Source organism: uncultured Croceicoccus sp. (assembly GCF_947496385.1).
Taxonomy (GTDB): domain Bacteria; phylum Pseudomonadota; class Alphaproteobacteria; order Sphingomonadales; family Sphingomonadaceae; genus Croceicoccus.
Window position 1 is genome coordinate 222,479 of the sequence record NZ_CANMCP010000004.1, and the last position, 113,378, is coordinate 335,856.

At 65.9% G+C, this 113,378-nt stretch carries 104 protein-coding genes and 2 pseudogenes (1 of these 106 cut by a window edge); 60 read left to right on the forward strand and 46 right to left on the reverse strand.

Annotation, left to right across the window (positions count from 1 at the left end; all coding sequences use genetic code 11):
* The 6 genes in view from hemB to wecB are tightly spaced (at most 28 nt apart) and all read left to right on the forward strand, a layout consistent with a single transcriptional unit that may run on beyond the window.
* Positions 1-412, forward strand: partial view of a porphobilinogen synthase gene (hemB, locus tag Q0897_RS08735; RefSeq protein WP_299308921.1) — the end only. The gene continues 632 nt to the left of window position 1, outside the view; only the last 412 of its 1,044 coding nucleotides appear in the window; its start codon lies beyond the left edge, outside the window; the stop codon is at positions 410-412.
* On the forward strand, positions 405-998 hold the full coding sequence (locus tag Q0897_RS08740) for a GNAT family N-acetyltransferase (protein ID WP_299308922.1): 594 nt from the start codon (positions 405-407) through the stop codon (positions 996-998). The genes hemB and Q0897_RS08740 overlap by 8 nt, the downstream gene beginning before the upstream one ends.
* Positions 995-3,202 carry a fused MFS/spermidine synthase gene (locus tag Q0897_RS08745; RefSeq protein WP_299308924.1) on the forward strand — a complete coding sequence of 736 codons (2,208 nt, stop codon included), beginning with the start codon at positions 995-997 and terminating at the stop codon, positions 3,200-3,202. The genes Q0897_RS08740 and Q0897_RS08745 overlap by 4 nt, the downstream gene beginning before the upstream one ends.
* 28 nt (positions 3,203-3,230) lie before the next feature.
* The gene (locus Q0897_RS08750) at positions 3,231-3,860 is read left to right on the forward strand and encodes a gamma carbonic anhydrase family protein (protein WP_299308926.1); all 630 of its coding nucleotides are present in this window, start codon (positions 3,231-3,233) and stop codon (positions 3,858-3,860) included.
* Entirely contained in the window at positions 3,853-4,134 is a 282-nt protein-coding gene (locus tag Q0897_RS08755; RefSeq protein ID WP_202086955.1) for a DUF167 family protein, read from the forward strand. Before Q0897_RS08750 ends, Q0897_RS08755 begins: the two co-directional genes overlap by 8 nt.
* Positions 4,127-5,230, forward strand: a complete 1,104-nt coding sequence (gene wecB, locus Q0897_RS08760) for a UDP-N-acetylglucosamine 2-epimerase (non-hydrolyzing) (protein ID WP_299308929.1) — start codon at positions 4,127-4,129, stop codon at positions 5,228-5,230. Before Q0897_RS08755 ends, wecB begins: the two co-directional genes overlap by 8 nt.
* Before the next feature lie 16 nt (positions 5,231-5,246).
* On the opposite strand, the gene Q0897_RS08765 is transcribed toward wecB, so the two are convergent.
* Together Q0897_RS08765 and Q0897_RS08770 are read right to left on the reverse strand one after the other, a co-directional pair.
* Complete coding sequence (locus tag Q0897_RS08765; RefSeq protein WP_299308930.1) at positions 5,247-6,848, reverse strand: cisplatin damage response ATP-dependent DNA ligase; 1,602 nt, start codon at positions 6,846-6,848, stop codon at positions 5,247-5,249.
* Between the two features lie 18 nt (positions 6,849-6,866).
* Positions 6,867-7,922, reverse strand: coding sequence for a ligase-associated DNA damage response exonuclease (locus tag Q0897_RS08770; protein WP_299308932.1), 1,056 nt, complete (start codon positions 7,920-7,922; stop codon positions 6,867-6,869).
* Positions 7,923-8,095: 173 nt separating this feature from the next.
* Here Q0897_RS08770 and Q0897_RS08775 point away from each other — a divergent pair, with 173 nt between their 5' ends.
* The 7 genes from Q0897_RS08775 (at position 8,096) to Q0897_RS08805 (ending at position 12,471) form a co-directional block, all read left to right on the forward strand.
* Complete coding sequence (locus Q0897_RS08775) at positions 8,096-8,647, forward strand: EF-hand domain-containing protein (protein WP_299308933.1); 552 nt, start codon at positions 8,096-8,098, stop codon at positions 8,645-8,647.
* A 60-nt stretch (positions 8,648-8,707) separates the two neighbouring features.
* Entirely contained in the window at positions 8,708-9,400 is a 693-nt protein-coding gene (gene dnaQ / locus Q0897_RS08780) for a DNA polymerase III subunit epsilon (RefSeq protein ID WP_299308934.1), read from the forward strand.
* A gap of 98 nt (positions 9,401-9,498) precedes the next feature.
* Positions 9,499-10,059, forward strand: coding sequence for a ribosome-associated translation inhibitor RaiA (gene raiA / locus Q0897_RS08785; RefSeq protein WP_202086946.1), 561 nt, complete (start codon positions 9,499-9,501; stop codon positions 10,057-10,059).
* A gap of 178 nt (positions 10,060-10,237) precedes the next feature.
* On the forward strand, positions 10,238-10,699 hold the full coding sequence (locus Q0897_RS08790) for a PTS sugar transporter subunit IIA (protein ID WP_299308936.1): 462 nt from the start codon (positions 10,238-10,240) through the stop codon (positions 10,697-10,699).
* Between the two features lies 1 nt (position 10,700).
* Positions 10,701-11,219: a PaaI family thioesterase gene (locus Q0897_RS08795; protein ID WP_299308937.1), complete on the forward strand. Its 519-nt coding sequence runs from the start codon at positions 10,701-10,703 to the stop codon at positions 11,217-11,219.
* A gap of 4 nt (positions 11,220-11,223) precedes the next feature.
* The gene (locus tag Q0897_RS08800; RefSeq protein WP_299308939.1) at positions 11,224-11,565 is read left to right on the forward strand and encodes a DUF1491 family protein; all 342 of its coding nucleotides are present in this window, start codon (positions 11,224-11,226) and stop codon (positions 11,563-11,565) included.
* A gap of 204 nt (positions 11,566-11,769) precedes the next feature.
* Positions 11,770-12,471, forward strand: a complete 702-nt coding sequence (locus Q0897_RS08805) for a cell wall hydrolase (RefSeq protein WP_299308941.1) — start codon at positions 11,770-11,772, stop codon at positions 12,469-12,471.
* 82 nt (positions 12,472-12,553) lie between these two features.
* On the opposite strand, the gene xth is transcribed toward Q0897_RS08805, so the two are convergent.
* Genes xth through Q0897_RS08820 form a run of 3 tightly spaced genes read right to left on the reverse strand, consistent with a single transcriptional unit; the run spans position 12,554 to position 14,165 of the window.
* Complete coding sequence (gene xth, locus Q0897_RS08810; RefSeq protein ID WP_299308942.1) at positions 12,554-13,330, reverse strand: exodeoxyribonuclease III; 777 nt, start codon at positions 13,328-13,330, stop codon at positions 12,554-12,556.
* A gap of 10 nt (positions 13,331-13,340) precedes the next feature.
* Entirely contained in the window at positions 13,341-13,673 is a 333-nt protein-coding gene (erpA, locus tag Q0897_RS08815; protein ID WP_239805329.1) for an iron-sulfur cluster insertion protein ErpA, read from the reverse strand.
* Positions 13,674-13,733: 60 nt separating this feature from the next.
* Positions 13,734-14,165 (reverse strand): CBS domain-containing protein, encoded by a 432-nt coding sequence (locus tag Q0897_RS08820; RefSeq protein WP_299308943.1) that lies wholly within the window; start codon positions 14,163-14,165, stop codon positions 13,734-13,736.
* Between the two features lie 78 nt (positions 14,166-14,243).
* Between Q0897_RS08820 and Q0897_RS08825 the strand changes: the two genes are divergently transcribed.
* Entirely contained in the window at positions 14,244-14,543 is a 300-nt protein-coding gene (locus Q0897_RS08825; RefSeq protein ID WP_202086934.1) for a hypothetical protein, read from the forward strand.
* 18 nt (positions 14,544-14,561) lie between these two features.
* Here Q0897_RS08825 and Q0897_RS08830 read toward each other — a convergent pair whose 3' ends face one another.
* From Q0897_RS08830 to Q0897_RS08845, 4 genes are read right to left on the reverse strand one after another with little or no spacing between them, the layout of a single operon-like run.
* Positions 14,562-14,984, reverse strand: a complete 423-nt coding sequence (locus tag Q0897_RS08830) for a (2Fe-2S) ferredoxin domain-containing protein (protein ID WP_299308944.1) — start codon at positions 14,982-14,984, stop codon at positions 14,562-14,564.
* Entirely contained in the window at positions 14,984-15,487 is a 504-nt protein-coding gene (locus Q0897_RS08835; protein WP_299308945.1) for a DUF2497 domain-containing protein, read from the reverse strand. Before Q0897_RS08835 ends, Q0897_RS08830 begins: the two co-directional genes overlap by 1 nt.
* 34 nt (positions 15,488-15,521) lie before the next feature.
* Positions 15,522-17,000 carry a TolC family outer membrane protein gene (locus Q0897_RS08840; protein WP_299308946.1) on the reverse strand — a complete coding sequence of 493 codons (1,479 nt, stop codon included), beginning with the start codon at positions 16,998-17,000 and terminating at the stop codon, positions 15,522-15,524.
* A 17-nt stretch (positions 17,001-17,017) separates the two neighbouring features.
* Complete coding sequence (locus tag Q0897_RS08845; protein ID WP_299308948.1) at positions 17,018-17,683, reverse strand: protein-L-isoaspartate O-methyltransferase; 666 nt, start codon at positions 17,681-17,683, stop codon at positions 17,018-17,020.
* 229 nt (positions 17,684-17,912) lie between these two features.
* Here Q0897_RS08845 and Q0897_RS08850 point away from each other — a divergent pair, with 229 nt between their 5' ends.
* The 3 genes from Q0897_RS08850 to Q0897_RS08860 all read left to right on the forward strand — a co-directional run bounded on the left by Q0897_RS08850 (position 17,913) and on the right by Q0897_RS08860 (position 21,697).
* Complete coding sequence (locus Q0897_RS08850) at positions 17,913-19,439, forward strand: fumarate hydratase (RefSeq protein ID WP_299309104.1); 1,527 nt, start codon at positions 17,913-17,915, stop codon at positions 19,437-19,439.
* A gap of 105 nt (positions 19,440-19,544) precedes the next feature.
* Positions 19,545-20,885 (forward strand): histidine kinase, encoded by a 1,341-nt coding sequence (locus Q0897_RS08855; protein WP_299308949.1) that lies wholly within the window; start codon positions 19,545-19,547, stop codon positions 20,883-20,885.
* Positions 20,882-21,697, forward strand: coding sequence for a LytTR family DNA-binding domain-containing protein (locus Q0897_RS08860; RefSeq protein WP_299308951.1), 816 nt, complete (start codon positions 20,882-20,884; stop codon positions 21,695-21,697). Before Q0897_RS08855 ends, Q0897_RS08860 begins: the two co-directional genes overlap by 4 nt.
* 110 nt (positions 21,698-21,807) lie before the next feature.
* On the opposite strand, the gene Q0897_RS08865 is transcribed toward Q0897_RS08860, so the two are convergent.
* Positions 21,808-22,155 (reverse strand): UrcA family protein, encoded by a 348-nt coding sequence (locus tag Q0897_RS08865; protein WP_299308953.1) that lies wholly within the window; start codon positions 22,153-22,155, stop codon positions 21,808-21,810.
* Between the two features lie 259 nt (positions 22,156-22,414).
* On the opposite strand from Q0897_RS08865, the gene Q0897_RS08870 reads away from it, so the two are divergent.
* From Q0897_RS08870 to Q0897_RS08880, 3 genes are all read left to right on the forward strand, one after another.
* A complete protein-coding gene (locus Q0897_RS08870) occupies positions 22,415-22,681 on the forward strand; it encodes a hypothetical protein (protein ID WP_202086922.1) in 267 nt (88 codons plus the stop codon).
* Positions 22,682-22,767: 86 nt separating this feature from the next.
* Positions 22,768-23,604 carry a diacylglycerol kinase family protein gene (locus Q0897_RS08875; protein WP_299308955.1) on the forward strand — a complete coding sequence of 279 codons (837 nt, stop codon included), beginning with the start codon at positions 22,768-22,770 and terminating at the stop codon, positions 23,602-23,604.
* Between the two features lie 22 nt (positions 23,605-23,626).
* Complete coding sequence (locus Q0897_RS08880; RefSeq protein ID WP_299308957.1) at positions 23,627-24,472, forward strand: metallophosphoesterase; 846 nt, start codon at positions 23,627-23,629, stop codon at positions 24,470-24,472.
* Between the two features lie 93 nt (positions 24,473-24,565).
* Here the strand turns inward: Q0897_RS08880 and rpsI are convergent, their stop codons facing one another.
* Together rpsI and rplM are read right to left on the reverse strand one after the other, a co-directional pair.
* Positions 24,566-25,090, reverse strand: coding sequence for a 30S ribosomal protein S9 (gene rpsI / locus Q0897_RS08885; protein ID WP_202086919.1), 525 nt, complete (start codon positions 25,088-25,090; stop codon positions 24,566-24,568).
* Complete coding sequence (rplM, locus tag Q0897_RS08890) at positions 25,090-25,569, reverse strand: 50S ribosomal protein L13 (protein WP_239805344.1); 480 nt, start codon at positions 25,567-25,569, stop codon at positions 25,090-25,092. The genes rpsI and rplM overlap by 1 nt, the downstream gene beginning before the upstream one ends.
* A gap of 304 nt (positions 25,570-25,873) precedes the next feature.
* Between rplM and Q0897_RS08895 the strand changes: the two genes are divergently transcribed.
* Together Q0897_RS08895 and Q0897_RS08900 are read left to right on the forward strand one after the other, a co-directional pair.
* On the forward strand, positions 25,874-27,667 hold the full coding sequence (locus Q0897_RS08895) for a glycoside hydrolase family 15 protein (protein ID WP_299308960.1): 1,794 nt from the start codon (positions 25,874-25,876) through the stop codon (positions 27,665-27,667).
* A 124-nt stretch (positions 27,668-27,791) separates the two neighbouring features.
* Positions 27,792-28,871: an AI-2E family transporter gene (locus tag Q0897_RS08900; RefSeq protein ID WP_299308962.1), complete on the forward strand. Its 1,080-nt coding sequence runs from the start codon at positions 27,792-27,794 to the stop codon at positions 28,869-28,871.
* A gap of 82 nt (positions 28,872-28,953) precedes the next feature.
* On the opposite strand, the gene Q0897_RS08905 is transcribed toward Q0897_RS08900, so the two are convergent.
* Positions 28,954-29,121, reverse strand: coding sequence for a hypothetical protein (locus Q0897_RS08905; protein ID WP_299308964.1), 168 nt, complete (start codon positions 29,119-29,121; stop codon positions 28,954-28,956).
* A gap of 161 nt (positions 29,122-29,282) precedes the next feature.
* Between Q0897_RS08905 and Q0897_RS08910 the strand changes: the two genes are divergently transcribed.
* The 6 genes from Q0897_RS08910 to Q0897_RS08935 all read left to right on the forward strand — a co-directional run bounded on the left by Q0897_RS08910 (position 29,283) and on the right by Q0897_RS08935 (position 36,978).
* Positions 29,283-30,221, forward strand: coding sequence for an ATP-binding cassette domain-containing protein (locus Q0897_RS08910; protein WP_299308966.1), 939 nt, complete (start codon positions 29,283-29,285; stop codon positions 30,219-30,221).
* A complete protein-coding gene (locus tag Q0897_RS08915) occupies positions 30,218-31,702 on the forward strand; it encodes an ABC transporter permease (protein WP_299308968.1) in 1,485 nt (494 codons plus the stop codon). The genes Q0897_RS08910 and Q0897_RS08915 overlap by 4 nt, the downstream gene beginning before the upstream one ends.
* A gap of 109 nt (positions 31,703-31,811) precedes the next feature.
* Positions 31,812-32,651 (forward strand): undecaprenyl-diphosphate phosphatase, encoded by an 840-nt coding sequence (locus Q0897_RS08920; RefSeq protein ID WP_299308970.1) that lies wholly within the window; start codon positions 31,812-31,814, stop codon positions 32,649-32,651.
* A gap of 123 nt (positions 32,652-32,774) precedes the next feature.
* The gene (locus Q0897_RS08925) at positions 32,775-33,584 is read left to right on the forward strand and encodes an enoyl-CoA hydratase-related protein (RefSeq protein WP_299308972.1); all 810 of its coding nucleotides are present in this window, start codon (positions 32,775-32,777) and stop codon (positions 33,582-33,584) included.
* A gap of 103 nt (positions 33,585-33,687) precedes the next feature.
* A complete protein-coding gene (locus Q0897_RS08930) occupies positions 33,688-35,130 on the forward strand; it encodes an NAD-dependent succinate-semialdehyde dehydrogenase (protein WP_299308973.1) in 1,443 nt (480 codons plus the stop codon).
* 351 nt (positions 35,131-35,481) lie between these two features.
* Entirely contained in the window at positions 35,482-36,978 is a 1,497-nt protein-coding gene (locus tag Q0897_RS08935; RefSeq protein WP_299308974.1) for a CoA-acylating methylmalonate-semialdehyde dehydrogenase, read from the forward strand.
* A gap of 82 nt (positions 36,979-37,060) precedes the next feature.
* Here the strand turns inward: Q0897_RS08935 and asd are convergent, their stop codons facing one another.
* Positions 37,061-37,924 (reverse strand): archaetidylserine decarboxylase, encoded by an 864-nt coding sequence (gene asd, locus Q0897_RS08940; protein WP_299308975.1) that lies wholly within the window; start codon positions 37,922-37,924, stop codon positions 37,061-37,063.
* Positions 37,925-38,048: 124 nt separating this feature from the next.
* On the opposite strand from asd, the gene Q0897_RS08945 reads away from it, so the two are divergent.
* Positions 38,049-38,756 carry a M15 family metallopeptidase gene (locus Q0897_RS08945; RefSeq protein WP_299308976.1) on the forward strand — a complete coding sequence of 236 codons (708 nt, stop codon included), beginning with the start codon at positions 38,049-38,051 and terminating at the stop codon, positions 38,754-38,756.
* On the opposite strand, the gene Q0897_RS08950 is transcribed toward Q0897_RS08945, so the two are convergent.
* The 6 genes from Q0897_RS08950 to Q0897_RS08975 form a co-directional block, all read right to left on the reverse strand.
* Positions 38,735-39,709 carry a nitronate monooxygenase family protein gene (locus tag Q0897_RS08950; RefSeq protein WP_299308977.1) on the reverse strand — a complete coding sequence of 325 codons (975 nt, stop codon included), beginning with the start codon at positions 39,707-39,709 and terminating at the stop codon, positions 38,735-38,737. The genes Q0897_RS08945 and Q0897_RS08950 overlap by 22 nt on opposite strands.
* 79 nt (positions 39,710-39,788) lie before the next feature.
* Positions 39,789-40,973, reverse strand: coding sequence for an ATP-binding protein (locus Q0897_RS08955; RefSeq protein WP_299308979.1), 1,185 nt, complete (start codon positions 40,971-40,973; stop codon positions 39,789-39,791).
* Entirely contained in the window at positions 40,970-41,977 is a 1,008-nt protein-coding gene (locus Q0897_RS08960) for an ATP-binding protein (protein ID WP_299308980.1), read from the reverse strand. The genes Q0897_RS08955 and Q0897_RS08960 overlap by 4 nt, the downstream gene beginning before the upstream one ends.
* Positions 41,974-42,390 carry an ATP-binding protein gene (locus Q0897_RS08965; RefSeq protein WP_299308981.1) on the reverse strand — a complete coding sequence of 139 codons (417 nt, stop codon included), beginning with the start codon at positions 42,388-42,390 and terminating at the stop codon, positions 41,974-41,976. The genes Q0897_RS08960 and Q0897_RS08965 overlap by 4 nt, the downstream gene beginning before the upstream one ends.
* Entirely contained in the window at positions 42,387-42,761 is a 375-nt protein-coding gene (locus tag Q0897_RS08970) for an STAS domain-containing protein (RefSeq protein WP_202086892.1), read from the reverse strand. The genes Q0897_RS08965 and Q0897_RS08970 overlap by 4 nt, the downstream gene beginning before the upstream one ends.
* Positions 42,758-43,651, reverse strand: coding sequence for an STAS domain-containing protein (locus tag Q0897_RS08975; protein WP_299308984.1), 894 nt, complete (start codon positions 43,649-43,651; stop codon positions 42,758-42,760). Before Q0897_RS08975 ends, Q0897_RS08970 begins: the two co-directional genes overlap by 4 nt.
* Before the next feature lie 157 nt (positions 43,652-43,808).
* Here Q0897_RS08975 and Q0897_RS08980 point away from each other — a divergent pair, with 157 nt between their 5' ends.
* From Q0897_RS08980 to Q0897_RS08995, 4 genes are all read left to right on the forward strand, one after another.
* A complete protein-coding gene (locus tag Q0897_RS08980; protein ID WP_299308986.1) occupies positions 43,809-44,741 on the forward strand; it encodes an energy transducer TonB in 933 nt (310 codons plus the stop codon).
* A gap of 174 nt (positions 44,742-44,915) precedes the next feature.
* The gene (locus Q0897_RS08985) at positions 44,916-46,223 is read left to right on the forward strand and encodes an MFS transporter (RefSeq protein WP_299308987.1); all 1,308 of its coding nucleotides are present in this window, start codon (positions 44,916-44,918) and stop codon (positions 46,221-46,223) included.
* Positions 46,220-47,395, forward strand: coding sequence for an acyl-CoA dehydrogenase (locus Q0897_RS08990; protein ID WP_299308989.1), 1,176 nt, complete (start codon positions 46,220-46,222; stop codon positions 47,393-47,395). Before Q0897_RS08985 ends, Q0897_RS08990 begins: the two co-directional genes overlap by 4 nt.
* Positions 47,396-47,649: 254 nt before the next feature.
* Positions 47,650-49,140, forward strand: coding sequence for an MFS transporter (locus Q0897_RS08995; protein ID WP_299308991.1), 1,491 nt, complete (start codon positions 47,650-47,652; stop codon positions 49,138-49,140).
* 36 nt (positions 49,141-49,176) lie between these two features.
* Here the strand turns inward: Q0897_RS08995 and Q0897_RS09000 are convergent, their stop codons facing one another.
* From Q0897_RS09000 to Q0897_RS09015, 4 genes and pseudogenes are all read right to left on the reverse strand, one after another.
* Positions 49,177-50,409 (reverse strand): TetR family transcriptional regulator, encoded by a 1,233-nt coding sequence (locus tag Q0897_RS09000; protein WP_299308992.1) that lies wholly within the window; start codon positions 50,407-50,409, stop codon positions 49,177-49,179.
* Positions 50,410-50,515: 106 nt separating this feature from the next.
* Complete coding sequence (locus Q0897_RS09005) at positions 50,516-51,694, reverse strand: acetyl-CoA C-acyltransferase (protein ID WP_299308993.1); 1,179 nt, start codon at positions 51,692-51,694, stop codon at positions 50,516-50,518.
* A gap of 89 nt (positions 51,695-51,783) precedes the next feature.
* Positions 51,784-53,235, reverse strand: coding sequence for a TonB-dependent receptor (locus Q0897_RS09010; RefSeq protein WP_299308994.1), 1,452 nt, complete (start codon positions 53,233-53,235; stop codon positions 51,784-51,786).
* Positions 53,236-54,322: 1,087 nt separating this feature from the next.
* Positions 54,323-54,913: pseudogene (locus Q0897_RS09015) on the reverse strand (Plug domain-containing protein); the annotation flags it as partial.
* Positions 54,914-55,145: 232 nt separating this feature from the next.
* On the opposite strand from Q0897_RS09015, the gene Q0897_RS09020 reads away from it, so the two are divergent.
* The gene (locus tag Q0897_RS09020) at positions 55,146-56,054 is read left to right on the forward strand and encodes an acyl-CoA thioesterase domain-containing protein (RefSeq protein WP_299308995.1); all 909 of its coding nucleotides are present in this window, start codon (positions 55,146-55,148) and stop codon (positions 56,052-56,054) included.
* Complete coding sequence (locus Q0897_RS09025) at positions 56,051-57,139, forward strand: glutathione S-transferase family protein (protein WP_299308997.1); 1,089 nt, start codon at positions 56,051-56,053, stop codon at positions 57,137-57,139. Before Q0897_RS09020 ends, Q0897_RS09025 begins: the two co-directional genes overlap by 4 nt.
* 18 nt (positions 57,140-57,157) lie before the next feature.
* Here Q0897_RS09025 and Q0897_RS09030 read toward each other — a convergent pair whose 3' ends face one another.
* A complete protein-coding gene (locus tag Q0897_RS09030) occupies positions 57,158-58,561 on the reverse strand; it encodes an aldehyde dehydrogenase family protein (RefSeq protein ID WP_299308999.1) in 1,404 nt (467 codons plus the stop codon).
* Positions 58,562-58,593: 32 nt separating this feature from the next.
* The gene (locus tag Q0897_RS09035) at positions 58,594-59,679 is read right to left on the reverse strand and encodes a Zn-dependent alcohol dehydrogenase (RefSeq protein WP_299309105.1); all 1,086 of its coding nucleotides are present in this window, start codon (positions 59,677-59,679) and stop codon (positions 58,594-58,596) included.
* Positions 59,680-59,807: 128 nt separating this feature from the next.
* On the opposite strand from Q0897_RS09035, the gene Q0897_RS09040 reads away from it, so the two are divergent.
* The 4 genes from Q0897_RS09040 to Q0897_RS09055 are packed head-to-tail and all read left to right on the forward strand — an operon-like array spanning position 59,808 to position 64,615.
* Positions 59,808-61,067 (forward strand): acyl-CoA dehydrogenase family protein, encoded by a 1,260-nt coding sequence (locus Q0897_RS09040; protein ID WP_299309000.1) that lies wholly within the window; start codon positions 59,808-59,810, stop codon positions 61,065-61,067.
* 22 nt (positions 61,068-61,089) lie between these two features.
* The gene (locus Q0897_RS09045) at positions 61,090-62,295 is read left to right on the forward strand and encodes a thiolase family protein (protein ID WP_299309001.1); all 1,206 of its coding nucleotides are present in this window, start codon (positions 61,090-61,092) and stop codon (positions 62,293-62,295) included.
* Between the two features lie 19 nt (positions 62,296-62,314).
* Positions 62,315-63,511: an acyl-CoA dehydrogenase family protein gene (locus Q0897_RS09050; protein WP_299309002.1), complete on the forward strand. Its 1,197-nt coding sequence runs from the start codon at positions 62,315-62,317 to the stop codon at positions 63,509-63,511.
* Between the two features lie 3 nt (positions 63,512-63,514).
* A complete protein-coding gene (locus tag Q0897_RS09055; RefSeq protein WP_299309003.1) occupies positions 63,515-64,615 on the forward strand; it encodes an acyl-CoA dehydrogenase family protein in 1,101 nt (366 codons plus the stop codon).
* A gap of 103 nt (positions 64,616-64,718) precedes the next feature.
* On the opposite strand, the gene Q0897_RS09060 is transcribed toward Q0897_RS09055, so the two are convergent.
* From Q0897_RS09060 to Q0897_RS09070, 3 genes are read right to left on the reverse strand one after another with little or no spacing between them, the layout of a single operon-like run.
* Positions 64,719-65,855, reverse strand: a complete 1,137-nt coding sequence (locus tag Q0897_RS09060; RefSeq protein ID WP_299309004.1) for an acyl-CoA dehydrogenase family protein — start codon at positions 65,853-65,855, stop codon at positions 64,719-64,721.
* Between the two features lie 3 nt (positions 65,856-65,858).
* Positions 65,859-67,046, reverse strand: a complete 1,188-nt coding sequence (locus tag Q0897_RS09065) for an acyl-CoA dehydrogenase family protein (RefSeq protein WP_299309005.1) — start codon at positions 67,044-67,046, stop codon at positions 65,859-65,861.
* Positions 67,039-69,090, reverse strand: a complete 2,052-nt coding sequence (locus tag Q0897_RS09070) for a 3-hydroxyacyl-CoA dehydrogenase NAD-binding domain-containing protein (RefSeq protein ID WP_299309006.1) — start codon at positions 69,088-69,090, stop codon at positions 67,039-67,041. Before Q0897_RS09070 ends, Q0897_RS09065 begins: the two co-directional genes overlap by 8 nt.
* 205 nt (positions 69,091-69,295) lie before the next feature.
* Between Q0897_RS09070 and Q0897_RS09075 the strand changes: the two are divergent.
* Positions 69,296-71,044 (forward strand): annotated as a pseudogene (locus Q0897_RS09075) (AMP-binding protein).
* A 24-nt stretch (positions 71,045-71,068) separates the two neighbouring features.
* Here the strand turns inward: Q0897_RS09075 and Q0897_RS09080 are convergent.
* Genes Q0897_RS09080 through Q0897_RS09095 form a run of 4 tightly spaced genes read right to left on the reverse strand, consistent with a single transcriptional unit; the run spans position 71,069 to position 74,576 of the window.
* Positions 71,069-71,851, reverse strand: coding sequence for a thioesterase family protein (locus tag Q0897_RS09080; RefSeq protein WP_299309007.1), 783 nt, complete (start codon positions 71,849-71,851; stop codon positions 71,069-71,071).
* 33 nt (positions 71,852-71,884) lie between these two features.
* Complete coding sequence (locus Q0897_RS09085) at positions 71,885-72,700, reverse strand: SDR family NAD(P)-dependent oxidoreductase (protein WP_299309008.1); 816 nt, start codon at positions 72,698-72,700, stop codon at positions 71,885-71,887.
* Complete coding sequence (locus Q0897_RS09090; RefSeq protein ID WP_299309010.1) at positions 72,697-73,461, reverse strand: SDR family oxidoreductase; 765 nt, start codon at positions 73,459-73,461, stop codon at positions 72,697-72,699. Before Q0897_RS09090 ends, Q0897_RS09085 begins: the two co-directional genes overlap by 4 nt.
* Positions 73,462-73,496: 35 nt before the next feature.
* On the reverse strand, positions 73,497-74,576 hold the full coding sequence (locus Q0897_RS09095) for a phosphotransferase family protein (protein ID WP_299309107.1): 1,080 nt from the start codon (positions 74,574-74,576) through the stop codon (positions 73,497-73,499).
* A 249-nt stretch (positions 74,577-74,825) separates the two neighbouring features.
* Between Q0897_RS09095 and Q0897_RS09100 the strand changes: the two genes are divergently transcribed.
* From Q0897_RS09100 to Q0897_RS09110, 3 genes are read left to right on the forward strand one after another with little or no spacing between them, the layout of a single operon-like run.
* Positions 74,826-75,287, forward strand: coding sequence for a MaoC family dehydratase (locus tag Q0897_RS09100; protein ID WP_299309011.1), 462 nt, complete (start codon positions 74,826-74,828; stop codon positions 75,285-75,287).
* Positions 75,284-76,090, forward strand: a complete 807-nt coding sequence (locus Q0897_RS09105; RefSeq protein WP_299309013.1) for a tyrosine-protein phosphatase — start codon at positions 75,284-75,286, stop codon at positions 76,088-76,090. The genes Q0897_RS09100 and Q0897_RS09105 overlap by 4 nt, the downstream gene beginning before the upstream one ends.
* Positions 76,087-77,085: an NADPH:quinone oxidoreductase family protein gene (locus Q0897_RS09110; protein WP_299309015.1), complete on the forward strand. Its 999-nt coding sequence runs from the start codon at positions 76,087-76,089 to the stop codon at positions 77,083-77,085. The genes Q0897_RS09105 and Q0897_RS09110 overlap by 4 nt, the downstream gene beginning before the upstream one ends.
* 78 nt (positions 77,086-77,163) lie before the next feature.
* On the opposite strand, the gene Q0897_RS09115 is transcribed toward Q0897_RS09110, so the two are convergent.
* The gene (locus Q0897_RS09115) at positions 77,164-78,336 is read right to left on the reverse strand and encodes an amidohydrolase family protein (RefSeq protein ID WP_299309016.1); all 1,173 of its coding nucleotides are present in this window, start codon (positions 78,334-78,336) and stop codon (positions 77,164-77,166) included.
* A 303-nt stretch (positions 78,337-78,639) separates the two neighbouring features.
* Between Q0897_RS09115 and Q0897_RS09120 the strand changes: the two genes are divergently transcribed.
* Positions 78,640-79,248, forward strand: coding sequence for a TetR/AcrR family transcriptional regulator (locus Q0897_RS09120; protein ID WP_299309018.1), 609 nt, complete (start codon positions 78,640-78,642; stop codon positions 79,246-79,248).
* On the opposite strand, the gene Q0897_RS09125 is transcribed toward Q0897_RS09120, so the two are convergent.
* Complete coding sequence (locus tag Q0897_RS09125) at positions 79,220-80,083, reverse strand: TetR/AcrR family transcriptional regulator (protein WP_299309019.1); 864 nt, start codon at positions 80,081-80,083, stop codon at positions 79,220-79,222. The genes Q0897_RS09120 and Q0897_RS09125 overlap by 29 nt on opposite strands.
* A gap of 133 nt (positions 80,084-80,216) precedes the next feature.
* Here Q0897_RS09125 and Q0897_RS09130 point away from each other — a divergent pair, with 133 nt between their 5' ends.
* Positions 80,217-81,104, forward strand: coding sequence for an aldose 1-epimerase family protein (locus tag Q0897_RS09130; protein WP_299309020.1), 888 nt, complete (start codon positions 80,217-80,219; stop codon positions 81,102-81,104).
* On the forward strand, positions 81,101-81,853 hold the full coding sequence (locus Q0897_RS09135) for an SDR family oxidoreductase (RefSeq protein WP_299309021.1): 753 nt from the start codon (positions 81,101-81,103) through the stop codon (positions 81,851-81,853). The genes Q0897_RS09130 and Q0897_RS09135 overlap by 4 nt, the downstream gene beginning before the upstream one ends.
* Positions 81,854-81,876: 23 nt before the next feature.
* On the opposite strand, the gene Q0897_RS09140 is transcribed toward Q0897_RS09135, so the two are convergent.
* The 4 genes from Q0897_RS09140 to Q0897_RS09155 all read right to left on the reverse strand — a co-directional run bounded on the left by Q0897_RS09140 (position 81,877) and on the right by Q0897_RS09155 (position 88,258).
* A complete protein-coding gene (locus Q0897_RS09140; RefSeq protein ID WP_299309022.1) occupies positions 81,877-82,623 on the reverse strand; it encodes a siderophore-interacting protein in 747 nt (248 codons plus the stop codon).
* Positions 82,624-82,696: 73 nt separating this feature from the next.
* On the reverse strand, positions 82,697-84,067 hold the full coding sequence (locus Q0897_RS09145) for an efflux transporter outer membrane subunit (RefSeq protein ID WP_299309024.1): 1,371 nt from the start codon (positions 84,065-84,067) through the stop codon (positions 82,697-82,699).
* On the reverse strand, positions 84,064-87,180 hold the full coding sequence (locus Q0897_RS09150) for an efflux RND transporter permease subunit (protein ID WP_299309025.1): 3,117 nt from the start codon (positions 87,178-87,180) through the stop codon (positions 84,064-84,066). Before Q0897_RS09150 ends, Q0897_RS09145 begins: the two co-directional genes overlap by 4 nt.
* On the reverse strand, positions 87,155-88,258 hold the full coding sequence (locus Q0897_RS09155) for an efflux RND transporter periplasmic adaptor subunit (protein ID WP_299309026.1): 1,104 nt from the start codon (positions 88,256-88,258) through the stop codon (positions 87,155-87,157). The genes Q0897_RS09150 and Q0897_RS09155 overlap by 26 nt, the downstream gene beginning before the upstream one ends.
* A gap of 159 nt (positions 88,259-88,417) precedes the next feature.
* Here Q0897_RS09155 and Q0897_RS09160 point away from each other — a divergent pair, with 159 nt between their 5' ends.
* From Q0897_RS09160 to Q0897_RS09170, 3 genes are read left to right on the forward strand one after another with little or no spacing between them, the layout of a single operon-like run.
* Positions 88,418-90,547 (forward strand): TonB-dependent siderophore receptor, encoded by a 2,130-nt coding sequence (locus Q0897_RS09160; protein WP_299309028.1) that lies wholly within the window; start codon positions 88,418-88,420, stop codon positions 90,545-90,547.
* 3 nt (positions 90,548-90,550) lie between these two features.
* On the forward strand, positions 90,551-91,111 hold the full coding sequence (locus Q0897_RS09165; RefSeq protein WP_299309029.1) for a hypothetical protein: 561 nt from the start codon (positions 90,551-90,553) through the stop codon (positions 91,109-91,111).
* Positions 91,108-92,583, forward strand: coding sequence for a PepSY-associated TM helix domain-containing protein (locus tag Q0897_RS09170; RefSeq protein WP_299309031.1), 1,476 nt, complete (start codon positions 91,108-91,110; stop codon positions 92,581-92,583). The genes Q0897_RS09165 and Q0897_RS09170 overlap by 4 nt, the downstream gene beginning before the upstream one ends.
* Positions 92,584-92,632: 49 nt before the next feature.
* Here Q0897_RS09170 and Q0897_RS09175 read toward each other — a convergent pair whose 3' ends face one another.
* Both Q0897_RS09175 and Q0897_RS09180 read right to left on the reverse strand, forming a co-directional pair.
* Entirely contained in the window at positions 92,633-93,925 is a 1,293-nt protein-coding gene (locus Q0897_RS09175; protein WP_299309033.1) for a sugar MFS transporter, read from the reverse strand.
* A gap of 65 nt (positions 93,926-93,990) precedes the next feature.
* Positions 93,991-96,393 (reverse strand): glycoside hydrolase family 3 protein, encoded by a 2,403-nt coding sequence (locus Q0897_RS09180; protein ID WP_299309035.1) that lies wholly within the window; start codon positions 96,391-96,393, stop codon positions 93,991-93,993.
* 517 nt (positions 96,394-96,910) lie between these two features.
* Here Q0897_RS09180 and Q0897_RS09185 point away from each other — a divergent pair.
* The gene (locus Q0897_RS09185; protein WP_299309036.1) at positions 96,911-98,167 is read left to right on the forward strand and encodes an MFS transporter; all 1,257 of its coding nucleotides are present in this window, start codon (positions 96,911-96,913) and stop codon (positions 98,165-98,167) included.
* A gap of 21 nt (positions 98,168-98,188) precedes the next feature.
* Here the strand turns inward: Q0897_RS09185 and Q0897_RS09190 are convergent, their stop codons facing one another.
* Positions 98,189-100,507, reverse strand: a complete 2,319-nt coding sequence (locus tag Q0897_RS09190; protein WP_299309037.1) for a TonB-dependent receptor — start codon at positions 100,505-100,507, stop codon at positions 98,189-98,191.
* A 277-nt stretch (positions 100,508-100,784) separates the two neighbouring features.
* On the opposite strand from Q0897_RS09190, the gene Q0897_RS09195 reads away from it, so the two are divergent.
* Together Q0897_RS09195 and Q0897_RS09200 are read left to right on the forward strand one after the other, a co-directional pair.
* Complete coding sequence (locus Q0897_RS09195; RefSeq protein WP_299309039.1) at positions 100,785-101,513, forward strand: cytochrome c oxidase assembly protein; 729 nt, start codon at positions 100,785-100,787, stop codon at positions 101,511-101,513.
* A complete protein-coding gene (locus Q0897_RS09200) occupies positions 101,510-102,190 on the forward strand; it encodes a cytochrome b/b6 domain-containing protein (RefSeq protein ID WP_299309040.1) in 681 nt (226 codons plus the stop codon). The genes Q0897_RS09195 and Q0897_RS09200 overlap by 4 nt, the downstream gene beginning before the upstream one ends.
* Here the strand turns inward: Q0897_RS09200 and Q0897_RS09205 are convergent.
* Positions 102,087-102,776, reverse strand: coding sequence for a c-type cytochrome (locus Q0897_RS09205; RefSeq protein WP_299309041.1), 690 nt, complete (start codon positions 102,774-102,776; stop codon positions 102,087-102,089). The two genes, Q0897_RS09200 and Q0897_RS09205, sit on opposite strands and share 104 nt — an antisense overlap.
* A gap of 57 nt (positions 102,777-102,833) precedes the next feature.
* Here Q0897_RS09205 and Q0897_RS09210 point away from each other — a divergent pair, with 57 nt between their 5' ends.
* From Q0897_RS09210 to Q0897_RS09225, 4 genes are read left to right on the forward strand one after another with little or no spacing between them, the layout of a single operon-like run.
* The gene (locus tag Q0897_RS09210; protein ID WP_299309042.1) at positions 102,834-103,217 is read left to right on the forward strand and encodes a c-type cytochrome; all 384 of its coding nucleotides are present in this window, start codon (positions 102,834-102,836) and stop codon (positions 103,215-103,217) included.
* Complete coding sequence (locus tag Q0897_RS09215) at positions 103,210-104,247, forward strand: c-type cytochrome (RefSeq protein ID WP_299309043.1); 1,038 nt, start codon at positions 103,210-103,212, stop codon at positions 104,245-104,247. The genes Q0897_RS09210 and Q0897_RS09215 overlap by 8 nt, the downstream gene beginning before the upstream one ends.
* Positions 104,244-106,832, forward strand: a complete 2,589-nt coding sequence (locus Q0897_RS09220; RefSeq protein WP_299309044.1) for a cbb3-type cytochrome c oxidase subunit I — start codon at positions 104,244-104,246, stop codon at positions 106,830-106,832. Before Q0897_RS09215 ends, Q0897_RS09220 begins: the two co-directional genes overlap by 4 nt.
* Positions 106,833-106,835: 3 nt before the next feature.
* Entirely contained in the window at positions 106,836-107,114 is a 279-nt protein-coding gene (locus tag Q0897_RS09225; RefSeq protein ID WP_299309045.1) for a hypothetical protein, read from the forward strand.
* A gap of 3 nt (positions 107,115-107,117) precedes the next feature.
* On the opposite strand, the gene Q0897_RS09230 is transcribed toward Q0897_RS09225, so the two are convergent.
* The 3 genes from Q0897_RS09230 to Q0897_RS09240 form a co-directional block, all read right to left on the reverse strand.
* Positions 107,118-107,759, reverse strand: coding sequence for an exopolysaccharide biosynthesis protein (locus Q0897_RS09230; protein ID WP_299309046.1), 642 nt, complete (start codon positions 107,757-107,759; stop codon positions 107,118-107,120).
* Positions 107,760-107,966: 207 nt separating this feature from the next.
* Complete coding sequence (locus Q0897_RS09235; RefSeq protein WP_299309047.1) at positions 107,967-108,758, reverse strand: enoyl-CoA hydratase-related protein; 792 nt, start codon at positions 108,756-108,758, stop codon at positions 107,967-107,969.
* Positions 108,755-109,627, reverse strand: a complete 873-nt coding sequence (locus Q0897_RS09240) for an SMP-30/gluconolactonase/LRE family protein (protein WP_299309048.1) — start codon at positions 109,625-109,627, stop codon at positions 108,755-108,757. The genes Q0897_RS09235 and Q0897_RS09240 overlap by 4 nt, the downstream gene beginning before the upstream one ends.
* An 87-nt stretch (positions 109,628-109,714) precedes the next feature.
* Between Q0897_RS09240 and Q0897_RS09245 the strand changes: the two genes are divergently transcribed.
* From Q0897_RS09245 to Q0897_RS09260, 4 genes are all read left to right on the forward strand, one after another.
* Positions 109,715-110,425 carry a TetR/AcrR family transcriptional regulator gene (locus Q0897_RS09245; RefSeq protein WP_299309049.1) on the forward strand — a complete coding sequence of 237 codons (711 nt, stop codon included), beginning with the start codon at positions 109,715-109,717 and terminating at the stop codon, positions 110,423-110,425.
* Positions 110,426-110,625: 200 nt separating this feature from the next.
* Entirely contained in the window at positions 110,626-112,002 is a 1,377-nt protein-coding gene (locus tag Q0897_RS09250; RefSeq protein ID WP_299309050.1) for an aromatic ring-hydroxylating dioxygenase subunit alpha, read from the forward strand.
* Complete coding sequence (locus Q0897_RS09255; protein WP_299309051.1) at positions 111,999-112,493, forward strand: VOC family protein; 495 nt, start codon at positions 111,999-112,001, stop codon at positions 112,491-112,493. The genes Q0897_RS09250 and Q0897_RS09255 overlap by 4 nt, the downstream gene beginning before the upstream one ends.
* A 43-nt stretch (positions 112,494-112,536) precedes the next feature.
* A complete protein-coding gene (locus Q0897_RS09260; protein ID WP_299309052.1) occupies positions 112,537-113,364 on the forward strand; it encodes an SDR family oxidoreductase in 828 nt (275 codons plus the stop codon).
* Positions 113,365-113,378 lie beyond the last annotated feature (14 nt).

Below are 113,378 nucleotides of genomic sequence, written 5' to 3' on the forward strand. Positions count from 1 at the left end.
CATGGCCTATGCCGCGAAATTCGCCAGCGCGTTCTACGGCCCGTTCCGCGATGCGGTCGGGTCGGCCGGTTTGTTGAAAGGCGACAAGAAGACGTATCAGATGGACCCCGCCAACGGGGACGAGGCCCTGCGCGAGGTCGCCGCCGATATCGAGGAAGGCGCCGATAGTGTGATGGTCAAGCCGGGCGCCTGCTATCTCGACATCGTGCGCCGCGTGTACGAAAATTTCGACGTGCCGGTGTTCGCCTACCATACCAGCGGCGAATTCGCGATGATCGAGGCCGCGGCCAAGGTCGGCGCAGGCGACCGCGACGCCATGGTGATGGAGGTCATGACCGCGTTCAAGCGCGCGGGCGCAACGGGCGTCCTCACCTATCACGCGCCTCTCGTTGCAAAGCTGCTGAATGATTGAGGATTACGCCGCCGACACAGGCGAAGCGTTTCACGTGGAAACATCGCGGCTGGTGCTGCGCGACTGGAGAGCGGCGGATTGGGCGCGGTTTTTCCGGCATACCAACACGCCCGCCGTCATGCGCTGGCTCGGCGGCGTGCTCGACGCGGAGAAGGAAACAGCGGTGAGGGACCGGCTGCTGTCCTATCGTGCGGATCATGGTTTCACCTTCTGGGCCGTGACGCGCAAGGGTGATGGCGGACACATGGCGGGCGAATTGCTCGGCTTCTGCGGGTTGAAGCGGTCCAATCTTGAACCCGGACCCATCGGCGAGATGGAAATCGGCTGGCGCCTGCGCGAGGATGCGTGGGGTCATGGCTATGCCGCGGAGGCCGCGCGAAAATCGCTGGCTCTCGCGTTCGAGCGGTTCGGGGCGCCGCATGTGATCGCGCTCACCGTGCTCGAAAACACGGCGAGCCGGCGCTTGATGGAACGGCTCGGCATGACACGCCGCGCGACCCGCGATTTTCGCGCCGAGGGCGACGCCGCATGGGCGGAAAACATCATCGTCTATGACATCACCCGCGAGGATTGGGCCGCACAGTGACCGCCATCGTTTCCACGCCGCCGCGCCGCGCCCTGTTCGTGCTCGTGATCCTTACGGGGAGTTTCCTGCTTTTCCTGGTGCAGCCGCTGGTCGCGCGGTTCGCGCTGCCGCTGCTCGGCGGGGCGCCCAATGTCTGGAACAGCGCCATGCTGGTGTTTCAGGCGCTGCTGCTTGGCGGCTATGCCTATGCCCATGTGCTGTCGCGGATGCCGGTGCGGCGGCAGGCGGTGTGGCATCTGGGGCTGATGGCGCTGGCGGGGCTGACGCTGCCGATTGCGCTCGCCGACCTGCCGCCGCCCGCGCCGGGGTGGGAGGTGCTCTGGGTGCCCGCGCTGTTCGCGGTCACGATCGGGCCGGTGTTCCTGCTGGTCTCGGCGCAGGCGTCGTTGATGCAACGCTGGTTCGCGGCATCGAGCGAAGCGGGCGATCCCTATCCGCTCTATGCCGCGTCCAATCTCGGCAGTTTCGCAGGATTGCTGACCTATCCGCTCTGGCTTGAACCGCGGTTTTCGCTGGGGGTGCAAAGCTGGATCTGGACGGCGGGATACGGGCTCCTGTTCGTGCTGGTCGCGCTGGCCGCCGCGTCGCGCTGGCGCGGTGGAGCGGTTGCCCCGGTCGACGCGGTGGTGGAGGATGACGCGCCGCGCGCCGAACCGGTTTCGCCGCGGCGCATCGCGATGTGGGTGGCGCTGGCGGCGGTGCCGTCGGGGCTGATGCTGTCGACGACGACATTGCTGACGACCGACATCATGGCGATGCCGCTGCTCTGGGTCATTCCGCTCGGGCTTTATCTCCTGAGCTTTTCGGTCGCGTTTTCGCAAGGCGGCGACTGGGCCGCGATCCTGTCGCGCTATGCGCCGCTGATGCTGCTGCTCGTCGGGAGCCTCGCCATGGGGTCGGGCGGGCAATCCAATCCGGCGGTGGCGCTGGCGATGGTGGCGCTTCTCTTCATCCTCGCCGTCGCGCTTCACAACCGGCTCTATCTGTTGCGGCCGGATCCGTCGCAGCTGACGTTCTTTTACCTCGTCGTGGCGGCGGGTGGTGCGCTGGGCGGGGTGTTCACCGCGCTCGTCGCGCCGGTGCTGTTCGACTGGGTCTATGAACATGCGATCCTGCTGCTCTGCGCGGCATGGCTCATCGGCGACCGGCAGATCCTCCCCATGGCGGAGGGGTTCTGGGACGGGTTGCCGCGCCGGCGCATCATGGTCGGCCTCGTCGTGGCCGCCGTGCTGGTGGCGTGGGGCATCGCCTCGCTCGATGCGCTGACGCAGGCGGATTTCCTGTTGATCCTGGTGTTCGTGATGGCGGCGCTGGGCGTGATCGCGCTTGGCGTGCGCTGGGCCTTTGCGGCGATCTTTGCCGCGCTGATGATCGGGAACGGCGGCTGGGCGACCATGGGCAAAAGCCTCGATGGTGCACGCACGCGCAGCTATTTCGGGATCTACGAGGTCACGCTGGCGAAGGATGGGGCGCTGCGGCAGCTCACCCATGGCACCACCTTGCATGGGCAGCAATGGACCGACCCTGTCCGCGCGCATGAACCGACGAGCTATTACGGCCATTCCGCCGGCATCGGTCTCGCGCTCGACAATGCCGACGCGCTGCTGGGTCCGGGGGCGCATGTCGGCGTCGTGGGGCTGGGGACCGGCACGCTCGCCTGCTATCGCCGGCCGGGGCAGGACTGGACCTTTTTCGAGATCGACCCCACCGTGCTCGCCTATTCGCAGGACGGGACGTTCACCTTCCTGCGCGATTGTGCGCCGGACGCGGATGTCGTCATCGGCGATGCCCGGCTCAAGCTGGCGGAGCAGCCGCGCGGGCGGTTCGACCTGCTCGCCATCGATGCGTTTTCCTCCGATTCCATCCCGATGCATCTCATGACACAGGAAGCCTTCGCCACCTATGGCGAGGCGCTCGCGGACGATGGCGTGTTGATGGTCCATGTCTCCAACCGCTATATCGACCTGTCGCCGATGATCGCCGCATTGGCGCGCGCCGATGGCTGGCACGGGCGGGTGCGGCGCGACCTCACCGGTCTGGGCGAAGCGATCACGCCGTCGATCTGGATCGCGCTGGCCCGGAACGAAGCGGTGCTCAATGCGCTGGAACAGGAGAGCCAGAGCGATTGGGAGGCCTTGCCGCCGCCCGCCCGACGCGCGTGGACCGACGACAATGCGTCGATCCTGCCGCTGATCCGCTGGTAGAACGAAGCCGCGAACGAAAGGACATTTCATGCCCAAACCGAGCCTTCCCCGCCGCACCCGCAACCGCCTGCGCGGGCGGTCCCGGCGCCGCCATAATCCGCGTCCGGGCGTGACGATCCTGCCGTTTGGCGGGAAGCGCCCGCGCATCCACGACAGCGCGTTCATCGCGCCGGGTTGCCGCATCATCGGCGATGTCGAGATCGGCCCCGACGTCAGCATCTGGTACAATTGCGTCATCCGCGCCGATGTGAACCATATCCGCATCGGCGCGCGCACCAATGTGCAGGATGGCTCCGTCATCCATTGCGACAGCCCCGATGCCGGGCATCCCGACGGTTATCCCACCATCATCGGCGAGGACGTGCTGATCGGGCATCTCGCCATGGTGCATGGGTGCGAGATCGAGGATCGCGGCTTTGTCGGGCTGGGCGCCGTCGTGCTGAGCGGTGCGAAGATCGAGCGTGAGGGCATGCTCGGCGCCAATGCCATGCTGACCGCAGGAAAGACCATCGGCGCCCGCGAACTGTGGACCGGAAGCCCGGCCAAACACATGCGCAAATTGTCCGACGGGGCGCTTGCCGAAATGGCGACGGGCACCGCGCATTACGTGGAGAACGCCCGCCGCCACAAGGCCGAGATCGAAAAGGCTATTGGCTAGACCCGCGCCCGAACTGCCCGATGCCGATGCCATCCGGGCGGCGATGACAGGCGACATGCTGGCCGTGCGCGTGACGCCGCGTGCCGATCGCGACGCGTTGCGGATTGCGGATGGCACGGTGTCCGCCCGCGTGCGCGCCGTGCCGGAGGATGGCCGCGCGAATGCAGCGGTCGCCGCGCTGATCGCGCGTGCCATGGGCGTGGCGAAGGGGCGTGTCATGCTGATCGACGGGCAGACATCGCGGCTGAAACGCTTCCGCATCGCGCATGGCTGAAGCTCTGCGCATTCTCACCGTTTTGGGCACGCGCCCGGAAATCGTGAAGCTGGTGCCGGTGCTGTGTGCGCTGCGCGACGACGCCGGCGTGGACAGCCGCCTTTGCCACACAGGCCAGCATCGCGATCTTGGCTCTGGCTTGCTCGACGCGTTCGGTCTTTGCGCCGATGACACGTTGCACCGCTCGCCTGCGGGCGGGCTGTCGGGGCTGTTCGCCTCGCTGCTGACCGGTATTGGCACGGTGATGGACCGGGGGCGGCCCGACTGCCTCATCGTGCAGGGAGACACGGCCAGTGCGGCGGCGGCGGCCCTATGCGCCTTTCACCGCGGCATACTCGTCGCCCATGTGGAGGCGGGGCTGCGCAGCGGCGACCTGTCGCAACCCTGGCCGGAGGAGGGCTACCGCCGGACGATCACGCAGCTCGCGCGCTGGCACTTTGCGCCGACGCCGGCGGCGCGTGCCAATCTGCTCGCCGAAAACACGCCCACCGCCCATGTGCACGTGACCGGCAACACGGTCATCGATGCACAGCGCATGGCACGCGAAATGCTGCGCCGTGATCCCGCGCGCGGCGCGGCGGCGGACAAGGTGCTCGCGCGCTTTGCCGGACGTCCTTTCGCGCTGGCCACGGTGCATCGGCGCGAACATGACGCGGCGGCCCTGCGCGCGATCGCGGATGCGCTGTGCACCCTCTCGCGGGACATTGCGATCGTCCTGCCCGCCCATCCCCGGCCGCAGAGCCGCATCCTGACCGACCGGCTGTCGGACTGCGACGATGTGGCGGTGGTGCCGCCGTTCGATTATTTCGCGTTTCTGCGGTTGATGGATGCCTGCCGCATCGTGCTCACCGATAGCGGGGGGATACAGGAGGAGGCCGTGGCGCTGGGCCGGGGCGTCGTCGTGCTGCGCGATGTGACGGAACGCGGCGAAATCCTGCATCACGGGCAGGCGACGCTGGTGGGGCATGACGAGAGCGCAATTCTCACCGCGGCGCGCGCGATGCTGTCGCGCGACAGGCCCGCGCCCGATCCGGTGTTCGGCGATGGCCGCGCCGCGCAGAGGATCGTGGCGGTGCTGACGAAAGAGGCGGGCTGAACGCGCGAAGCCAGGATCAGTCGCGGACCATCTCGCGCAGGGTTTCGATCCGGTCGGCCTCGTGCGCGGGCTTGTCCGTGCGGATGCGATGGATGCGGGGAAAGCGCATGGCCAGCCCCGATTTGTGGCGCTTGCTGTCATGCACCGAATCGAATGCGATTTCGAGCACCAGCGACTTGTCCGTTTCGCGCACCGGGCCAAAACGATTGACCGTATGGGCGCGCACATGGCGGTCGAGCAGTTTCAGCTCCTCGTCCGTGAACCCGAAATAGGCCTTCCCCACCGGGAGCAGTTCGCCATCCTTGTCCGGATCGCCGTTCCAGCATCCGAAGGTGAAGTCGGAAAAGAAGCTGGACCGTTTGCCCGAGCCGCGCTGCGCATACATCAGCACGCAATCGATGAGCAGCGGATCGCGTTTCCACTTGTACCAAAGCCCGGTGCGCCGCCCCGCGACATAGGGCGATGTCCGGCGTTTCAGCATGACGCCCTCGATCGCGTCATCGCGCGCCTTCTCGCGTATGGCGGTAAGGCTTGCGAAATCGTCCGCGGGGATGATCTGCGACAGGTCGAAGCGTTCGGGATCGAGGCGGTGCATCATCGCCTCGAGCCGGGCGCGGCGGTCCTCCCACGCGCATTCCCGCAAATCTTCGCCGTCGAGCAGCAGCACATCGTAAAGCCGCACGAAGGCGGGCGCCTCGCGCAGCATTTTCTTCGACACGGTCTTGCGGCCCAACCTTTGCTGCAACGCGTTGAAACTGGCCGCGCCTCCTTCTTCGCCCCCCTGATGCGTCCCGCGCACGAGCAATTCGCCGTCGAGCACGGCGGGGAAGGGGAGGACGCCAGCGATTTCGGGAAAGGTTGCGGAAATATCGTCGCCCGATCGGGAATAGACCCGAGTCACGCCATTCACATGCACGATCTGCACGCGAATGCCGTCCCATTTCCATTCGGCGACATATTCGCCCATGTCGACCTCCGCCTCCTCCAGCGGATGGGCCAGCATGAAGGGCCGGAACAGCGGCAGCAGGTCCGTGCGCGGCGGCTCCGCGCCATCCGCGGCCCAGGCGAACAATTCGGCATAGGGCGGCTCCTGCCCGTGCCAGTATTCCTCCACCGCATCGACGGACACGTCGAACGCCTGCGCAAAGGCGACCTTGGCCAGCCGCGCCGAGATGCCGATGCGCATGGCCCCCGTCGCCAGCTTGATCAGCGCGTAGCGTTCGTTCGCGTCCAGTCGGTCGAGCAGCGGGGGCAGTTCCGTCATCACGGTGGCGCGGGTCATGCTGCGCAGCATGACGACGGTGTCCGCCACCGAAAGCGCGTCCGGCGGCATATCCTGCGCGTCCGGCGCGGGCCACAGCAGGCTCGCCGTTTCGGCCGTATCGCCGACGTAATCCCGGCTCAGCGCATAGAGCACCGGGTCCACCCGTTCGGTCAGCAGTTTGCGCACAGTGCTGCTCTTCACCGCCGGAAAGTCGAGCGCATCGGTCAAGGCGGCAAGCGCCCAGCCCCGATCGGGGTCCGGCGTATCGCGCAAGTAATCCGCGATCAGCGAAAGCTTCATGTTGCGGCCATTGGTATAGGTCAGCCGGTCCATGAGGATGGAAAACGCGCGCATCAGCGTATCGCCCCGCGCTCAGTCATCCTCGTCCTCATATCCCACCATGGCGAGCGCCCGTGCGCGCCGCTGATGCAGCTGGCACCAGCGCAGCAAGGCTTCCTCCCGCCCGTGGGTGATCCAGCTTTCGCGCGGGTTCACCTCCGTGATCGTCGCGGTCAGCTCGTTCCAGTCGGCATGGTCCGAAATGATGAGCGGCAATTCCACATTGCGCTGCCGCGCGCGTTGCCGCACCCGCATCCATCCCGACGCCATCGCGGTGATCGGATCGGGCAGGCGGCGGCTCCACCGGTCGTTCAGCGCGGCGGGCGGACACACCACGATGGCCCCGCGCATGGCGTCCTTCTTCGCGCCGGTGGCGGGCCGCAATTCGCCGAGATTCACGCCGTGATCCTCGTAAAGCGCGCACATTTTTTCGAGCGCGCCGTGCAGGTAGATCGGGTCGTCATGGCCCGCCGCGCGCAATTCGGCGATCACGCGCTGCGCCTTGCCCAGCGCGTAGGCGCCCAGCGCGACGCAGCGTTCCGGATTGGCGGCAAGCGCATCGCGCAATTTGGCGATCTCGCCGCCGATGGGCGGATGGGTGAACACGGGCAGGCCGAACGTCGCCTCGGTAATGAAGATGTCGCAGGGAACGACCTCGAACAATTCGCAGGTCGGATCGGGGCGGCGCTTGTAATCGCCCGTCACCACCACCCGTTCGCCCCTATGTTCGAGCAGGATCTGCGCCGAGCCGAGCACGTGCCCCGCCGGGAAATAGGTCGCCGTCACGCCGCAGCCCAGATCGACCGGTTCGCGCAAGGGGACCGGCACGCCTTCGCCGCCCCCGTCATCCCCCACGCCGTAACGCAATTGCATGATCGCCAGCGTTTCGGGCGTTGCGAACACCCGCCCGTGCCCGCCGCGCGCATGATCGGCATGGCCATGGGTGACGAGAGCGGTCGCGACCTCACGTGCGGGATCGACCCAGGCATCGCAGGGCACGACGTGAATGCCCCACGGTTCGGCGCGGATCCACCCGAACGGGCGGGCCGGCTCGGCATTGGACACGGATGTGGGCAGGGCGGCGGGCATGGTCCGATGGAAATGGACCGGCCGGGCAATTCGTTCCGGCCACGCTGCGTTAAGATCGGTACCGCGATGTCCGTCATCGCGCCATTGCACCGCCGGGCGAAGGCCCTATCTTGCGCCGCAGGGGTATGGGCGCGATAGCGGCGGCAGGGCCGGCAGAAGAAGGGATCGAACGAATGCGCAGGCGAATCGAGGGGCGGACGAGGAAACGGGTCGTGCCCGCGTTGCTGCTGCCCCTGATGATGGTGGGCGCGCTTTCCGCGTGCGGCGAGAAGAACACCGGCCCGCAGACCGAGGTGGACGATACCACCGCCCCCGATGTTGCCAGCCCCGTTCCCGCCGCGACCGAAAATCCGGATGGCACGCGGCGCATGTTCTCCTTCGACGGGCTGGACGCGGACGGCAATGGCTTCATATCGTCCGCCGAATATGCGCAAGGATGGTCCCGCACGTTCGAAGCGATGGACAGCGATGGCGACGGAACGCTTACCGTTGAGGAGCTGGACGCCGCGCGCACCGCGATCGGGCGGTTGAGCACGCTGTCCTCGGAACGGCTGATCGAACTCGCCGATCAGGATAACACCGGCACGCTCACGCTTGCCGAATATGTCGGTGCGGCCAACACGAACTTTCAACGCCGCGATCTCGACGGTGACGGCCATATCAGCCGCGAGGAATGGGAACGCTCCGGCTCCGGGGAGGCGGAGACGCTCCTTCCCCAGGATTGAACGCGGGCTAAGGGGCTGCGCCGACTTGCCAGCATCGCACGCAGGTCGCATAGTTGCCTCATGCGTGAAATAGTCTTCGATACGGAAACCACCGGCCTTGATCCGCATAGCGGCGACCGCATGGTCGAGATCGGCTGTGTGGAAATGGTCAATCGCGTGGCGACGGGCCGCGTGTTCCACGCCTATTTCAATCCCGACCGCGACATGCCGGCAGAGGCGGAGGCCGTGCACGGCCTGTCGATCGCGTTTCTCTCGCAAAAGGAACGCTTCCACGAACGGGCAGAGGAATTCCTCGCCTTTATCGAGGATGCGCCGCTGGTCGCGCATAATGCCCGCTTCGATTTCGGCTTTCTCAATGCGGAGCTGAACCTGTGCGAACGCGCGCCCATCTGCGAAAGCCGGATGGTCGACACCATCGCCCTTGCGAAAAAGAAGCACCCCGGCGCGAAGCTTTCGCTCGACGCGCTGTGTACCCGTTACGGCATCGACCGCAGCCACCGGACGAAGCACGGCGCCCTTCTCGACGCCGAATTGCTGGCGCAGCTTTACGTGGAACTGACCGGCGGGCGGCAGATCGGGCTGGAGCTGGCCGCGCTCGACCAGGCGGCGCAGACATACGAAAGCGCGCCCATGCCGGTGCGGGTGGACCGCGTTTTCCGCACGCCCCGCCCCCATGCGGCCAGTGCGGCGGAACTATCCCGCCACGCGGCCTTTGTTGCGACATTGAACGATCCGCTCTGGGAAACGGCCTGAGGCCCGCCCCGGCGCATTCGTTCATTACCGAATCGCCGTGTCATGCGGCGGCGCCCCGGTCCCGGCGCAAAGGGATTTTAAAGATAAAGGAGTTATCGATGGATATTCGCGTTTCCGGTCATCAGGTCGAAACGGGCGCCGCCTTGCAGGATCACGCCAGCCAGCGTTTGAGCGATATTGTCGATAAGTATTTCAAGCGAGCGATCTCCTCCAACGTCACCATCGGCAAGGGGCCGCATGACAGCTTTACCGCCGATATCGTCACCCATGTGACGCAGGGCCTCATCCTCAAGGGGCACGCCGATGCGCAGGACGCCCATCAGGCCGTGGACAAGGCCGCCGACAAGATCGAGAAGCAGCTGCGCCGGTACAAGCGCCGGTTGAACGACCATCATCAGCATGCCGGCGAGGCGCAGAAGCGCGAAGAGGCCGCCTATACCGTGTTCGAGGAAGAGCAGGAGGAGGAAGTCACCTCCGATGCGCCCGCCATCGTGGCCGAAACGCGGGTCGACATTCCCGAAACCTCGGTCGCGACCGCGGTGATGATGCTCGATCTTCAGGATACGCCGGCGCTGTTCTTCAAAAATTCTGGCACCGGGCGGCATAATATGGTCTATCGCCGCGCGGATGGTTCGATCGGGTGGGTTTCCCCGTCCTGAACGCCGCGTGCCGCCTTCATGGTGGCATGACCGGAGCCTGACGAGGCGCGCGGGGCCGGGCGGGCTATAGTCTGGCGGGCGGCGGCCGTTCTCAACAGGGCGGCGCCGGCTCGCGTCGCCTGATGATCACGGGCCTGTTCGCCCGGCCATCGAGTGAAACGCTGTTCGACAAGAAAAGATGATCCCGACCTATACCATCGCCCCCGCCGCCATCGGCCGCAGTACCGCGCAGACCAAGGCGCAACTGCTCTCCGACCTGGCTGATCGCTTTGCCCATGCCTACCGGCTGGACAGCGCGGAGGTGTTGGCCGGGCTGAAAGAACGCGAAAAGCTTGGCAGCACGGGTTTCGGTCGCGGCGTTGCCATGCCTCATGCGCGGATCGCGGGCATCTCGGAACCGGTGTGCGCATTGGTGCGGGTGGCCGCGCCGGTCGATTTCGATGCTGCCGATACGCTGCCGGTGGATCTGGCCTTCGGGTTGCTGTCGCCGATGCGGGCGGGGGCGGAGCATCTTCACGCGCTGGCGGCGATTTCGCGGTTAATGCGCGACGACCGGGTGCGCGAACGGCTGATCGACGCGCCGAACGACGAGGCGGCCTATGCGCTCCTGTCGGACGGTATCGCGCAGGATGCGGCCTGAAATGACGGAGCACCGCGGCGACGGACATTCTGGCGCCGGTGCGGCGGCGCATTGGCGCGCACTGGAATCGCTGTACCGGTCCGCGCCGATCAATTCGACCTTTCCCTCGCGGCTCACGATCGGGGGCGAAGGCGTCGCAAGGATCGTGTTCGATGTGGACGAGCGGCATTTCCACGCCGCGGGCGCCGCGCATGGGACGCTCTATTTCAAGATGCTGGACGACGCGGCCTTCTACGCCGCGAATACGATCGTATCCGACCGTTTCCTGCTGACCACCGCGTTCAACCTGCATTTCAGCCGGCCGGTTCATGCCGGGCGGATCGTCGCGGAGGGCCAGTGGATCAGCGGGCGCCGCCGTGTTCTCGTGGCGGAATCGCGGCTCGTCGATGAAGACGGGGTGGAAGTCGGGCGCGGAACCGGCACCTTCATGCGGTCGCAGATCGCGCTGTCCGGACTGCCTGGCTATCGGCTCGCGGATGGCGGTAACGCCGATTCGCGCGAATCGATTCGCTCCGAATAGGGCGATGGAAGGCCGTCTCCCCGCCCATCTGGAAATTTCCGGCCTCCTGCGCTCCGTGAATGGAGAAGGCGGCTTTGCGACGATCCTGCAAAGGGGGGAGCGCGATGCGGGCACTATTATGATCGTGATGCGCGGGCCCGGCGAAACTTCGCGTCTCTACGAACGGATGCCCCAATTGGACGGGAATCGGGCATGGACCCTGACAAAGTCGGAAGATACTGAAAATAAACAGGAATTTCAGGATTACCTAAATCGGCGGTGCGCGCAGGACCGCGATTTATGGTTAATAGAGCTGGATATCGCACGGGCTGAACGCTTCATCGGCCTATCGCCGCCCAAAGCTTGACACATTTGCGCCATATTCCCAAAGAGCGACCCGGACGAAACGCGTAGGCAGTCGTGCAGGCAACTCCGCCTGTGTGATGAGCGCGCAGACGGGGAATGGCCGGCAGTGTCATTTCGGGAAGTTACAAGCGAGTAGCTGCGGGATCGGCTGCTCTTGTCCCGAAACGCATTGCGCAGGACGTTCACCGCTCAAGATCGATAGTCGATGAGCCGTAAGCTTAAGGGTGCCAGCGTGATGTCGCTGGTCGCAACATTGAGTGTAATGATGTTCGGCGCGGAGAGTTCCCGTGCCAATGCGGAAGTCGTGAATTACGCGCCGGAGGCCGTCGCGGCCCAGACCGCAGAGGCGATCGACATGGTCGCCCCCGCTCCGACCCCGACCGAGGGCGAGAGCGAAACCAGGACCGTTTTCGTGTCCGAACCGATGGTGCAGGCCGTGCCGCCGCAGCCGGAACCGGCCGAGGAAACCGCCTTGGCCGCCCATGGCGCGAATTCGCTGGGCGAGCTGGTCTCTTCGGTGGCGGCGCCCGTCACGCTGGACGAGCAGCTGAAATGCCTCGCCGGGGCGATCTATTTCGAATCGAAGGGCGAATCGCTCGCCGGGCAGCTGGCCGTGGGCCGCGTCGTGATCGCTCGCGCCGAAAGCGGCAAGTTTCCCGACAGCTATTGCGGCGTCGTCTATCAGCGTTCGCAATTCAGCTTCGTGCGCGGTGGCCGCATGCCCCGCATCAACACCGCGAGCCGCGCTTGGGAAAAGGCGAAGAAGCTGGCTCTCATCGCGCATCAGGACGCGTGGGAATCGGAAATCGACGGCGCGCTTTATTTTCACGCCCGCTATGTCGCGCCCGGCTGGCGCAACCGCATGACGAAGCTGGCGCAGATCGACAACCACATCTTCTATCGCTGAACGCGCATCGGCGCATCGCGATGTCAAAAAGGCCGCCGGGGCATTCCCGGCGGCCTTTTCCTTGTTCGCTAACTGTGGCGGATCAGTCCGCCAGTTCGATCCAGACCGGCGTGTGGTCGCTGCTCTTTTCCCGGCCGCGATACTCCCGGTCGACGCCGCTCGCCACCAGCCGGTCGGCCAGTTCCGGCGACAGCAGCGCATGGTCGATGCGAAAGCCGTGGTCGCGCTGCCACGCGCCGGCCTGATAGTCCCAGAACGTCCAGATGCCGCCCTGCGGATGGTGCGTGTCGATGGCATCGGTCCATCCATCGTGCAGCAGGCGGAAATATGCATCGCGCGATTCCGGCTGCATCAGCGCATCGTCCGCCATCGCCTGCGGGGACCACACGTCCCTGTCCTGCGGGATGACGTTGTAATCGCCGAACACCACGGACGGAATTTCCTGCGCACGCAGATCCGCCATGCGGGCGCGCAGCCGCTCGAACCAGCGCAGCTTGTAATCGAATTTCGGGCCGGGATGCGGGTTCCCATTGGGCAGGTAGATGCACGCGATCCGCACGCCGCCGACCTCCGCCTCGAGATAGCGGGACTGCACATCCTCGTCATCGCCGGGCAGGCCGCGCATGGTTTCATGCGCCGGCTCGTCCCCGCGGGTCAGTATGGCAACGCCGTTGAAACCCTTCTGCCCGTGCCAGATCGCCTGGTATCCGATGTCGGGAAACGCATCGCCGGGAAAGGTTTCGTCCGACGATTTGATCTCCTGCAGGCAGGCGACGTCGGGCGTCGTCTCGTCCAGCCATTCGAGCAGGCGGGGCAGGCGTGCCTTCACCCCGTTGATATTGAAGCTCGCGATTTTCATGGATGCGGCATCACACCGCGAAGCTGGAGCCGCAACCGCAACCGGCGGCGGCCATCGGGTTTTCCACCCGGAACGCCGACCCGCCCAGCGATTCGACGAAATCGACGGTGCTGCCGCGCACGAGATCGAGGCTCATCGGATCGACGAGCAGGGTCACGCCGTCCTCCTCGACCGCGATATCGTCATCCTCGCGCGTGTCGGCAAGGCCGAATCGGTACTGAAACCCCGAACATCCGCCGCCTTCCACCGAAAGGCGCAGCATCGCGGGCTGCTCCTGCCGTCTGGCGATGGCGGCGACACGTTGCGCGGCGGCGGGGCTGAGGCTGATGGGCGCTTGTTCCATGCCTCCCAAGATAGGGCGCGCGACCCCGGGCGGCAAGATGCGCGTGCGGCCGCGCCGGCCTCAGGCGTTGTGGATGTAGCTGCGCATCGCCTTGGCCTCGGCCTCGATCGCGTCGGTCTTCGCCTTCACCAGATCGCCGATCGATACGAAATCGACCATCGTGTCCCCGTCCATCACCGGCAAATGGCGAAAGCGCCGCTGTGTCATGAGCGACAATGCCTCATCCTCGGTCGTGTCGGGCGACACGGTGATCGCCGGGGCGGTCATCGCGCTCGACACCCGGTGGTCCATCGCCGCGGCGCCATGCACCTCGAGACAGCGGATCACGTCGCGTTCCGAAAATATGCCCGCCACGCCGCCGGTATCGTCGATGACGGGCATGGCCCCGATGCGTTGCGCGGACAAAAGCGCGACGGCCTCGGCAACGGTCATGTCGGGCCGGCATGTGACGATGTCGAAATTGCGGGCATCAATGATTGTGCGAATGGTCATGGTCGTTCTCCCCATGGGTATCATGCCATCAAACGCCGCCCCTTGCCAGCATCGCGCAATACGCCCATCTTGGTGCCCATGACATCACGGTCCCCCCTCGACGATCCGGACAATTCCTCCTTCGCGTGGGGCCGGTACAAGCGTCTGATGCGCTTCATGGTGGTGGTCACCGTGGTGGTCGTGGCCGTATCGCTTGGCCTGCTGTACTGGCGTAACGGGCTGGTCTCGATCCATTTCTACATCGCGACGGGGCTGGGCATCGGGCTGGCCATGATGCTGATGGCGGGATTGATGGGGCTGGTTTTCCTGTCGAGCGGGACCGGCCATGACGAAGCGGTGGACGACCGGCTCGGTGAGGATGCGAAGGATCTGTGGTAAGCGCAGACGCGCCGCCGATCAGCTCTCGACGATAGCGTCATCCGGCGTGCGCAGGCGATAGGCCTCGACCGGCTCGCCGCCGATGAGGTGCTTCTGGATGATTTCCTCCAGCACTTCCGGCGTGCAGCCCCAGTACCAGACATTGTCGGGATAGACGACGGCCAGCGGCCCCGACTGACACACGCGCAGGCAGTTCGCCTTCGTGCGCATCACGCCGCCCTTGCGGTCGAGGCCGAGCTTCGACAGCCGTTTCTTAAGATAGTTCCAGCTTTCGATGCCGACCTCTTTGGAGCAGCACTTGGCCTTCGTCTGATCCGCGCAGAGGAAAATGTGCCGCTGCATCGCGTCGCCCCCGACGGAGCGCAGGCAGGCCCGCGCCTTCGGCAGTTTCTCCTGCGCCCTGGCAAAGGTTTCGTCCATCGTCTTGGGCTGCTTTCCCATTACGAACGGCCCGTGATGCGGCGCACTTCGCGCTGCACGATGCGTTCGACGATCTCGGGCAGGTTGTCGTCGAGCCATTGCTTGAGCATGGGGCGCAGCATCTCGCGGATCATCTCCTCCAGCGCATTGTTCGGCGGCCCGCTGGCCGACGGCGGCGTGGCCGACAGGCCGGACAAGGCGGCCAGCGATTCGCCAATGGCATCGCGCGCTGCATTCTCGATCAGGGGGGCATCGCCATCCGCCTCGCGCCCGTCCCGTGCGAAGTCGTCCCGCCGCGCCGTTTCCTCCGACGCAAATTCGGTCATGGCGCGATGGTCCCCGCGCGCATCGGCCCTGTCGCGTTCGTGCCAATCGGCGTCCTGCGCGCCGGCATCATGGCGGGCCGGTTCGGCACGGCGCGACATCGGTGCATCGCCGCCGGACGGGTGACGATCGTCGCGGATGATGACCTTCTTGATCGAACGGAGAATCTCGTCGACCGATTGTTCGCCGTCCTGTGGCAATGAAATCCCTTTCGCTGTGCCCGGTCGAGGCACCCTATTGCGGGGTGAGAACCGGCTGTTCCGGGATTCTGGCGTCTTGTGCCGGCGTGTCAACGGTGCGGGTCGATTGCGCGACCGGATCGTCGTCGCTGGCCCAGTCCCACCAATTGCCGGTCACGCGATCATATCCGGCGATCGGATCGTAAAGCGGCCCGACCTCGAGCGCGAGATCCTCCGCCTCCGCCTTCCCCATCGCGGCGAGCAGCGAGAACCCCGCGACATAGGCGTTGCGGCGCGCGGTCACGAGCTGCACCTGCGCATTGAGGAATTCGCGTTCGGCATCGAGGATATCGAGCACGGTGCGATTGCCGACGGTGTTTTCCGCGCGCACCCCTTCAAGGCTGAGTTCCGCGGCATCGACGGCGGTGGTGGACGCGTCGATCACCTGCCGCGCCGCGATCCACGAGGCATAGGAGGCACGCACCTGCGCGATCACGTCCCGCTCGATCGCGATCTCGTTTTCAAGCTGCGAGGAGGCGCGGGCCTGCGCCTGCCGTTCGAGCGCGGCGGGGCGGCCGCCCTGAAAGATCGGCACGCGGAGCCGGGCGCCTGCCTGCGCCGTGGTTTCGGCCTGCTGGATGAGTGCGGAGTTCACCCCGCCGAGCGTGCCGAAGAAATTCTGATAGCCCCCGCTGGTATAGACCTCGAGCGTGGGGAGACGGCCGGCGCCGGCCACGCGAATGTCGTATTGCGCCGCCTGGCTGCGTTCGCGCGCGGCGAGCAGGTCGGGATTTTCGCTTAAGGCGACCTCGACCGCGGCCTGCGGGCTATCGGGAAGATTGGGGAGCGGCGGCGGCGGTTGCAGGTCGGTCGGTGCCTCTCCGACAAGCTGAATATAGCGTTCGCGGCTCGCGATGAGATTCGACTGCGCGGTGAGCAGGTCGCTTTGCGCAAGAGCGAGGCGCGAGCCCGACTGCGCGACATCGGTGCGCGTGAGGATGCCGATCTCGAACCGGTCGCGGGTCGATTGCAGGTTGATGCCCAGCGCATCGACATTCTGCCGGTTGAGCCGGACGACCGCGGAATCGCGGATCACGTCCATGTAGGCGGCGACGACCTGGTTGAAGATCGTGCTCTCGGTACCGCGCAGGTCGGCGCGCCCGGCCTGCACGCGCTCCTTGGCCGCGCGGATCGAATTGCGCACCGACCCGCCCTGATAGATCGGCACGGACAGTTCGAGCCCGCCGTTGAACGCGCGGTCGGGCGCGGTGAAGGCGTTCGAACTTTGCCGCAGGAATTCGATATAGGTGCCGGTGGCCGCCACATTGGGGCGTTCGTCCGCCTCGTTGATGGCGACATTGGCGTCCACGGCGCGCAAATCGGCCCGCGCGGCCTGCACCGTGGGGTTCGACCGATACGCCTGTGCCAATGCTTCCTGCAGCGTATCGGCATGTGCCGCCGTGCCGAATGCCAGGGCCGAACATGCCGCGACGCGGACGAGCAGGCGCGCAGCCGTCCGGGGAGGCGAACCCATCACGCCGCGCTGCATGGTTAGAAGCTCCAGCTTTTCGGTTTCGCAAAGGCGGAGAGAATCGGGAAACCCATTTCGGCGAGCGGCTGCACCGCGATGGCGTCGCCCGATTTGCGGCCGATCGCGATCCGGGTCACGCCGCGGGTCACGGTGCCCATGACGATGCGGCCATTATCGCCCAGTTGATTCGCGAAATCTGTGGGAAGCGCCTCGACCGCGCCGTCGATCACGATGAGGTCGTAGGGCGCACCATCGGGCAGCCCTTTTTCAAGCGCGGCATTGTGCCAGTTGCCGCGCCCGTTGTGCGGACAGGCACCCGACAGGCGGGCATCGGGTTCGACCACGTCGAGCGTTGCGACACGCGGGCCGAGCAGCGCGGCGAGATAGCCGGTCCCGCCCGCGATCAGGAGCGCGCGGTCGGCATCGCGCGGGCGTGCCTCCTGCAACAGTCGCGCCTGCGCAAAGGGGGAGGACATCGCGCGCCCTTCACCCAGCGGCAGCGACCGGTCCATATAGGCGACGGAACGCAGGTCGGCAGCGACGTAATCCTCGCGCGGGGCGGTGCCCATCGCGTCGAGCAGCCAGTCGGCGGTGATGCCGCTGGGGCGAAGCTGGCTGTCGATCATGGCGCGGCGGGCGCGGGCGAAATCCTGGGGAGTGACGGTGTCGGCGGGGGCGGTCGCCATGGTGATTCTCTTCTTTCGCAAAAGGATCCGGTTCGGGCACTGTCTTAGCACAATAATACAGTCATGCAATCGCCCGATGAGCGCGGGCGTTACCCGATCGCGCGCGCGGGTAAAAGACCCGATGTGGCACGCCATCTTGGCAATCGCGGGACGGGCGGGTAGAGGCGCCAGAATACAGGTAACGGGCATGAGCAACGGGCGCGAGGCGCCGCATGACGGGGACAAGACGATGGCGCAAATGGTGACAATCGAGGAAGCGGACCTTATCGACAGCGTGGCCGACGCGCTGCAATACATCAGCTTCTATCACCCGATGGATTACATCAAGGCGCTCGGCGAGGCGCATGATGCCGAGGCGAACCCCGCCGCCAAGGACGCGATCGCGCAGATCCTCACCAACAGCCGCATGTGCGCCGAAGGGCACCGCCCGATCTGCCAGGACACCGGCATCGTCAACGTTTTCGTCAAATGGGGTCAGAATTGCCGCCTAGCCTCCGACCGCAGCATGCAGGAGGTCGTGGATGAAGGGGTGCGGCGCGCCTATAACAACCCGGAAAACAAGCTGCGCGCCTCGATCCTCGCCGATCCGGCCTTCACCCGCCGCAATACGAAGGACAACACCCCGTGCGTGCTGTCGGTCGAAATGGTGCCGGGCGACACGGTGTCGGTCGATGTCGCGGCGAAGGGCGGCGGCAGCGAGAACAAGTCCAAGTTCAAGATGATGAACCCGTCGGACAATATCGTCGACTGGGTGCTCGAAATGATCCCGCAGATGGGCGCCGGCTGGTGCCCGCCCGGCATGCTGGGCATCGGGATCGGCGGCACGGCGGAACATTGCGTGAAGCTGGCGAAGCAATCGCTGATGGATCCGATCGACATGGGGCAGCTGAAACAGCGGGGGCCGCAGAACGATATCGAGAAGCTGCGCATCGAGATTTTCGACAAGGTCAACGCGCTCGGCATCGGGGCGCAGGGGCTGGGCGGGCTGTCCACCGTGCTCGACGTGAAGATCCTCGACTGGCCGTGCCATGCCGCGGGCAAGCCGGTCGCGATGATCCCCAATTGCGCCGCGACCCGCCACGCCCATTTCACCCTCGACGGCAGCGGGCCCAGCTTCATCGACCCGCCCAAGCTCGACGAATGGCCCAAGGTCGGCTGGAAACCCGACGATTCGGCACGCCGCGTCGATCTCGACACGCTGACCGCGGAGGAGGTGCAGAGCTGGAAGCATGGCGACCGGCTGCTGCTTTCCGGCCACATGCTCACCGGGCGTGACGCGGCGCACAAGCGTATTGCCGACATGCTGCAGCGCGGGGAGGAGCTGCCCGTCGAATTCAAGGGCCGGGCGATCTACTATGTCGGGCCGGTCGATCCGGTCGTGGGCGAGGTGGTCGGCCCCGCCGGCCCCACCACCGCGACGCGCATGGACAAGTTCACCGACATGATGCTCGATCTCGGCCTGCTCGCCATGATCGGCAAGGCGGAGCGCGGGCAGGGCGCCGTCGACGTGATCGCAAAGCACAAGGTCGCCTATCTGATGGCGACGGGCGGCGCGGCCTATCTCGTGTCGCGCGCGATCAAGGATGCAAAGGTCGTCGGGTTCGAGGATCTCGGCATGGAGGCGATCTACGAATTCCGGGTCGAGGACATGCCCGTCACCGTCGCCGTCGATGCAGAGGGCAAGAACGTGCACACGCTTGCCCCGCTGGTCTGGCGTGAGAAGATCGCGAAGGAAGGGCTGCTCACCGCCGGTTGAGCCGGCATGGCGCGTGCGCGTCATTCGACGGGCGACAGACTGGCATCGACAGGCGACATGCGCGCGCTGGCCTATTGCGTGCGGGCGCGATAGCACAGGGCCGGTATGGATGACGACGCACCGATAGGGCCTGCCCGCGTACCGCTTCCCACCGTCCTTCTGTCGATGGCGGGGCTGTGGGCTTGCTATTTCGCGCTCGTCACCGCGCGCGGCTGGCTGCTCGAACTGGAGTATCAGGGCGAGTTGCTGGCGCTGCGCGGGGCGGTGTCGCTAGCGAGCATCGCGGTGACGGTGCTGCTGTGGCTCGTGCTGCGCGGGTTCGACGACCGGCGGATCGGGCTGCGCGTGTTCATCGCGCTGTTCGCGGCATTGCCGGCGGCGCTGCTCCTCGCCGTCATCAATCAGCGCGTGTTTGCCGATGTCGAGATGCGGGTGAATACGCGCATGGCGGAAAAGCAGGGCCTGCGCATGCACCGGGACGAGGCGGGCAATCTGCTGGTCGATCTGCCGGGTCTGCGCGCACCCTCCGACGTCGCCCCGCCCGAGGCGCCTTCTGTGCCCGATGGCGATACGAGCGCCCCGTCCGATGGCGACACCGGTGCGCCGCCGCCGCCGCCCGCAGTGCCGATGCCCGACGACGCGACCTCCGGCACGATCACCATCGACAGCCTCTCCCGCGAGGAGATGATGTGGCGGCAGCTGACCGATATTGCGCTCGGCCGGTATTTCCTGCTGATTGCGTGGGCGGCCCTTTATATCGCGCTGACGCAGGCGCAGAACGCGCGCACCGCCGAACGGCGCGAGGGCGAATATCGCCGCGCGGCGAAGGCGGCGGAGCTGCGCTCGCTCCGGTATCAGGTCAATCCGCATTTCCTGTTCAACACGCTCAACTCGCTGTCCGCGCTGGTCATGACGAACCGGGCGCAGCAGGCCGAAACCATGATCCAGTCGATCAGCACGTTTTACCGCCGCAGCCTGTCGGGCGATCCGTCGGGCGATGTTCCGCTGGCCGAGGAGATCGAATTGCAGCGCGCCTATCTCCGCATCGAATCGGTGCGGTTTCCCGAACGGCTCCACACGACTTTCGACGTGCCTGATGCGCTCGCGGATGCACGGGTGCCGGGCATGATCCTGCAGCCATTGATCGAGAACAGCGTGAAATACGCGGTCGCCCCGCTCACCCGCCCGGTCACGATCCGCGTGGCGGCGGAGGAGGAATATGGCCGGCTCGTCCTCACCATCGCGGATGACGGGCCGGGCGACACGCTGACGGGCGCCAAGGCGGAAGGGTGCGGCATCGGCGTGGACAACGTGCGCAATCGCCTGCGCATCCGTTACGGCGAAAACGCCACCGTCGTCAGCGGGAGCACCGGCGCAGGCTGGCGCACGGTGATCCGCATGCCGCTCGAACGGGTCGGTCCGGCACGCAGGCGGGCCGAGGGATGAGCGGGGAGGCACGCATGTTGCAGACGCTGATCGTCGATGACGAACCGCTGGCGATCGAACGGTTGCAGGTCATCTGCGCGCGTATCGAGACGCTCCGGATCGTGGGCACCGCCGCCGACGGGGCCGCCGCCCTCCGCATGATCGAGGCGCTGCGCCCCGATCTCGTCCTGCTCGACATGACGATGCCCGAACTCGACGGGCTGTCGGTCGCACGGCACATCGCCCTTGCATCGCGCGATGCGGCGGGCGACGCGCCCCGCCCGGCGGTGATCTTCGTCACCGCGCATGACAGCTTTGCGGTGGAGGCATTCGACCTCGACGCGGTGGATTACGTCCTGAAACCCGTGGCGGCCGACAGGCTGGAACGGGCGGTGACGCGCGCCCTCTCGCGCAGGGAGGGGAGCGGCGGTGATGGTCGGGGCGGCGACGGGCCACGCGAAACGCAAGGCGGCGAGCGCTCCGATCCCGACGGCGGCCCCGGCCATATCGACGAATTCTGGGTGCCGCACCGCTCCGAATTGCTGCGCATTGCGGCACGCGACGTGCAGCGCATCGATGCGGAACGCGATTATGTCCGCCTGCATGTGGGAGAGGTGAGCTATCTCCTGCTCGAAACGATTGGCGGGCTGGAGGAAAGGCTTGCGCCGGCCGATTTCATCCGCGTCCATCGTTCGACCATATTGCGCCGCGATTTCATCACCGGGCTGCGCCACGAAGGGCTTGGCGTATGGTGTGCAGAGCTTGCCGACGACAGCGCGGTGCGGATCGGGCGCACCTATTTGAAAGCGGTGAAGGCGATGGCGGGCCGGTGAACGCCGGGTCGCTTCTGGCGTAAGAGGAGGCCGTGCCCCCTCATCACGCGAAAGCGCCCGGACCGGGGGACTGGTCCGGGCCGGGCGCCGACGGCTGATGCTTGGGGCGTTCAGCCGCCGTAACGGGCGTTGTTGATCGCGGTGGCCATCTGTCCCTCGCTGCGCTGAAGCGCGATGCGGACACAGGCTTTCTGCTCGTCCGGCGTGGCGACCATGCCGCTCACGGTGTAGAGGCACACGTCATAGGCGGCGGCCTTCACCCGCTTTTCGAGCATGCGCTGACCTTCCTCGGTCGACAGGTCGAGGTCGTTCACCTGGACCGTTTTCGTGACGCCCTTGTCGGCACCGCGCTGGACCCAGGGTTCGGCGTGCGCGGATGTTGCGACCAGCGGCGCGGCCAGCACGGCGGCGGCGGTCAGGGCGGGGGCGAACGTTTTCTTGAAAGTGCGTGCAAACATGGTTTCGGTTCCTTCTCGTTACGGCCTCGCGAAGGTGTCGGAAGAAGCGAGTGCCTGTTGACGAAGACCGGTCTATGCCGCCGCCCGCCGCGCCGCACGCCGCCTTCGCCCAGCGGCACATTCGGGTCGTCCGGCGTCGAGCATGGCCGACGAACGACCGACCGGCATCGGCAAACGACATGGCCGGGTTTGGGGCGACTCCCCGAAGCGCGCGTCGGCGGTGGGCGAATCGCCGCGATGGGCGTAGGCTGCGGTCGCAATGGCGCTGATCCTTCCCTTCCTCCTCGGCATGATCAATTTCGCGATGCAGCGGGCCGTCCTCGAAAGCGGGCATCCAGCGCTGGGGCGGATGCCGTGGTTCGTGCACAAGCTGGGCGGGCGGATCGCACTCGGCAGCGAGTTTGCGATCCTGCTCGCCGCGATGCTGATGGTGGGGACCGGGGCCATGTGGGCGGGCTGGGTCTATGCCGGCTATACCGCGGTGAATGCGGTGGCGGTCTGGCTTATCGTGACGCGGCGGGTGTGAACGGTCAGGCCATGCCGGGTGCAATATATTCGGGCGAGGGGGGAACCGGCCCGCCGATGCCGCGCTGTGATGGCATGAGTTCGCACATGCCTTTATGGCTTCTGGTCAACGGAACCAGCGGCAGCCATCAGCAGGGCCGCATCGAAATGCTGCGCGAGCGGCTCTCGCTTTCGGGGCGCGGCCCGGACCGGATTCTCGATTGCCAGACCGACGGCATGCCCGATCGCGCCGCGCTCGAAGCGGCGGGCGTCGGCACGCTGGCGGTGCATGGCGGCGACGGCACGATCAATGGCGCGGTCACCAATGTGGAGGGGTGGGACGGGCAATTGCTCCCCCTGCCGGGCGGAACGGCCAATCTCCTGTGCCACAGGCTCTATACCGACGCGGATCTGGAACGGATCGTGGCGCAATTCACCGCCGGCAACCTGTCGCGGCGGCGCATCGGCTGCGTGTGCTGCGACAAGGGGCTGGCGCTTTCGGAAATGCTGCTCGGCCCCGGCGCGAAATGGGCCGACGTGCGCGAGGACATGCGCGGCTACGATATTGGCAAGTTCGTGGAGGACGCGCTCGACGCCGCGGGGCAGAGCGTGAACGGGCCGATGGTCCGGCTGGTGCGCCCGGCACTGGGCAAGGCGGCTGGCTATTCGGGGGTGCGGCTGGTTCCACGCGTCGACGATTTCGCGGTGGAGGGGTACGGCCCGGAAACGCTGGCCGATTTCCTCGCGCAGGGGGCCGCCGTCATCGCCCGCAATTTCCGCGAGGGCCCGCACGAAACGCTGGCCTGCGTCGACACGCTCGATTGCGAGACCGAGGGCGACGCGCCGATCGCGATGATGATGGACGGCGAACGCTGCGAAGCGGACAGCCCGGTCACGCTCTGGCATCGGCAGCTCGATCTCGACATATTGGGCGAGCGCGCGTGACACGCCACCAACAGGGAACACCATGCTGCTATTTCATCTGAGCGATATTCATTTCGGGCTGGAGGACGTGGCCGCGCTGCGCTGGGTCGCCGACGAGATCGGGAAGCAGCGCCCCGATGCGGTCGCCATCACCGGCGATCTGACCATGCGGGCGCGGCACCGCGAATTCGACGCGGCGTGCCAGTGGATCAGCGCGCTCGACGTGCCCGTCACGGTCGAGGTCGGCAATCACGACATGCCCTATTTCAACCCGATCGAACGGTTCTTTTCACCCTACAAGCGGTTCCGCGCGATCGAGAGCCTGCTGGAAAAGGAACTCGATCTGGCGGGGCTGGCCATCGTGCCGCTCAAAACCGCGGCGCGGGCGCAATGGCGGCTCAACTGGTCGAAGGGGTGGGTCACCGATGCGGCGTTGAAGCACACGCTCGCCGCGCTGGACCGCCTGCCGGCGGGTACGCGCGCGCTCGTCACCTGTCACCATCCGCTGGTGGAAGTGGGGACGCGCGGCACCGCGCTGACCCATGGGGGCGACAATGCGCTGCGCGAACTGGCGAAGCGCGGGGTGCTCGCCGTCTTGTCGGGACATGTGCACGATGCATTCGACCTGGTGCAGGATACGGACGCCGGGCCGGTGCGCATGATCGGGGCCGGCACGCTGTCGCAGCGGCTGCGCTCGACACCGCCCAGCTTCAACGAATTGCGCTACGAAGGGGGCGAACTCACCGTCAATGTCCGCAATCTGGAGCGGATCGCCACGGCGGACATGCAGATCCGCGACGTGCCGGAAAATGCAAAGCCGCCGCGCGATCCGGACGAACCCGTCGCGCCGGCCAATGCGGTGCCCGAGGTCGATCCGCCGGTGCATTGATGCCCGGCCGATCCGCCACGCGCGTCGCTCGCGCATGAAAAAAGGGCCCGCCGCAATGGCAGGCCCTTTTCTTTTGCGATGGCGCGCGAGCGATCAGCGCTTCGAGAACTGGAAGCTGCGGCGTGCCTTCGCACGGCCGTACTTCTTGCGCTCCACGACGCGGCTGTCACGGGTGAGGAAACCCTCGGCCTTGACGGCGCTGCGCAGGGCAGGCTCGAACTTCGACAGCGCCTGCGCGATGCCGTGCTTGACCGCACCGGCCTGACCCGAAAGACCGCCGCCCTTCACCGTGGCGACGACGTCGTACTGGCCTTCACGCTCGGTCACGCCGAACGGCTGATTGAGGACGAGACGCAGGGTGGGACGTGCGAAATACACTTCCTGATCGCGGCCGTTGACCGTGATCTTGCCGCTGCCGGGCTTGAGCCAGACGCGGGCGGTCGCATCCTTGCGGCGGCCGGTGGCGTAGGCGCGGCCCTGTGCGTCCAGCTCCTGCTCGCGCAGCGGCGCGGTCGGGGCGGCGGGTGCGGTCGGCGCGGCGGTTTCGGTGTCCGCGATCTCGGTGCCTTCGGTCAGATCCTTGAGATCGGACAGGTCTTTCACTTCATTGTCAGCCATTACGCACTAACCTTGTTCTTGCGATTGCGGGCGGCGACGTCGATCACCTCGGGCTGCTGACCATCGTGGGGATGTTCGGTGCCGTTGTAGAGATGCAGCGCCTTCATCTGCTGACGGCCGAGGGGGCCGCGCGGGATCATGCGTTCCACGGCCTTTTCGAGCACGCGCTCGGGAAAACGCCCTTCCAGGATCTTGGCCGGGGTGGTTTCCTTGATGCCGCCGGCATAGCCGGTGTGCTTGTAGTAGACCTTGTCGTTCATCTTCTTGCCGGTGAAGCGGACCTTGCCCGCGTTCAGCACGATGACGTGGTCGCCGCAATCGACATGCGGGGTAAAGCTCGGCTTGTGCTTGCCGCGCAGGATATTGGCGATGATCACCGCGACGCGCCCGGCGACGAGGCCGTCCGCATCGATGATGTGCCATTTCTTTTCGACCTCGGCCGGCTTGATCGACCGGGTCTGGGTGCTGAGCGCCTTCATGGCTTCAGTTCCTTCGATTGGAATAATACGAGAATCGCGCCGGAACGAATCCGAGCGCGAAGTGGGGGCGCTTTCGCGGTTTCCCCGTCGCAAGTCAAGCGAATGCGGGGGTTTGCGGAGAGGTAAAATAATACCGCACGGTTCTGTAGGGCATGCCGCGGCCCGTCGTCGCGGTGCCCCGCCGCCGGCGTTGCGGAACGAAGCGCGGGCCGGCGTTTTATCCCTGCATGATCCTTGCATTGCGCCCATCCGCCACGCCCCGCCGCCCTTCAGAGCTCCGGCGGCGGGCGGGTGGACGGCCGCGATGAGCCAGCGCAGGATCGCCGATTACGCGATGATCGGCGATGGGGAGACGGCGGCGCTGGTCGGGCGCGACGGGGCCATCGAATGGCTGTGCTTCCCCCGTTTCGACGGGGAGGCGTGCCTGACCGCGCTTCTGGGCGATCACGAAAACGGGTGCTGGCGCATGATGCCCGAAGGCCCGATCACCGCGACCGACCGGCGCTATCGCGGCGAGAGCCTGATCCTCGAAACCGATCTCACCTGCGAGACCGGCACGATCCGCATCGTCGATTTCATGTCGGAGCGGGGCGACACCCCCGATGTCGTCCGCATCGTCGAATGCATCGAAGGCGAGGTCGAACTGAAGAGCGAACTGGCGTTGCGCTTCGATTACGGGCGGGTCCATCCGCTCGTCAGGCAGGAAGACGGCGCGCGCGCCCTCGCGATCAGCGGGCCGGACGGGGTCGCGCTCGATTTCGACGATCCGATCGAGTTTGCGGACCGGCGTTTCTGCACCCATCGCCGCTTGAAGAAGGGCGAAAAAAGCCGCTTCGTGCTGAGCTGGTACCCCAGCCACGAGGAGGCGCCCTGCCGCGTGGACCCGGACGAGGCCCTGCGCGAGACCGAGGCCTTCTGGGCCGGGTGGATCGGCGAACTCGATTACGAGGGCGGGCATCGCGCCATCGTCGTGCGCTCGCTCATCACCTTGAAGGCGATGATCCACCGGCGCACCGGCGGCATCGTCGCCGCGCCAACCGCGTCGCTTCCCGAAGAGCTCGGCGGGGAGCGGAACTGGGACTATCGGTTCTGCTGGCTGCGCGATGCGACGCTTTCGCTGCTCGCGCTCACCCGCATGGGGTTCGGGGACGAGGCGCGCGCGTGGATCGAATGGCTGCGCCGGGCGGTCGGCGGCGATCCGATCGACGTGCAGCCGTTCTATACCGTCACCGGCGATCACCGCACGCTGGAATGGGAGGCGCCCTGGCTTCCGGGGTTCGAGGAATCGACGCCGGTCCGCTTCGGCAATGGCGCGGTGGAGCAATTGCAGCTCGACATCTATGGCGAGGTGATCGACGCGCTTTACCAGGCAAAACAGGAAGGCATCGCCGACGGCGAGACGAGCGATCAGCTCATGCGCCTGCTCACCGCGCGGGTCGAGGATTTGTGGGAGCAGCCCGACGCCGGCATCTGGGAAAGCCGGGGACCGCTGCGCCATCACACCTATTCCAAGGTCATGTGCTGGGTCGCGTTCGACCGTGCCGCATGCTGGTTCCGCGCGGACGATCCCGAACTCTCCGCGCATTATTGCGACCTTGCCGACAGGGTGAAGGCGCTGGTGATGGAAAAAGGGTGGAACGCGGAGCGCGGCAGTTTCGTCGGCGCGTTCGACCGGCCCGAACTGGACGCGGCGGTCCTGCGCCTGCCGACGGTGGGCTTCATCGACGCGTGCGATGACAAGATGATCGCCACCGTCGCTAGGATCGAGGCGGAGCTGTGCGAAGACGGGCTCGTGCGCCGCTACGATCCCGAGGACACCGATGATGGGCTGACCTGCGGGGAGGGTGCGTTCGTCGCGGTGTGCTGCTGGCTCGGCGATGTGCTCTATCTTCAGGGGCGCAAGGACGATGCGCGTGCGATGCTCGACCGGCTCTGCGCGCGGTCCAACGATCTCGGCCTGCTCGCCGAACAGCTCGAAACCGGCGGCGACCGCCAGCTCGGCAATTTTCCGCAGGCGCTTTCCCATCTGGCGCTCATCGGGCTGGCGGCGCGGATCGATTCGGCCCGCGGGCTCGACCGGCACACGGACGGGCGATAGGCGCCCCGGCTTTCAGCTCTGCCGGGAACAGAGCGGTTGCTGGCCATTGACGCGCGGGGCTGTCCGGTGAAAGACCGCGCCTTGTGCCCCGGTGGGCGCTTTGCCGGCAAGAAGGCTGCACGACATGAACAATGACAATGCCAAACGTCCGTATCGGCGCGGGGTGGAACGGGGCGGCTTCATCGTCTTTCTCGCGCTCATCACGCTCGCCATGGTGTGGGTATCGTGGCCGTTCGTGTCGGCGGTGCTGTGGGCGATGCTGGCCGCCATCATGTTTCAGCCGCTCTACCGCCGCATCCTCGTCAATCTGGGGGGGAAGGAGAACCGCGCCGCGATCCTGACGCTGCTCGTCATCACCTTTGCGATCGTGGTGCCCGCCATCGCCATCGGCACGATCGTGGTGGAGCAGGCGACGGCGATCTATTTCTCGCTGCTGGAAAATCCGGTCGACATCTCCGATTACTACGTCATCCTGCATGACAGCCTGCCGATCCGTATCCGCGAAATGATCGACCAGTCAGGCTATGGCGATTTCGCCGCGATACAGGAACAGGTGCTCGATTTCCTGCGGCAGAGCGCCGGCATCATCGCCAGCCAGGCGGTCAGCATCGGGGGCAGCGCGTTCTCCTTTGCCCTGACCTTCGCGGTCGGGCTCTACGTCACCTATTTCCTGCTGCGCGACGGGCGCCACATGGTGCCGATCATCCGCGATTCGCTGCCGATGGACGTCACCATCGCGCGCCGGTTGATGGACAGTTTCACCACTATCGTGCGCGCCACGATCAAGGGGTCCGTCGTCGTCGGCCTGGTACAGGGGGCGCTGGGCGCCGTGACATTCTGGATCGTGGGGGTGCCATCGGCGCTGCTGTTCGGATTGCTGATGGCGCTGTTCTCGCTGCTGCCGGCGCTGGGTCCCGCGATCGTGTGGGTGCCGGTGGCGATCTGGCTGCTGGCGACGGGTGCGATCTGGCAGGGGCTCGCGGTGATCGCGTCGGGCGTGCTGGTCATCGGGCTGGCCGATAACGTGCTGCGCCCGATCCTGGTGGGCCGCGATACGGGCATTCCCGACTGGCTCGTCCTCGTCAGCACGCTGGGCGGGATCGCGACGATGGGACTGTCGGGCATCGTGGTGGGACCGCTTCTGGCGGGCTTGTTCCTATCCGGCTGGGCGATCATGCGCGAAAGGCGGATGGCGCTCGATTGAGCGGCACCCGCCTTGCGATCCCGTATCCTTGGGACTGGCGTTAACGGACTGTCGTTAACAGATCGGCGTTAACGGGGGACGCTCAACGCGCGCCATTGCTGCCCCGGCGGTTCTCGCCCTCGGAACCGCGCGATGTGTCGGTACCCTTGGGGAAATCGCCGCTGCGCTGGACCGAGCCGTTCTGCTCGCCGGTCTGATGCGCGGGGTTCTTGTCCACGGTGTTCTTCGGTTCGTTGCCGTCCTTGCTCATCGTTCTCTCTCCATTCGTGTCGTTACCCGTTCAACCGCCGGGCGCCGGCATGGATCCTGTGCATGCGGCAGGGCGGGCATCACGTCCCACCGTTCGAAAGTTGCGCATTGAACCGGGGCGCCAAGCCCTGCTATCGCGCAGGGCACATGTCCGGGGGAAACATGGATATTCTCAAAGTCACGCATCTGACCAAGCGGTTCGGCGACGTCCGCGCGGTCCATGATCTCAGCTTCGCGGTGCAACCGGGGCGTATTTTCGGCTTTCTGGGCGGGAATGGCGCGGGCAAGACGACGACGCTGCGCATGGTGCTCGACATCATCCGCCCGACCGAGGGGCAGATCGAGATCGCGGGATGCGCCCCCGACAAGCGCGACAGCGCCGCGATCGGGTTCCTTCCCGAAGAGCGTGGCCTTTACGACAACATGACCGCGATCGACGCCATCGTCTATTTCGGGCGGCTCAAAGGAATGGACCGGCACGACGCGCGGGCCCACGGGATGGAACTGCTCGACCGGTTCGACCTTGCCGACCGGGCCAAGACGAAGCTTTCGGCCATGTCGAAGGGCATGGCGCAAAAGGTACAGCTTGCCACCGCGCTGGTGAACCGGCCGCGGCTCCTGCTGCTCGACGAACCGTTTTCGGGGCTGGACCCGGTGAATCAGGGGCTGCTGGAGCGGGAAATCCTCAATGCCGCGGCCGATGGCGCCGCGGTGCTGTTCTCCACCCATGTGATGCAGCATGCCGAAAGGCTGTGCGATACGCTGCTCCTGCTCAAAAAAGGGGAGAAGCGTTTCGAGGGCACGCTCGCCGAGGCGCGCGCGATGCTGCCCGCCCGGATCGAGGCCGTCGCCCACGACCGCATCGCGGCGCTTCCCGGCATTCGCGCGGCCGAGGCGCAGGACGAGCGTGGCGAGGTTGGGCCCGGCGGGGACGGACCGTGGCGCCGCTACATGCTGGAGCTGGAACCCGGCGTCGATGCGGGCGACGTGCTGGAGGCATGCACGGCACAAGGCGTCCCGCTGCGGCGGTTTCAGGAACGACAGGCCAGCCTGCACGAGGTGTTCGTGCAGCTCGTCGGCGATGCGGAGATCGAGAAATGAAGGATATCCTGCTCGTCGCGGGGCGCGAATTCCGGCAGATCGTCTCCATGCGCAGCTTCTGGCTGACCCTGCTGCTGCTTCCGGCGGCGCTCGCGCTGGGGCCGATCATCGCGCAATATCTGGAGGATGACGAGCCCACGCGCATCGCCATCGTCGATCGCGCCGGCGGCGGGGGCGGGCAGGCCATCGAGGACCGCATCGCACTGGAACAGGGCCGCGCCGCGCTTGCCGACCTGTCGCGCCACGTCGCCCGTTACGATCTGCAATCCGCCAATCCGCAGGCGCCGTGGGCGATGGGCGAACGCTGGTTCACGGGCGACGACGTGGCCCGGTTCGAGGCGGAGGGCGGCATGGACGCGGCGATGGCCCGGCTGAAGCAGGCCAAGCCGCCCGCGACGCCCGAATACGAACCGCCCGCCGCCGATTACGCGATCGTGCCCTTGCCGCCCGCGTTGTCAGAGGCACCCGAGACGTCCTTTGCCGACCGGGCGCAGGCCTATCTGGAGGATACGGACGACGACACCGGCCCCGAACTCATCGCCGAGATCGGCAGCGGCTGGCCGCAGCAGCCGGTGGTCCGCATCATCTCGGGCGATCGCCCGCGCGGCAGCTTCGTCACCATGGTGCAGGACGTGCTGACCCGCGATCTGCGTTCGCGCGCGATGACGGCGGCGGGCATGAACGCCGATGCCGCCGACGCGGTGCAGGATGCCGCACCCGCCATCGCCATCGTCACTCCGGCACCGGGCGGCGGGGCGACCGAAACCATGCTGGTCCGCTCCATCGTGCCGCTGGCCCTGTCCTACGTATTGCTCATGGCGCTGCTGCTTTCGGGGAGCTGGATGCTGCAAAGCTCGATCGAGGAGCGCACCAACAAGCTGATCGAATCGCTGCTCGCCTGCATCCGGCCCGAAGATCTGATGTATGGAAAGCTTGTCGGCACGGTCGCGGTCGGGCTGGCGATGATCGTGTTCTGGGTGGTGTGCGCGGCCATCGCCATCTTCGCGGCGCAGGGGGTGGTGTCGCAATTCGTGGGACCAGCGCTCGAACCGCTGGCCTCGCCGGGGATCGTGCTCGCCATCGTCTATTTCTTCGTCGCGGGCTATATCCTCGTGTCGATGCTGTTCCTTGCCATCGGGTCGCTCGCCAATTCGATGAGCGAGGCGCAGGGCTATCTCATGCCGGTGATGCTGGGCATCATGCTGCCCGTCTTCTTCACGCTTCAGGCCGTGATCAGCGGGAATGACGGCTTCGTCGTGCAGCTTTTCACCTGGGTGCCGCTCTGGGCGCCGTTCACCGTGCTGGCGCGGCTCGGCACGGGGATCGAGACGTGGCAGATCGTGGGCACGGGCATCGTGCTGGCGCTGTTTCTGGTGGCGGAGTTCGTCCTGCTGGGCCGGTTGTTTCGCGCGAGCCTGCTTTCGCAGGGGCAGAAGGCCGGTTTTGCCGAGCTGATCGAGCGGATGAAGCGCAAGGCATGAGCCGCGGGGCGGCGCAAAACCCGCCTCGACACCGCGCCGGGCGCGGCTTAGGACGCTATGCAGCCGACGCGGCCCCTTTCGCTCTCGACACAGAAAGCAACCGACCACCATGAACAGCTGGCTAGAGGCCGCCATCCTTGGCCTGATCCAGGGACTGACCGAGTTCCTGCCCATCTCGTCGAGTGCGCATCTGCGCATCGCGGGCGCGCTGCTCCCCTCGGGCGAGGATCCGGGCGCCGCCTTCACCGCGATCAGCCAGATCGGGACCGAGGCGGCGGTCATCATCTATTTCTGGAAGGACATCTGGCACATCTCGATGTCCTGGCTGCATTCGCTCACCGGGATCGGCGGGGATGCGGCGCGCGATGAAAACGCGGCGCGCATGGGCTGGCTCGTGATTATCGGCACGTTGCCCATCGCGATCCTCGGCCTGCTGTTTCAGGATGCGATCGAAACGTCGCTGCGCAATCTCTACATCACGGCGACCATGCTCATCGGCTTCGGCATCGTGCTCGGCCTTGCCGACCGGTTCGGCGCGCGGGTCAAGACGCTCGACCGGCTGAGCTGGCGCGACGGCATCCTTTACGGCTTTGCGCAGGCGATGGCGCTGATCCCCGGCGTGTCGCGCTCCGGCGGCACGATCAGCGCGGGCCGCGCCATGGGCTACACGCGGGAGGCGGCGGCGCGTTACTCCTTCCTGCTCGCCATTCCCGCCGTTCTGGCATCGGGGTTCTACAAGCTGTTCGATAGCTGGGGCGAATTCGGGCGGCTGGGCGTCGGCGAAACCGCGCTTGCGACGCTTGTGGCGTTTGTCGTGGGCTATGCGGTGATCGTGATGTTCCTGCGCTATATCTCCACGCGCAGCTTCAACATTTTCGTGATCTATCGCGTGGCGGCGGGGCTCGGCCTGCTGGCGCTGCTCTGGACAGGGGTCGTGCCCGCGCAATAATTGCAGGATGCGCGACGCGGGCTGACCTGTTGGGCAGTTTCCCCGGGCGCAGCGAAAGGTCTACGCATGCAGGGCCGCACGATGCGGCGGGCGGCCACGACCCATGACGAAGGAGCGACGAGGATGCAGGCAGACCATTCGGAAACGGACGACGCGCCCGTGCGGATCGAACGCGACGGTGCGGTGGCGCGTCTCGTGCTGAACCGGCCGAAGGCGGGCAATGCCATCGGCCTGTCGCTGGCCAGTGCGTTGCACCGCGCCGCGATCACGGTCGGCGACGATCCCGATGTGCGCTGCGTCGTGATGACCGGTGCGGGGCGGCTGTTTTGTGCGGGCGGCGATCTGTCCGAAATCATGGGGGCGGGTGAGGGCCGGGCGTCCCATCTGAGCGCGCTTGTGGGCACGCTCAACCTTGCCGTGGCGCGGCTCGCGGCGATGGAGAAGCCGCTGCTGTGCATCGTCAACGGTCCGGCGGCCGGCGCGGGGATGAGCCTTGCAATCGCGGGCGATGTCGTGATCGCGGCGCAATCGGCGCATTTCACCGCCGCCTATGGCGCGATCGGACTGACGCCCGACGGCGGGATGAGCTGGACTTTGCCGCGGCTCGTCGGCCTGCGCGCGGCGCAGCGGATCGTGTTCGAGAACCGGCGTATCGGCGCGGACGAAGCCGCCGCGATCGGTCTCGTCACCGAGGCGGTCGCCGATGATGAACTGGCCGAGGTGGCGGCCGCGCGGGCACAGGCGCTGGCCGATGCGCCGTCGCGGGCATGGGGCGCGGCGCGGGGCCTGCTCTATGCCGGGATGCAGAACGATTTGTCCACGCAGCTCGAACTGGAACTGCGGTCGATTGCGCAGGCCGGCGCCGGGGCCGAGGCGAGCGAAGGGATCGGCGCCTTCATGGAAAAGCGAAAAGCGGATTACCGCTCCGTCTGAAGTGGGCGCCGGAACGGGGCGGCGTCGCGGAACATCCGGGACCGTCGCAGACTTGTGCAAGGCAAGGCGCCACTTCTTGCCCATCTTACGAGGATAAAGCCCCATGCAATACACCGATTTCATCCGCGAGACCTGCCCCATCGGCGGCAAATGGGTCGGCGCCGATGATGGCGGCAGTATCGCCGTCACCGACCCCGCCACCGGCGAAACGCTCGCCCGCGTCCCCGATATGGGCAGCGCGGAAACGAAACGCGCCATCGCCGCGGCGGAGGCCGCGATGCCGCAATGGCGCGCGAAAACCGCAGGCGAGCGATCCGCCATCCTGCGCCGCCTGTTCGAGCTCATGATGGAGCATAGCCAGGCGCTCGGCGAGCTGCTCTCGCGCGAGCAGGGCAAGCCGATGGCCGAGGCGGTGGGTGAGATCGGCTATTCCGCCAGCTTCATCGAATGGTTCGCGGAGGAAGGCAAGCGCGCCTATGGCGAGATCATCCCGCCGCACGATGCGGACAAGCGCATCCTGACCTATCGTCAGCCGGTCGGCGTCGTCGGCGCGATCACCCCTTGGAACTTCCCGTCGGCGATGATCGGGCGAAAGCTCGGCCCCGCGCTCGCGGCGGGCTGCACCTTCGTGCTGAAACCTGCGTCGCAAACGCCGCTCTCGGCGCTGGCGCTTGCGGTCCTTGCCGAAAAGGCGGGGGTTCCGGCGGGCGTGTTCAACATCGTTACCGGAAGCGCATCGGCCATCGGCGGCGCGCTCACGCAGAGCAGGACGGTCCGCAAGATCAGCTTTACCGGATCGACCGAGGTGGGGCGCGAACTCATGCGGCAGAGCGCCGATACGATCAAGAAGATGTCGCTCGAACTGGGCGGAAACGCGCCGTTCCTGGTGTTCGACGATGCCGATCTCGATGCCGCGGTCGATGGCGCCATCGCGTCGAAATTCCGCAATGGCGGGCAGACCTGCGTGTGCACCAACCGGTTCTACGTGCAGGATGGCATTTACGATGCGTTCGCCGACCGGCTCGTCGAACGGGTGCGCGCGATGACGATCGGCCGCGGTATCGACGACGGCGTCGATATCGGTCCGATGATCGATGAAAAGGCGCTGTCCAAGATCAACGAACATCTCGACGATGCGAGGGAAAAGGGCGCCACTGTCCTCATCGGGGGGAAGCAGCCCGACCGGGGCGGCACGTGGTTCGAACCCACCGTGCTGTCCGACGTGACGCAGGATATGCAGATCACGCGCGATGAAACCTTCGGCCCCGTGGCCGGCCTCGTCCGCTTTACAGACGAGGCGGATGCGATCCGGTGGGCCAATGATACCGAGTTCGGTCTTGCCAGCTATGTCTACACCCGCGACCTTTCGCGGATGTTCCGGGTATCGGAAGCACTGGAGGCGGGCATCGTGGGCGTGAACACCGGGCTCATCTCCACCGCGGTCGCGCCTTTTGGCGGGGTGAAGCAATCGGGCCTCGGGCGGGAGGGATCCTCCCACGGGCTCGAGGATTATCTGGAGATCAAATATGTCTGCATCGGGATATGAGGCGCGGCATGCCGCCCGCGCCCGCGCCCGCCCCGCGACGATGCGACCCTATGATAGTGATTAGTTACCGTCCGGCCCGCCCCGGGACTAAGCACGGGCACGATGGCATGCGCTGGCGGCATCGCGTGCGGGGCCGGGTATTATTGACCGGCCTTTGGACGCAGGCTTATGAGCGCGATGGCATCGCCCTCGCATCCTGTCCCGCCAAGGCAGCGAAACGACAACGGGTCCGCCGGTATGCGGAAATGACGGACCTGACAGAATGGAATACCCGCCGCCCCGCGCGTCGCCCCGACCGGGTCGCGACACGCGGTCAAGGCGAACGCAAACGACCAAGGGAAGGAACCTACATTGCGCCACGTTGACCATTTCATCACCGGAACCGTGCCACAGGGCACCGGCCGCACGCACAAGATCTGGAACCCGTCCACAGGCCAGGTTCAGGCCGAGGTGAAGCTCGGCGACAAGTCCGTGCTCGACGCCGCCGTCGCCGCCGCGCAGGAAGCGCAGCCCGCATGGGCCGCCACCAATCCGCAGCGCCGCGCCCGCGTGATGTTCCGGTACAAGGAGCTGATCGAGCAGAACATGCAATCGCTCGCCGAACTCCTCGCAAGCGAGCATGGCAAGGTGGTCGACGATGCGAAGGGCGACGTGCAGCGCGGGCTCGAGGTGGTCGAATTCGCCTGCGGCATCCCGCAGGTTCTCAAAGGCGAATATACGCAAGGCGCAGGCCCTGGCATCGATGTCTATTCCATGCGGCAGCCGCTCGGCATCGGGGCGGGCATCACCCCGTTCAATTTCCCGGCGATGATCCCGCTGTGGATGTCGGCGATGGCCATCGCGGTCGGCAATGCGTTCATCCTGAAACCGTCGGAGCGCGATCCGTCCGTGCCGGTGCGCCTCGCCGAATTGTTCGTGGAGGCCGGCGGACCCGAAGGCATCCTGCAGGTCGTGCACGGCGACAAGGAAATGGTCGACGCCATTCTCGACCACGAGGCCATCGCGGCGGTCAGCTTCGTTGGGTCGTCCGACATCGCGCATTACGTCTACAACCGCGGTGTCGCCGCTGGCAAGCGGGTGCAGGCGATGGGCGGCGCGAAGAACCACGGCATCGTCATGCCCGATGCCGATCTCGACGTGACGGTCAACGACCTCGTCGGGGCGGCCTTCGGTTCGGCGGGCGAACGCTGCATGGCGTTGCCGGTCGTCGTCCCGGTGGGCGCGGATACGGCCGAGCGGTTGAAGGACAAGCTCATCCCCGCGATCGAGAAGCTCCGCGTCGGCGTGTCGAACGATCCCGAGGCGCAATACGGCCCGGTCGTGACCCCGGAACACAAGCAGCGGATCGAGAACTGGATCGCCACGGCGGAGAAGGAAGGCGGCGAGATCGTCATCGACGGCCGCGGCTTCAGCCTGCAGGGGCACGAGGATGGTTTCTTCGTCGGCCCGACGCTGATCGACCGGGTCACCACCGACATGGAAAGCTACAAGGAAGAGATTTTCGGCCCCGTCCTGCAAATGGTGCGTGCCGACAATTTCGAGGATGCCGTCCGCCTGCCGAGCGAGCATCAATATGGCAATGGCGTCGCGATCTTTACCCGCAACGGCCATGCCGCGCGCGAATTCGCGAACCGGGTGCAGGTCGGCATGGTCGGCATCAACGTGCCGATCCCCGTCCCGGTCAGCTATCACAGCTTTGGCGGGTGGAAGCGGTCCGGCTTTGGCGACCACAATCAGTATGGCATGGACGGCATGCGCTTCTGGACCAAGGTGAAGACCGTGACGCAGCGCTGGCCCGACGGGTCGGCGACGGGCGAAAACGCCTTTGTCATCCCGACGATGGGATAGGACGGCCCGGCTGTCTGCCCGAAAAAGGCCCCGCTCCGCATTGTCGGGGCGGGGCTTTTTTCATGGCATGATGGAGAGAGGGTCAGGCACCGCCGCTGGAAAGAGCATCGCCCATCCTCTCGCCGAGACGGACGGAATGCTCCGGCGCCCAATCCCCGTTAAAGGCAATGGTGTCCGCCTCGAACAGCATGATGACCGTCGATCCGAGGAGGAACCGGCCCATTTCCTCCCCCTTGGCGAGGACGATGTCATGCTTGCCATAGGCCCATTCGGCCATGCGCCCGGTGCGGCGGGGATTGACGACGCCGTGCCATACCGTGGCCATGCTGCCCACGATGGTCGCCCCGACGAGCACCATGACAAACGGCCCATGCTCGGCCGATTCGAAGACGCAGACGATACGCTCGTTTCGCGCAAACAGCCCCTTCACCCCGCGCGCGGTCGCGGGATTGACGCTGAACAAGGCGCCGGGGACGTAGATCATGCGGATCAGCCGCCCGTCGCACGGCATGTGGATGCGGTGGTAATCGCGCGGCGACAGATACACGTTGGCGAAGCTGCCATGGCGGAACCGCGCGGCGAGATCGGCATCCCCGGCGAGCAGCTCCGTCGTGGTGAAGCTATGCCCCTTCGCCTGCACCATGCGGTGGTCGTCGATGGCGCCGAACTGGCTGACCGCGCCGTCCACCGGGCTGACGAAGGGGGCATCGGCGATGGGGCGCACCCCTTTGCGCAAGGGGCGGGTGAAGAACGCGTTGAAGCTGTCATAGCTGGCGAGGTCGGGATCCTGCGCCTCTGTCATGTCGACATCGTACCGTTTCACGAACCAGCGGATGAGCGCCTGCGTCCACGCGCCGCCCTGTGCCCCGGCGACGCGCCCGGCGAGCTGCGTCATGCGCCGTTTCGGCATCAGATGCTGTGCCCAGATTTTCAGTCGGTCGGCCATTCGCGTTCCCCGTGCGGCGGGCGCGGCGGGGATGCTGCGACCCTGTTGTCCCGTTGGTGTAGGCCCTGCACACTCTTGCGTCGAGGCGCGCGGGGCGTGTAGATCGTTGCCATTCCCCCCGATCATGAAGGCGCGCGGCATGGCGATGATGGACCGGTTCGAGATGTCCGACGGCCTCGTGCTCGTGCCCTGCGCCCGCATATTGAACCCACGGGTTTTCGCAATCGTTCCCGCCTATGCCGATCCGGCGTGCCCGGTGAACGGTTTCGGCGCGCTCTATCGGCGGGACGTGACCATGCTGAGGGAGGCGGGTTTCCTCGCCGCGTTCGATGTCGCCGGGCGCATCTATCACGAGGCGACGGGCCATCGCATACGCGTGCTCGATTGTTTCCGCCCGGTCGAGGCGCAGCAGGCGATGGCGGCGCTCCGTCCCGATGTGCCGGGCCATCTGCTCGCCGTGCCGGGCACCGGCGCGCACCCTCGCGGCATGGCGATCGACATTCAACCGTTCGGCGATGCAGGCGATCTGGATTTCGGCACGCCGTTCGACGATTTTACAGAAGCAGGCCAGAGCCAATCGGATCGCGCCCATGATTTTGCCGACGTCGATCCCGACCGGCGCGCTGTGATCGCGGAGAATCGCCGCGCTCTGGACGGCGCCGTGCGGGCGGCGGCGGGCGAAACGGGCGTGCCGCTCGTCGGGCTTCCCTCCGAATGGTGGGATTACCGCCTGCCGCGCGCGGATTACGAACGATACGCGCCGGTATCGGATGCGCAATTGCCGCCCGAATGGCGCTATCTGTCGCGGGATCAGGCTGCGGCGTCGGGATAGGCGTCGCGGTTCAACTCCGCCTTCGCCGCGTGATATTCGCGCGAAAGCCGCTCGACCTTGGCGGCGACCGGTTCGACGGCCTTCACCGTGCCGATGCCCTGGCCGCACCCCCACACGTCCTTCCACGCCTTCGCCTTCGACCCGCCGAAATCCATTTTGGACGGATCGCTCGTCGGAAGATCGTCCGGGTTCATCCCTGCGTTTTCGATCGACCCGCGCAGGTAATTGCCGTGCACGCCGGTGAAAAGATTGGAATAGACGATGTCGGAGGCGCCGCTGTCGACGACCATCTGCTTGTATCGTTCGTCCGCGTTCGCTTCCTCGGTCGCGATGAACATCGAGCCCGAATAGGCGAAATCGGCCCCCATCGCCTGCGCCGCGAGGATGGAGCGGCCCGTCGCAATCGCGCCCGAGAGCGCCAGCGGCCCCTCGAACCAGTCGCGGATTTCCTGCATCAGGGCAAAGGGCGAGAGGGCGCCCGCGTGCCCGCCCGCACCCGCCGCCACCGCGATCAGCCCGTCGGCGCCCTTGTCCACCGCCTTGTGCGCGAAACGGTCGTTGATGACATCGTGCATGGTGATCCCGCCCCAGCCATGGACGGCCTGGTTGACCTCCTCCCGCGCGCCGAGCGAGGTGATGACCATCGGCACCTTGTGCTTTTCGCAAACCGCCATGTCGGTCTCCAGCCTGTCGTTGGAGCGGTGGACGATCTGATTCACGGCAAAGGGCGCGGCGGGGCGGTCCGGATTGTCGCGGTCCCACGCGGCCAGCGCCTCGGTAATTTCGTGGAGCCATTTATCCAGCATGCCGGCGGGCCGGGCATTGAGCGCGGGAAAGGAGCCGACCACGCCGGCGGTGCATTGCGCAATCACCGTGCGCGGATTGGAGATGATGAAAAGCGGCGCGCAGATGAGCGGAAGGCGCAGAGAATCGAATAGCGCAGGTCGGGCCAAGGCATGTCTCCAACGGTTTTGCCGCCGGTCTACAGGACAGCCTGCCCCCATGCCAGCCCCGCCGGCGGCAAAAGCGGCATTACCCCTCCGTATCGGCGGCGTCCGGCGCGCGCACGACCGACTGGGGAAAGGTGATGGCGCAGCAGAACCCGTCGCTGCCGTCGGTTTCGATATTGGCGGCGTGGCGCGCGGACATCGCCCGGATCATGCGCCAGCCCAGCGATTGCGGGCGGTCGGGCCGCGCATCCTCCGGCGTGCCGACACCGTCGTCGCGCACGATCAGGACCCAGCCGGGATCGGTGCCCTCCGTGCGATCGAAGCGGATGGTGATGCGGCCCTTGCTGCGCCCCTCGAACGCATGTTTGAACGCATTCGTTATCAATTCGCCCACGATCAGGCCCAAATCGATGGCCGTACTGCTCACGACCTCCACGGGTTCGCCGGCCACGTCGATGTCGACGGAAAGATTGACGCTGGAAAAAGCGTCGCTCGCATGTTTCGCCACGTTTTCGAGCAGCGGGAGCAATTCGATGCGGTCGCTCTGCTGCGCGCGTTGGAGTTCCTGATGCACGCGGGCGACGGAATGCACCCGCGCTTCCAGCTCGGCCATGGCCTGCTGCGTTTCGGGGGAGGCGGCCTTGCGCTTGCTCATCTGGATGAAGCTGACGATGAGGGCGAGATTGTTGCCGGTACGGTGGTGCACCTCGTCGATGAGCAGTTCGCGCTCCGCCATCGCGGCGGCAAGCTCGCGGTTCTGACGGGAGAGTTCGGCGATGGGGTCCGCGCTGCCGAGGCCGAGCACCGCTTCGGCCGCCGCGGCCGCGCGCCGGGCGATCTCGTCGGCGGGGACGGGCACGAAAAAGGCCATCGCCACGCGCGTTCCCTGCGGCGAGGAGGCGATGTCGAAATTGTCGGCGAGCCGCTTGACCCCGCTCAACCCCAGGCCCAGCCCGCGGGTCGCGGCCTTCGTTTCGAGATAGGGGCGCCGCTCGCGCTCGAATGCGGCGGGATTGTCGATGCCGGTGCCCTGGTCGGTGACGCGCACGCCGATTTCGGAACCGCCCGGTTTCGGCGTGGCGGAAAAACGCACCTGCCCGCCGCCCCCGTATTGAAGCGCGTTGCGCGAGATTTCGAGCACGGCGGTCACCATGCGGGTGCGCGCGAAGCTTTCGAGGCCGAAGGATTGCGCGACCTTGTCGGCAACCTGCCGGACGCGGGCGATATCGGCCTCTGCGGCGATGCGGACGGTGATGATGTCGATCATTCGCCCACCCTCGCCGGGGTCATGCGGGCGGCAAGAATGCTCGCATCGTCGCGGCCGCGCGTATTTTCGTCGAGCAGGGTCGCGGCGATGATCGGCGCGCTGCGATAGAACAGCGGCCCGCGCCGCTCCAACCCGCGCAGCGTGCTCACCCCGTCCGAATGCATCAGCACGGTCGCATCGGGCGCGAGCGCGCATTGCTCGGTATGGGGGGACGCCGCCCGCCCGCCGAGCAGGCCGTCCCGCACGGGAAGCCGCTTGATCGCGCCGCCCTGCACGATCATCGTCGAGATATTGCCGATGCCGGCATAGGAGAGCGTGCCCTGCGCCCGGTCCACGGTCACGACCGCGGCCACCGCCCCGCGCGTGCCCGCAAGCCCTGCTCCCATCGCGGCGAGCAGTGCGGCCGGATCCTCCCCCGGCGTGTCGAGAAACACGCGCCGCGCGGTGTCCGCGGCGACGGCGGCCTTCGCCCCATGGCCCAGCCCGTCGCACAGCATGTAGATGCTGACCGGGCCGGCCTGCTTCATCGCGATCTGGTCGCCGCATTCCCGCTCGCCCGGAAAAGGAGTGCGCATGCCGGCCTCATCGCAAAGATCGCTCATCGCCGCGGTTTTGAGCACGAACTCGCTCATGATGGCGGTGCCCTTGCCCCGCGCGGTCATGATGTCGAACCGGTCGGACAAGCGCGCGATCGCGCCAAGCCCGGTCCCGGCGGAATCGCGGGTGGACACGCCATCCTTCATCATCTTCCCGAGCCTTTCGATGCCCGGCCCGTCGTCGATGCCGATCACGTGCAGCCGTACATGCCCCGCCGCACCGGTAATGCAAGTCAGCATCCGGCCCCCGCCGCCGTGGCGCAGGATGTTCTGCGCGATTTCGGTGGCGACGATGGCGACATGTTCGGTGGCGATCGAGCCGAGCCCCGCCGCACCCGCATGGCGGCGCGCACGGCGGCGCGCCTCCGCGACCGTGCTGGGTTCCGCGATCTTGAGCCATTCGCTCATCGTGTATTCTGTAATCCGGTCATGCGGACAATCGTGCCTGTTTCTCCATGGGTCTCTATCTCGAACTCATGAGACAGCCTTTTGGCTCCACCCAATCCGCGACCGAGGCTGTCGCGCGTCGAAAAACCGTCGGTCATCGCCTGCTCCACGTCGGCGATGCCCGGCCCCTCGTCGATGCATTCGATGCCGATCTTGCGATTGCCCGGAAACTCGTAGATCGCGAGCCGCCCGCCCCCGCCGTGTACGATGGCATTGCGGGCGATCTCGCTTACCGCCGTGACGAAACGCGTCTGCATCAATTCGCGGCATCCGCGCTTTGCCATGGCATCGCCGACCCGCCGGCGGGCGATGGCGACGTCGCGATCGGTGACGAGGTCCAGCAGCGCGATCCTGCGACCGCCCTTGAGGATCATCCGGCGCTATCGTCCGTCAGCCCGTCCTCCCGCATCCGGGCCAATGCATGGCTCAGCGTGAGGGCGGTGCGATTGCCGGGCAGATACATGCCGAGTTCGACCAGCGTCATGGCGACCGCGGGGCGCATGCCGACGACATAGGTTTCGGCATCGAGCAGCTTCGATATGGACGTCACCTGCGCCAGCACGCGGCCCACGAACGTGTCCACGATGTCGAGCTCGGCAATGTCGATCACCACGCCGCGCGCGCCCGTATCGGCGATCCGCTGCGACAGGACATCCTGCAGATCGATGATGTCGCTGTCGGCGATGTCGGCCCGGATCGAGACCAGCAATATGCCCTCGACCGAATAGATGGACGCGGCGTTCATTTTGCCGTGACGCGGTCGAGCCGCTCGATCGGGAGAATGGCGACGCCCACGGCCGTCAGCGCATCGGTAAGCGCATTGCGGATCGACGAGCGCGTCTTCACCTCGCCCACGTCCACGCCGAGCTGCACCATGGTCTGCGCGATCTTTGGGCTGATCCCGCTCACGATGCATTGCGCGCCCATGAGCCGGACGGCGGCGGCGGTGCGCAGCAGATGCTGTGCCACCTGCGTATCGACGGTCTTGACCCCGGTGATGTCGACGATGACGACCTCCGCCTGCTTTGCCACGATCGCCTCGAGCAGGTTTTCCATCACCTCCTGCGCACGCAGGCTGTCGAGCGTGCCGATGAGCGGGAGGGTCAGCACCTTGTCCCACAATTCGACGACCGGCGTCGACAGTTCCAGCATCTCGTCGCGCTGGCGTTCGATGACCTGCTCGCGCTCGCGGATGAACACCTCGGTCGTGTAGATGGCAAAGGCATCGATGGCCTTCGTCACGAGCAGGATTTCATTGACCAGCCGGTCCGGCTCCTCCTTCAACCGTTCCTTGAGCCGCTCGAACATGGTCACCTTGAGGCTGAGCACGAAGGAAGCCATCTCGCTCGGCAACACGCCGCGCTCGACGCGTTCATAGGTGATTTCCGCGAGGATCCCGCGCAGATCGGCCCAGTAATCGTCCTCCAGGTCGAAATCGCCGTCGCGATATCCGTCGCGCACGCCGGAACGGAACGCGCGCAGCAGACTCGCGGCCTGGTCGCGTTCCTCGCGTTCGGAGAACAGGTCGCTGCGCTTGGCGCCGTCCTCGTCGGCCTGTTCGATCCAGTCGGTCAGGACGCCCGTCTCATCGTCCTTGAGGATGTCCAGAACGGTCTTCAAATTGGTTTCGGGCATGAAGCGCTTTCGAATTTTCGGGGAATATCGATTCCTCTGATCGTGAAAAACCGGGAGCATGGCAAGCGGCAATGACATCGTTTACGGACTATTCCCGCTGGTGCGGGACAGACGGGGCGTGATAGGCGATGGCCCGACGAAGGGGAGAACGACCGCCATGCGAAGATCACTGGCCATCGCCGCCGCCGCCAGCATCGCATCGGCGCAACCGGCCGCCGCGCGCGATCCCCTCGTGCTTCGCCCCACCGAACCATGGACGATGAACTATGGCGAGGACAGCTGCCAGCTTGTCCGGATATTCGGGGAGGGCGAGGATGAAACCGGCCTGATGATCGAACAGTTCGGGCCGTCCGAGCGGGTGCGCATCACTCTGATCAGCCGGTATGCGCAGCTGCGTGTGCGGCCCTATCCCCATTATGCGATCGATCAAAAGACCGCGCGTAGCGTCAGCCCGCCGCAGATCGGCGTGCGTTTCGGCAAAACCGGTGAAGCGATGGGTGAAGCGATGGAGGCGCGGGTAAAGAGCGCGAGCATGGCGGACGGACGGTTCATCACCGTGGCGAGCGCCGTGCGGCCCACCCTTCAGGGACCGGAAAAGGAAAAGGAGCAGGACGAGCCCTACCACCTGCCCGCCCTTTCCATCGATGCGCTGGCAGGGTCGGACCGTGTTGCGTTCGAAGGACTGGTGGATGGCGATCTGATTCTCGCAACCGGGCCGCTCGCCGCCGCGACGAAAGCGATGAATGCCTGCTCCGAAAACCTGCTCTCCCACTGGGGCCTCGATATCGCTGCGCATCGCACGCTGCGAAGCCCGGTCAGGATGGTCGATGAAACCGCCCCTTGGCTGAATTATCCCGATCAGCAGAATCTCGACAGAATAGAAGGGCTGGTCGAGTATCGCGTGATGGTCGACAGCGCAGGCCTTGCGACAGCGTGCCATATTCAGTCCGGCAGCGGCCCTGATACCGATTTTGGCGATGCGGTATGCCACGGCATGATGAATACGGTCGTCTTCGAACCCGCCATAAATGCAGGCGGCGAACCGATCGCCAGCTATTACCGCGGAACGGTCGATTTTCGGTTTCGGTAAGACAAGTCCAATTCTTTTTTCGCCTGTCACCGCATATAGGCGGATCGGATAGAATGGCGACGGTCGTCAATCATCGCGGGACGCCCTGAAAGGAATAGACCATTATGACGCTTGCCATCGTAGGCAGGAAAGGACAGAAGATCGCCCGATAGAAACAAAATTGGGAGATTGGGTATGTCGACGGCCGCTGTGCGTGAAACCCCCCGGCCGCGCGGGCTCGTGCTCGCCATGCTGCTCCTCGTCTACATCTTCAATTTCCTCGACCGGCAGATTCTCGCCATTCTCGCCCCCCCGATACAGGCCGATCTCGGCCTGTCCGACGGGCAGATGGGCCTGCTCGGCGGGTTCGCCTTTGCGCTGTTGTATTCCACGCTCGCGGTGCCGCTCGCCTCGGTCGCGGACCGCACGAGCCGCAGCTGGGTCATCACCGTCAGCCTCGTGATATGGAGCGGGTTCACCGCGCTATGCGGGCTGGCGCAGGGGTTCTGGCATATCTTCCTCGCCCGGCTCGGCGTCGGGGTGGGGGAGGCGGGCGGCGTCGCGCCGTCCTATGCGATCATCGGCGATTATTTCCCGTCGAACAAACGCGCCTTCGCACTCGCCATCTACTCCATGGGCATTCCGCTGGGCTCGGCGGCGGGCGTCCTGGTCGGCGGCTATATCGCGGCGACGGTGGACTGGCGGCTGGCGTTCTTCGTCGTGGGCATGGCGGGCGTCGTGCTGGCCCCGCTGTTCAAATATGTGGTGAAGGATTTTCCGCGCGCGAACCCGGTGGACGCTGCGGCGCGGCAGGCGGCATCGGACAATGCCTCCATCGGCCATGTCGCGCGCATCCTGGCAAAGAAACCGTCGTTCTGGTTCCTGGCGTTCGGCGCGGCGAGCGGGTCGATGCTGGGCTATGGCGTGTTGTTCTGGAAACCCAGCCTGTTGCAGCGCAGCTTCGGGCTGTCCTTGCTCGAAACCTCCTATTTCCTCGGCGCGCTGATGCTGATCGGGGGGATTTCCGGGGTGCTGGCGGGCGGGTTCTTCGCCGATCGGCTGGGGCAGGCGAACAAGGCATGGTATGCGCGCCTGCCCGCGCTCGCCTATATCGTCGCGGTGCCGCTGTTTTCGGCCGCGGTGCTTACCGATAATGTGACGCTCGCGTTCTTCCTGTTCCTCATTCCGCAGGCGCTGGCCTATATCTGGCTCGGCCCGGTGCTTACCGCGGTGCAGCATCTCGTCATCCCGGCGCAGCGTTCGACGGCCTCCGCGCTGTTCCTGCTCATCAATAACCTGCTGGGGCTGGGCGGCGGGATCTATGCACTGGGCGCGGTGTCCGATCTGCTGACCCCGCATTTCGGGACGGAGGCGCTGCGCTGGTCGATGCTTGGCTCGCAATTGCTCTATGTGATCGCGGCGATATTGATGGTGCTGGCGGCGCGGCGCCTGCCCGGTGACTGGGTGGCGGAGGTCGAGCCTGAAATGGAGAAGACAGCGTGATCGGTTTCAACTGGGACGACCCGTTCGACCTTGCCGGGCAATTGCACGAGGACGAGCGCATGATTGCCGATGCCGCCCGCGGTTTCGCGCAAGGCGAATTGCAGCCGCGCGTGATCGCCGCCTATCGGGAGGAGCGCGATGCCCCCGAACTGTTCCCCATGATGGGGGAGGCGGGCCTGCTCGGCGTGACGCTGCCGGAGGAGTATGGCGGCGTCGGCGCAAGCTATGTCGCCTACGGTCTCGTCGCGCGGGAGATCGAGCGGGTCGATTCGGGCTATCGCTCGATGGCGTCGGTGCAATCCAGCCTCGTGATCTACCCCATCCACGCCTATGGTTCGGAGGAACAGCGCCGCAAATATCTGCCCGCGCTGGCATCGGGGCAGGCGATCGGCTGTTTCGGCCTGACCGAGCCCGACGCCGGATCGGACCCGTCGTCGATGCGGACGTTCGCGCGGCGCGATGGCGATGGTTTCATCCTCGACGGGACGAAGACGTGGATTTCCAACGCCCCTTTCGCCGACGTGTTCGTGGTGTGGGCCAAGTCGGAGGCGCATGGCGGCAAGGTCCGCGGCTTCATCCTGGAAAAGGGGATGAAGGGGCTTTCCGCGCCGAAGATCGGTGGAAAGATGAGCCTGCGCGCATCCACGACGGGACAGATCGTGATGGAGGGCGTGCGCGTCGGCGCCGATGCGCTGCTGCCCGATGTGGAGGGGATGAAGGGGCCGCTCGGCTGTCTCAATCGCGCGCGCTACGGGATCAGCTGGGGCGCGATGGGCGCGGCGGAGTTCTGCTTTCACGCCGCGCGGCAATATGGCCTCGATCGCAAGCAGTTCGGCCGGCCGCTCGCCGCGACGCAGCTTTACCAGAAAAAACTCGCCGAGATGATGAGCGACATCGCCTTCGGGCTTCAGGCCAGCCTGCGCGTCGGGCGGTTGATGGACGAGCATCGCTTCGCCCCCGAAATGGTGTCGATGGTGAAGCGCAACAATGTCGGCAAGGCGCTCGACATCGCGCGCATGGCCCGCGACATGCACGGCGGCAACGGCATTTCGGAGGAATATCAGGTCATCCGCCACATGATGAACCTGGAAACGGTGAACACCTACGAAGGGGCGCATGACGTGCATGCGCTCATCCTCGGCCATGCGATCACGGGGTTGTCCGCGTTCTGAATCGTTCGCCCGGCGGACAAGGCTTGCCCTCATTAATATATCGGGTATGTTTCTCCAAACGCCTGCACAAGCAGGCTGGCGGAGAGGCCGATGCACAGTCAGAGCAATTTCGAACAACCGGTCCATTCCCGGATTTGTTACAGATGCGGCAGGGACAGCCCGTCCGGCGTTCCTGCCACGGGCGCGCCTGCCATCGGAACCGAAGCTGCGATGGGCCGCCTTGCTGAAGATTCGGTATGCGCGGGGGGCGCGGCATGAGCGGCGCCGAAATCGAAACGCGCACGATCCCGCGCGGCCCCCGCCTGTGCTATGGCTTCGGCGCGGTCGCGACCGGGGTGAAGAACGCGGCCTTCTCCACCTATCTGCTGCTTTTCTACAATCAGGTCGTCGGCGTGCCCGCCGTCGTCGTATCGACCGCGATTGCGCTCACGCTGCTGGTCGATGCGGTGGCGGATCCGTTCATCGGGCGCTGGTCCGACGTGACGCGGTCGCGCATGGGCCGGCGGCATCCCTTTATCTTCGGTTCCGCTGTGCCGACGGCGTTCTTCTTTGTCGTGGCATGGTTTCCGCCGGGCGGCCTGACCGATTTGCAGATGGGGGTGTGGATCTTTACCCTTGCCGCACTGACCCGCATTTCAATCAGCGCGTTTGAAATTCCCGCCACCGCGATGAACCCCGAACTGACCGACGATTATGCCGAACGCACGCGGCTGTTCTCGCTGCGCTACTGGTTCGGATATGTCGGCACGTTCGGGTTCGCGGCCTTCAGCCTTGCCGTGTTTTTCGTCGCGACGCCGCAGTTTCCGACGGGACAGCTCAATCCCGCCGGCTACGTCCGTTTCGCGATCAGCGGGGGGATCCTCATCTTCATCGCGATCCTTGTCTGCGGCCTCGGCACGCGCGGTCAGGTCCGCCACATGCGGCAGGCCGACACGCCGCAGCACAAGGCCAGGCTGAGGGACCATGTGCGCGAAATGGCGTCCGCGTTCGGCCATCGCGCCTTCCTCGCCATTTTCGGGTTCGGCGTGTTCAAATATACCGCGATCGGCCTGTATAGCGCGTCGACCTTGTATTTCAGCACCTATGTCTTTGACCTCACCGCGCCGCAGATTGCGTTGCTGACCCTGGAATCGCTTGTGTCGGCGACATTGGCGGCGCCGCTAGCGCCGCGGTTCTCGCGCTGGCTGGGTAAGCGCAATACGTCGATGATCATGGCGATCGCGGGCATCTGCCTTGGGATTTCGCCGCTCGCGCTGACCTATCTCGGGCTGTTCTTCCGGCCGGGGGATCCGCTGCTTTTGCCCACGCTGTTCGCCATTGGCGCGATCTATGGCGCGATGATCGCCATTTCGCTGATCAATACGAGTTCCATGCTCGCCGACGTGGTGGAGGATCATGCCGTGCGCACCGGCAAGCATGCCGCCGGCGTGTTCTTTTCCGCATCGAGCTTCATGCAGCAATGTTCGACCGGATTGGGCATCTTCGTCGCCGGGCTGGTGCTCAACGCGTCGGGCTTTCCGGAGAAGGTCGTGCCCGGCGACGTGACCCGCGCGATGGAGCAGAGCCTGCTCATCCATTACATCCCGGCCTCGCTCAGCCTGTGGATCGTGGGTTGCCTGTTCCTGCTGTTCTATCCCATCACGGAGGAACGGCATCTGCAGAATGTTGCCCGGCTGCGCGCAACGGCCGCCGCCGCGCGGGAGCAGACGGTGCGCGATGGCGGCTTTGGCGCGCCGGCGCGATAGCGGGCCGCGCCATGCCTTGCGCCGGCGGGGGGAGGCTTAGCCCGTCGGCGGGTCGGCGAACACGCCCGCGCACAGGCTCCACGCATAATATTTCACCGCCTTGGCCGGTTCGTCGAACCGCGCCGCCCACACCCGCGCCTCATACGCGGAATTGAGCGTGGACATGATGAGCTGGCTCGCGATGAGCGGGTCGATCGCCCGGACCGAACCATCCGCGATGCCGTCGATCAACATGCCCGCAAACCGCCGGGCGAGCCGGTTGGAACGCAGCACGACATCCTCCCGCTCGGCCTCGGGCAGGCTGGACAGGGCGGTCGTGCGCAGGAGTGGCATGGCGTCGAAGAACTGCACGTCGATCAACTCGGCCAGCGTGTTGCACAGCCGGGTCCAGTAATCGCCGTCGCTGCCGATTCCGGCGATCTGCACCGCCGACATGCGATCATAGCTGCGGGTAAAGCAGCTCGACACTAGGTCGTCCTTCGCGTTGTGATGGTGGTAGAAGCTGCCCTTCGTCACGTTGAGCGATTGCGCGATCCGGTTGACCGACGCCCCGCGATAGCCGCGCTGATTGATGAGCGTGGTGGCCGCGCGCAGGAATTCGTCCAGCGTTTGCGGATCCTCGTTCGCGGCAGAGCGCCATTCCGTGCCCAGGGGATGGGGCGCCCATTCGCTGCCCCGACCGGCAAGCCCGTGTTCCAGAATATCGAACCAGCGTTCCTCCACCCGTTCGAAATCGCGAATGGAATAGCGCGTCGACCACACCGGCCACCAGAACACCGCCTCCAGCAACATATGAGCGCGCGCGGTATTCAACAGCTTCGCGTCGAGATCGGCGGTCGGGCCAAAGAAATCGCGCACCGTGTTGCGCACGCGCCGGTAATGATCGAGCAGCGGTTTCTGCGCCTCGTCCTCCAACGTGCGAATCTCCGCCAGCACGGTGACGAGCCCGCGCTCGCCCTCGCGGATCCGGCGGCGCAGCGCGATATGGGCATGAAGGAAGTGGCGGACGCGCGCGCGCGGATCGGGCTGCGCCAGCGCCTGCGTCGCCATCTGTTCCAGAAGATCGAGCGTGGCTTCGTACACCGCGGTGACGAGCCGCTCCTTGCGCCCGAAATAATAGGTGATGCTGGTCGCGTTCAGCCCGACCGCCTGCGCCACGTCGGAAAAGGTCATGCCCTTGACGCCGACATCGTTGATGAGAGTGGACGCGGCATGGATCACGTCCTGCCGTTTTCTGCCAAATCGTTCGGTTTCCGCGGTGCTCATCATCCGACCCTTCGTATCCGGCCATCCGGGCCGCGCCGTCCCTAGAGCAGCCCGTCCGATTCCGCCAGTCTCCTGCTTCGAAACTGGCGGAATTGAGAGGAGCCGGCGGTTACATGACTTCGAAAAGGCCGGCTGCGCCCATGCCGCCGCCCACGCACATCGTCACCACCACATGGCGGACGCCGCGCCGCCGCCCCTCGATCAGCGCATGGCCGACACAGCGTGCGCCGGTCATGCCGAACGGGTGGCCGATGGAGATCGAGCCGCCATTGACGTTGAGCCGGTCGTCCGGAATGCCGAGCCGGTCGCGGCAATAAAGCACCTGCACCGCGAACGCCTCGTTCAGTTCCCAGAGCCCGATGTCGCCGACCGAAAGCCCGAACCGCTTGAGCAGCTTCGGCACGGCAAAGACCGGTCCGATGCCCATCTCGTCCGGCTCGGTCCCCGCAACGGCCATGCCGACATAACGGCCCAGCGGTTCGAGTCCGCGCGCCTTCGCGACCTCCGCCTCCATCAATACGGCGGCAGACGATCCGTCGGAAAGCTGGCTCGCATTGCCAGCGGTGATCGTGTGGCCTTCGCCCATGACCGGGTCCAGCTTCGCCAGCCCTTCGAGCGTGGTGTTCGGCCGGTTGCAATCGTCCATCGCGATCGTGACGTCGCTCTGCGTGACGTCGCCTGTTTCCTTGTCCTTCACGTTCATGCGGGTGGAGACGGGCACGATTTCATCGTCGAGGCGGCCCGCCTGCTGCGCCGCCGCTGTGCGTTGCTGCGACTGCAGCGAATATTCGTCCTGCGCCTCGCGGCTGATCCCGTAGCGTTTGGCGACCACCTCGGCGGTGCCGATCATCGGCATGTAGGCCGCCGGGTGCATCGCGATCAGCCCCTCGTCCGGCACGATATTCGTCTTGCCCGCGCGCAGGGCCGACACCGATTCCACGCCGCCCGCGACGCAGATGTCCATGCGGTCGACGATGATCTGCTTGGCCGCGGTGGCGATGGTCATCAGGCCCGATGCGCATTGCCGGTCCATCGTCATGCCCGCGACGCTCACCGGCAGCCCGGCACGCAGCGCGACCAGCCGGGCGAGATTGGGCGCCTGTTGCCCCTGCTGCATCGCCGCACCGATGAGCACGTCATCGACCTCGGCGCCATCGATGCCTGCGCGTTCCACCGCCGCCGCGACCGAGAAGCTGCCCAGTTCGACGGCGTGGGTGGCGTTGAACGCGCCGCGCATGGCCTTGGCGAGCGGGGTTCGTGCGGTCGATACGATTACGGCGTCGCGCATGGCGTGGTCCTTTTCCGGATGGTGTGTCTGCTATGTCGGGAGGGCGGCGAGCCTGCGCCGGGGTTTTCGCCGCAGGCTCGCGCAGGGGATCAGAACGTGACCTTCGCCCCCAGCTTGTAGGTCCGGCCCAGCGCATTGCCGATGAACGGATCGTAGCTGTATTCGAGCCGCGCCGCCGAGGGATCCTCGTCCAGGATGTTTTCCACCCCGGCGGTGAACCGCACGTTTGCCCGCGCGATCGGCACGGTCAGATTGGCGAAGATATCGTGCTTGGAAAACGAATCCACGGTGCGGCCGAAATCGGTGGGGCCGAATTCGGGCGTTTGCGTGCACGGCCCGTCATCGGGACAGCGATTGTCATCCACCCCATCGATGAAGGTGAAATTATAGCTCAGTCCGAACGCCCCCATGCGCGCATTGACAAAGGCGCTGGCCCGCCAGGGCGACACGGTGCCGGGATCGCGGTTGTAATTGGCAAATCCGCTGGCCTCGTATCCATTGTCGAAGAGCAGCCCTTCATATTCGAAATCGGTGAAGCTGTATTCGAGGACGTGCGTGGCATTCGCACCGAGGGACAGGTCGATCCCGCCCACGGGGCGGCTGTAACCGATGCTGAAATCGAGGCCGCGGGTCGTGACGTCGGGACCGTTCACGGTCTGTGTGCGGATGCGCGAAATATCGTTCGCCACCGTATTGGCGTCGCATATGCCGCCGGCAAAGGTGATGAATTGCGCAAACGGGCTGTCGCAATTGACGCTTTGCGTGCCATCGCTGACCGAGCTGTTCGAAATCGCGCTGGCGATCGCCTGCACCGGGAGCAGCGCGAAGCGGCCCTCGAATTCATAGGTCCAGTAATCGACGCTGAAATTGAAGCCGCGATAATCGATGAGCGCGCCGACGCTGTAGGTGAGCGCGGTTTCGGGCTCCAGCTCCGGATTGCCGACCGTGTCGGTCGCCTTGAACGCGCCGCCGGCCGCATCGATACCCTGCACAAAGCTGGTGCCCGCCGGGCTGATGTCGGCGGCGAGCGGCCCGCGGAAGGTGGTGCCGATCGAGCCGCGGAACGAAAGAAAGTCCGTCGCCTCGAACAGGGCCGACACCTTCGGATTGACCGTGGCGCCCACCGGGTCGCCGTAATCCTCGTAACGGACCGCGCCCACGATCTCGAGCGTGTCGAACGGGTTCACCCGTGCTTCGGCAAACAGGGCATAGACGCTCTGATTGAAGATGGCGGTGGGGAACTGGCCGAGGAAAGTGAAAGGGCCGGTCGGGAAATTATTGTCGTTGGGATCGTCGAGGCAGGAAAAATCCCCCTCGATCGCGCAGGGCACCTGCGTGGGATTGGAGAAGCGGTTGATCCCCCGGCTCACGAACTCGGTCTTGCGATATTGCCCGCCGAACGCATAGCCGACCGGGAGGCCGACAAGCTCCGTCTCGCCATTGAAGACGAGATCGACGATGAACTGCTCCTCCGATTCGTTGGTGCCGCTGGGCTGGCGCAGGTAATCGAGCAAAGCGGGATCGTTTTCCAGCCCCGGCACATAGGCGGGGTTGTCGAGGCCGAGCGCCGGATTGCCCGGTGCGCTGTTGATGAAGGGATTGAAATAGAGGCAGCCGTTCTGCCCCCGGCGTGGTGCCGGTGCAATCCGGACCGCCAAATCCGTTCAGCGCGTCCTGCAACCGCCCGCCGAGGAAATCGAGGCTGAACGCGGTGCGCTCGCTGCGGATGAACGTGCCGTAGAGCGAGCCTGCGAAATCGGGCGTGAAATCCTTCTCAAGCCCGGCGGAGATGCGATAGGCGTCGCTCTTCGCCTGGCCAAAGCCGGAGCCGCGCGGATCGGTCGGATTGCCGCCCAATGCGAAGGGCCGGCCGAGCAGGATCGAGGCATAGCCGGCAAAGGCGGTCGGGCTGCCTTCGGGGAATGTCTGGTCAAGAAACGTCTGAAAGCCGGGGTTCGACCGCGGCACGAAGAACGCCTGCGTGCTGCCGGGGCCGCGCGGACCTTGTGTCGGCGGATAGCTCGGCGAATAGCCGATGCTGGGCAATTCGGTGCGCGACCACAGCGCCGATGCGAAGAAGGCAAGGTCGTCCGACAGGTCGACATCCATCTGCGCATAGACCTGGTACCGGTTTTCCTCCTCGACCAGGTTGGCGAAGGGGACGTAATTGTAACGGCACACCGGAAGCACCGCGGTCCCGGTGGGGAAGCCCCCCTCGATCCCGCCAAGCGCGGAGCACGCGTTCAGCAATTGCCCGTCGACGCCAAGGCCCAGGCTCTGTCCCGCGACGCCCTGGCCGATCGGGCCGAGTTTCGGGATATAGGTCGCCGGATTGGACAGGAAGGAATAGCCGGTCGGATTGACGGCATAGGGCACCTGCGTGAAATCGCGCTCGGTCGTGGCGAGCTCGCTGCGGTGCTGCCATCCGGCGCCGATCATGATATTGGCGGCACCGAAATCGAAGCCGGCCAGCGCACTCAGCCGGTAATTGCCGTCCGATCCGTCGATGAACTGATAATCGGCGTCGAGTTCGAGTCCCGTGAAATTGCGCTTTGTCACGAAGTTCGCGACGCCGGCGATCGCATCCGAACCATAGGTCGATGCCGCGCCATCCTTCAGGATTTCGATCTGCGACAGCGCGAACAGCGGGATGAGGTTGGTATCGGACAGCCCTTCGCCCGGCTGCGGCGCGAAACGGCGCCCGTTGAACAGCACCAGCGTGCGTTCCGGCCCCAGGCTGCGCAGGTTGATCGAGCCGACGCCCTGCGACTGTCCGGCGGCATACTGGTTCGTATCGCCGAGCACCGGGCCGACCGAGGGCAAGGTCTTGATGAATTCGAGCGGGCTGTCGATGCCGCGCGTCTCCAGCTCCTCTGCGCCGAACACGTCCACGGGGAGGGGGCCGTCCTCGACCTGTCCGCGGATATAGCTGCCGGTGACGACGATCGTGGTCTGCGGCTCGAACGCCGTATCGGCGGGCTCGGCCGCCGGCTCGATGACCGCCGGGTCGGCGTCCTGCGCCGAGGCTTGTGCCACCATCATCGTGCTGGCCGAAACCCCCAGCATTGCGGAAACCAGGATCCGTTGCTTCGCCTTCATGATCGTCCTTCCCATTGTCCGCCGGTTCGACCGGTCGTGATCTTGCGCCGAAACGATTGCGTCTCCGGGGGCTGGCGCGGGGCGGAGGGTCATGCCGCCGCCATTTTCGCGTTCCACCATACCGTGAACATCATTTCTGGTTGCGAGCGTAGTCGAACTCGGGGCCGCTGCCAACCGCTTTATCAAAGATAGGGTATGGAGATGAAGGCGCTCTATCCCCAATCGGTTAACCTATCGACGCTTGCGTTCGAATAATGGGTGTTACATCATGACCGCACCAGAAACGGACCTACCGGGCATACCCTAAGTTTAGATCGGCGGGCAAAACACAGCGTGATTGGGGGCGGGCGACATGGATCTTGGCGAGATATTGCGCGTTCGGCGCGGCGACGACGGGGTCATCACCGGCGCTTCCGGGCCGAGCATCGGTCCGCGCGTCTTTGGCGGGCATATCGTGGCGCAGGCGATGCAAGCCGCCGCCATGGCCGAGAGCGGCGCGTCGGAAAGCGGGTCGTCGGTAAGCGGGCGGCGCGCGATCCATTCCGTCCACGCGCATTTCCTGCGTGCGGGCGATGTGGACGAGCCGATTGCCTACGCGGTGAACGACCTGTCCGACGGGCGCAGCTTTGCCGCGCGGCAGGTGACCGCGCGGCAATCATCGGGTGCGATCTTTACCGCGATCGTGTCCTTCCACGCGGCCGAGCATGGCCCGATGCACGCCGCTCCGCCGCGCACGCATGACGCGCTGGAGCAGGCACGGCGGCGGCTTTCCGCATGGATCGCGGGGGATAGGGGCGACGCGGCACGCTGGGTCTCGCGCCTGACGGAGAGGCCGATCGAACTCGTGCCGCTCGACCCGGAGGCCACGTTCGGGGCGGTCCAGGCGTCTCCGCGCGGCGGATGGTGGATGCGCCTGCGCGAAAGGGGCGAGCATTCCCCGGTGATGCAGCGCGCGCTGCTCGCCTACGCATCGGATCTGATGTTTCTGCGCACCGCATTGCTGCCGCATGGCGTGCGCCCGGGCAGCGGCGCGATTCAGTCGGCGAGCCTTGACCACACGATATGGTTCCATGACACGCCGGATATGAACGACTGGCTCGTCTTCCTCACCGAAAGCCCGTGGGCGGGCCATGCACGCGGATTGAACCAGGGGCATATCTTCGACGGATCCGGGCGCATGATCGCCACCGTGATGCAGGAAAGCCTGATGCGTCCGCGCGGGCCAACCGATGCGCGTATGGAAAAGGAAAGCACCCGATGACCCATGTCCTCTACGGCCTGCCGCACTCGCTCTATTCCGGCAAGGCGCGCGCCTATCTGCGCAAGAACGGCATTCCGTTCGTCGAGCGCAGCCCGGCAGACGCCCGGTTCCGCAACGACATCGTGCCGCAGATCGGGCGCGTCATCATCCCCGTGCTGGAAACCGGGGACGGCGCGGTGATCCAGGATACGGCCGACATCATCGACCATTTCGAATCGGCCGGGGTCCGCCATTCGGCCACGCCCCCCGGCCCCCGCCAACGGGCGGTCGCGCATCTCGTCGATCTCTACGCCGTGGTGACGCTGGTGCGGCATGCGATGCATTACAGGTGGAGCTATCTCGCTTCGCAACAACGCTTTCTCACCCATGCGTTTGCCGGTGATACACAGGTGATGGCGCGCATGCAGTCCTATCTCCCGATGCTGGGCGTGACCGAGGCGACGATCCCGGAAATCGAGCGAAGCCTGACCGATCTGCTGCGCATTCTGGACGCGCATTTCGCGCAGCATCCCTATCTCCTCGGCGGGCAGGCGTCGCTCGGCGATTACGGGCTTTTCGGGCCGATGTTCGCGCATCTGGGGCGCGATCCGGTGCCGCTCGCCATCATGCAGGCGACCGCGCCGAACGTATTCCGCCGGACCGAACGCATGAACGCGCCGGGGCCGGACATGGCGGAATTCGGCGATTATCCTGCGGGCTTTGCGGCGGATGACGCGGTGCCGGATACGCTGCTTCCGCTGCTCGACCTGATGGCGCAGGAAATGGTGGGTGAGCTTGTCGACAAGGCCGCCGCGCTCGCCGCCCATGTCGCGGCGCATGATCCTGCCGAAGGGGCGCCCGTGGCGGACCGGCCGCACCACCGCACGATCGCGGCGGTCACGACCCGTTTTCGCGGCGTCCCGTTCGAGGCCGGGTTGCAGCCGTATCAGTTCCTCGTGTGGCAGCGGCTTTGCGATGAAGGCGCCGCCGACGATGCGGTGCGGGCGCTGTTCGCGGAGCACGGGCTGCTGCCGCTGCTCGATACGCGCCGCGCCGCGCGGGTGGAACGGCGCGGCAATATCGAGGTGTGGGGCCGGATCGGCTGAACCCGGCCCCGACCTCGGTCACAGCGCGACGTTGATGATCTTCGCCTGCGTATATTCGTGCAGGCCTTCCTCGCCCAGCTCAGTGCCGAGGCCCGATTCCTTGGCACCGCGGAACGGCACCTTGGGGTTGAGCGCGAGATGCTGGTTCACCCAGACCGTGCCCGATTCGACGCGCTCGGCAATGCTGGCCGCACGTTCGACATCGCCGCCCCACACCGATCCGCCCAGCCCGAAGCGCGTGTCGTTCGACCGGGCCAGCACCTCCTCGATATCGGCATAGCGCAAAACGGGGAGCACGGGGCCGAACTGTTCCTCCTGCACGATGCGGGCATCGTCGCCGACATCGCGGATGACGGTGGGCTGGATGAAATATCCGTCGCGTTCGATCGCGGCGCCGCCGGCGATCACCGTGCCTTCGTCGCGGCTTTCGTCGAGCAGTCGTTTCAGCTTCTCGAACTGCGCCTTGTTCTGCACCGGGCCCATCTGCGCGCCCTGTTTCGTGCCGTCGTCGACCACCGCCGCATTCGCAAGCCGGGCCAACTCGTCGCAGAACGCATCGTAGATCGCATCGGCGACATAGGCCCGCTTGACCGCGATGCACACCTGGCCTGCATTGGCCATCGCGCCCTGAAACACCTTGCGCGCGGTGGCGACGGGGTCCGCATCGTCGAGCACGATGGCCGCATCGTTCCCGCCTAGCTCCAGCGTGACCCGCTTGATCGAGGCGGCGGCCGCCTCCATCACCTTGCGGCCCGTGGCGGTGGAGCCTGTAAACGCGATCTTGTCCACGCCCGGATGCGCGGTGAGCGCCGCGCCCAGATCATTGTCGTCGCAGATGACATTCACGACGCCCGCCGGCAGCACATCGGCGCAAATCTCCGCGAATTTCAGCGCGGTGAGCGGCGTCGTCGGCGCAGGCTTCAACACCACCGTATTGCCCGAAACGAGCGCCGGGCCGATCTTGTTCGCCAGCATCATCACCGGGAAATTCCACGGGCAGATCGCCGCCACCACGCCCAGCGGCCTGCGGATCTCGGTAATGCGGGCCTTGCCGTCATCCTTGAGGATGCGCGGTTCCGTCCGCATGGCGGCAAACGCCTTCAACGTGAAGGCGGCGCCCATGATCTCCATCCCCGCCTGTTCCAGCGGCTTGCCCTGCTCGGTCGTGAGCAGGCGGGAAAATTCGCCGGCCTGCTCCTGCATCGCGTCGGCAATCTGCATCAGCATTGCCGCACGCTCGTCCTGCGACAGGGCGGACCATGCGGGAAAGGCGGATCGCGCCGCCGCGACCGCCTCGTCGAGCTGCGCCTCGTCCGCGACCGGGCACCGGGCAAACGCCTGCCCCGTCGCGGGGTTGATCACGTCGATGCTGCGCGCGCCCTCGACGAATTCGCCGCCGATATGGAGTTTGAAATCGTCCATTGTCATATCCTCTCCCGTTGCGTTCACGCCGCTCAATCGAACGTGATGACCGATCGCGCGATGGCGCCGGTTTCCATTTCCTCGAACGCGGAATCGATGTCGGAAAGCCCGATCCGGCGGGAGATCAGCTCGTCCAGCTTCAGCTTCCCCTGCATGTAGAAATCGACGAGCCGCGGAATGTCGACCGGGAACACGTTGGACCCCATGTTGGAGCCGCGCATCACTTTTTCCTGCAAAAATTCATAGCCGTTGAGCGTCACCTTCTGTCCCACCGGGATCATGCCGATGATCGTGGCCGTGCCCGCGCGGCGCAGCATCTTGAACGCATCCTCCGCCGTGGCCGGCAGGCCGATCGCCTCGAGCGCGTGATCCACGCCGCCATTTGTCATGTCGCGGATCTTTTTCACCGTGTCGCCATCGGACGCATCGACGAAATCGGTCGCACCGAATGCGCGCGCCATGCTTTCCTTCGCGGCGACGCGATCGACCGCGATGACGCGCCCCGCGCCCGCCAGCGCGGCGGCATTGATGGTGGAAAGCCCGATCCCGCCGCAGCCGATGACGGCCACCGTTTCGCCCGGCCGCACCTTGGCCGTGTGCACGACCGAGCCATAGCCCGTCACCACCGCGCACCCGATGAGCGCGGCGCGGTCGAGCGGCATGTCGGGCCGGATCGCGACGCAGGCGTTTTCGTGGATCAGCATCTGTTCGGCAAAGGCCGACAGGTTGAGGAATTGTGCAACGTTCTCATCGCCCTTCGCGATGCGCGGTGCCTCGCCCTTGCCGCGCGCGACATCGGGTTCCTCGCACAGCGACAGATGCCCGGTCACGCAATATTCGCAATGCCCGCAAAAGGCGGAGAGGCAGGTCACGACATGGTCGCCCGGCTTTACCGTCCGCACCTCGGACCCGACCTGCTCGACGACGCCCGCGCTTTCATGCCCGAGCACGGTGGGCAGTTTCGTCGGGTAATGCCCTTTCAGGAAATGCAGGTCCGAATGGCACACGTCCGTCGCATGGGTGCGGATGAGCACCTCGTGCGGGCCGGGCTTGGCAATGGCGACATCCTCGATTTCGAGCGGGGCGCCCACGGCGCGCATGACGGCTGCTTTCACGATCTTCTCCCTTTGTGTTGATTCGCAAAATAAAGATTCCGGAACGCTTGCCAAGCGCCAAATTCCGTGAGATTTTGCGTTTATCGAAAAATGCGTATGTTAAGCCGCATCAAAAAGGCGGGGAGGAACACTTGGATTTTGCACTGAGCGACCGGCAGCGCGAATTTCGCGACCGGGTGCGGGATTTTATCGAGAGCGAGATTCGCCCGCGCAATGACGACTATCGTGCGCAGCATGACGAAGGCGATCCGTGGAAGACGATCCCCGTGATCGAGGAGCTGAAGCCCAGGGCGCGTGCCGCCGGGCTGTGGAATCTGTTCATGCCGCCGCGCGCGGGCCGTGCCCATGTCGACGACAGCTTCACCTTCGAAGGGGAGCAGCTGACCAATCTCGAATATGCGCTGTGTGCAGAAGAGATGGGGCGGCTGCCCTGGTCGTCGGAGGTGTTCAACTGCTCCGCCCCCGACACGGGCAACATGGAAGTATTGCTGCGCTATGGCACGCGGGAGCAGAAGGACCGCTGGCTCGCCCCGTTGATGAATGGCGAGATCCGCTCCGCCTTTCTGATGACCGAACCGCAGGTGGCATCGTCCGATGCGACGAACATCCATGCCTCCATCATTCGCGATGGCAATGAATATGTCATCAACGGGCGCAAATGGTGGTCCTCGGGCGTCGGCGATCCGCGGTGTAATCTCGCCATCGTCATGGGCAAGTCCGATCCCGACGGGTCGCGCCATGGCAGCCAGTCGATGATCCTGATGCCGATGGATGCCAAGGGCGTGACCATCGAACGCATGTTGTCGGTCTATGGCTACGACCATGCGCCGCACGGCCATGGCGAGGTCGTGCTCGAAAATGTGCGCGTGCCGGCGACCAACATGCTGCTGGGCGAAGGGCGCGGGTTCGAGATCGCGCAGGGCCGGCTCGGCCCCGGGCGCATCCACCATTGCATGCGCACCATCGGCGCGGCGGAGGTCGCGCTGGAGGCGATGTGCCGCAGGCTCACCGACCGGGTCGCGTTCGGCAAGCGCATCGCCGAACATTCGGTGTGGGAGGAACGCGTCGCGCGCGCCCGCATCGATATCGAGATGAGCCGGCTGCTCTGCCTCAAGGCTGCCGACATGATGGACCAGGCCGGCAACAAGGCCGCCCGCAACGAGATCGCCATGATCAAGGTGCAGGCCCCGTCGATGGCGCTGTCGATCATCGACGACGCGGTACAGGCGCATGGCGGCGCCGGGGTGAGCGGCGATTTCCCGCTCGCGTCCATGTGGGCGAATATCCGCACGCTGCGCTTTGCCGACGGCCCGGACGAGGTGCACGCCCGCGCCATCGCTCGCGCCGAATTCGGCAAATACGCCGACATGAAGAAAAAGCCGCAGCCGTAAGCGCAAAGGGAGAGTACACGCCATGGTTCGCGAAGCCGCCATCGTCGCCACCGCACGCACGCCGATCGGGCGCGCGCATCGCGGCGCGTTCAACGATACCAACCCGGATGTCCTCGCCGCGCACGTCATGAACGCGGTGGTCGAGCGGGCCGGCATCGACCCCGCCCGCATCGACGACGTGTTCTACGGCACCGGTAATCAATACGGGACGCAGTTCTACAATATCGGGCGGATGAGCACGTTCACCGCCGGCCTGCCGCAAACCGTTCCGGCCTTCACGCTCGACCGCAAATGCGCGAGCGGGCTGACCACCGTGGCGCTGGCCGCGCGGTCTATCATGGCGAATGACGCCGACGTGATCCTCGCGGGTGGGGGCGAATCCATATCCTCCACGATGAAGCCCGGCCTGGTGGATCCGTCATGGCGTTCGGGCACCGTGCTGGATGCGCAGCCCGATGCCTATATGGCGATGATCGAGACGGCCGAAATTGTCGCCGAACGTTACGGCGTCGACCGCGAGGCGCAGGACCGTTTTGCCGCCACGAGCCAGCAACACGCCGCCGCCGCCGTCGAGGCGGGCCGCTTCGCGCAGGAAATCGTGCCGATGACGGCGACGAAGGTGCTCCGGGCCAAGGACGGCAGCGTCACCGGGCACGAGGAGGTCACGCTGACCCATGACGAGGGGATCCGCGCCGATACCACGGTCGAGGCGCTGGCGGCTCTCAAACCCGTGTGGAAGGGCGGCGACACCATTGCCGAGGGACTCCACGTCACGGCCGGCAATGCGAGCCAGCTTTCCGACGGGGCCAGCGCGCAGATCGTCATGGACCGCGCCACCGCCGAGGCCGAGGGCAAGGACATTCTCGGCATCTTCCGCGGGTTTCAGGCGGCGGGCTGCGGGCCGGAGGAAATGGGCATCGGCCCGGTCTTTGCCATTCCGCGCCTGCTCGAACGCGCGGGATTGTCGGTGGACGACATCGGCCTGTGGGAAATCAACGAGGCTTTCGCGTCTCAGGCGCTCTATTGCCGCGACAGGCTCGGCATCGATCCCGAACGGCTCAACGTCGATGGGGGCGCGATCGCCATCGGCCACCCCTTCGGCATGACGGGGAGCAGGCTCGTCGGCCATGCGCTTGTCGAAGGGCGGCGGCGCGGCGTGCGCCATGTCGTCGTGTCGATGTGCGTGGCGGGTGGCATGGGTGCCGCCGGACTTTTCGAAATCATCTAAGCCAAATGGGATATCCGCGATGGATCTGAACTTTACCCCCGAAGACGAAGCCTTCCGCGAGGAGGTTCGTGCATTTCTGAAGGAAAAACTGCCCGCGCGGCTTTCCGACAAGGTGCGCACCGGCAAGCATCTGACCAAGCAGGACATGGAGGAATGGCACGCCATCCTCAACGAACGCGGCTGGCTCGCGCCGCACTGGCCGGAAAAACACGGTGGCACGGGGTGGAGCGTGACGCAGCGTTTCATCTTCGAGGTGGAAACGGCGATGGCGCATTCGCCGCGCGTCGTGCCCTTCGGCCTGTCGATGCTGGCCCCGGTGCTCATCAAATATGGCAGCGAGGCGCAGAAGGATCACTGGCTGCCGCGCATTCTCGACGGGACCGACTGGTGGTGCCAGGGGTATAGCGAGCCGGGCGCCGGCTCCGACCTTGCCAGCCTCAAGACGCAGGCCGTGCGCGAGGGCGATCATTACATCGTCAACGGACAGAAGACCTGGACCACGCTGGGGCAGTTTGCGGACCATATCTTCTGCCTCGTGCGGACCGACAATTCGGGCAAGAAACAGGAGGGCATCTCCTTCCTGCTCATCGACATGGCGACGCCGGGGATCGAGGTGCGCCCGATCCGCCTGCTCGACGGCGATGCGGAGGTGAACGAGGTCTTCTTCACCGACGTGAAGGTGCCGGTCGAAAATCTCGTGGGCGAGGAGAACAAGGGCTGGACCTATGCGAAATATCTGCTGACCTACGAACGCACCAATATCGCGGGCGTGGGCATGAGCATGGCCGCCTTCGAACAGTTGAAGGAGGTTGCGCAGCGCCAGACCCGCAATGGCAAGCCGCTCGCCGAAAATCCGATGTTCGCCGCGCGCATGGCGAAGCTGGAAATCGACCTTGAAAACATGAAGACGACGAACCTGCGCGTCCTCTACGAAGCAGGGCAGGGCAAGGCGCCGATGGCCGAAAGCTCTATGCTGAAAATCCGGGGGACCGAGATCCGGCAGGAAATTTCCGACCTCATGCGCCGCGCGGCCGGGCGTTATGCGCAGCCCTTCATTGGCGAGGCGCTCGAGGAAGGCTTCAACGGCGAACCGGTCGGCCCGGCATTTGCTGCGCCTGTATCCGCGCAATATTTCAACTATCGCAAGCTATCGATCTTCGGCGGCTCCAACGAGGTGCAGCGCGAGATCATCAGCAAATCTATTCTGGAGCTTTGAGCCATGGATTTTTCCCTTGGGCAGGACCGGCAGATGCTGGTCGATTCGCTCGGGCGATATCTGTCGGCGAATTTCGATTTCTCAACCCGCGAAAAGGCGCTCGTCTCGGCGGAGGGGTTTTCCCGTGACATGTGGGCGGGCCTGGCCGAGCTGGGCGTGATCGGTGCATTGTTCACCGAGGATGCCGGCGGTTACGGCGGCGGTGCGTTCGACATTGGCGCGGTGTTCGGCGAAATCGGCCGGGCGATCGCGCTCGGCCCGTTCCTCGGCACGTTGATGGCGGGCCGTGTCCTGCAGGCCGCGGGTGAAACCGATGTGATCGAATCGCTGATTTCGGGCGAGACGATCGTGACCTTCGCGCACGAACCCGCCATCGATGGCGAGGGCGTCATGGCCGATCCGGCAAGTACGACCCGCGCAGGCGAGGGGTGGACGGTGTCCGGCGCGAAGGGTGTCGTGCCCTATCTCGCCGGGGCGGACGTCATCCTCGTCACCGCGGAAACCGATGGCGGCCTGTCGACCTTTCTCGTCGAGCGGGGAGCCGATGGCGTGACGGTCAGCGATTACCCCCTCGTCGATGGCGGATCGGCGGGCGAGCTTACCATGAAGGACGCGCCCGCGCGCCTGATCGGAGAGGCCGGCGCGGCGCAGGATGCCATCGACGATGCGATCGCCGCGGGGCTGGTCGCGCTGTCGTGGGAGGCGGTGGCGGTCATGGACGTGCTGCGCGCCAGCACGCTCGACTACATGAAGACGCGCAAGCAGTTCGGCATCCCCATCGGCAAGTTTCAGGCGTTGCAGCATCGCATGGCGACCGTCGCTCTGGAAATCGAGCAGGCGCGCTCTGCGGCGATCAATGCCGCCGCCATGCTGCACGAAGACCCGGTGAAGCGCGACCGTGCCGCATCGGCCGCGAAATACACGGTCGGCAAGACCGGCGTGCTCGCAGCGGAAGAGGCGCTGCAACTGCATGGCGGGATCGGCATGACGTGGGAACTGCCGCTCTCACACTATGCAAAACGCATGATCATGATCGGCAGCGAACTCGGCGGCGAGGACGAGCATCTGGAACGCTTCATCGCACTGGGTCAGAAAGCGGCCTGACAAAACGACGAAGGGGGCCGACTTCGCCCCCTTCGCCATTCATCCTCATCGGCCATGCTGCTCTCTCGACCCCGCAGCATGGCCGTTTTTCGTGTGGATCGCGTCAGTAGCCCGACAAGCGCGCGAGCCGGTCTGCATGGTAATCGGCATCGCCGAACATTTCGGCCAGGACACGCTGCCGCTTCATGTAGAAGCCGACGTCATATTCGTCGGTCATCCCGATGCCGCCGTGCATCTGCACCGCCTCCTGCACCGCGAGCGCCGCGCTGTTGCCGGCCATGGCCTTGGCGACATGGACATGCCGCTCCGCCTCCGGATCGCCCTCGTCGAGCGCCTGCTGCGCCTTGAGCACGGCGGCGCGCGCCACCTCCATCTCGCAATAGAGATGCGCGGCCCGGTGTTGCAGCGCCTGGAAACTGCCGATGATCTGCCCGAATTGCTTGCGTTCGCGCAGATAGGCAGTCGTCATGTCGGCGGCGCCGTTGGCCACGCCGACAAGCTCCGCCGCCGCGCCCGTGCGCACGGCGCCGAGCACGCGGTCGAGCACATCGGCCCCGCGCCCCACCTCGCCCACGACCGCATCGCCATCGACCTCCACGCCATCGAACATGACGCGCGCCGCCATGCTCGCATCGGCAAGCCGGTCGGCATCCGCCGTCACGCCATCGGTGTCGCGCGGTACGGCGAACAGCGTGATGCCGTCGCGATCGCTTTCGTCACCCGAACTGCGCGCCGTGACGAGCAGCACGTCCGCAACATGACCGTGCGCGACGAATTGCTTGGCCCCGTCGAGGCGGAAGCCATTGCCGCTTTTCGTCGCGGTCGCGGCCACGCGGTGCGGGCGATGGCGCGTCGTTTCCTCAAAGGCGAGCGCCGCCACGCTTTCGCCCGCGACGATTCCCGGCATCCAGCGTTGGCGGATATGGTCGCCGGCCATGTTCAACGCGGTCACCGCGCCGACCGCGGTCGAAAGAAACGGTGAGGGCGTAAGGTTACGGCCGATTTCCTCCAGCACGATGCCCGCCTCGACATGGCCGAGGCCGAGCCCGTCATCGGCCTCACCCGCCAGAATGCCGGTAAAGCCCATCTCGGCGAACTGCCGCCAGACATCGGGCGAAAACCCGTGGGAATCGCCCGCATCGCGCAAGGCCCGCATGTGCGACACCGGCGCGTTCCCGGCGATGAAGGGGCGCGCGCTATCGGCGAGCATGTCCTGATCTTCGTTCCAGTACATCGGCATGGGTCAGGCTCCCGGCAGGTTCAAGATGCGCTTGGCAATGATGTTGAGCTGAATCTCGGAGGTGCCCCCCTCGATCGAATTGGCCTTCGTGCGCAGCCAGCTTCGCGCGGCCACGCCGCCATGGCTGCGCCCGCTGTCCCATTCCAGCGCGTCGGCGCCGCCCGCCGCCATCATCAGCTCGTGGCGGTCCTTGTTGAGCTCGGTGCCGTAATATTTCATCATCGAGGGTTGCGCCGGGTCCGCCTTCCCGGCTTTCAGCATGTCGATGAACCGCTCCGACATGGCCTGAAACGCGGCGGCGCGGACCTCGAATGCTGCGATCCGTGCGCGCAGCATCGGATCGTCGAGGCGACCGTCCGCCTCCGCGCCGAGATGGGCAAGCGCCCGTTCGGGCAGCGATTGCTCGCTCGCGCGAAGCCCCATGCCGGAGATCATCTCCCGTTCGTGGCCGAGCAGATATTTCGCCACGTTCCAGCCCTTGTTGATCTCGCCGACGACGTTCTCCTTCGGGACTTTCACATCGTCGAAGAACGTTTCGCAAAACGGCGAATTGCCGGAGATCAGCAGGATCGGCTTGGTCGAGACACCGGGCGATTCCATGTCGAACAGGAGGAAGGAAATGCCCCCCTGCTTCGACGATGTATCCGTCCGCACGAGGCAGAAGATCATGTCCGCCTTGTCCGCGTAGCTGGTCCACACCTTCTGTCCGTTGACGAGGAAATGGTCGCCCTTGTCCTCCGCCCGCGTGGCCAGGCTGGCGAGATCGGAGCCGGCGTTCGGCTCGCTATACCCCTGGCACCAGCGGATTTCGCCGCGCGCGATTTTCGGCAGATGCTCCTTCTTCTGCGCTTCGGTTCCGTATTTCAGCAATGCGGGGCCAAGCATCGAAATGCCGAAGCTGTAGAGCGGGGTGCGGCAACCAAGCGCGGCCATCTCCTGTTTCAGCACCTTGGCCTCCGCCGGGGCGAGGCCGCCGCCGCCATATTCGGTCGGCCAGTCGGGCACGGTCCACCCGCGCTCGCCCATGATCCGCAGCCAGTCGGCCTGCGCCTGCGACGAGGGTTCGAACCGCCGCCCGCCCCATGCGACATCGTCGGCGCTTTTGGGCGGCGTGCGCATTTCGGGCGGGCAGTTCATCTCCAGCCAGCGGCGCGTTTCGCGGCGAAAATCGTCGAGCGCGGCCTCAGCCATTGAAACGCTCCCCCTTCGCCGCCTTGTCCTTCATCATCTGCGACAGCTTGAGGCCCGGCATGCGAGCCCCGTGTTTTTCAAGGCCGGCGACCACGGTATCCAGCCCGATCGTATCGGCCCAGAACATCGGCCCGCCGGTATAGGACGGCCAGCCATAGCCATAGAGCCACACCATATCGATGTCGGAGGCCCGCTGCGCGATCCCTTCCTCGAGGATGAGCGCGCCTTCGTTCACCATGGGGTAGAGCAGGCGCTCGCGGATTTCATCATCCGAAATCTCGCGCTGTTCCTTGCCCGATTTGCGGGCGAAATCGCGGACGATTGCGTTGACTTCCTCCGACGGGGTGCGCTGGCGTTTCTCGTCGTAGTCGTAGAAGCCCTTGCCGGTCTTTTGTCCCCAGCGGCCCCGTTCGCACAGCACTTCGCGCACGGTCGAACTGCTCGACGTTTCCTTTTTCCAGCCGAGGTCCAGCCCGGCCAGGTCGCCCATCTGGAACGGGCCCATCGGGAATCCGAAATCGAGCAGTACCCGGTCGATCTGATCGGGCAGCGCCCCTTCCATGAGCAGGGCATTGGCCTGTTCCTGCCGCGCGGACAGCATGCGATTGCCGATGAAGCCGTGGCACACGCCGGAAATGACCGCGACCTTGCCGATGGTCTTGGCCAGCTTCATCGAGGTGGCGAGCACGTTCGCCGCGGTCTTGTCCCCGCGCACGATTTCGAGCAGCTTCATCACGTTCGCGGGCGAGAAGAAGTGCAGGCCGATGACCCATTCCGGGCGCCCGGTGCATGCCGCGATCTCGTTCACGTCGAGATAGCTGGTGTTGCTGGCGAGGATGGCGCCGGGTTTCGCGATGGCATCGAGCTTGGTGAAGACCTCCTTCTTGATCTCCATCAGCTCGAAGACCGCCTCGATAATGAGGTCGCAATCGGCCAGATCGTCATAGCTGAGCGAGGGGGTCAGGTGGCCCATCGCCTGTTCGACCTGCGCGTCGGTGATGCGGCCCTTCTTTGCCGTGTTCTCGTAATTCTTGCGGATGATGCCGGTCCCGCGGTCGAGCGCCTCCTGCTTCATCTCGACGATGGTGACGGGGATGCCCGCGGACAGGAAATTCATCGCAATGCCGCCGCCCATGGTGCCCGCGCCGATGATGCCGACCTTTTTGATCGGCAGGATCTCGGTATCGTTGGGCAGGTCGTCGATCTTCTGTGCCGCGCGTTCGGCGAAGAACACGTGGCGCAGCGCGGCCGATTGCGTGCCGTTCATCAGTTTCATGAACAATTCACGCTCGACCTTGACGCCCTCCTCGTACGGTTTCGCGACCGCGGCCTCGACCGTCTGGATGCACGCTTCGGGCGCGTCGAAGCCTTTGAGCTTGCGGGCGTTCTTCTGGCGGAACTGCGCGAACACGTCGTCGGGTGCGGCATGGATGCGGTCGTCACGGCGGCTGGACACCGGGTGGCTGTCGCGGTCGGCGACCTCGCGGGCAAAGGCGATGGCGTCCGCCTCCAGCGTGTCGGCATCGGTGAGCCTGTCGACGAGGCCGAGCGTTTCGGCCTTCGTGGCGGAAATCGGATTGCCGGACACGATCATGTCGAGCGCGGCCTCCACCCCCACCACGCGGGGCAGACGCTGCGTTCCGCCCGCGCCGGGGAGCAGGCCGAGCTTCACCTCCGGCAGGCCCAGCTTCGCCGATTTCGCCGCGATCCGGTAATGGCAGCCCAGCGCCACCTCCAGCCCGCCGCCCAGCGCGGTGCCGTGGATCGCCGCCACGACCGGCTTGGCGCAGCTCTCGATCGTGTCGATGACGGTCGGCAGGCCGGGTTCGACCGGCGGCTTGCCGAATTCGGTGATGTCGGCGCCGGCATGGAACGTGCGCCCGTCGCACCGGATCACGACCGCCGCGACCGCGTCGTCATTGCGCGCCTGTTCCATGGCGGCGGACAACCCTTGGCGGACCGCGGCGCCCAGTGCGTTGACCGGCGGGTTGTCACTCGTGACGATCAGGACATTGCCGTCGATGCGGGTGGATACAGCGGACATGGGCTCTCCTTGGGAAAATTTATGAATCTATCGTTGGCGCGCGGCTGCGCGGTGCATACCTCACATTCTAACATACGCCGGAGCAAATCAAGTGCCCTTTGCAGAATTGACTTGAAACGTAACGGACGCAGCCATAGCCTGTAGGCCGAAGCTCGGGATAAAACAGCAAACCCGAACTATGAAATCCTGCAAAAAGGATCGGGACATGGATGCGCAATCGGCACAGATCGAAGCGGCGGGCGGCGCGGCCGGCTGGCCCGCGATGACCATTGCGGAGGCGACGGCGGCGCTGACCGCGCCCGGCGCCCTTTTCGAAATGGAAGAGGTGGAGATCGGCGGCAGGCCGCTGCGCACGTGGAAGAATCAGCCGCGCACGCTCGCCGCGCTGGCCCGGCGCGCGCGGGACATGTTCGGCACCCGCGAATTCATCATCTACGAAGACGACCGGGTCACCTAAGACGGGTGGTTCCGGGCCGTGTGCGCGCTCGCGCTCGCCTTGCGCGACGCAGGCGTGGGCAAGGGCGACCGCGTCGCCATCGCCATGCGCAACCTTCCCGAATGGCCCGTCGCATTCTTTGCCGCGACCGCCATCGGCGCCATCGCCGTCCCGCTCAATGCGTGGTGGACCGGGGGCGAGCTTGCCTATGGCCTCGCCGATTCGGGGGCGAAGCTGCTCATCTGCGATTATCGGCGGTCGTGCGATATCGCGCCGTTTCTTGGGCAGCTTCCCGAATTGGGGGATGTGTGGGTCGCGCGGGCGCAGGGTCGCGCCATGGCCGACGATACGACGCCGCTGGAATCGCGGATCGGGCCGGCTTCGGGCTATGGCGACCTGCCCGAACGCGATCTTCCGGACGAAAATGCCGATCCCGACGATGGCGCGACGATTTTTTATACCAGCGGAACGACGGGAAAGCCCAAAGGGGCGCTCGGCACCCACCGCAACATATTGACCTGCACGCTGACCGGCGCATTCGCATCGCAGCGTTCGGCGCTGCGCCGGGGCGAGGTTCCGGCGGAAAAGCCCGCGCGCACGGGGCTGCTCGTCATTCCGCTGTTTCATGTGACGGCCTGCAATTCCTCGCTCATGGGGACGTTGATGGCGGGCAACCGGCTCGTCATGATGCGCAAATGGGACGCCGGCAAGGCGCTCGCGCTGATCGAGCGGGAGAAGGTCAACACGACCGGCGGCGTTCCCGCGATCGCCTGGCAGATCATCGAGCACCCGGACCGGGAAAAGTACGATCTCTCCTCGCTCGAACTCATCTCCTATGGCGGGGCGCCATCCGCGCCGGAGCTGGTGCGGCGCATCGGCGGCGATCTGAAATCGCTGCCGGGCAATGGATATGGCATGACGGAGACGTCGGCGACCGTGACCTTCCACGGGGCGGAGGATTACGTGAACCGCCCCGAAAGCTGCGGCCCGCCGATGCCCGTGACCGACCTCAGAATCATGGACGTGGACACGGCGACGCCCCTTCCCACCGGCGCGGTCGGCGAATTGTGGGTGCGGGGGCCGCAGGTGGTGAAAGGATACTGGAACCGGCCGGAGGAGACGGCCGAGGCCTTTGTCGATGGTTGGGTCCGGACCGGCGACATCGCCCGGCTGGACGAGGAAGGCTTTCTCACCATCGTCGACCGGGCGAAGGACATCGTCATCCGCGGGGGCGAGAACATCTATTCCTCGGAGGTGGAAAACGTCCTCTACGAACATCCCGCCGTCACCGATGCCGCGCTGGTCGGTATTCCGGACAAGGTGCTGGGCGAGCAGCCGGCCGCCGTCGTGCATTGCGCACCGGGCCGCACCGCGAGCGAGGCGGAGCTGCAGCAATGGGTGCGCGAACGGCTCGCCGGGTTCAAGGTGCCGGTGCGCGTGCTGTTTCAGAGCGAACCGCTGCCGCGCAACGCCAATGGCAAGATTTTGAAGGCGGAACTCAAACGGCTCTTTGCCTGAACGCCGCGATGCCGGGGCGGGGCCTCAGGCGAAGATGCTGACCATTTGCGAGCCTGTGGCGATCGCCTCGCCATCCGCGTTCCAGATCGCCATGGATTGCGCGGACAGGCCGTCCTGCGCGTGCCCGGTCCGGGTTTCGAGCAGCCACCAGCCGTCCCGGCTGCGCGGTTCGGCCGTCAGGAAATGAACTGTCCACATCGCGGAAGAGACGGGCCCCGGCTCGCGCATGAGCGTTGCGGCCCCGGGCGGCAGGGCATCGCCGACGGCGAGCAGTTCGGCAAACGGATCCAGCCCGTCACGATCCCGCAACCGTACCCAGTGGCGCAGCACCGGCTCGCCATTGTTTTCGCGCGGCGAGGCATCCGCATAGTCGAAATTATGCGTGAAAAGCGGGGCGTGCTGCTTCTTTGACGCGGGTGCCTGTTCGGGCGGAATGACGGACGGCGCGGGGGCGGGGGCGAACGACACGGCCGATTCGCGCGCAGCCATGAACAGGAACGTGCCATGCCATGCGGTGGTATCGCCGCTGTGGAGATCGGCGGTGACGAAGGCGCTCGACCGGCCGCGCCGCAGCACGCTGGCCTCGGCGCGCAGGGTGCCCGATATGGGGCCGGCAAAGGCGATCTGCACGCTCCGCAACGGGGGCAGGTCGGGCGCTGCGGCCCGTGCTGCGCAATAGGCCGCCGCCGTGCTCAACCCGCCATAGGCCGTGCGCCCCTGCGTCCAGCCATCGGGCACCTCCATCGCGAGCCGGCCTGCATCGTCCCGCGCCATGTCGAGCAGCCGGGCCAGGTTCGGGGTTTGCATCGTCGCGTCACTCTTTCTCGTACAACAGGCCGGTTACCAGGCGGCCGCACCCTTGTTTCCGCCCGGTCGCCGCGCGGTGGGATGCGAGGTGGACAGCCCGCCGTCAACCGCAATCGCCTGCCCATGGACATAGCTTGCCTCGTCGGAGGCGAGGAAGAGCGCGGTGTGCGCGATTTCCTCCGGCTCGCCGCCGCGCTGCAACGGGTTGAGCTGGCCGATCCGGTCCGCCTTGCCCGCCGCGCGCGCCTGTTCATATGCGCTGCGCGTCATGCCCGTCTCGATAAGGCCGGGACAGATCGCATTGATCCGCACCCCCGTCCCGGCGAGCTGCTGCGCCGCGGTCTGTACCAGGTTGATGACGCCCGCCTTCGACGCGGAATATTGCGCCGGTCCCGCGCCCGATCGCAGGCCGGCGACGCTCGCGGTGCACACGATCGCCCCGCCGCCACGCTCCGCAATCGCCGGCGCTGCAAGCTTCACCGCCAGGAACGGCCCGATCACATTGACGCGCAGCACATCCATCCAGTCTTCGGCACTGGCATCGAAGAAACCACCGCGCGGGCCCCCGGTGATCCCCGCATTGGCGTAAAATATGTCCAGCCCGCCAAAATCGTCCTTCGCGCGGGCGATGGCGATACCGATGTCGTCCTCCGACGCCGCATCGCCCGTCACGGCCACGGCCTGCCCGCCATCGCTGCGAATCGTATCGACGGTCGCGGCGACGTCCTCGGTCCGGTCGAAGGCGACGATCGATGCGCCCTCGCGCGCGAACAGGATCGCGCTGGCCCGGCCGATGCCCGATGCCGCGCCGGTGACGATGGCGACCTTGCCGGAGAGACGCGCGCTCATATCGTGATGCCGCCGTCGACGACCATCATCTGCCCCGTCATCCACGCGCCCGCCTGCGACGAAAGGTAGATCGCCGCGCCCGCAATATCGCGCGGATCGCCGAGCCGGCGCATGGGCGTGCGGGCGGCGGTTGCGTCGTGCACCTCTTCATCCTCCCACAGGGCGCGGGCGAAATCGGTCTTCACCACGCCGGGCGCGATCGCGTTGACCCGGACGTTATGCTTGCCGTTTTCCACCGCGTAATTGCGGACGAGCTGAAAATCCGCGGCCTTCGACACGTTATAGGCGCCGATGGTGTCCGACCCGCGCAGGCCCCCGATGCTCGACACGATGACGATGGCGCCGTCCTTCTTCGCGCGCATGTCGGGGAGCGCCATCTGGCACAGCCAGTGGTTCGACAGCACGTTATTGTCGAGGATCTTGCGGAACTGGTCATCCTCGATCCCGTCCATCGACCCGTAATAGGGATTGCTCGCCGCGTTGCAGACCATGATGTCGACCGGGCCGAGATCGCTGCGCACCTTGTGCATCATGGCTTGCAACGCATCCTTGGACGAGATGCTCGCCGCGATGGGAATTGCGGTGCCCTTGCCGTGGCGTTCGTCGATTTCGCGGGCGACATCCTCGCACGCGTCCTGCTTGCGGCTGCTGATGACGACTTTTGCGCCATGGGCGGCCATCTCCTCGGCGATGGCGCGACCGATCCCGCGCGAGGATCCGGTAACGACGGCGATTTTTCCGGTGAGATCGAATAGGGACATGGGGTAAACTCCTGGCGAATAGGGAAAAAAGGGCGTCAGCCGCGGGCGCCGGCGGCCTGCGCGAAACGCCACGCCTGCTGCGCGAGCGGAACGAGCCGGGCCACGGTCCGCTCGGCCTCGGCGCTGGAGGCATTGCCGTCGATCATGCGCTTCTTGATACCCTGCACGATGCCGACGAGGCGGAACAGATTATACGCGAAATACCAGTTGAGATCGGGCACGTCGGTCATGCCCGTCCGCTCGCAATAGATCCGCGTTGCCGTATCGAGCGAGGGAATGCCCAGCGCGTCGAGATCGAGCCCGCCAAGCTGCGCCCCGCGGTCCCCGTGCGGCATCGCCCAGTTCATCGCGAGATAGGCAAAATCGGCCAGCGGATCGCCCAGCGTCGACAATTCCCAGTCGAGCATGGCGCGGACCGTGGCGCTGTCGGGTGCATAGATCAGGTTGTCGATGCGGTAATCGCCGTGGATGATCGCGGTGCGCCCCTGCGGCGGAAGCGTGGCCGGCAACCATTCGATCAGCTGCTCGACCTCCGCAATCTCGTCCGTCTGGGAGGCGCGATATTGCTTGGTCCAGCGGCGCACCTGCCGTTCGAAATAATTGCCGGGCGCCCCGTAATCGCCCAGCCCCACCGCAACCGGATCGACATTGTGCAGCGTGGCGAGCGCCTCGATCATGCTGCGGTAGATCGGCCCTCGTTCCTGCGGCGTGCAATCGGGCAGGTCGCCGCGCCAGAACGTGCGCCCCTCCACCATGTCCATGACATAGAACGCCGAACCGATGACATCGTCGTCCTCGCACAGCGCATAGGGTTTCGCGACCGGCACGTCGGTGGGATAAAGCGCGCCGATCAACCGGTATTCCCGCTCCACCGCATGGGCGGACGGCAGCAGCGGGCCGAACGGCTTGCGGCGCAGCACGTAGCGGCGTTCCGGCGTGTCGAGGCGATAGGTCGGGTTCGATTGCCCGCCGGCGAATTTCGTGATCGAGGAAAGCTGCGAAAAGCCGGCGACATGCGTCTTCAGCCAGGATTGCAGCCGCGCCTGGTCGAGTTCGGCACCGCGGCCCGCGTCCGCGCCCGTATCGCCGCCGTTGTCTGGCCCGTCGTCCGTCATGGTCAAAACCGTCCCATCCTCTGTCCCGTCTTAATCTGTTTGGGGATACTCTATGTTCAAATCGGGCACGGACGCAACCCGGTACGCGCGATTATGGTCCGCCGCATCGGGCGCGAAGGGGCGATATGTTCTGCGTACACCGTCATCGGCCGTGGCTGACCTGCGGATTGTACCGAATATTCGAAAAGGGGTTGTCGGGGTGGGCGATACTCCCTTATCCCTGTGCGCGGAATCACCGGGGGACGACTTATGGCCATCGATGCGGACACGATCATCGCCGATCTGGTGGGGCAACGCTACCTGTCCGACTGGCTCACTGTGGATCAGCCGATGATCGACCGGTTCGCCGATGCTACCGGCGATCATCAATTCATCCATGTCGATCCGGAGCGCGCCGCGAAGACCCCGTTCGGCGGGACCATCGCGCACGGGTTCCTGCTCCTGTCCTTATTGCCCCGGTTGCAGGGGATGGCGGACCGGCCGGAGGTTCCGGGGCTTGTCATGGGGATCAATTACGGCACCGACCGCATCCGTTTCGTGCGCCCGGTGCTTGCGGGAAGCGACGTGCGCGCCGCGTTCCATGTTGCCGAGGTCACGCAAAAGGCACCCGACAGGTTTCAGCAGACCATCGATGTCGAACTGCACACCCGCGGGCAGGATGGGCCAGCCTTGATCGCGCGCTGGCTCGGGCAATTCGTGGTGAGGGGGTGAGCGGCGGCGCGCACATGCTGCGCGACCGGCGCGTGCCATTGGAGGGCGCGCGCAATTTCCGCGATTTCGGCGGTTATACCGGCGCGGGCGGGCGGCGTGTGCGGCGCGGCATGCTTTATCGCGCGAACCGTTTGTCGAAACTGACGCCCGGCGACATCGCCATGCTCGACACGCTCGCCATCGGGACGGTCTTCGACCTGCGCGCCCGGCGGGAGCGGGAAGCGGACGTCACCGTGTGGACCCCGCCAGCATTGCAGACCCATCATTTTCGCCCCGGACACAAGCGCCGTTTGATCGACATGGCGATGGACTATCCCGCGACGCGCGAGGGTGCGGCGGCCCTGATGCACGATTTCTATGCCGAGATGCCCTTTACCATGGCGCATGTCTTCGGCGAGATTCTCGCCCGCATTGCCGATGGCGCGGTGCCGTGCGTGATCCATTGTTCGGCGGGCAAGGACAGGACCGGCATGGCGGCGGCGCTGATCCTCGCGGCGCTGGGCGTGTCGCGGGACGATATCGTGGCGGATTACACGCTCACCGCGCTCGCGCGGCAGGACGTTTCGGATCAGGCCCGCGCGGTTCAGGGCAGCGGATCGCGCAGCGCATTCTACGAACGATTCGGCGCCGAGGCGGTGGCGGTCCTGATGGACGCGCATCCCGATTACATCGGTGCGGCATTCGACGCGATCACGGAAAAACACGGTTCGGTCGAGGGGTATCTCGACCATCTCGACGTCAACGAAAACATGCGGGACCGGCTGCGTGCCGCCCTGCTGATACAAGGAGAGGACACGCCATGAAAGCATTACTGTCGACCGCGGTGGGCGGGCCCGAAACGCTGGAGCTGAAGGATATTGCTGCGCCCGAACCGGGCGAGGGGCAGCTTGCCGTCAGGGTCCTGGCCTGCGCGATCAATTACCCCGACGTGCTCATCATCGAGGACAAGTACCAGTTCAAGCCCGAACGCCCCTTCGCGCCGGGCAGCGAGATCTGCGGCGAGGTGACGGCCATCGGCGCGGGGGTAGAGGGGTGGAGTGTCGGCGACCGGCTGATCTCGGTCACCGGGCATGGCGGGCTGGCGGAGCAGATGGTGCTCGACGCGGCAAAGGCGTTTCGCCTGCCCGGCGGGCGCGACCCGGCGGAAGGCGCGGCCTTGCTCATGACCTATGCGACCACGATCCACGCGCTGATCGACCGCGGAGAGTTGCAGGAGGGGGAAACGCTCCTCGTGCTCGGCGCGGCGGGCGGGGTCGGGCTGGCCGCCGTCGAAATCGGCAAGGCGCTGGGCGCACGGGTCGTGGCCGCCGTCTCGACCGAGGAGAAGGCACAGGCCGCGCGCGATGCGGGTGCCGACGATGTCGTGCTCTACGGCCGCGCACCGTTCGACAAGGCGGAATCGAAGGCGCTCGCCGACAAATTCAAGGCCGCCGTGGGCAAGGGCGGCGCCGATGTGATCTACGATCCGGCGGGCGGCGATTATTGCGAGCCGGCGCTGCGCTCCATCGCGTGGGAGGGGCGCTATCTCGTGGTCGGCTTCCCGGCGGGCATTCCGAAACTGCCGCTCAACCTGACCCTGCTCAAAAGCTGCGATGTGCGCGGCGTGTTCTGGGGCGCCTTTGCGCAGCGTGCGCCGGACCGGAACCGGGCCCACGTCGAACAGCTTTTCGCATGGTGGGAGGAGGGCAAGATATCGCCCCGGATCGACCGGACCTGGCCGTTGAAAGAGGGCGGCGATGCGATCCGTTGGCTCTCCGATCGCAAGGCGGTGGGCAAGGTGATCGTCACGCCGGGCTGAACGCATTTCGGCATCCCGGCACAGGAAAATGGCGGCCCCTTTCGGGACCGCCATTTTTGTTGTGCCTTCCGGACGGGTTCAGGCGACGGCCTGCAACGGCTGAGAGGAATAGTTCATCATCGCATAGTAATTGGTGCGATAGAACATGTCCTTTTCGGTTTCATTGAGATCGTCCATCGTCGCTTCGAACAGGCCGACGGGATCCTTCGTCCCTTCGGGATGCGGGAAATCGCTGGAGAACATGAAGAGTTCCGGCCCGGCCTCGCGGATCATGGCGCCGACGTCTTCCTTGGGGAAGGGCGTGAATTTCACCGCGCGGCGGATATAGTCCGACGGCTTCATGGCGAGCGCTTTCAGATACTGATCCGTCTTGCCGAATGCGCGATAGGCGTAGTCGAGCCGGCGCAGGAAATCGGGCACCCATCCCGCCCCGCTTTCGATGACGCCGCCGCGAAGGTCGGGAAACCGGTCGAACACCCCGTCATAGACCATCGCGGTCAGGAATTCCTGCGGCGCAAAACACAGCGAGGTGAAATCGGCAAAGCGCAGGTTCTCGCCCCCGCCATGAATGTCGGGCGACCGTTCGCGACCATTGTTGTGATAGCCCTTGGGCTGCGTGATGGTGCCGGTGCCGATATGCACCATGAACGGGATGCTGCGATCCGACAGCATCTGCCAGAACGCATCGTGGTCGGGATGGCCGGGCGATTTGTCGCCGCACGGCATCGGCGCCACGCCCACTGCGCCGGCGCCGGCGTCGATCGCGCGCTTCGCCTCGGCAAAGGCCATGTCCGCATCGTCGAGCGGGACATAGGCCACGTTCACGAGCCGCTTGTCCCCGTCGCAGAATTTCTGCTGCGCCATGTTGGCCGCCTTCACGAGCGCATATTTGTCGCGCAGGTTTTCGGCCCGGCCCATCGCGGCGAGGCTGGCGGTGGTAAAGACGAGCTGGCTCACGAAACCATATTTGTCGAGTATGCGCGTGCGTTCGGACGTGTCGAACGCCCCGAACGCGAGCCAGCCCTTGTCCCCGCCGATGGGGTCGGCGGCGGCGGCGGCATCCGCCTCCGGATCGTGGGCGCGGCTCTTCGCCTTTTCAATAAGGCTGACCACGCGGCCCGAGGTGTCCGCCTTGTAGAGATCGCCGTATTTGTCGCGCAGATCCTCGTCGAGAAATTCGTAGATCCAGTCCGCGGTTTCCATCGTGTGGCTGTCGGCGTCGTTGATGACGCGCCCGTATTCGTAATTCATCGTATCGCTCTCCTTGCATCCTGCCTGCCGTTCCATCGCCGGTTTGCGTCATCCGCCGGGCCATGGAGCACGCCGCGATTATGATGCACTATTAGAGTGCGAGTCAAGACACACTCGACGTGAATGGAGGATTTGCGTGTCCAGGGCGTATGTTTCCCAGGCTTTATGGAATTTGGATCAGGTCATTGCCCGGCCATGTCGGTGCCCGCGGAAGGTGCGGGAAACTGGCGCTTTTCCAGAGCTTGGGTAAAGGAGGGAAAGCCCCGCGCCCATCCGGCCGCGAAGGACAAAAGGACACGAGGATTGGCCGAGCACGAGAGTTCCGCAAGCCAGGCCGACCGGCGCGCCCAGATCGTCGCCGCCGCCCGTGCGCAGATCGCGCAGAGCGGCACGCTGCAGCTCGGCATCGCGCCACTGACCGAATCGCTGGGGATCAGCACGTCGCTGTTCTGGACCTATTTCGCGAATGGCGATGCGCTGGTGGCGGCAGTGTTCGGCGAGTTGATCGACGAATTGCACGCGGCCGGCCTTGCCCGTGCGGCGCGGGATGGCGATGCCGGCGATCGGTTGCTGCGTTGCGCGCGGATCTATCTGAAGTTCCTGTCCGGCGGCGGCTTGCCACTGACCTATTTCGTGCAAGGGGATGCGCTGGCCCATCTGGGCAGCCATGTGTCGGACCGGTTGCGCGCCGATCTGCGGCAATTGCTGCGCGCGCTGCGCCGGGATTTCAGCCTTTCGGTGCGCGAGGGGTTTGCATGGATCGAAATGCTCGCCGCCATTCCGGAGGAGCTGGGCCGGATGGTCGGCGCCGATGCCCTCACCCCCGACATGGCGGGCGAGATTTGCGACACGTTGATCGGCGCGGCGATCGACGCGGTTCGCCCTATTGCGCGGTCCCGTCCGCCCGCGTGAGAGCCGCGACCGCGCGGGTGCCCGCGATGACCGTCGCGAGGCAGAGCCGCGCCACGTCCCAGGAATCGTGCCGGTTCGCCGCGACCATGCCGCCCGCGCGCATGCACACCTGCGTCAGCGCCGCATTGGTCGCCTGCGCCCGCGCGTCGGGTGCCGTGCCGTCCGCGTGGATCGCGGCCAGGATCTGGCTGCGCGCGCGGGCGCTGGCGATGGCGCGTTCGTCGCGCAGCCCTTCGCGCACCTCCGGCAATTGCATCAAGGATTGCAGCAAAGGCCCGCGCAACGCCGCCTCGTGCAGATAGCCGGTAATCGACAGGACGAGCCGTTCGCGCGGATCATGGCCGCGCGGCTGGCGCGAGGGGCGCCCCGGCCCGCCCCGCCGCAATTCGCGATAGGCCAGCGCCATCAGCAATTCGCGCCGCCCGGCATAGCAATTATGGGCCTGCGCCTCGCTGATCCCCGCATCGCGGGCCACCTGGCGCAGCGAGATTTCGCGCGGGCCGCGCGTCCGCGCGATCTCCGCCGCGATGTCGAGCAGATGTTCGCGCCGGCGCGCAATGGGCATGCGCGTGCGTTTCGGCGCGGCATCCCCGCCGCCCGTTGCCACGCTGGGAAGCGGCGGCTTCTCGACCGTGTCGCGCCCCTTCGCGGACCAGAACGCGCGCGGCGGGCGCGGCACGTCCATCCGGTCGCAAAGCCGGGCGAAACCGGTGGGCGACATCCCGATCCGCGCCGCCGCCTGCGCAAGCGGCGCCTCCCACGCCAGCGCGTAAAGCTCCTCCCGCGAGGGGCGGGCGGCGGCGGATGTCACGTCGGTGTCACGGGCCTGGCTCATGGTGGTGCCGATTATGGGCGCATTCGCCGTCTTTGCCAAATCGGATCATCCGTTTTGACGGGAGCTTTCGCGGCGCTGTCCCGTTATGGTTTCGTCTCGCCCGCCCGTCCCCGAACAAGTCCGAGAGAGCATCATGACCGATCCGAGCCGCAGCGCGACCATTTGGGGCGGGGGCATGTCCGCGCGGATCGATGCCGATGGCGCACAGCTCATGACGCTCGACGACGATGCGGCGGGGCCGCTGCTCTGGGATGGCGATCCGCAATTCTGGACCGGGCGCTCGCCGATCCTCTTTCCCGTCATTGGCTGTGTGGCCGGGAATGCCTACCGGCTCGACGGGCGCGAATATCCGATGACGAAGCATGGGTTCGCGCGCGACAATCGCTTCGCCCTCGACATGGTCGCGGCGGACCGTGCCCGTTTCACCCTCACCGAAAATGCGCGGCCCGGCGCCGACTATCCGTTCGCGTTCGCGCTTTCCCTGACCTATGCGCTGGACGAGGGCGGGCTTTCGATGACGGCGCACATCGCCAATCGCGGCGATCGGCCCATGCCGGCGAGTTTCGGCTTCCATCCCGCCCTGCGATGGCCGCTTCCCTATGGCGGGGAGCGCGAGGACCATGCCGTGGTGTTCGCCGATGCAGAGCCTGAACCGATCCGCAGGCTGAATCCCGATGGCCTGCTTCGGGATGAACGCATTGCGACGCCGGTGGACGGCGACACGTTGATCCCCCGCGACGCGATGTTTGCAGAGGATGCGCTGATCTTCGATGCATTGCGGAGCCGGCGCGTGCTGTTCGGCGTGCCGGGGCGGACGCGGCTGGAGGTTGGCTTCGACGATTTTTCGGTGCTCGGCATCTGGACCAAACCGGGGGCGCCGTTCCTGTGCATCGAACCGTGGCAGGGCATCGCCGATCCGGTCGGCTTCGACGGCGACATTTTTGCAAAGCCCGGCATCATGGCCATCGCGCCCGATGACACCCGCACGCTCACCATGACCATCAGGAAACGACCCGTATGACCGATCTTTCGCAATCCATCGCCATCGTGACCGGCGGCGCATCGGGCATCGGGCGCGCCTGCGTAATGGCGCTCAACGAATCCGGTGCGCGCATCGTCTTCACCTATCATTCGGAGGAGGACACCGCGCAGGACATCGCGGCCAAAACCGGCGCCATCCCGGTGCAGACCGACGTCGGCGACGAGGATGCGGTCGCATCGCTCTTCGCCCGGTGCGAGGAGGAATTCGGCACGCCGACCCTGCTCGTCAATTCGGCGGGGCTGAACATGAGCGGGACCTGCCTCGTCGACATGGAGCTTGCGCATTTCGACAAGGTGGTGCGCACCGATCTTTATGGCCCGTTCCTCACCTGCCGCGCCTTTGCCCGCGCGGCGAAGGGGGGCGGGCGCATCGTCAATATCTCCTCCATTCACGAGGATGCACCGCGGGCGGGCGCGGTCGATTACGACGCGGCGAAGGGCGGGCTGGCGCAATTGACCGCGACGCTCGCGCTCGAACTCGCGCCGCGGCGCATCGCGGTGAACGGGGTCGCGCCCGGCATGATCCTGACGCCGATGAACGCGGAGGCGATGGATGACGAAGAGGTCCGCCGCAAGGCCGAGGCGAACATCCCGTGGGGCCGCGCCGGCACGCCTGAGGAGGTGGCCGCCCTGGTCGTGTTCCTGCTATCCCCCGCGGCGGATTACATCACCGGCGCGACCGTCACCATCGACGGCGCGTTGTCACAGGTGGTCGCGCCCGGCGCCTGAATGCGGGCGGTGAACGCGGGGGTTCAGCCGTTCGTTTCGGCGTCGGTGCGCTTCACCGTCTTGTGCTCATCCTCGATCAGCCCGCGTTTCCAGTAGCTGGAGAGATAGAGCCGGTCGGGGGCGAGGGCGCGTTCCTTGCGCAGATATTCGCGCAGACCCTTCATGCTCTCGAACTCGCACGCGGCCCAGGCATAGGACAGGTCGTCCGGAAACGGCGCGCCGCGCACCGCGTCGATCAGCATCGCGGGATTTTCGCCCAGATCGGGATCCACGAGCCAGTGGATCGCGACCCCCTCGGGCGCCGCGATCTGCTGCCGGTCGGCTTCGTCCCGGATGGCGATGAATGCCGTCCCGGTCGCATCGCGGCGCGCCCGCTCCAGATTGACGGCAATCGCGGGCAGGGCGGTCATGTCCCCCGCGATGAGGAACGGCCCGGCCGTATCGGGAAGCGGTTTCGCAGCGCCCGGCCCGCCGACTTGGATCGTGTCGCCCACCGCCGCCGTCATGGCCCAGCGCGTCGCCGGCCCGCTCTCCGCATCCTCGCCATGCAGAGCGAAATCGATGTCGAGCCTGTTGGCATGGTGGTGCCGGATGGTGTAGGTGCGCACGCGCCGCGCGTCCCCTTCCTCGATCATCAGCTTGACATAGCCGCCGTCCTGTTCGGCGGGAAACCCCTCCATCCCGGCGCCGCCGACGGTGACGCGATGCATGTTCGGGGTCAGGCGGCGGCTGTCCATCACGGTCAGCAGGCGGGGTTCGGGGCGGGCCATGGGCGGTTCCTTGTCTTCGCTATGTGCGGCGTCATGCAGAAGGGGCCGCCGGGACGCAATGCCGCGCCGCGTATCATTGCGTCGCAGCATCCTCCCGCCCGCCCGGCGTGCCCACCGCGGCCTGGAACGCGACATGCGCATTGGCGAGCGCGGCTTCACTGTCGATGAGCGACTGGCGGCTGGCGATGAGCTGGCGCTGCGCGTCGAGCACGTCGAACAGCGAGGTCAGCCCTTCGCGATAGAGCGCGTTCGACTGGCCGAGCGCGGTCTCGCTCTGCTCGATCGCCTCGCTCAGCGCGTCGATCCGCTGCCCATAGGCGTCGATGGCGACCAGCGCGTTTTCCACCTCGCGCAGCGCATCGAGGAAGGTCGCGCGATATTCGGCAAGCGTTGCATCCGCCTCTGCCTCCGCCGCCGCGACTTCGGCCCGGCGGCGCCCCCCGTCGAAGATCGGCACGTCGAGCGCGGCGCCCAGGCCCAGAAGGAAATTCCCGAACAGCCCGCCCAGCGTCCCGTCACCGAGCACCAGATTGCCCGGAATGGTCAGCGAGGGGCGCAGGTCCGCACGCTCGATCCCGATATCCGCCGCCGCCCGCACGAGCCTTGCCTCCGCCGCGAGAATGTCGGCGCGTCGGCGCAGCAGATCCGCCGGCACGCCCGCATCGGGTCCGCGCGTGAATACCGGGATCCCGGCGGACAGCGACGGCGGCGCAAAGGCACCCGGCGCCTCGGCGAGCAGCACGGCCAGCGTGTTGGCGGCATCGGCCCGCGATATGGCGATGAGCCCGCGCCGCGCCTGCGTCTGGGCAAGGTCCGCCGCGGCGCGACGCACGTCGAGATTGGCGGCAAGCCCCGCCTCGTACCGCAGCGTCACGATGCGCAGCGTCTGCTCCTGCAGGCCGGTCGACTGGTCGAGCAGTTCGAGCTGCGCCCCGGTGCGGCGATATTCGATATACTGGCTGGCGATGGCGGCAGCGACGAGGCGGCGCCGGTCGGCGAGGACATAATCGGCCTCGGCGTAATCGGCGGCGGCGGCGCGGATTTCGGCGGCCAGCCTGCCGTTTATGTCGGGATTGAACGCCGCCAGCAGCCCGGCCGCGCCATCCACCGTGCTGTCGCCCGAAAGCGACACGCCCGCCTCCGCCGTGCCGTCGAGCCGGGGCAGGCGATCGGCCCGTTCCGCACGCAGCAGCGCGGCCGCGGCGGCCAGCCGGTCGCCCGCCGCGTCAATGTCGAGATTGGCGGCCAGCCCCCTCTCGATCAGCGCGGCCAGCACCGGATCGTCGAAGCCCTGCCACCATTCTTGCCCCAGGCCGGATGGCGGCAGGTCGCCCGCATATTCGGGCGGGGCGGAGACGACCGGGGGCGGCACGACGACCGGCGCGGTGGCACAGGCGCACAGGGCGAGCGCCGCGACGTACGGCGGGATGTGGCGCAATATCATGCCGGCGCGCCTATCGCATCGGTATCGCTGGCCTCGATCTCCTCGCGCAGGCGGTTCGCCTCCACATTGCGCGGCGTCTCGAACCGGGCGAGGGCGAGATAGATCACCGGCGTCAGGAACAGCGTGAAGATCCCCGCCAGCCCCAGTCCGCCGAAAATCACCCAGCCGATCGATTGCCGCGCCTCCGCGCCCGCCCCGCTCGCGAGGATGAGCGGCACCGCGCCCAGCACGGTGGAGATCAGCGTCATGGCAATCGGGCGCAGGCGGATCGCGGCGGCTTCCTCCACCGCTTCGCGCACGTCGCGGCCCTCCTGCCGCAGCTGGTCGGCGAATTCCACGATCAGGATGCCGTTCTTCGCCATGAGCCCGATGAGCATGACCAGCCCGATCTGCGAATAGATGTTGAGCGATATGCCCGACAGGAACAGTGCGAACACCGCCGCCGCCAGCGCGAACGGCACGGTCAGCACGACGACCAGCGCGCTGGTCAGGCTTTCGAATTGCGCGATGAGCACGAGGAATACGATGACGAGCGCGAAGCCATAGGTCAGCAAAAGGTCGTTCGACGTTTCATCGAGGCTCTCCGCCTCCCCCTGCAGCAGCATGTCGATGCCGGGCGCCACCGTTTCGTCTGCGAGCCGCTCGATTTCATCCACCGCGTCGCGCAGCGGGGTGCCCGGCGCGATGTCGGCGCCGATCTCGATCGCGCGGCGCTGTTCCGTGCGGTCGAGTTCCGCCGCGATGCCCTGCTCGTCGAACCGCGTCACGCTGGAGAGCGGGATGAGCGCGTCGCCCGTGCCGCGCACGTAGATATTGGAAAGGTCGGACGGCCCGCTCACGCTGACCGCCGGGGTGGTGAGGAACACGGGCACGGCCTGGTCCCCGACGTTGAGATCGACGAGATCGTCGCCGCCCACCATCGCGCGCAGGGCCTGCGATATATCGTCGAGCGCCACGCCGAGATCGGCGGCGCGTTGCCGGTCGATGCGGATCGACAATTGCGGCTGCGTCGGTTGGTAAGAGACGTCGGCATTGGACAGGATCTCCGATTGCGTGTCGATCGCGGCGGCCAGCGCCTGCGCCGATTCGTAGATGTCGGGATATTCCGCACCGGTCAGCGCCACCTCGATCCCGTCGTCCCCGCCGCCGAAGCTCAGCGTGCCGCGACCCCGCGCACTGGCCCGCGAACCGGGAATATCCTCCAGCGGTTCATTGAGCGCCTCGACGATCGCGGTCTGGCTGCGGTCCCGCGCGTCCCAGTCGGCAAGCTGTGCCGTGACGCGAATGCGGTTGGGGTCCCACTGGCCGACGACGGAAAACGTGCTCCTGATCTCGCCGCTTTCGAGATAGGGGGCGAGCACCTGCTCGATCTCGTCCATTTCGCGGTCCATGAAATCGATACCGACCCCGTCCGGCCCGCTGGCATCGACGGTGATGACGCCGCGATCCTCGTCCGGGACCAGCTCGTTTTCAAGCTGCGTATAGAGCAGCCCCGCCGCGACGGCGAGCACGACCGACACGATGCCGACGAGCCGGGGCCGGTCGAGGCACCGCTTCAACCCGCTCTCATACCGATGCGTCACCGCGGTGCCCCAGCGCGACAGCCGGCCCGGCGCCTCGTCCCCGCTCGTCAGGTCGAACCGCGAGGCCAGCGCGGGCACGAGGCTCAACGCGACGAAGCTCGATATGATGACCGCGACCGCCAGCACGAAGCCGAATTCGCGAAACAGCCGCCCGGCCTCCGACGGCAGGAAGCTGATCGGCACGAACACCGATACCAGCACGGCGGTGGTGGCGATCACGGCAAAGAACACCTGCCGCGTGCCGACGACGGCGGCCGCACGACGCCCCATGCCAGCATTCTGCAACCGCTGCGCATTTTCGAGGACCACGATCGCATCGTCCACGATGAGCCCCGTCGCCAGCACCAGCGCCAGCAGGGTCAGCAGATTGACCGAGAACCCCATCATCCAGATGCCCGCGATCACGCCGACCAGCGCGACGGGAATGGTGGCACTCGGCACGATGGTGGGCCGCCAGGCGCGAAAGAACAGCAGCATCGTGCCGATCACCACCGCGATCGTGAAGGCGAGCGTGATCAATACCTCGCGCACCGAGATGCGGATGAATTCGGCATCGTCGGACACGACCTCGATCCGGATGTCGTCGAACCGTTCGTTGAGCGTGTCGACCCCGTCGCGGATCGAATCCGAAATCTGGATCGTGTTCGAACTCGCCTGCCGCACCACACCCAGCCCGATGATCGGCCGCCCGTCCATCCGCACGAAATTCGTCGCATTGGCAGGCGCGAACCCCGCATCGGCCACGTCGCCGACCCGGATATTGCCCGCGATCACGACATTCTCGATCCGTGCGGGCGAGGTGGCGCTGGCCTCCGCCCGCACGATCAGCTCCTGCGCATCGGAACGGAACGAGCCGACCGGCACGTCATAGGGCGCGGTGCGCAGCGCATCGGCGACATCGACGATGGTAAGGCCGAACCGGTTCAGCCGCGCCGGGTCCACCGACACGCGCATCTGCCGCGGGCGGGTGCCGAATTCCTCGATGCTGGCCACGCCTTCTGCGGTGAGCAGTTCGGGCACGATGTCGTTCTCGACGATCTGCGTCAGCTGCGCCTGATCGTAGCGGGTGGATTGCACCGCCAGCGTCATGATCGGCTGCGCGTCCTGATCCGCCTTCACGATGCGGACCTGTTCGACGCGTTCGGGCAATTCGCGGGTGACGCGGGCGACCGCCTCGCGCACGTCGCTGGCTGCGGTGTCGAGATCGACGCCGGGGTTGAACTCGGCCCTGATGAACGAATTGTTCTCCTCGCTCGACGCGCTGATCTGCCGCACGCCGGACACGCGCGCGACCGCATCCTCAAGCACGCTCGTCACCTCGGCATCCATGGTTTCGGGCGCGCCGCCGGGCAGGGTCGCGCTCACCGACACGATGGGCCGGTCGACGTCGGGAAGCTCGCGCACCTCCACGCCGAGCAGGGCCGCGATCCCCGCGATCACGATGAGGAGGTTGAGCACACCGATGAGCAGCGGCCGCCGGACCGCGAGCATGGGAAGGCCGGACTTATTCTCCATCGCGGCCTGTGTCATCGCCGCCTGTGTCATCGCCGCGCGACAAGGTGACATCCTGCCGGGCGGGGCCGCGCGGCTGCACGAGGCGGATGTCCTGACCATCGCGGATCTTCTGCACCCCTTCGACGATCACGCGATCATCGCGCGACAATGGCGCATCGACAAAGACCATGCCGTCGCGCCGCGCGGTGATGGTGACGGGCACGCGCACCGCCTTGCCCCCGCGCACGACGAAGAGATGCGATCCCTCTCCGCCCCAGACGATCGCCTGTTCGGGCACCGCCGGGCGCGCCTCGCCATTGCGGGTGAAATTGACACGGAAACTCATGCCCGGACGCAGGCGGTCGCCATCGTTGGGGATCGCGGCGCGGACGATGAAATCGCGGCTGTCGGCGGAAATGCGGCTGTCGGTGGCGATGACGCGCGCATCGATGGTGCGGTCGGGGTCGGAAAAGGGCGTGACCTGGATCACCTGACCGGGTTGCAGCGCGCTGAAAATCGCCTCGGGCGCGGGGAAATCGACGTAGAGCGTGCCTCGGCGGTCGATGCGCGTGATCGGCGTGCTGTCGTTGACGCGGTCGCCGCGGTCCACTTCGGTAAGCCCGACATGGCCCGAAAACGGCGCCCGCACCGTCCGGTCATAGAGCGCGGTCTGCGCCTGTTCGAGTGCGACGCGGGCCGATGCGAGGGCGGTTTCGCCGGTCTCGATCTGGCTTTCGGAAAGCGCGCCCGTATCCTCGATCCGGCGATAGCGGGCGAGCAGCTGGTCCGCCTCCCGCACATCGACGCGCGCGGCCTCCACCGCGAGCCGCTCGGCCCGCGAATCGAGGCGGAGGAGCGGCGCGCCCTCGCGCACGTAATCGCCGGCGGAAAACAGCACCTCGGTCACGCGGCCCTGCGTTTCGGGGAAGATTTCGGCGGATGTGGCCGCGCGGGCCGACCCGATCGCCTCGATCTCCAGCGTTTGGGGGAGGGTGCGTATGGCCTGTGCGACGACGGCCACGGGCGCCCGCTCCTGCGCGGCTTCCTCCCCCGAACAGGCGGAGAGCATGACGAGCCATGCGATGCAGAGCAGCCGGAAGTGCGATGGGACCATGTGCGTAGCCCTAACGCCTTGTGGCGATAGGGCAAAGCGATTGTGTCGGGATTGCCGCCCGGTCCGCATGCAGAGTAAATCGTAATGCAAATCACTTGCAACAAGCACGGCAAATGGTAAGGACGCCGCCGCACGCCCAAGAACCGGAGACTTTCGCAAATGACCGCCGTGACCCCGTTCCTCCTCGCCACCGCCGCGGCGTCTGCTGCCAGCGGCGCCGCCACCGGGGCCGCCGATGATTTTCAGCCGCGCGACGAGATCGTGGTGACCGGCGTGCGCTCCGAAGGGAGCGACGATTACGCGGTCAAGGAGCAGCGCACCGCGACCCGCCTCCCGCTGAGCCAGAAGGAAACGCCGCAGTCGGTGAGTGTCGTGACCCGCGCGCAGATCGAGGATTTTCAGCTCAACGACGTCAACCAGCTGCTGACCACCGTGCCCGGCGTCAGCGTGCTCGCCGCCGAGACGGACCGCGTCTACTACTCCGCGCGCGGTTTCGATATTCAAACGTTTCAGATCGACGGCGTGGGCCTGCCCTTTGCCTTCGGCATTCAGACAGGTTCGATCGACACGGCGATCTACGACCGGGTGGAGGTCGTGCGCGGCGCGACCGGGCTTTTGTCGCCGACGGGCAATCCCTCCGCGCTGATCAATTTCGTGCGCAAGCGGCCCTACCGCGATTTTCAGGCGGGGGTGAGCGGGCAATACGGCTCCTTCGATCACAAGCGCATCGACGCCGATGTCAGCGTTCCGCTCACCAATGATGGCAGCGTGCGGTTCCGCGGCGTGGGCGCGTGGCTCGATACCGGGAGCCATCTCGACCGGTACGAACTCGAACGCTGGACCGGATATGGCATCGTGGAGGCCGATCTCGGCCCCGATACGGTGGTGAGCGGCGGCTACGCGCATCAGGACCATCAAAGCCGGGGCGCGCAATGGGGCGCGATCCCGCTCACCTATACCGACGGCACGCGCATCGCGTTCGACCGGTCGGCGAATACCGGGCCGGAATGGTCGGGCTGGGGCGTGATCGACCGGCAGATCTTCGGCGACATCACCCATGATTTCAACGAGGACTGGTTCGTGCGCGGGACGATCATGCGCCGCGCGGCGAGCGAGGCGGACGAGATCTTCTACGTCTATGGCACGCCCGATCGCGACACCGGGCTCGGCATTTTCAGCTATCCGGGCAAATTCGGGGGGGAGACGCGCAACATAACCGTCGACGCGCATGTCGGCGGCAAGGTTTCGGTCGCCGGGCGCGAGCACGAGGTCATGTTCGGCGGTGTACGCGGCACGCAGGATTACGTGCAGTCGTCGGCCTATGACAATGCCGCCCGCAACATTTCGATTCCGGTCGATCAACTGTTCGACGGCACGTTCCCCCGGCCCGACTTTCCCGAGTTGGAGGAAAGCCTGAACGTGGAATCGAAGCGGGAGAGCCTTTACGGTCTCGTCCGGCTCAACCCCGCCGATGCGTTCAAGCTCATGGTCGGCGGCAGCTACTCCCACGCGGAGAGCGAGGGCGTATCCTATGGCGCGCCGCAAAATTTCGACGAAAGCAAGCTGCTGCCCTTCGTCGGGGCGACCTTCGACCTGACGCCGACGATCTCCGCCTATGCAAGCTATACGACGATCTTCAATCCGCAGATCGAGTATTTCGACATCGACAATCGCCGGCTCGACCCGATCACCGGCGACAATATCGAGGCCGGGCTGAAAGGCGAATGGATGGGCGGCCGCCTGTTCGCGAGCGCGGCGATCTACCGCGCGAATCAGAACAACGTCGCCGAGGCCGCCGGGTTCGACGAGGCGCTCGGCCGGCAGATCTACAAGGGCGTCGATGCGAAATCCGAAGGGATCGAGGCGGAAATCGCCGGCTCGCCCATCGAAGGCCTGCAACTCACCGGCGGCATCAACGTGATGCGCGTGCGGGGCGAGGATGGCGAAGCTGTCCGCACCTTCGTTCCGCGCAACACGGTGCGGCTGAACGCGGTGTGGACGCCGCAGATGCTCGACGCGCTCAAACTCGGCGCATCGGTGCAGTATCAGAGCGATTTCTACTACGAACCGGGGCGGCAGTCTGTCACCACGGGCGAGGAGGTGCGGATCACGCAGGGCGGCTATGCGCTGGTGAACCTGATGGGGTCCTATGCGCTGACCGACAATATCGGGCTCGCCGTGAACGTCCGGAACGTGACGAACGCGAAATATCTGTCCTCGCTGACGTTCGATCAAAGCTATTACGGGGCGCCGCGTTCCGTGCTCGGCACGATCAGCTTCGGGTTCTGAGCCGTGATCGCGGCGCCTCTTCTCCTGATCCTCGTGGCCGTGGCGCTGGTGCGCGCGGGATGGGGCCGGGATCGCCGGTTGTCGCATGGCGGCTGGGCGCTGGGCGTGGGGGCGCTGATATGGTGTGCGCTGCTCGACGGGGCGTGGGGCGTCGCGGTGGGCGCGACGCTCGGCGTGGCGGCGGCGATGGCCATCGTGCTGTTCGTCGCGGCGACCGCCCCGGCCCGCCGGAGCCCGCAACGCGCCGGGGCGCCGCGGTCGGACAGGATGGCCACGCTTTCCACCCGTCCCGCCGACCTTGCACTGGGCCGGCGGCTCGCCGTTTTTGCCCTGACCGTGCCGGTGTCGTTCCTCGCCGCGCAATGGTTCGCATTTGCATGTAATGCCGCTATGAAGGGGGATGCCCCGCTCGAGGCGAATTCGGTCGCGACCATGTTCATGGTGCAGCCGCTCGTCTGGGCCGGATTGATGACGTGGCAATTGTGTCAGCGCGGCCCGGCGGAGATGATCCGCCCGCCGCTGCTGGTTGCGGCCATCGGCGCACTCATATGGATATTTGCATGACCACTGCCACCCGCGACAAAAGCCTCGTTCAACGCGCCCTGTCGGGGCATGCCGCGATCGGCCTCATCGCAGGGGCGCTGATCTATCTCATCGCGGTGACCGGCACGCTGGTCGTCGTGCTCGAACAATGGCAGCGCTGGGAACAGCCCGATATTGCCGAGAGCGCGGGCCTCACCCCGCAGGCGGCGCAGGCGTCGATCCCGAATGTCCGTGCGCAGGAGGCGGATATGACGCCGACCGCGCATCTCTATATCCGCATGCCGAACGCGGCGCTGCCCCGGCCCGTCGTCACCACCGACAACAAGGCGTGGTATATCGATGGCGAGGGGCGCATCGCCGGGCGCGAGGGACACAGCTGGACCGAGATGGTCGCCGCGCTGCATTACAACCTCACCCTGCCGGTCATCTGGGGCATGATCCTGGTCGGCGCGCTGGGCGTGGCGCTGGCGGCGTTGCTCGTCACGGGGGTCGTCGCCCATCCCAAGATCTTCAAGGATGCGTTCCGCCTGCGTGCCCGCGCCGAACCGCAACTGGCGCGGACCGACTGGCACAACCGGCTGGGCGTGTGGACGCTGCCCTTCACGCTGATGGTGACGCTCACCGGTGCGTTCATCGGGCTGAGCTATACGAGCGTCGGCACGCTGGCGCAGAGCTATACCGGCGGGGCGATGGACCCTGTTTACGCGACGATATTCGGGGCAGAGCCAGAACATGATCCCGCGCCCGCGCCGATGGCGAACATCGCCCGCGCGATGGAGACCGTCGCCGCCCGTTTCCCGGATGCAGAGCCGACCTATATCGTCGTGCACGATCCCATGACGCAGGGGCAGTTCGTGCAGGTCATCGCCGAACATCCGCGCCAGCTCATCTATGGCGAGGTGTACAGTTTCGACGGTGCGGGCAGCTATCTCGGCAAGGTCGGGCTGTCGGACGGTGCGCTCGGCCGGCAGGCGGCGGCGTCGACCTATAACCTGCATTTCGGCAATTATGCCGGACTCCCGGTGCAGCTGGCCTATATCGCTTTCGGCATCGCGCTTTGTGTCATCACCGCGACGGGCACGACGATGTGGCTGCGCAAGCGGCGGCGCAAGGGGCACGACATCGCGCGCATGGCGGCGGCATGGGCCATGACCGTGTGGGGCATTCCGCTGGTGCTGGTGCTGGTCGCGGCGCTGCGCTTTGCGGGCGGGCCTGACATGCCGGTGGTGGCGGCGTTCTGGGGCCTGCTCGGTGCCGGGCTGATCGCAGCAGCTGCGTGGCCGGCGCTGTTTTCGGATGCGGCGATGCGCCGCGTGCTCGGCATTGCGATGATCGCGGGCGCGCTGCTCCATCTCGTGTGGTTCGGCGGCGGCGCGCCCGGCGTGGTGGCGATGAACCTTGCGATCCTGGCGACTGGCGCCGTCATCTGGCGCCCGGGGCTGCGCACGGCCGGTGTGGCGGCGCCGCGAACGGGCCGGCCCGAAACCGCCTGACCCCGATCGGCTGGACCGGGATCAGGCGCGAGGGGTCAGGCGCGAGGGATCACGCAGGGTTGCGGGCGAACACGCCGAAGCCGCCGATGATCGCGTAGCAAACCGCCGGCAGTATCAGCGCATAGGACAGCCCCCCGGTGATGTCGGCCAGCGCGCCGGTCGCGAGCGGGATGATCGCCCCGCCGCAGATCGCCACGTTGATGATGCCCGACCCGTCCGCCGCGCGCGGGCCCAGCTTCTCGCACGCGAGCGAGAAGATCGTCGGGAACATGATTGAATTCATGAGCCCGACGGCGAGCAGGCTGTAACCGGCAAGCGAACCCTGCGAGAACAGGGACAGCGCGATGAGCAGGATCGCCCCCGTGGCATTGACGGCAAGGATCTTGCCCGGGCTGAACATGCGCAGCGCCCACGAGCCGATGAAACGCCCGACCATCGCCCCGCCCCAGTAGATTCCGATCATCCAGCCCACGGCGCTCTCGGGCTGTCCCAGCACGCGGTCGAGCGCGAGATAGTTGATGATGACCGACCCGATCGACACTTCCGCCCCGACATAGAGGAAGATGCACAAGGCGCCGAAGCCGAAACGCTTGCGCTTCAACAGGTCCAGCCCGGCGAGGCCGGAGGACGCCTCGTGTCGTTCCCCCTTCAACCGGTCGCGGAACAGCCACACGGCCAGCGCGACGATGCCGATCATCACCGCCAGCGCGAGATAGCCGTGCCAGATCGCCTCGCCCTCCGCCTGGCGATAGGCACGCAGCGCCTCGCCCGAAAGCGTGGCCGGATCGACCTCCGCCAGGCTGCCGAGGAGCACCGCCGCGCCCACGAGCGGGAAGACCGTCGTGCCGAGCGAATTGAACGCCTGCGCAAAGGTCAGCCGGCTATGCGCGGTCTTCTGCGGGCCGAGCAGGCTGATCAGCGGATTGGCCACGACCTGCACGATCACCACCCCGCTCGCCAATACGAACAGGGCGAGCAGGAACAGGCCGAAGGTTGCGCCCTGGCTCGCCGGGATGAACAGCAGGCAGCCCGCCATCATGGTGACAAGTCCAAAGGTCGCGCCGCGCATGTACCCAATGCGCTTGATCAGCTTCGAGCCCGGAATGCCGATGATCGCATAGGCGGCGAAGAAGCAGAACTGCACCAGCATCGCCTGCGTGTAATTGAGCGTGAACAGCTCCTTGAGCTTGGGAATGAGCACGTCGTTGAGCGACGTGATCCCGCCAAAGATCAGGAACAGCCCGAACATGAAATATTGCAGCCCCCCTGCATCCACCGGGCGGCCCGTGTCCTCGATCGGTTGCGGATCGGTGCTGCTCGATACGTCGGGGGCAAGTGCCATCAAAGCGTTCCTCGTCATGATATTCGGCCGCGAAGGCCCAAGCATGGCCGGGCTGGATTACAACGTCAAAAAGTGCAAGCGGTATCGGCGGCGATTTCGGCTCTTTCCACACGCGAAATGCGCATGGTGAATGCGCCTTGCGTGGCAAAGCCGATGCTTTTCGCCGCGGTGTCGAGACATTGCGCGGTCAGGATCATCTCGCGCCATCCCTTGCCCGCCGCGACGCGCAGGTGGTCGGTGATGTCGATCCGCTGCTCCCCGTTCAGGAGATGGACCGGTGCCGTCGGGGCATCCGTCACCTGATACGCGATGCGATAGGCGGCCGCCTCCGCCGGCTGTTCGAGGACGAGGCGCGATCCGGGGGCAAAGCGGATTTCGCGGGCGTCTTCCTGTGCGTCGCGGTCGTATCCGCGCGCGGTGATGCCGCCCTCGCTCCCGATGAGATTGGGCAGCGCGCCTTCGCCGGCGCGGGCCACGACCCCCTGGGCGAGCCGACCCGACCCGAATAGCTGCGCGGACGGTCCCTCCGCCAGCGCAGCGCATTCTTCGGGGAGCGGGGCCAGCGGTGCCGTATCGGACAGATTGCGCCCGTAGCCGACCGGGAAGAGCGTGCCCTCGCCGCCGTTCACGGGCGTCCCGGCGCAGCGCGCGGGCCAGCTGAACGACAGGCGCCCGGTCGCCGGGACCGCGCCATACAGCACGTCGGCGATGCCCGCGCCCTCGCTCCCCGGAAGCCAGGACGCAACGAATGCATCGGATGCATTGAGCTCGCGATTGACCCAGAGCGGACGCCCCGACAGGAACACCCCCACCGTGGGCACTCCCGCTGCGCGAAACCGGCGCAGCGCGTTCAGCCCGGCTTCGTCGCGAAACGCCAGATTGGTCCGGTCGCCCGCGAATTCGGCATAGGGATCCTCGCCGAACACCACGATCGCCACGTCCGCGCCGTCCACGGCCCCATCGCCCTGCATCCCATCGCCCTGCATCAATGTCGCGGTGCCGCCGCCGCGCTGCGCATGCAACGCGATCCCGTCGAAAATGGTCGTCGCATTGGGGAACCGCGCATTGGTCAGATCGCCGCCACCCTGCCAGGTGAGCGACCAGCCGCCCGATTGCTTGGCAATGTCGTTTGCGCCCGATCCGGCCACGACGACGCGCGCGCCCGGCCTGATCGGGAGGATGCCGTCATTCTTCAGGATCACCTGCGATTTCGCCACGGCCTCGCGCGCAAGGGCGCGATGTTCGGGCGAGGCGAGCCTGTCATAACGCCCGGCAAGGGGGCGCGCCGACGGACGCCGCGCATCCGGCCCGAGCAGCCCGGCACGATATTTCACGCGCAGCACGCGGGCGACCGCCTCGTCCAGCCGCGCGGTGGGGATCGTCCCGTCGTTCACCTGCGTGATGAGCGTGTCGAGCAATCCCTTCCAGTCGTCGGGCACCATGTAGATGTCCAGCCCGGCGAGCAGCGCCTGCGGACAATCGGTGACGGTGCAACCGGCGATCTGTCCGTGCCCGTTCCAGTCACCGACGACCAGCCCGTCGAACCCCATCTGTCCGCGCAGCACATCGGTGAGCAGCGGCTTGTTCCCGTGCATCTTGCGCCCGTTCACCGAATTGAAGCTGGCCATGATGGCGGCCACGCCCGCATCGATCGCGGCGGGATAGGGGCGACCGTGCAGGGCGAGGAGCGCGTCGATATCGCCGTTCACATCGCCCTGGTCGACGCCATTGGTGGTGCCCCCATCGCCAAAGAAATGCTTCGCCGTGGCGATCACGTGGGGACCGTGCAGGTAATCTGCGCCCGCCGGATCACCCTGCAATCCGCGGACCAGCGCCGCGCCCATCGTGGCGACGATGTCGGGATTTTCCGAATAGCTCTCATACGTCCGGCCCCAGCGATCGTCGCGCGCGACCGCCACGGTGGGCGAGAAGTTCCAGTCGATGCCCGTCACCGCGATTTCGGCGGCGGTGGCTGCGCCGATCCGCTGCACGAGGCCGGCGTCCCTTGTTGCGCCGAGGCCGATATTGTGCGGAAACAGCGTCGCGCCGACGATGTTCGAATGGCCATGCACGGCATCCGTGCCCCACATGGTCGGCACCGCCGGCTCGCCGCCTGGAAGCGGGCGCACCGATGCATCATACATCGTGTCGGCGAGCGCGAGCCATTCCGACGCCGGCGCGTATTCGTCGCCGCCCGGCCCGCCATTGCCGCCGTTGAGATAGCTGCCGAAACGATAGCGGGCCATGTCCTCGGGGGTGAAGGAGTTGATCTGCGGCTGGATGAGCTGCGCGACCTTGCGTTCCACGCTCATGCGCGAAAGCAGGTCGGCGACGACGGCATCCTCGCCATCGCGTTCGGTCGTGGCCGGTTCGGCGGCGGTCGCGGATGCGGGGCGCTCCATCGTCGCGCAGCCGGGCAAGGCCGCGGTGGCAAGCAGCAGGGCGGCGAATTGCGGAAACGGTTTCATGGCTGAGAATCCCTTGGTTGCGGGCACTGGGGCCGCGGGTGCGGACACGCACGAAGCATCGCGCCATGGCCGGCGAAGTGGACGCCGCCCCTTCGCGCCATGCGCGCAGTCGCTTCTGTATCACGGAAATTGCGGGGAGCACGCGCGACGGCAATGCCGGCAACCGCCGGAGCGAGGGCGATCACAGCCACGGCGAACCCGGTCGCGGTGGTGTTACGATCATTACGCGCATGGTTCTCCCTTCGCTCGTCGAATCGTTGCGTCCGACGTCACGCATGTCGACATAACCACAATTGTGAACGCTCACAATCCGAAAAACGGGGAGCGTTCACAGCGCCGCGATCCGCTGCTATCTACCGCATGGGAAGAGGAACTCGCGTGCGAAGGACAAGACGATCGGCGATGAACGATGCCGGCACGGCGGCCCATGGCGGGGACGAATGAACGCGTCCGGCATAAGGTTTCGCCGGGCATGCCGTGCGCTGCGCCGGCACGCCCCGTGCGCACCTCTTGTAACATGGCGATGACGGTTTCCGCCGCGCGGCTTTCGGCGGGGCCGGGTGTCTTTCGCTACGTGCTGGCCTTCATGGGCGGGCATGTCGCCTTCGTGCCCCTGCTCGTCCTGCTGCTCCCGCGCAGGGTCGAGGCGGGCGACGCTGCCGATCCGGTCGCAGCGCTCAGCATCCTTCTCGTCATCGGCGGGGTGGTCGCCAGCATCGCCAATATCGTCGCGGGCCGGTTGAGCGACCGCGCCTTTGCGCAGGTGGGCAGCCGGCGGGGCATGATCACGCTCGGCCTCGCACTTGTCTGTGCGAGCTATGCTCCCTTTGCGCTGTCGTCCGGGTTTGCGGCGCTGTGTGCCGCGATCATCGCGTTTCAGGTCGCGGTGAACGTGCTGCTTGCCCCACTCGGTGCATTGCTGGCCGATTATGTGGAGGATGCACGCAAGGGCCGCGTCGCCGGCCTGCTGAGCGCGGCCCTGCCCCTGTCCTATGGCGTTCTCGCGGTGCTGGGCTGGGCGTTTCCGCGCGACGCGGACCTTGCCTTTGCCGCGACCGCCGTGATCACCGCCGTGCTGGTGCTTCCGCTTCTGCTCGCCTGGCCGTTCGGGCGGGGGAGCGCCGGTGACCCGCCGGCGCTTGCCGCACCGATCGGCGCGGGGGCGGGCAGGGACCGGCGCAGCGTGCCGCGGGACTTCGCAATGGCCTTTGTCGCGCGGCTCGCCATGCAATGCGGTGCGGTGCTGGTGCTGTCCTATGTTTTCTTCTATCTCGAGGGGCTGGCCGCGCGCATCGGGCCGCCGCCGGGCGGGACGACGACGGCGGCGCTGGCGCTGCTCTCGGTGCTGGCGCTGTGTGCATCGGCGCTTGCCTCGGTCGTCGCGGGGCTGGCATCGGACCGGCTCGGCCAACGGCGCGGGCCACTCATGGCGTGCTGCGCGCTGGCGGCGGCGGCGCTTGCGCTCATGGCGGGGGCGCCGGGGTGGTGGGCGATCTTCCTGTCCTATCCGCTCTTCAATGCGGGGTTGAGCGGTTTTGTCGCGCTCGACGCCGCGCTTGTCGGACAGCTTGTCGCGGGCGACACGCGGCGCGGCTTCTGGCTCGGAATCATGAACCTTACCAACACCGTGCCGGCGATCGCGGTGCCGCTGCTCACCCTGCTTTATGCCGCGGGCGATGCGATGGCCGTGTTCTTCCCCGCGTTTCTGGCAAGTGCTGCGTGCGCCGCGATCATTGCGATTGCCTGCGTGGCGGCGATCCGGTCCATCGACTGATCGCCGCCGCGCGGTGCGCCCTTAAAAATCGTAGCGCAGCGACACCCCGTATTGCCGCGGCGGCGCATAGCCGGCGAGCCCGCCATAGCCCGGCGAGTCGAACACCGTCGCGATATAGCGGGAATCGAGCAGGTTCTGCGCCCACGCGCTCAACGACCAGGCGCGCGAATCCGGGCTGTAGGTGATCGACGCGTCGACGAGGTGGATCGGCTGAATCGTGGAGCGCGGCGTGTTGAGGATCGCGGTGTAATATTTCTCGCTCGTATAGGAATAGAGCGCATCGGTGACGACCTCGGCGCCGCCACCCACGGGAATGACGAAATTGACGCCCGCCGTCGCGCTCCATTTCGGTGCGTTCTGCAACCGGAATCCTTCGAGGTCGATGATGTCGCCCGAAATCGGGTCGCCATACAGAAAATCGGTGTAGCGCGCGTCGAGATAGGCGAGCGATCCGCGCAGGGTCATGCCATCGACCGGCGCGGCGGTGGTTTCGAATTCGAAGCCCTTGATCTCCGACGCGCCGGCATTGAGGATGCGGTTGCCCTGCGTATTGGTGGCGCCGTCGAAATAGATCTGCGCGACCTGCATGTCCCTGTAATCGGTGTAGAACGCGGCGAGATTGGTGCGCAGCCGCCGGTTCAGGAAATCGGCCTTGATCCCGGCCTCGAACGTATCGACTTCTTCGGGATCGAACGGGGTATCGCCGTCCGACGGCACGCCGACGCGCCCTGTAAACCCGCCCGATTTGAACCCCCGCGTCCAGCTGGCATAAAGCAGCGTGCCATCGTCGAATTCGTAATCCGCGCCAAGTTTCCAGCCAAGGTTGTCCCAGCTTTCGCGCCCGCCGGTGGTGAAGCTGTCGATGATGACATTGCCTTCGCCGGTATAGTTCGATCCCGCCGGATCGCCGATGCTGGTGATGAGGCTCGGCATGGAGGTGGTGCGTTCGTGGGTATAGCGCAGCCCGCCCTGCAATTGCAGGCGGTCGGTCACCTGCCAGTAGGCCTGCGCGAAGCCGGAAATCGAATAGTTGTCCTGATCCTGAAGATTGGTCTGCAACAGGCCGGGGGCGGCAAATTGCAGGCGATAGGCCTGAATATGGTCGTAATGGGTTTTGAGGTAAAAACCGCCGACGATCATGCGGATGTCTTGCGTGAGGTCGACATTGGTGCGCAATTCCTGGCTGAATTGCCAGCCTTCGGTTTCGCGGAACGTGTCGTTCTTGAATTCCGGGGTGCCGTCCTGATCGGTAAATTCGGTAAGGGTGAACTGCTTGTATCCGGTGATCGCGGTGATGTCGCCGATGCCCGTATCGAACAGGTTCATGGTCAGCGTGCCGGAATATGTGTCCATGTCCGAAATATCGGGCACGGAATTGTTCGCGCTGAAATATTCATCGGGGGCGAAACATTGCCCGCCGCCGGCGCACGGGCTTCGGTACATGCCGTCCTCGCCAGTCGGCTCGTAAATCGCCTCCCCGACATAGGCGCCGTTGACGATGATCGGCGAACCGTTGCGCGCGGCGACATATTCGCCCTGCAACGTGGCGTCGAAACCGGCGGACGGTTCGAAGCGCAGATAGGCGCGCACCGCGTCGAGGTTCTTGCTCCCCATGTCGGAGCCATCGACGACATTTGTGACAAAGCCGTCGCGCTGCGAATGGATGCCGGCCACCTTGAAGGACAGCGTGTCGGCGAGCGGCAGTTCGATCGCGCCGGTCACGTCGAAACGGTCGTAATTGCCGTAGACGCCCTTGATATGGCCTCCGAATTCGCCCGTCGGCCCGGCGGTGGTCACGTTGATGACGCCGCCCGTCGTGTTCGCCCCGAACAGCGTACCCTGCGGCCCGCGAAGCACCTCGATCCGGTCGACGTCATACAGTTCGAGCAGCGCGCCCATGGAAAAGAACTGCGGCACGCCATCGACCACGACCGACACCGTATTGCCGGCGTAGGGATCGGGTTCGATCACGCCGATGCCGCGGATGGTGAAGACCGCGCTTTGCGGGGTGTTGGCGAAATTGTCGATCTGCACGTTGGGCACTTCGCCCTGCAATGCCTGCAGGCTGGTGCCTTGCGTCGCGGCGAAGGCATCGCCGCTGATCGCGGTGATGGCGATGGGCACGTCCTGCAGGTTCTGGCTCGTCTTCTGTGCCGTGACGACGATTTCCTGAATCGCGGGGGAGGTGGGCGGCGTGTTGGCGGGCACCGGTTGCGATGCCGGGATGGGCGCCGTGCTGTCCGAGGTGCCGGCATCCTGTGCCAGCGTCGGCGCGGACAGGCATGAAAGACCAAGCGTGCATGCGATCGCGAGGCGCGACGCGCTCCCTGTGTTGCTCATGATACTCTCCCTCGAACTGTTCCGTTTTTTCCGATGGCGTCCGGTTCTGGCCGGTTCTTGCGCGCAGGATGCCTGTTGCCGCTGCTGCCCGATCGGGCAGGGCGGTATTGGCGTCTCGGCCGGGTTCCACCCTGCCCGACGCTTGTCGCAAAGCGGGGGGAGGCGGGAAACTATCCCTTCGCACAGGAAATCCGGCAGGGGTGCCTGTTTTGTGATTCGGGTGCGGCCTTCCCCGCCATCGTGACACGGCCCGACAGTTGCGATAGACCTTGCGTCCATGAATGCATCGCCGCCGATCTGGACGCCCTATTGCGGCGCTGCGCCCGACCCGGCGGGATTGCTGCGCGCGTGGAACCTGGACCCGGTTCTACTGTGCGTGCTGTTCGCGGCGTTGATGCTGGGATGGCGCTACGCCCCGGCGGAGCGTCGCTTTCATCTTGCCGCTGCGTGCACCATGGGCGTGCTTTTCATCAGCCCGCTTTGCGCGCTGGCCTCGGCCCTGTTCACCATGCGGGCGATCCACCATGTCGCGCTCGCGCTGGTGCTGGCGCCGCTGCTGGCGCGGTCGCTCGGCCTCGGGCGGTATGCGGGGCGGGTTTCGCTGTCGGTGATGACGGGGGTGCAGGCGCTCGTGTTCTGGTTCTGGCATGCGCCGCCCGTCTATGCCGCGGCGTTGTCGAACGATGCGGTGTTCTGGATCATGCAGATCACGCTGACCGGGACGGCGGCGTTCTGGTGGGCGGCGATGCGCCGGGCGCCGGCGCCCGGTGCCATTGCCGCGACGCTCGCCACCATGGTGCAGATGGGTGCGCTCGGCGCGTTGCTCACCTTTGCGGGTCGGGCATTCTACGCCCCGCATTATTTCACGACGCAAGGCTGGGGCTGGACCCCGCTGGAGGATCAGCAGATCGGCGGGCTCATCATGTGGGCGCCGGCATCGGCGGCCTATCTGCTGATCGCGCTGGTCATGCTCTATCGCGCCCTGCCGCCGGCCTATGCACGATGAAACCATGGGTGCAGCAATGGCGCGAATGGTCGCTCTCCTATCGCGAGCGGGGCCGGTATACGCCGGTAGGGGTCGCGTTTCACTGGACCATGGCGGCGGTGGTCACATGGCAGCTCGCGACCGGCTGGTGGATGCAGCGCTATCTTGTCGGGGCGGCAAAGCTCGACGCCTATGAACGCCATTCCGCCATCGGGCTGACGCTGCTGGCGCTGGGTGCGCTGCGGCTGCTGTGGCGGCTGATCGTGCCGGGGCCGATCAACGATGCGGACCGGATGGGATGGAAGACGACCGTGGCGCATGCGATCCACGCGGTGTTCTACCTGTTTTTCGTGCTGTTGCCGGTGTCGGGATGGGCGATGTGGTCCGCGATTCAGCCGGCGCGCCCGCTCCGGCTGGCAGGGATCGTGCCGGTTCCACCCATGCCGTTTCAGGACATGTCGCCGGCGTGGCAATTCTTCATCCTCGATTTCGCGCAGGATGTTCATGTCGCCTGCGTCGTGGTGCTGTCCCTGCTGATCCCCGCGCATGCGCTTGCGGCGATCAAGCATCATTACTGGGACCGGGACGACGTGCTCAAGGGCATGATGCCGGAGGTGCCCGATACCCACTGGCACCCGGCAGGCCCGAACTATAGCCGGCGAGATGCGCCATCTCCCGCTCCGTCAGAAGACGGCTGACCGCTGTCATCGCGTCGCTCGCGCCATAACGTTCGCCGTTCGCCCATTGGTGCAGCTGCGCCTCGACATAGGGGGCAGGCTGATGGGCGAGCGGGGGATTGCCGGCGCCCACGCCCGCACCATCCGCGCCGTGGCACGTCGCACAGGCCGGCAGTCCGCGCGCCGGATCGCCGCGTTGATACAGCGTCGCCGCGGCGCAATCGCCCGCCGCCAGATCCTCACCCGCCGCGTCGGGCACGGGGAGGGCGGCATAGTAATTCGCGACCTTTTCCCGCGCCGGCCAATCGAGCTGATCCGCGATCCACACCATCTGCGGGTGGCGCCGCTGCCCTTGCGCGAAATATTCGAGTTGCCGCAGCTGATAGCCGGGATCCAGCCCGGCGAGCCGCGGCACGAGATTCCCGTCGCCTTCGCCGTTCAGCCCATGACACGTCGCGCAGGCCCCGCGCGCACCGGCGTCGCCCCCGCTCAACGCGATGATTTCCCCCGTGGTTTCAAACGCGCTCGTCGCCGGCATGTCCTTGCCGCACGCGACAAGGGATGCCACCATCGGCAGGACAGCGAGCAGGGCGGGCCATTTGTGCATCGTCCATGGGAACCGCCGTGCAAACGCGACGGTTCCCGAAGCCTTGGGGGTAATATCGTGACACGCGCGTTTTCGTCCATGGCCCTGTCCGTCATGCTGTGTGCCTGTCTTGCCGGGTGCAAGCAGCCGCCCGGCCCGCGCTACGTCCCCGACGAGGCCGCCGCCGCGCGCGGGCGCGCCGCGATCGAACGGGTCGGCTGCGGCGCGTGTCATGCCATTCCCGGCATCGGCTGGCCCAGGGGGCGCACCGGTCCCTCGCTCGACGGATTTCGCGACATCGGCCTCATTGCCGGTGCGCTTCCCAACACGCCGGCCAATCTCGCCGCCTTCGTGCGCAATGCGCCGCGGGTAAAGCCCGGCTCCACCATGCCCGCCATGCCGTTGAGCGAAGAAGAGTCTCGCGATGTGGCGGCATATCTTTATGGTCTCGACGATGAATAGCAGCACGACAGATGTCTTCGATGCCTGGTGGGGCTGGCCGCCGCCGGTTCTCGACCCCGCCGGGCCATATGCGGACAATGTGGTCGTGCTGGCGTGGGCGCTGTTCGCGATGGGGGTGATCGTCACCGGCATCGTGGTCGTCGCGCTTTACGTCGCGATCCGCGGCCCCGCGCGGTGGAAGGCGAAGCTCGGCGGCGAAAGGCTGGTGTGGATCGGCGGGGTCGCATTTCCCGGCGTGGTGCTGACCTGCCTGCTGGTGTGGGGGTTGTGGCTGACGTCCTCGCTCACGCAGCCGATGCCGGATGGGGCCATGCGGGTGCGGGTCACCGGCTACATGTGGTGGTTCGACGTCGAATATCTCGGCCCCGATGGCGATGTGATCATGCGCGACGCGAACGAGCTGCATATCCCGGTCGGGCAGCCGGTCGTGGTGGAGCTTCAAAGCGAGGACGTGATCCACAGCTTCTGGGTGCCGAACCTGTCGGGCAAGGAGGACATGATTCCCGGCCGCACCAACGAATTGGTGATCGAGGCGGATCGTCCGGGCCGTTTCGGCGGGGTCTGCGCCGAATATTGCGGCGGCCCGCATGCGTTGATGGGTTTTGTCGCGGTGGCGCATGAACAGGCGGACTGGGCCGCGTGGCTGGCGGGGCGGAGCATGACGCCGCCCGCCATCGCGGAGCAGGACGTGCCGGGCACGGTGCCCGCCCTCCGCCCCGCCGCGGCCGCCGATGCCGCAGATGACGCGGCGATCGCGGCGAACGGGCGCACGCTGTTCATGGAAAGCGGGTGCGCGGCGTGCCACCGGGTCGCGGGGACCGAGGCGAACGGCATCGCCGGCCCGGATCTCACCCATGTGGGGAGCAGGCTGACGCTGGGCGCGGGGATATTGCCGAACAATCGCGGCACCATGATCGGGTGGATCGGGGACAGCCAATCGATCAAGCCGGGCAATCGCATGCCGAGTTACGACATGCTCTCCGCCGATGAACTGACCGCCATCGCCATCTGGCTGGAACAGCAGCGATGAGCGATGCACCGCGGCCGGGCACCCGCGACGTGATGGCCGGGCGCAGGTCCGAAACAGGCTTCGATCACGCGCTCTACGCCCGCTTCCCGACGCAGGAGCCGCGCCCCGATGGCGAGGTCGAAGAGCTGGAGAAGATCTGGGACAACCCCAGGGGCTGGGGCCTGCTGACCGTCGTCAACAACAATTACATCGGTTTCTTCTACGTCGCGACGGCGTTCCTGTTCTTCCTCCTGGCCGGCGTGCTCGCGCTGGGCATGCGGATACAGCTGGCCGCGCCGATGCAGGATTTACTGCCGCAGGACACCTATAACCAGTTCTTCACCATGCATGGCACGGTGATGATGTTCCTGTTCGCCGTGCCCATGGTGGAGGCGATCGGCGTGATGCTGCTGCCGCAGATGCTGGCCGCGCGCGACCTGCCGTTTCCGCGATTGTCGGCCTATGCGTTCTGGGCGTATTGCGTGGGCGGGCTGTGCTTCTTCGCGAGCATTTTCGTCGGCCTTGCGCCCGATGGCGGGTGGTTCATGTATCCGCCGCTCACCTCCATCGCCTACAGCCCGGAAATCAACACCGATTTCTGGTTGCTGGGCATCGGCTTCATCGAGATCAGCGCGATTGCCGGCGCGATCGAGATCATCGTTGGCGTGCTTCGCACCCGTGCGCCGGGGATGACGCTCGACCGGATGCCGATGTTCGCCTGGGCGATGCTGGTGTTCGCGGTGATGATCGTCGTCGCCTTTCCCAGCGTCATTCTCGGTACCTTGCTGCTCGAACTCGAACGGGCTTTCAACTGGCCTTTCTTCGATCCGACGCGCGGCGGCGATCCGCTCTTGTGGCAACACCTGTTCTGGTTCTTCGGCCATCCGGAGGTCTATATCATCTTCCTGCCCGCCGCCGGGTTGATGAGCATGATGGTTGCCACCGTCGCGCGCACGCCATTGGTGGGGTACCGGCTCAACGTGCTGGCGCTGGTGGCGACGGGGTTCATCAGCTTTGGCGTGTGGGCGCATCACATGTTCGCGACCGGCATGCCGCGCGTATCGACGGGATATTTCAGCGCGGCCAGCATGGCGGTCAGCCTGCCCGCCGGGATACAGGTGTTCTGCTGGATCGCGACGCTGGCGGCGGGGCGCATCCGGTGGTCGACGCCCGCGCTGTTCGTGGTGGGCAGCATCGTCGTGTTCGTGATGGGCGGGCTTACCGGCGTGATGGTCGGCATGGTCCCGTTCGACTGGCAGGCGCACGACAGCTATTTCATCGTCGCGCATCTGCATTACGTGCTGCTGGGCGGGATGGTTTTTCCCATGTTCGCCGCGTTCTATTACTGGAACGGGATGACGTCGAAGAACGCGTTGTCGGAACGGCGCGGGAAATGGGTGTTCTGGCTGATGTTCACCGGGCTGCACATCACGTTTCTGCCGATGCATCTCACCGGGTTCATGGGGATGCCGCGCCGCGTCTATACCTATCTGCCGGGGCGGGGGCTGGAATGGCTCAACCTTGTATCCACCATCGGCGCGTTCGTCCTTGCGGCGGGGGTGTGCCTGTTCCTCTACGACCTGGTGCGCCGGTTCCGGTTCACCACGGACGAGGATGCGGGCAATGTCTATGGCGGCGGCACGCTGGAATGGTTGCCGACGGGGATGTATTCGACCCGCTCGATCCCGCTGGTGAAAAGCCGGGAGCCGATGTGGGACGATCCGGAGCTTGGCGATGATGTCGCCGCGGGCCGCTATTTCCTGCCCAATAGCGCGACGGGCCTGCGCGAAACGCTCATTACTTCGCCCATCAATGCGGAGCCGCAATATATTCAGCTCATGCCCGGCCCGTCGGCATGGCCGGTGGCATCGGCGGTGTTTACCGCGGGCTTCTTCCTCGCGCTGACCGTGCAGGCCTATGTGTTTTCGGCGGTGAGCGGCGTGCTCGCCGTTGCCTGCATCCTGCGCTGGCTGTGGGAAACGGACCGTCCGATCGAACAGGACCATGCCGATATCGGCGGCGGGATCACCGTGCCCATCGCGATCACCGGGCCATCCTCGCACGGGTGGTGGGCGCTCAACACGGTCATGGTGGTCATGGGCATGATCGTGTTCATGGCGCTGTTCAGCTATCTCTATCTCTTCGGCATCAATCCCGAATTCTGGATCGCGCCGCCGGATGTGTTGCAGACGGCGGGGATCGTGGTCCTGCTTGTCGCGGCGTTTGCGGCGGCGTGGCTGTCGCGGCGGATCCTCGCGGCAAAGGCGCGCGGCGAATTTCCGGGGCAGGGGCCGTGGCTCATGGCGGTCATCGCGGCGGCGCTGCTGTGCGTTGCGGGGTGGTGGGACTGGACCGGGTGGCGGGGCGCCGGGCTCGACCCTTCGGCCAGCGGTCAGGGGGCTACGGTCTTCGGCCTGCTCGCGTTTCAGGCCTGCAGCGCTGGCATCGCGGCGATCATGGCGCTCTATCTCGGCTATCGCAGCGGCAGGGGGCTCCTCGTCGCGCCGTCGAGCGTCACGCTCGACATCGTGGTGCGCTTCATCGGCTATGCCGCGGTGCAGGGGCTTGTCATCGCGCTTGTCGTGCGACTGTTTCCGGGGGGCTGACGGGTGGCAGATTATCGCAACGATATCGACTGGCTGACCCCGGCGCTGGCGCTTGGCGTGTGGGCGGCGCATTTCTCGCTGTCCTGGGCCGGCAGCAGCATTTTTCCAGGGCAGGTCGCCGCGCGGGTGGTCGGGATCGGCCTCGCGCTGCCCGCGCTTTTCGCGATGGCATGGCTCTGGCGGCGGGCCGGGGCGGGGCCGATGCGTTCCGTGCCCCGGCTGGGCATCGCGATTGCGGCGACGGGCGTGGTGTTCACCGTGCTCCCGGCCCTCTTCGGCTAGGCGCTATTGCGAATTGCCGCCGAGAAGGCCGCTATTGCCCGCAAGGCCAAGCCCCGCGCCGATCGACACCACGCCGACACCCAGCGCGATCAGCATGAGCAGCCCGTCGCGAACCAGCAGCGCAAGACCGAAGGCGATGATGGCGGCCATCGGCGCGGTGCTGGCAAACGGCACGAATTCGAGTGGCGGCACGGTCAGGCACAGGAGAATCACGATGGCGGCGGCAATGCGCGGCCAGATGCCGGTCACGAAACGCGGCAGGCGCCCGTGGAACCACCGGTCCAGCCAGTTCGCCAGCCCGCCCAGCTTGTCCGCCGCCTTGTGAAGCTTTCCGGCCGAAATCGCGCGTTTCTGAACGAGTTGCGGAAGCCAGAGATGCTCCTTGCCGATGAGCAATTGCGCGGCGACCAGCGCGACGATCGTGGCAAGCAAGGTCGGCACGCCGGGAATACCGCCGACCGGGCTGATCTCGATCATCGCGGGCAGCATCATTGCCGGGCCATAGGACCTGTCCCCGACGGTATCGAGTACATCGCCGATGGAGACCTTGTCCTGCCGATCCGCGAGCGAACGCAGCATGTCGAGGATCTCGCCGACCGAGTGAATCTCGTCGCCGGTATGATCGCCTGTATTCGCGGTGCGCATCGCGCCGTCCTCCTCAACCCGTTAAATGACATCAAGCGGCGACGTTCGCAGCAGCCGCGTATAACATCGGCATGCGAACGGGGGCGTGTCTCCGCGTGTCCTCGCAGGAGGTAATGAACACAGGCGCTTGCGGTTTCCAAACCGCCCGGCGCGCGTCGCCCCTGGCAGGCGCCGGACGGGGACGGGAAGGCGGATTTTTGCACGGCGTCAGTGCCCGCGAAAATCGGGCGGACGCTTTTGCGCGAAGGCTTCGCATCCTTCCCTGAAATCCGCGGTTCCCAGCGCGAGACACTGCACATGGTTTTCCAGTGCGATCGCGGCACGCAGGCTGGGCGCCTCCAGATTGCTTCGCATGACCTGTTTCGTGTGTTTGACCGCATAGGGGCTGTTGGCGGTGATCTGCCGGGCGAGGGTGAGCGCCTCGTCCTGCAACATGTCCGGTTCGCACAATGTGGTGACGAGGCCGGTGCGATGCGCCTCCTCGGCATCGACGGCGCGCCCGGTGAGCATCATTTCAAAGGCGCGCCCGGCCCCGACGATGCGCGGCAGGTGATAGCTGATCCCGCATTCCCCCGCGCTCAGCCCGATCTTTACCGCGCCGATCAGGAATCTGGCCGTCGTGGCGGCGATGCGGATATCGGCCGCCAGCGCCATCCCCATCCCTGCGCCCACCGCCGGCCCGTTGAGCGCGGCAATGACCGGAAAGCGCGATTCCGAAATCTCGCACATCAACGCGGCAAATCGTTCCTGAAGGTCGATATTGGCGAAATTATCGGGGGCCTCTTCGCCGTCGCCCACAATCTCCTTGAGATCCAGCCCGGCACAGAAAACCCCGCCGCGAGCCGTCAGGATCAGCAGGCGCACATCGGGATCGTCCTGCAATTCGGCGATTGTGCCGCGAAGCTGCGCAACGAGGGGGAGGGTCAGGGCATTGGCCGCATCGGCCCGGTCGAGCGTGATGCGGGCGATGCCGGAATCGAGCATGTCGCACGCGATCATGATGCAGTCTCCAGCATGCGGAGCGATGTCGGCGCGCTGCACAGCCCTGCGACATCGGAAGGAACCGTGATGATGCCGCCCTTTCCGGGATTGTCCGCATTGCCGCCGGTGGACACGTAGAGCCGGGTCGGATCGTGGGCGGCGAAGGCGACGCTGACGAGGTGGGGAAAGCCCGCGCGCACCGTGTCCATGGTCGTCCCGTCGGGCGAAACGCGCACCAGCGTCCCGCTTTCCCAGCAGGCCACCCAGAGGCACCCCTCGGTATCGAGTGCGAGCCCGTCGCTGTCCGCGAAGGGAGCCAGCAGCGTGCCTTCGCCCGGCAGGCCATCCTCGCCCATCGGGTAGCGCCAGATGCCCTTGCTTGTTTCCGAATGATAGAGCCAGCGCCCGCACGCGCTGAGCGCGATACCGTTGGAGGCGAACACGTCGCGGCGTAATATGGTGACCTCGCCGGCCGCGCTCATGTGAAAGAACTGCCCCGGTTCGGGCTCCTCTCCGCGGAGAAGAATCGCCTCGAAATCGATGGTCCCTGCAAAGAAACCGCCTCTGCCGTCGCCTTCCATGTCGTTGACAGCGACGATGTCCCTGCCCTCCAGCCGGTCGAGCACCTTCGTCACGGCGCCCGATACGGGGTCGAGAGCGACGATCCCGCCGCGCCCGCTGCACAAGAGCTTGCCCGACGAATCGAACAGCATGCCGCCCACCCATAGGCGGTCGGCGAGCATGGTTTCCACCGGTTGCCCGGGCCGCTTGCGATAGATGCCGCCGCCGGTGAGATCGCTGAACCAGACATCGCCTTCGGCAGAGACGCGCGGCGCCTCGACAAACTCGTAACCCTCGACAAGCGTTTCGTGCACATCCTTCTCCATCCTCGTGTTTCTTGTTTTCGTAACTGCTTTGGGCGCCAACGGTTCTGCGTGCTGGTAAAACACCGGCATCGCGGATAATCGGGCCGGGTGCCTATTCTCCGCGACCCGAACGCCCCTTTTGGCGCCATTCCGTTCGAGCCTGATCCCATCCGCTGGATGAAAGACAGCGCCGTTTTCGAACGGCCGCGTCAACAACGCAGCCGCGATGCGCTGGGCCGGATCATCGTTGCGGCGCTCCGCCTGTTTTCCGAAAGCGGGTTCGAGGCGACTCGCGTCGCCGACGTCGCGGCCGAGGCGGAGGTTCCGGTCGGCACGGTGTACAAGCATTTCGCCGACAAGGATGCGCTGCTCGCCGCGATCGTCGATGGGTATCGGCGTTGCCGGATGCAGGAGATCCGCGCGCTTTGCACCTCGGATGCGGCCATGGCGGCGAGCCCGCGCGCGCTTGTATCGCTGCATCTCGATATCGTGTTCAGTGCGTTCACGCTCGATTCGGGCCTGCTGCGGCTGATCGAGCGGCGCCGGCTCGAGGATTCCGCCACCCATCAGGACCAGAGCGCCGCCAATGAGATCGTCGCGACGCTGATCGCGGACCGGCTGGTGGAAAAAATGCCGGAAAGGGATCCGGCACAGCTGCGCCGGGAGGTTCACTATGCCCATTCGATCATTCGCGGGGCGGTGGTCTGGTCCGAGCTTCCCGCAGGCGGCGAGCTGGGGAAGGGGCTGCGCGTGACGGACATCGAGTTCGCGCGCCAGGCGTTGCTGATGGCGCTGCGCTACCTCCGCATTCCCGAGTAAAGCACCCCCGTTACCACAGGACCGCCCGGGAACAGGCCGCGCGAAAGCGAACGGCCCGAAGCCTGTGGGACGGTTCCGACCGGCCCTGCCTGCGCTCGATTTACCATCTTGACCCATGGCGGACGTTGCATCATCCTCAAAGAAAATGAACATGAAATCATATTCACGTAATATGTGACTCAGGTGAGAGGATATAGTCAATGACCGATGTGCAGGCGCTCATGCGCGAAAACTATCCGGGCAACACCTGGGCCGATGTCGCGGAGCGTGATGGCCGCCTGCCGCCCGTCCTCGCGCAGCAGAGCAATCCTGCGCAGGATCTCTCCGACATTCCGTTCGAACGCTATATCGGGCAGGATTTCTTCGAGGCCGAGTTCGAGCATGTCTGGAAACGCGTGTGGCAGTTCGCCTGCCGCGACGAATATCTGGAAGAGCCGGGCGATTTCTTCGTTTACGACATCGGCCGCCTGTCCGCCGTCATCGTGAAGACCGACACCGGGTTGAAGGCGTTCTACAATTCCTGCCTGCACCGGGGGACGAAGCTGAAGCCTTCGGGTTCGTGCGGTTGGTCGCCCGACATTACCTGCCCCTTTCACAACTGGAGCTGGAATCTCGACGGGTCGCTGAAGAACATCCCCTGCGATTTCGAATTTCCGCAGGTGGAGCGGGACAAGGCCGGCCTGACCAGCGTTCAGGTCGAAAGCTGGAACGGGATGGTGTTCGTGAACTTCGACGCGGACGCGCCGCCACTGGTCGCTTATCTCGAAGTCCTGCCCGACCATTTCCGCAACTGGGACCTGCGCGGATGGTATGTCGCCACCCATGTGCGCAAACATCTGCCGGGGAACTGGAAGCTGTCGATGGAGGCTTTCATGGAAGCCTATCACACGCCCTTCGTCCATCCCGAGATGACGAACGTGGTGGGCGACCATAACATGCAGCACGACATATTCTCCCGCCATGTCAGCCGCGACCTGTGCGCCATGGCAACGGCCAGCCCCACCGCGCAGAAAAGCATGAGCGAGCAGGAGTTGCTCGACATGATGCTCGTCGGTGACGGCAAGATGATCGGCGCACGCGCGAAGGTGCCGGAGGGAAAGACCGCCCGGTGGGTCATGGCGCAGCAGCTTCGCGAGCGGATGAAAAGCGAATTCGACCTCGATTACTCCGGCCATTCGGTGCCGGAGATGATCGATTCCATCAAATATCACGTCTTTCCCAATGTCATGATCTACCCTGCGCCCGGTCTGTGCCTAGTGCAGCAATTCCGGCCCGACGGGCATGACCGCGACCATTCGATCTTCGATCAGTACGTGCTCCATCCCAAGCCGCGCGACGGCAAGTACGAAGTCGCCGAAGTCGAGGAACTCGGCGAGGACGAGGCCTTTGCCAGCCTCGAAAGCATGGACCCTTTCCTCGCCAGCGTGCTCGACCAGGATACCGATATCATGCGGGCGCAGCGCGAGGGCATGTACACCAGCGGCAAGGGTGCGCAGACGCTTTCCTCCTATCAGGAATCGCGGATCCGGCATTTCCACAAGACGCTGGGCGAATACATGCAGGACGCTTCGGCATGAGCGCCCCGATCAGGGGGGTCCACCACGTCGGCATGAGCGTGCCCGACCTCGATACCGCGCGGCGTTTCTTCATCGACCTGCTCGGCGCTGAGGAAATCAGCGCCGCCGAATGGGAGCCGGGCGATGCGATGATCGACGCGATCGTCGGCTTGCGGGATTCGGCGGCGAAAACCTTCATCGCGCGGCTGAAGAACGTGCAGGTCGAATGTTTCGAATATAGCAGCCCGCGCGCACCGGACGCGGACCCGGACCGCCCCGTCAACCATTTCGGCTACACCCATGTCGGGTTCGAGGTCGACGATATTCAGGCCACCTACGAGCGCATGATCGACGCGGGCCTGACCTTCCACACCCCGCCCGATCTCAGCACGATCACCACCGACGAGGATGGGCGCAAGACCGGTTTCGCGGCGACCTATGGGCGCGATTATTTCGGCAATGTGTTCGAGATCCTCGAAATCCATGAAAACGACATGATCAAGCCGAACTGACGCCGCGGGGCGCCACGCGAAAACACAAGGGGAGAGCAAGCCGATGGATCTCGAACTCAACGGCAGGAAAGTGGTTATCAGCGCCGCGACGCGCGGCATCGGCCGGAGCATCGTGGAGAGCTTCCTCGACGAAGGGGCGATCGTATCCTTCTGCGGCCGGCGCGCGCAGGGCAAGCAAGGCAATCCGAGCGACGAGAGCGTTTTTGCCAATCCGTTGACCGGCGATGGCGTCGAAGAGGCGGTCGCCGCTCTCGAAAAACGCGGCACGGTTTTTGGTTCGGTCGTCGATTGCGGCTATCCCGAACAGGTGGAGCGATGGGTCGAAAAGGCCGCCGCGGACATGGGCGGTATCGATATTGTCGTCTCCAATGCGAGCGCTCTTGGCGGAACGCCGCGCAGTCGCAAGGGGTGGGACATCAATTACAATGTCGATCTGATGTCGGCGGTCGCGATGTTCGATACAGCGCTTCCCTATCTCAAGGCATCGGACGCGGCGGCCTTTGTCCAGATGTCGACGATCACGGCAATCGAGAACCACGCGTTCGGCGAATCGGGTTTGAGCTATGGCGCGATGAAGGCCGCGCTCATCAATTACACCCATCAGCTGGCCATGGATTACATGAAGGACGGCATTCGCTGCAACTGTGTCGGGCCTGGGCCGGTCTATATCGCCGACGGCAGCTGGGGCTATCTCGAAAAGGAGATGCCGGATTATTTCGCCGCCAACAGGGACAGGCATCCCGCCGGTCGTTTCGGCAGGCCGGAGGAGATCGCCGATGCGGTGCTCTATCTCGCGTCGGCGCGGGCGTCGTGGATCACCGGCGTGAACCTCACCGTCGACGGCGGTTTTACCCGCAACGTCAAATACTGATCGTTATCGGAAAG

Bases quoted from the DNA above. Each gene is read 5' to 3' on its own strand.
- asd (WP_299308975.1), bottom strand. From the start codon at position 37,924: ATGGCCGACCGACTGAAAATCTGGGCACAGCATCTGATGCCGAAACGG.
- Q0897_RS08870 (WP_202086922.1), top strand. From the start codon at position 22,415: ATGGCGCTGATCCTTCCCTTCCTCCTCGGCATGATCAATTTCGCGATG.
- Q0897_RS08960 (WP_299308980.1), bottom strand. From the start codon at position 41,977: ATGAGCGAATGGCTCAAGATCGCGGAACCCAGCACGGTCGCGGAGGCG.
- Q0897_RS09100 (WP_299309011.1), top strand. From the start codon at position 74,826: ATGGCCATCGATGCGGACACGATCATCGCCGATCTGGTGGGGCAACGC.
- Q0897_RS09195 (WP_299309039.1), top strand. From the start codon at position 100,785: ATGAATGCATCGCCGCCGATCTGGACGCCCTATTGCGGCGCTGCGCCC.
- Q0897_RS08980 (WP_299308986.1), top strand. From the start codon at position 43,809: ATGCGAAGATCACTGGCCATCGCCGCCGCCGCCAGCATCGCATCGGCG.
- Q0897_RS08800 (WP_299308939.1), top strand. From the start codon at position 11,224: ATGGAAGGCCGTCTCCCCGCCCATCTGGAAATTTCCGGCCTCCTGCGC.
- rpsI (WP_202086919.1), bottom strand. From the start codon at position 25,090: ATGGCTGACAATGAAGTGAAAGACCTGTCCGATCTCAAGGATCTGACC.
- Q0897_RS09050 (WP_299309002.1), top strand. From the start codon at position 62,315: ATGGATCTGAACTTTACCCCCGAAGACGAAGCCTTCCGCGAGGAGGTT.
- Q0897_RS08930 (WP_299308973.1), top strand. From the start codon at position 33,688: ATGCAATACACCGATTTCATCCGCGAGACCTGCCCCATCGGCGGCAAA.
- Q0897_RS09140 (WP_299309022.1), bottom strand. From the start codon at position 82,623: ATGGCCCGCCCCGAACCCCGCCTGCTGACCGTGATGGACAGCCGCCGC.
- Q0897_RS09240 (WP_299309048.1), bottom strand. From the start codon at position 109,627: ATGGAGAAGGATGTGCACGAAACGCTTGTCGAGGGTTACGAGTTTGTC.
- wecB (WP_299308929.1), top strand. From the start codon at position 4,127: ATGGCTGAAGCTCTGCGCATTCTCACCGTTTTGGGCACGCGCCCGGAA.
- Q0897_RS09020 (WP_299308995.1), top strand. From the start codon at position 55,146: ATGGATCTTGGCGAGATATTGCGCGTTCGGCGCGGCGACGACGGGGTC.
- Q0897_RS09235 (WP_299309047.1), bottom strand. From the start codon at position 108,758: ATGATCGCGTGCGACATGCTCGATTCCGGCATCGCCCGCATCACGCTC.
- Q0897_RS08920 (WP_299308970.1), top strand. From the start codon at position 31,812: ATGAACAGCTGGCTAGAGGCCGCCATCCTTGGCCTGATCCAGGGACTG.
- Q0897_RS08895 (WP_299308960.1), top strand. From the start codon at position 25,874: ATGAGCCAGCGCAGGATCGCCGATTACGCGATGATCGGCGATGGGGAG.
- Q0897_RS08925 (WP_299308972.1), top strand. From the start codon at position 32,775: ATGCAGGCAGACCATTCGGAAACGGACGACGCGCCCGTGCGGATCGAA.
- Q0897_RS09130 (WP_299309020.1), top strand. From the start codon at position 80,217: ATGACCGATCCGAGCCGCAGCGCGACCATTTGGGGCGGGGGCATGTCC.
- Q0897_RS08740 (WP_299308922.1), top strand. From the start codon at position 405: ATGATTGAGGATTACGCCGCCGACACAGGCGAAGCGTTTCACGTGGAA.
- Q0897_RS09115 (WP_299309016.1), bottom strand. From the start codon at position 78,336: ATGAATTACGAATACGGGCGCGTCATCAACGACGCCGACAGCCACACG.
- Q0897_RS08995 (WP_299308991.1), top strand. From the start codon at position 47,650: ATGAGCGGCGCCGAAATCGAAACGCGCACGATCCCGCGCGGCCCCCGC.
- Q0897_RS09005 (WP_299308993.1), bottom strand. From the start codon at position 51,694: ATGCGCGACGCCGTAATCGTATCGACCGCACGAACCCCGCTCGCCAAG.
- raiA (WP_202086946.1), top strand. From the start codon at position 9,499: ATGGATATTCGCGTTTCCGGTCATCAGGTCGAAACGGGCGCCGCCTTG.
- Q0897_RS08905 (WP_299308964.1), bottom strand. From the start codon at position 29,121: ATGAGCAAGGACGGCAACGAACCGAAGAACACCGTGGACAAGAACCCC.
- Q0897_RS09180 (WP_299309035.1), bottom strand. From the start codon at position 96,393: ATGAAACCGTTTCCGCAATTCGCCGCCCTGCTGCTTGCCACCGCGGCC.
- Q0897_RS09255 (WP_299309051.1), top strand. From the start codon at position 111,999: ATGAGCGCCCCGATCAGGGGGGTCCACCACGTCGGCATGAGCGTGCCC.
- Q0897_RS08855 (WP_299308949.1), top strand. From the start codon at position 19,545: ATGGATGACGACGCACCGATAGGGCCTGCCCGCGTACCGCTTCCCACC.
- xth (WP_299308942.1), bottom strand. From the start codon at position 13,330: ATGAAAATCGCGAGCTTCAATATCAACGGGGTGAAGGCACGCCTGCCC.
- Q0897_RS08970 (WP_202086892.1), bottom strand. From the start codon at position 42,761: ATGAACGCCGCGTCCATCTATTCGGTCGAGGGCATATTGCTGGTCTCG.
- Q0897_RS08775 (WP_299308933.1), top strand. From the start codon at position 8,096: ATGCGCAGGCGAATCGAGGGGCGGACGAGGAAACGGGTCGTGCCCGCG.
- Q0897_RS08910 (WP_299308966.1), top strand. From the start codon at position 29,283: ATGGATATTCTCAAAGTCACGCATCTGACCAAGCGGTTCGGCGACGTC.
- rplM (WP_239805344.1), bottom strand. From the start codon at position 25,569: ATGAAGGCGCTCAGCACCCAGACCCGGTCGATCAAGCCGGCCGAGGTC.
- Q0897_RS08820 (WP_299308943.1), bottom strand. From the start codon at position 14,165: ATGACCATTCGCACAATCATTGATGCCCGCAATTTCGACATCGTCACA.
- Q0897_RS09155 (WP_299309026.1), bottom strand. From the start codon at position 88,258: ATGGTCCCATCGCACTTCCGGCTGCTCTGCATCGCATGGCTCGTCATG.
- Q0897_RS08880 (WP_299308957.1), top strand. From the start codon at position 23,627: ATGCTGCTATTTCATCTGAGCGATATTCATTTCGGGCTGGAGGACGTG.
- Q0897_RS09150 (WP_299309025.1), bottom strand. From the start codon at position 87,180: ATGACACAGGCCGCGATGGAGAATAAGTCCGGCCTTCCCATGCTCGCG.
- Q0897_RS09085 (WP_299309008.1), bottom strand. From the start codon at position 72,700: ATGAGCGCGCGTCTCTCCGGCAAGGTCGCCATCGTCACCGGCGCGGCA.
- Q0897_RS09200 (WP_299309040.1), top strand. From the start codon at position 101,510: ATGAAACCATGGGTGCAGCAATGGCGCGAATGGTCGCTCTCCTATCGC.
- Q0897_RS09145 (WP_299309024.1), bottom strand. From the start codon at position 84,067: ATGATATTGCGCCACATCCCGCCGTACGTCGCGGCGCTCGCCCTGTGC.
- Q0897_RS08975 (WP_299308984.1), bottom strand. From the start codon at position 43,651: ATGCCCGAAACCAATTTGAAGACCGTTCTGGACATCCTCAAGGACGAT.
- Q0897_RS09065 (WP_299309005.1), bottom strand. From the start codon at position 67,046: ATGGCTGAGGCCGCGCTCGACGATTTTCGCCGCGAAACGCGCCGCTGG.
- Q0897_RS09125 (WP_299309019.1), bottom strand. From the start codon at position 80,083: ATGAGCCAGGCCCGTGACACCGACGTGACATCCGCCGCCGCCCGCCCC.
- Q0897_RS08865 (WP_299308953.1), bottom strand. From the start codon at position 22,155: ATGTTTGCACGCACTTTCAAGAAAACGTTCGCCCCCGCCCTGACCGCC.
- Q0897_RS08965 (WP_299308981.1), bottom strand. From the start codon at position 42,390: ATGATCCTCAAGGGCGGTCGCAGGATCGCGCTGCTGGACCTCGTCACC.
- Q0897_RS09095 (WP_299309107.1), bottom strand. From the start codon at position 74,576: ATGACGGACGACGGGCCAGACAACGGCGGCGATACGGGCGCGGACGCG.
- Q0897_RS09230 (WP_299309046.1), bottom strand. From the start codon at position 107,759: ATGCGCACCGCGAATACAGGCGATCATACCGGCGACGAGATTCACTCG.
- Q0897_RS09070 (WP_299309006.1), bottom strand. From the start codon at position 69,090: ATGTCCGCTGTATCCACCCGCATCGACGGCAATGTCCTGATCGTCACG.
- erpA (WP_239805329.1), bottom strand. From the start codon at position 13,673: ATGGAACAAGCGCCCATCAGCCTCAGCCCCGCCGCCGCGCAACGTGTC.
- Q0897_RS08840 (WP_299308946.1), bottom strand. From the start codon at position 17,000: ATGGGTTCGCCTCCCCGGACGGCTGCGCGCCTGCTCGTCCGCGTCGCG.
- Q0897_RS08830 (WP_299308944.1), bottom strand. From the start codon at position 14,984: ATGGGAAAGCAGCCCAAGACGATGGACGAAACCTTTGCCAGGGCGCAG.
- Q0897_RS09170 (WP_299309031.1), top strand. From the start codon at position 91,108: ATGACCACTGCCACCCGCGACAAAAGCCTCGTTCAACGCGCCCTGTCG.
- Q0897_RS08900 (WP_299308962.1), top strand. From the start codon at position 27,792: ATGAACAATGACAATGCCAAACGTCCGTATCGGCGCGGGGTGGAACGG.
- Q0897_RS09220 (WP_299309044.1), top strand. From the start codon at position 104,244: ATGAGCGATGCACCGCGGCCGGGCACCCGCGACGTGATGGCCGGGCGC.
- Q0897_RS09190 (WP_299309037.1), bottom strand. From the start codon at position 100,507: ATGAGCAACACAGGGAGCGCGTCGCGCCTCGCGATCGCATGCACGCTT.
- Q0897_RS08805 (WP_299308941.1), top strand. From the start codon at position 11,770: ATGAGCCGTAAGCTTAAGGGTGCCAGCGTGATGTCGCTGGTCGCAACA.
- Q0897_RS09000 (WP_299308992.1), bottom strand. From the start codon at position 50,409: ATGATGAGCACCGCGGAAACCGAACGATTTGGCAGAAAACGGCAGGAC.
- Q0897_RS09090 (WP_299309010.1), bottom strand. From the start codon at position 73,461: ATGTCCCTATTCGATCTCACCGGAAAAATCGCCGTCGTTACCGGATCC.
- Q0897_RS08955 (WP_299308979.1), bottom strand. From the start codon at position 40,973: ATGATCGACATCATCACCGTCCGCATCGCCGCAGAGGCCGATATCGCC.
- Q0897_RS09185 (WP_299309036.1), top strand. From the start codon at position 96,911: ATGGCGATGACGGTTTCCGCCGCGCGGCTTTCGGCGGGGCCGGGTGTC.
- Q0897_RS09205 (WP_299309041.1), bottom strand. From the start codon at position 102,776: ATGCACAAATGGCCCGCCCTGCTCGCTGTCCTGCCGATGGTGGCATCC.
- Q0897_RS08860 (WP_299308951.1), top strand. From the start codon at position 20,882: ATGAGCGGGGAGGCACGCATGTTGCAGACGCTGATCGTCGATGACGAA.
- Q0897_RS09135 (WP_299309021.1), top strand. From the start codon at position 81,101: ATGACCGATCTTTCGCAATCCATCGCCATCGTGACCGGCGGCGCATCG.
- Q0897_RS08795 (WP_299308937.1), top strand. From the start codon at position 10,701: ATGACGGAGCACCGCGGCGACGGACATTCTGGCGCCGGTGCGGCGGCG.
- Q0897_RS09060 (WP_299309004.1), bottom strand. From the start codon at position 65,855: ATGCCGATGTACTGGAACGAAGATCAGGACATGCTCGCCGATAGCGCG.
- Q0897_RS09175 (WP_299309033.1), bottom strand. From the start codon at position 93,925: ATGGCACTTGCCCCCGACGTATCGAGCAGCACCGATCCGCAACCGATC.
- Q0897_RS08790 (WP_299308936.1), top strand. From the start codon at position 10,238: ATGATCCCGACCTATACCATCGCCCCCGCCGCCATCGGCCGCAGTACC.
- Q0897_RS09215 (WP_299309043.1), top strand. From the start codon at position 103,210: ATGAATAGCAGCACGACAGATGTCTTCGATGCCTGGTGGGGCTGGCCG.
- Q0897_RS08915 (WP_299308968.1), top strand. From the start codon at position 30,218: ATGAAGGATATCCTGCTCGTCGCGGGGCGCGAATTCCGGCAGATCGTC.
- Q0897_RS08765 (WP_299308930.1), bottom strand. From the start codon at position 6,848: ATGCGCGCGTTTTCCATCCTCATGGACCGGCTGACCTATACCAATGGC.
- Q0897_RS09250 (WP_299309050.1), top strand. From the start codon at position 110,626: ATGACCGATGTGCAGGCGCTCATGCGCGAAAACTATCCGGGCAACACC.
- dnaQ (WP_299308934.1), top strand. From the start codon at position 8,708: ATGCGTGAAATAGTCTTCGATACGGAAACCACCGGCCTTGATCCGCAT.
- Q0897_RS08875 (WP_299308955.1), top strand. From the start codon at position 22,768: ATGCCTTTATGGCTTCTGGTCAACGGAACCAGCGGCAGCCATCAGCAG.
- Q0897_RS09045 (WP_299309001.1), top strand. From the start codon at position 61,090: ATGGTTCGCGAAGCCGCCATCGTCGCCACCGCACGCACGCCGATCGGG.
- Q0897_RS09260 (WP_299309052.1), top strand. From the start codon at position 112,537: ATGGATCTCGAACTCAACGGCAGGAAAGTGGTTATCAGCGCCGCGACG.
- Q0897_RS09030 (WP_299308999.1), bottom strand. From the start codon at position 58,561: ATGGACGATTTCAAACTCCATATCGGCGGCGAATTCGTCGAGGGCGCG.
- Q0897_RS08850 (WP_299309104.1), top strand. From the start codon at position 17,913: ATGGCGCAAATGGTGACAATCGAGGAAGCGGACCTTATCGACAGCGTG.
- Q0897_RS08750 (WP_299308926.1), top strand. From the start codon at position 3,231: ATGCCCAAACCGAGCCTTCCCCGCCGCACCCGCAACCGCCTGCGCGGG.
- Q0897_RS09080 (WP_299309007.1), bottom strand. From the start codon at position 71,851: ATGCAAACCCCGAACCTGGCCCGGCTGCTCGACATGGCGCGGGACGAT.
- Q0897_RS08770 (WP_299308932.1), bottom strand. From the start codon at position 7,922: ATGCCCGCCGCCCTGCCCACATCCGTGTCCAATGCCGAGCCGGCCCGC.
- Q0897_RS09110 (WP_299309015.1), top strand. From the start codon at position 76,087: ATGAAAGCATTACTGTCGACCGCGGTGGGCGGGCCCGAAACGCTGGAG.
- Q0897_RS09160 (WP_299309028.1), top strand. From the start codon at position 88,418: ATGACCGCCGTGACCCCGTTCCTCCTCGCCACCGCCGCGGCGTCTGCT.
- Q0897_RS08825 (WP_202086934.1), top strand. From the start codon at position 14,244: ATGACATCACGGTCCCCCCTCGACGATCCGGACAATTCCTCCTTCGCG.
- Q0897_RS08845 (WP_299308948.1), bottom strand. From the start codon at position 17,683: ATGGCGACCGCCCCCGCCGACACCGTCACTCCCCAGGATTTCGCCCGC.
- Q0897_RS09025 (WP_299308997.1), top strand. From the start codon at position 56,051: ATGACCCATGTCCTCTACGGCCTGCCGCACTCGCTCTATTCCGGCAAG.
- Q0897_RS08945 (WP_299308976.1), top strand. From the start codon at position 38,049: ATGAAGGCGCGCGGCATGGCGATGATGGACCGGTTCGAGATGTCCGAC.
- Q0897_RS09055 (WP_299309003.1), top strand. From the start codon at position 63,515: ATGGATTTTTCCCTTGGGCAGGACCGGCAGATGCTGGTCGATTCGCTC.
- Q0897_RS08985 (WP_299308987.1), top strand. From the start codon at position 44,916: ATGTCGACGGCCGCTGTGCGTGAAACCCCCCGGCCGCGCGGGCTCGTG.